Below are 115343 nucleotides of genomic sequence, written 5' to 3' on the forward strand. Positions count from 1 at the left end.
GCAAGCGTCACCCGACGCTGGAAGATGGCGTTGTAGTAGGGGCGGGCGCCAAAGTCCTCGGCCCGTTTACCGTCGGTGCAGGCGCCAAGGTCGGTTCCAACGCCGTGGTGACCAAGGCCGTACCGTCTGGTGCAACGGTTGTCGGCATTCCGGGGCGGATTATCGTCAAGCCGGAAGTCGGTGATGAGCAGGAAGCCAAGCGCAAGGCCATGGCCGAGAAAATTGGCTTCGATGCCTATGGTGTCAGCGAAGACATGCCCGATCCGGTGGCGCGAGCGATTGGCCAATTGCTCGACCACCTGCAAGCGGTGGATGGCAAGCTGGACGGTATGTGCGGTGCCCTGAAAGACCTTGGCAGCAACTACTGCGCCAAGGACTTGCCTGAACTGCGCACCGAAGACTTTGCCGAGATCAAGGACGAAGGTGCCGCCACCAAGGCGGGCTGAAGTCTCGCAATCACTGCAAAACCCATGTGGGAGCGGGCTTGCTCGCGAAAGCTGCGTGTCAGTCGCCGAATATATTGACTGATCCACCGCATTCGCGAGCAAGCCTGCTCCCACATTTTGACCTCCATTGGTCCAGCATTCCCGGCTTGGCCCTGTTCCCGCTGGTCCATCCCGCCCCACCCTGCTATTATTCGCGCGCCCTTTTTACGGGTATTCCTGACTAAAGTACTAGGTCTTATAGTTGACTTAAATACTCGGGAATCGCATACTTGCTCCCATTCTGAAACACCTTGGTACTTGTCCATGAGACTGACTACAAAAGGCCGATACGCGGTGACCGCCATGCTTGACCTGGCCTTGCACGCGCAAAATGGGCCGGTGTCCCTGGCCGATATCTCCGAGCGCCAAGGCATTTCCCTGTCCTACCTCGAGCAGTTGTTCGCCAAGTTGCGCCGCAGCAATCTGGTTTCCAGCGTTCGTGGTCCAGGCGGCGGCTATCAACTGTCTCGCGACATGCAGGGCATCCAGGTTGCCCAGGTGATCGACGCGGTGAATGAATCCGTCGATGCCACCAAATGCCAGGGCCTGGGTGATTGCCACGCAGGCGACACCTGCCTTACGCACCACTTGTGGTGTGACCTGAGCCTGCAGATCCATGAGTTTTTGAGTGGTATCAGCTTGGCTGATCTTGTGACTCGCCGTGAGGTGCAAGAAGTAGCCCAGCGTCAGGACCAGCGCCGTTGCAACACCAAGGCGCCGCGTCTGGACAAGATTGAAGCGTCCGCCGTCGAGTGACAGCCGAAGAGCTAACGGCACGCCAGCCAGCCTGATTTAGGAGAAAGTCCATGAAATTGCCGATTTACCTTGATTACTCAGCGACCACCCCGGTTGATCCGCGTGTCGCGCAAAAGATGAGCGAATGCCTGCTGGTTGACGGAAACTTCGGTAACCCGGCGTCCCGTTCCCACGTTTTCGGCTGGAAAGCCGAAGAAGCAGTGGAAAACGCTCGTCGCCAGGTCGCTGACCTGGTGAATGCCGACCCGCGTGAAATCGTTTGGACCTCCGGTGCCACCGAGTCCGATAACCTGGCAATCAAGGGTGCGGCGCATTTCTACGCGACCAAAGGCAAACACCTGATCACCACCAAGATTGAGCATAAGGCTGTCCTCGACACCATGCGCCAACTGGAGCGTGAAGGTTTCGAGATCACCTACCTCGAGCCAACCACCGACGGTATCGTGACCCCTGCGATGATCGAAGCGGCGATGCGTGAAGACACCATCCTGGTTTCCGTGATCCACGTGAACAACGAAATCGGCACCATCAACGACATCGCCGCCATCGGCGAGCTGACCCGCTCCAAGGGCGTGTTGCTGCACGTCGACGCTGCTCAGTCCACCGGCAAGGTCGATATCGACCTGTCGAAACTGAAAGTCGACCTGATGTCGTTCTCTGCCCACAAGACCTACGGCCCTAAAGGCATTGGCGCGCTGTACGTAAGCCGCAAGCCTCGCGTACGTATCGAAGCCACCATGCACGGCGGCGGTCACGAACGCGGCATGCGTTCCGGCACCCTGGCGACCCACCAGATCGTCGGCATCGGCGAAGCGTTCCGGGTGGCCAAGGAAGACATGGCTGCTGAAAACGTGCGCATCAAGGCCCTGAGCGATCGCTTCTACAAGCAGGTCGAGCACCTTGAAGAGCTGTACATCAACGGCAGCATGACCGCCCGCGTACCGCACAACCTGAATTTGAGCTTCAACTACGTCGAAGGCGAGTCGCTGATCATGGCGCTCAAGGACCTGGCGGTTTCGTCCGGTTCGGCCTGCACCTCGGCTTCTCTTGAGCCGTCCTACGTCCTGCGCGCCCTGGGCCGCAACGACGAACTGGCTCATAGCTCGATCCGCTTTACGTTCGGCCGTTTCACCACCGAAGAAGAAGTCGACTACGCCGCGCAGAAAGTCTGCGAGGCCGTCACCAAGCTGCGTACCTTGTCCCCGCTGTGGGACATGTACAAGGACGGTGTCGACATTTCCAAGATCGAGTGGGCGGCACACTAACTATAGAAGCCGCCACCCAAAAGGCTCTGTAAAGACGTGGCGGAAAACGCAGGCGTGTTTACAGGGTTCCAGAGCGGCCCTGATGAGTGAGGATTCAGTACCATGGCTTACAGCGAAAAGGTCATCGACCACTACGAAAACCCGCGCAACGTCGGCAAGATGAATGCGGAAGACCCTGATGTCGGCACCGGCATGGTCGGCGCTCCGGCGTGCGGCGACGTTATGCGCCTGCAGATCAAGGTCAACGAAGCTGGCGTTATCGAAGACGCCAAGTTCAAGACTTACGGTTGCGGTTCGGCCATCGCCTCCAGCTCCCTGGCGACCGAATGGATGAAAGGCAAGACCCTGGATGAGGCTGTGACTATCAGCAACACCCAACTAGCCGAAGAACTGGCCTTGCCGCCAGTGAAAATCCACTGCTCCGTACTCGCAGAAGACGCCATCAAGGCGGCTGTTCGCGACTACAAGCAGAAGAAAGGCTTGATCTAAGCATTTGGCGACGAGTAAGGAGTCACGATGGCTATCAGCATGACAGAAGCGGCGGCTAAACACGTGCGACGCTCCCTTGACGGGCGCGGCAAAGGTGAGGGGATTCGTCTGGGTGTTCGCACCACGGGCTGTTCCGGCCTTGCCTACGTGCTGGAGTTCGTCGACGAGGTGGTCGAGGAAGATCAGGTGTTCGAGAGTCACGGCGAAAAAGTGATCATCGACCCGAAAAGCCTGACCTACCTGGACGGCACCGAGCTCGATTTCGTCAAGGAAGGGTTGAACGAAGGCTTCAAGTTCAACAACCCCAACGTACGCGGTGAATGTGGCTGCGGCGAAAGCTTCAACATCTGAGGCTGATTGTGGGTACTCCTTGTCATTTCGCTTTATTCGAGCTGCAGCCGAGTTTTCGACTGGACCTTGAACAGCTTGCCACGCGCTACCGTGAACTGGCGCGTGGGGTGCATCCGGACCGCTTTGCTGACGCTTCCGAGCGTGAGCAACGCTTGGCGCTGGAGCAATCAGCCAGCCTCAACGAAGCCTATCAGACGCTCAAGAACCCTCCCAAACGCGCGCGCTACCTGCTGGCCATGGGCGGTCGCGAGCTGCCGCTTGAAGTCACGGTCCAGGACCCTGATTTCCTGATGCAGCAGATGCAATGGCGCGAGGAGCTCGAAGAACTGCAGGACGAGGCCGATCTGGCCGGAGTCGCGGTCTTCAAGCGCCGTCTGAAAGTGGCCCAGGATGAACTCAACGAAAGCTTCGCAGCCTGTTGGGATGACGCAGCGCAACGTGAGCAGGCCGAACGCCTGATGCGGCGCATGCAGTTCCTCGACAAGCTCACCTACGAAGTGCGCCAGTTAGAAGAGCGCCTCGACGATTAACCCAGTGCCGCCCAGGTTGCACGCCTGATATACAGATAAGTCCTGATTACCATGGCCCTACTGCAGATCGCCGAACCCGGTCAAAGTCCTCAACCGCACCAGCGTCGTCTGGCGGTCGGGATTGACTTGGGCACTACCAATTCGCTGGTCGCTGCATTGCGCAGCGGTCTTTCCGAGCCGCTGCCTGACGCGGATGGTCAGGTCATCCTGCCGTCTGCCGTGCGCTATCACGCTGACCGCACCGAAGTGGGCGAGTCGGCCAAGCTCGCGGCGTCTACCGATCCTTTGAACACCGTGCTGTCGGTCAAGCGCTTGATGGGTCGTGGTCTGTCCGACGTCAAGCAGCTGGGCGACCAACTGCCTTACCGCTTCGTTGGCGGTGAATCCCATATGCCGTTCATCGACACCATCCAGGGCCCGAAAAGTCCGGTGGAAGTGTCGGCCGATATCCTCAAGGTGCTGCGCCAGCGTGCAGAAACCACCTTGGGTGGCGAACTGGTGGGTGCGGTGATTACTGTTCCTGCATATTTCGATGACGCTCAGCGCCAGGCCACCAAGGATGCGGCGAAGCTCGCCGGCCTGAATGTCTTGCGCCTGCTCAACGAGCCGACTGCGGCCGCTGTGGCTTACGGCCTGGACCAGCACGCCGAAGGCCTGGTAGCTATTTACGACTTGGGCGGCGGTACCTTTGATATTTCGATCCTGCGCCTGACGGGCGGTGTCTTCGAAGTGCTGGCTACCGGTGGCGACACGGCCCTGGGCGGCGATGACTTCGATCACGCCATCGCGGGCTGGATCATCACCAGCGCCGGCTTGTCTGCCGACCTGGATCCGGGCGCGCAACGTAATCTGCTGCAAACCGCCTGCGCCGCCAAAGAAGCGCTGACTGATGCTGCGTCGGTGGAAGTTTCCTACGGTAGCTGGTCGGCTCAACTGACCCGCGAAGCGTTCGATTCCTTGATCGAGCCGATGGTCGCCCGCAGCCTGAAAGCCTGCCGCCGCGCCGTACGTGACTCCGGTGTCGAGTTGGAAGACGTGGCTGCCGTGGTCATGGTGGGCGGTTCGACCCGCGTGCCACGTGTTCGTGAGGCGGTAGCTGAAGCCTTCGGTCGCCAGCCGCTGACTGAAATCGACCCGGATCAAGTGGTGGCCATTGGTGCCGCGATCCAGGCCGACACCCTCGCCGGTAACAAGCGCGATGGTGGCGAACTGCTTCTGCTCGACGTGATTCCGTTGTCCCTGGGGCTGGAAACCATGGGCGGCCTGATGGAGAAGGTGATTCCACGCAACACCACCATCCCCGTTGCCCGCGCCCAGGACTTCACGACGTACAAAGATGGCCAGACGGCCATGATGATTCATGTGCTGCAAGGTGAGCGTGAACTGATCAGCGACTGCCGTTCCCTGGCGCGCTTCGAATTGCGCGGAATTCCGGCGATGGTGGCCGGTGCGGCGAAGATTCGCGTGACCTTCCAGGTCGACGCCGACGGCTTGCTCAGCGTTGCCGCTCGCGAACTGGCCTCCGGCGTTGAAGCCAGCATCCAGGTCAAGCCGTCCTACGGCCTGACCGACGGCGAAATCGCCAAGATGCTCAAGGATTCGTTCCAGTATGCCGGTGACGACAAGGTCGCCCGCGTGTTGCGAGAGCAGCAAGTCGACGCCCAGCGCCTGCTCGAAGCGGTGCAGGGCGCCCTTGAGGCTGACGGCGAGCGCCTGCTGGATGCCGAAGAGCGCATGGTTATCGACCTGCAGATGCAGGAGCTGGCTGAATTGATGAAAGGCACCGATGGTTACGCCATCGAGCAGCAGACCAAGCGTCTGTCGCAAGTGACGGATGCCTTTGCCGCCCGTCGTATGGACCAGTCGGTGAAAGCCGCCCTGGCGGGCCGCAACTTGAACGAACTTGAGGATTAACTGATGCCGCAGATCATTTTTCTGCCACACGCCGAGCATTGCCCGGACGGTATGGTTGTGGAGGCTGAGACCGGCAAGTCCATTCTCGAAGTCGCTCACGACAACCACATCGAGATCGAAAGCGCCTGCGGCGGCGTCAACGCCTGTACCACGTGCCATTGCATCATTCGCGAAGGATTCAATAGCCTCGAAGAGGCTGATGAGCTGGAAGAGGACTATCTTGATAGGGCGTGGGGTCTGGAGCCGACATCACGCTTGAGCTGCCAGGCAAAAGTGGGAACAGAAGACCTCACTGTTGAAATTCCGAAATATTCGCTTAACCATGCCGCCGAAGCGCCGCACTGACTGGTAGAACTGTCATGAGTTACGGTTGGAATGATGTACAACGCATTGCTGAAGAACTGGCTGAATCCAAGCCCGATGTGAGCCCGCTCACTGTCAACTTCGTCGACCTGCAGCGATGGATCATGGAGCTTCCGGATTTCGACAATACCTCTGGCCGCTGCGGCGAGAAGGTATTGGAAGCGGTCCAGGCCCTCTGGATCGAAGAAATAGACTGATCATCCCCGCAGGTTAGGCAATACCCAAGAACCCGCGTATAATTCGCGGGTTTAATTTTTCGCAAATTACCGTTTCTGGAGTTACACCATGGCTGTTCAACGTACTTTCTCCATCATCAAGCCTGACGCTGTTGCAAAAAACGTCATCGGCGAGATCACCACTCGTTTCGAAAAAGCCGGCCTGAAGGTTGTAGCTTCGAAACTCAAGCAACTGTCCAAAGCTGAAGCTGAAGGCTTCTACGCTGAGCACAGCGCTCGTGGTTTCTTCGGCGACCTGGTTGCCTTCATGATCTCCGGTCCTGTTGTTGTTCAGGTTCTGGAAGGCGAAAACGCTATCGCTCTGAACCGTGAGCTGATGGGCGCTACCAACCCTAAAGAAGCTGCTGCCGGCACCATCCGTGCTGACTTCGCTGAATCGATCGACGCCAACGCCGTTCACGGTTCGGACTCCGAAGCCGCTGCTGCCCGCGAAATCTCGTACTTTTTCGCTGCTACTGAAGTAACCGCTCGCTAAGCATTGGCTTAAAAGAGCGAAGGTGAATCCATGACTACATTGACTGCAAAAACCAACCTGCTGGGTCTGACTCAACAGGAAATGGAAAAATTCTTCGACTCAATCGGGGAGAAGCGTTTTCGTGCCGCTCAGGTAATGAAGTGGATTCACCATCTTGGCGTCGATGATTTCGACGCCATGACGAACGTCAGCAAGGCCCTGCGCGACAAGCTCAAGGCCATTGCCGAAGTTCGCGGCCCCGAAGTGGTCAGCGAGGACATTTCCACCGACGGCACCCGTAAATGGGTGGTGCGCGTGGCGTCCGGCAGCTGCGTCGAGACCGTTTACATTCCCCAGGGCAAGCGCGGCACTCTGTGCGTTTCGTCCCAGGCAGGCTGTGCCCTGGACTGCAGTTTCTGCTCCACCGGCAAGCAAGGTTTCAACAGCAACCTCACCGCAGCCGAAGTCATCGGCCAGGTGTGGATTGCCAATAAATCGTTCGGCAGCATCCCGGCGACCGCCGACCGTGCCATCACCAACGTGGTGATGATGGGCATGGGTGAGCCGCTGCTGAACTTCGACAACGTTGTTGCGGCCATGCATTTGATGATGGACGACCTGGGCTACGGTATCTCCAAGCGCCGCGTGACCCTGTCGACCTCCGGCGTGGTACCGATGATCGATGAGCTGGCCAAGCACATCGACGTCTCCCTGGCGTTGTCGCTGCACGCACCGAATGACGCATTGCGTAACCAATTGGTGCCGATCAACAAGAAGTATCCGCTTAAGATGCTGCTCGAATCTTGCCAGCGTTATATGGCGACCTTGGGTGAGAAACGTGTGTTGACCATTGAGTACACCATGCTCAAGGACATCAACGACAAGGTCGAGCATGCGGTCGAGATGATCGAGTTGCTCAAGAACGTACCGTGCAAGATCAACCTGATTCCGTTTAACCCGTTTCCCCATTCTGGCTACGAGCGGCCGAGCAACAACGCCATCCGCCGTTTCCAGGATCAACTGCACCATGCAGGCTTCAATGTCACCGTGCGCACCACCCGCGGCGAAGACATCGATGCGGCATGTGGCCAATTGGTAGGACAGGTGCTGGATCGCACCCGTCGCAGCGAACGTTATATCGCCGTGCGTGAACTGAGTGCCGCCGACGATATGCCGCAAAGCGCCGCGACTCGAACCTGAGAGAGGATCTCTATGCCCTTGCGCCTTGCGCTGCTTTTGCTTGTTGCCAGCCTTGCGGCTGGCTGTGTTTCATCGGGCCATGACAGCCCGTTGCAAACCGGCAAGGGCCGTGACGAGGCGCGTGCTGCCTATGTGCAGTTGGGCTTGGGGTACTTGCAGCAAGGGATGGCCGAACAGGCCAAGGTGCCGCTGAAGAAGGCCCTTGAACTGGATGGCAGCGACGCAGACGCCAATGCTGCGTTGGCCTTGGTGTTCCAGGCCCAGGCCGAGCCTGAATTGGCCGATCAATATTTCCAAAAGGCCCTGGCCATACGTCCTGGCGACCCAAGACTGCTGAATAATTACGGCAGTTTTTTGTTTGCGCAGAAACGTTATCAACAGGCGTCCGAATATTTCCAGCAGGCTGCGGCCGATACCCTCTATCCTGAGCGCTCGCGGGTTTTCGAGAATCTTGGGGTGACCTCAATGCTTCTCGGCCAGCGCGACACCGCCCGCCAGCAACTGGAAAAGGCCCTGCACCTGAACCAGCGCCAGCCTCGAGCCTTGCTCGAAATGGCTGAGTTGTCCTTCGAAGACAGGCATTATGTGCCGGCACGTGACTATTACGAGCGTTTTAGCCTGCTGAGCGGGCAAAATGCACGTAGTCTATTGCTCGGTGTGCGCCTGGCGACGGTTCATGAAGAACGCGACAAGGCCGCACGTTTTGGCCAGCAACTCGAACGACTCTATCCCGGTACGCCGGAATATCAGCAATACCTGTCGGAGCAATGATGAAAGCGGCGCACCCGGAAGTTGTAGCAGCTAATCGTGGAAACCCAGGCGAGACCTTGCGTCAGGCCCGCGAAAGCAATGGTTGGTCGCTGGCAGAAGTGGCCCTCAAGCTCAATTTGACCACGACTTCATTGGGCAACCTTGAAGCTGGCGCGTTCGACAAGCTGCCAGGGCATACCTTTGCCCGCGGCTATATCCGCGCCTATGCCAAGTTGCTTGGTATCGACCAGGCCGCATTGGTCCAGGAATTCGACCAGATCACCGGTACCGATTCCCAGGGCAGCAATGTCCATGGCCTGGGGCGCATTGAAGAGCCTGTGCGCGTTTCCCACACGATATTGCGAATTGTCAGCCTGTTGCTGCTGATCGCCGTGATCGGTGGTGGTTTTGTATGGTGGCAGGATCAGACCTCCCAACGTGGCAAGGATCTGTCCACCAACGCCATGGAGCACGTCGAAGTCGAAAGCGCCGACGGCACCACCCAGATTCATCCGTTGGATGAGCCGGAAGACCAGGCCGTGGCCCAGGGCCAGGCGGCGCCTGAGGCAGAGCCGAGCGCCGAGCAGCCTGCTACTGACGCGGCTACTGCACCTGCCACGACTCCTGTCGCTCCCGCTCCAGTGGTCGCCGCGACGCCAGTTGCTCCGGCTCATACGCCAGCCGCCCCGGCGATTTCCGCGCCAACCACCCCAGCGCTTATCGCCGGTGATGGCCGAGTCCAAATTACCTACGTCGCTGACTGCTGGACGCAAGTCTCCGATGGCAACGGCAAAGTGCTGTTCAGTGGTCTGAAGCGTAAGGGAGATACACTTGACCAGGGCGGCAAGCCTCCTTTGACGCTGCGTCTGGGCTTTGCCCGTGGCGCGCAAGTGGCCTACAACGGCCAGCCTGTGGACGTGGCGCCGTTCACCAGTGGCGAGACTGCTCGCCTGAAGTTGGGACAATAAAGTCATGCACGGCGAATCTCCAATCAAACGTCGCGTATCGCGCAAGATCTGGGTCGGCTCGGTGCCGGTGGGCGGCGATGCCCCCATTGCAGTACAAAGCATGACCAACAGCGACACCAATGACGTGGCGGCCACTGTCGCCCAGATCAATCGCCTGGAAGCGGCGGGCGTCGACATCGTGCGGGTTTCCGTACCTGACATGGACGCTGCCGAAGCCTTTGGCCGCATCAAGCAACTGGTCAAGGTTCCGCTGGTCGCCGATATCCACTTCGACTACAAGATCGCGTTGCGCGTGGCCGAACTGGGTGTCGACTGCCTGCGGATCAACCCGGGCAACATCGGTCGTGAAGACCGGGTTCGCGCCGTGGTGGATGCCGCCCGTGATCGCGGGATTCCCATCCGCATCGGCGTCAACGCCGGTTCCCTGGAAAAAGACCTGCAAAAGAAATACGGCGAGCCGACTCCGGCAGCACTGGTGGAGTCCGCGTTGCGCCACGTCGAACACCTTGAGCGCCTGAATTTCCAGGACTTCAAGGTCAGCGTAAAGGCTTCCGACGTGTTCATGGCGGTAGAAGCGTACCGCCTGCTGGCCAAGGAAATCGTCCAGCCACTGCACCTGGGTATCACCGAAGCCGGCGGTTTACGCTCAGGCACAGTGAAATCTGCGGTGGGTCTCGGTATGCTGCTGGCCGACGGGATTGGCGATACTATTCGCATCTCCCTCGCGGCAGACCCGGTAGAGGAAGTGAAAGTCGGTTACGACATTCTCAAATCCCTGCATTTGCGTTCCCGTGGCATCAACTTCATTGCCTGCCCGAGCTGCTCGCGGCAGAACTTCGACGTGGTGAAAACCATGAACGAACTGGAAGTACGCCTCGAAGACCTGCTGGTGCCGCTGGATGTTGCGGTGATTGGTTGTGTGGTCAACGGGCCGGGTGAGGCCAAAGAAGCCCATGTGGGCCTGACCGGCGGTACGCCAAACCTGATTTACATCGACGGCAAGCCGTCGCAGAAACTGACGAATGACAATCTGGTGGATGAGCTGGAACGGCTGATCCGCCAGAAAGCGGCCGAAAAGGTTGCGGCTGACGCAGCGCTGATCGCGCGCGGCTAAGAACGAATTTAAGGATTAGATGTGAGCAAGTCTCTGCAAGCCATTCGTGGCATGAACGACATCCTGCCTGAGCAGACGCCCCTGTGGCGCTACTTCGAGGGCACTGTCGCGCGCCTGCTGGATAACTACGGTTACAAGCAGATCCGCATGCCGATCGTCGAGTTCACCGAGCTGTTCAAGCGCTCCATCGGTGAAGTGACCGACATCGTTGAAAAAGAGATGTACACCTTCGAAGACCGCAACGGCGACTCCCTGACCCTGCGTCCGGAAGGCACTGCCGCGTGCGTGCGTGCGGTGCTCGAGCATGGCCTCACCGGCGGCGGTCAGCCGCAGAAGCTCTGGTACATCGGTCCGATGTTCCGCCACGAGCGTCCGCAGAAAGGCCGTTACCGCCAGTTCCACCAGATCGGCCTGGAGGTGTTCAACCTCGACGGTCCGGACATCGACGCCGAGCTGATCGTGCTGACCTGGCGCCTGTGGGGCATGCTGGGCATCCGCGACGCGGTCAAGCTTGAACTCAACAGCCTGGGCACCAGCGAATCCCGGGGCCGCTACCGCGAAGCCCTGGTGGAATTCCTGTCGGCCCACCTGGACAAGCTGGACGAAGACAGCCAGCGCCGCCTGAAAACCAACCCGCTGCGGGTACTGGACACCAAGAACGCCGAGACCCAGGCCGTACTCGTGGACGCGCCGAAAATGGCCGACTACCTGGACGACGAGTCCCGCATCCACTTCGAGGGCCTCAAGGCTCGTCTGGATGCCGCCGGTATTCCATACGTCATCAATCCGAAACTGGTGCGTGGCCTCGATTACTACAGCAAGACCGTGTTCGAGTGGGTCACTGACAAGCTCGGCGCCCAGGGCACCGTGTGTGCCGGTGGCCGTTACGACGGCCTGGTCGAGCAGATGGGCGGCAAGCCGACCACCGGTGTTGGCTTCGCCATGGGCATCGAACGGCTGATCCTGCTGCTGGAAACCCTGGAGCAGGTCCCCGAAGAAATTTCCCGTCAGGTGGACGTGTACTTCTGTGCCTTTGGCGAGGCGGCCGAACTGGCTGCCCTGGCCCTGAGCGAGAAGCTGCGCGATCAACTGCCGAACCTGCGCCTGCAAGTCAATGCCGGCGCCGGCAGCTTCAAAAGCCAGTTCAAGAAAGCCGACAAGAGCGGTGCGTTGTATGCACTGATCCTGGGTGATGATGAATTGGCCCAGCAAGTGGTAAGTTTCAAACCCCTGCGTGGTCAGGGTGAACAACAAAGCATTGCCTTTGATGCGCTTGCAGCGCACCTGGCCACCTGCATCGTGCAGGGTTGAAGCTGTCAAACAGCCGATTTAGCGATTAAGGAGTATTGGGGTGTCGAGTACTGATGATGACCAGCTGGCCGAGTTCAAAGACTGGTGGCAGCGCAACGGCAAGCCCCTGGTCACTGGCGGCCTGCTGGCTTTAGTAGTGGTGTTCGGCTGGCAAGCCTGGCACAAGTATCAGGCTAACCAGTCGCAAGGCGCCTCGATTATCTATCAGCAATTGCTGGAAACCACGCTGACGCCAAACGGCAAGCCTGACCTTGCCCAGGTTGCAGACCTGGCCGGCAAGCTGAAGAGCGAGTTCGGCGGTAGCACCTACGCGCAATACGGCAGCCTGTTCGTCGCAAAAGTTGCGGTCGACAATGGCAAGCTGGATGACGCAGCCTCCGAGCTGAAAGCCATCACCGACAAGCCGGCCAACCCGACACTGGGTGAAATCGCACGTCAGCGTCTGGCTCAGGTACTCGCGGCACAGAACAAGGCCGACGACGCACTGAAACTGCTCGACGGCGATGCTGACAAGGCATTCCTGGCCACTCGTGAAGAGCTCAAGGGCGACCTCCTGGTCCAATTGGGTCGTACCGACGAAGCCAATGCTGCGTACCAAAAAGCCAAGGCGGCGCTGTCTGATGAAGCGGCGGTCGGTGGCTTACAAATCAAGCTCGACGACTTGGCCAAAGGGGATGCGTGACGTGATCCGTTGGAAACATGCAGCATTGCTGGCTCTGGCCGTTTTGGCCGCGGGTTGCAGCAGCAACAGCAAAAAAGAACTGCCTCCGGCCGAGCTGACCAGCTTCAAGGAAGAAGTGGTCCTGCAAAAGCAGTGGAGCCGCTCCATTGGTGACGGTCAGGGCGATCTCTACAACCTGATGGTTCCGGCTATCGACGGCGACACCATTTTCGCTGCTGACTCCACCGGCGTTGTGGTCTCCATGGATCGCATGAACGGCGACGTCAAATGGAAGAAAGATCTCGAACTGCCTGTGTCTGGCGCCGTAGGCGTGGGTTCCGGCATGGTGCTGCTCGGCACGCTGAAAGGCGACGTGGTGGCGCTGGACGAGAGCACCGGTGAAGAGAAATGGCGCGCTCGCGTGACCAGTGAAGTGCTCTCGCCACCGGCTACCAACGGTGACATCGTTGTCGTGCAAACCCAGGATGACCGTGTGATCGGCCTCGACGCCGCCACCGGTAACCAGCGCTGGTTGTACGACAGCACGCCGGCGGTCCTGACCTTGCGCGGTACCAGCGGTCCGGTTGTGACCAGCAACCTCGCACTGGCAGGCCTGTCGACCGGTAAAGTGGTCGCCCTGGACACCCAGAACGGCGTGCCGGCCTGGGAAACCCGGGTTGCAATTCCTCAGGGTCGTTCGGAACTGGACCGCGTAGTAGACATCGACGGTGGCTTGCTGCTGTCGGGTGATACCCTCTACGTCGCCACTTACCAGGGCCGCGTCGCGGCGCTGGACGTGCAAAGCGGCCGGATCAACTGGCAGCGTGATGCTTCCAGCTACGCCGGTGTCGCCCAAGGGTTTGGCAGCGTCTACGTAAGCCTGGCGTCTGGCACCGTTGAAAGTGTCGACGAGCGTTCCACCACTGCATTGTGGAGCAACGACTCCCTGGCTCGCCGTCAGTTGTCGGCACCGGAAGTGTTCTCCAGCTACGTAGCGGTAGGCGACTTTGAAGGCTACCTGCACCTGCTGAGCCAGGTGGACGGTCGCTTCGTCGGTCGCGAACGTATCGACAGTGACGGCCTGCGTGCCCGTCCGCTGGTAGTGGGTAACATGCTTTACGTGTATGGCAACAGCGGCAAACTGGAAGCGCTGACCATCAAGTAATGGTTTGACTATGCTTGGGGTAACACCCAGGCGGCCCCGCTTCGGCGGGGCATGCGGCATTTGAATATGCTGCCCCGAGCACCAGCCGCTGCCTTGCAGCGGCTTTTGTATTTTCTGAAATAACGAAGTGGAGAGCCGCATGGTTCCCGTAATCGCCCTGGTGGGCCGACCGAACGTCGGCAAGTCCACCTTGTTCAACCGCCTGACCAGGACTCGCGACGCCATTGTCGGCGACTTGTCCGGTCTGACCCGTGATCGCCAATACGGTGAGGCAAAGTGGCAAGGGCGCTCCTACATTATTGTCGACACCGGTGGTATCTCCGGTGACGAGCATGGCATGGACGAAAAGATGGCCGAGCAGTCGCTGCTGGCCATTGAAGAAGCTGATGTCGTGTTGTTCCTGGTGGACGCCCGCGCGGGCTACACCGCTGCTGACCAGATGATTGGCGAGCACCTGCGCAAGCGCAACAAGTGTTCCTATGTGGTGGCCAACAAGATCGACAACATCGATCCTGAAATGGCCCGTGCCGAGTTCAGCCCGATGGGCCTGGGCGACGCGATCCCGATCGCCGGTGCCCACGGTCGCGGCATCACCCAGATGCTGGAAATCGCGCTGCGCGACTTCCCGCGTGATGACGTGGATGAAGTCGAAGGCGAAGAAGAAATCGTTGCCGAAGGCGAGGAAGCCAAGCGCATTCCTGGCCCAAGCGAAAAAGACGGTATCAAGATCGCGATCATCGGCCGTCCGAACGTCGGCAAGTCGACCCTGGTCAACCGTATGCTCGGTGAAGATCGGGTAATCGTCTACGACGAGCCCGGCACCACGCGCGACAGTATCTACATCCCGTTCGAGCGTAACGACGAGAAGTACACGCTGATCGACACCGCCGGTGTGCGCAAGCGCGGCAAGATCCACGAGGAAGTTGAAAAGTTCTCCGTGGTGAAAACCCTGCAGGCGATCAAAGACGCCAACGTGGTGATCTTCGTCATGGATGCCCGCGAAGGCGTGGTAGACCACGACCTGAACTTGCTGGGCTTTGCCCTGGAAGCCGGTCGCGCCCTGGTGATTGCGATCAACAAGTGGGACGGCATGACGCCGAGCGAGCGCGACTACGTCAAGGTCGAGCTGCAGCGTCGTCTGTTCTTCGTCGAGTTTGCCGATATCCACTTTATCTCGGCACTGCACGGTACCGGCGTGGGCAACCTCTACGCTTCGGTGCAGAACTCGTTCAAGTCCGCGGTTACCCGCTGGCCGACCAACCGCCTGACCCAGATTCTGGAAGATGCGGTCAGCGAGCACGCGCCGCCGATGGTCAACAACCGTCGGATCAAGCTGCGTTACGCTCACTTGGGTGGTGCCAACCCGCCGATTATCGTGATTCACGGTAACCAGCTGGAGAAGGTGCCGAAGTCCTACGTGCGTTACCTGGAAAACACCTATCGCCGTGTCTTGAAACTGGTCGGTACGCCGATCCGTATCGAGTTCAAGGGTGGCGAGAACCCGTACGAAGGTAACAAGAACAGCCTCACCGACCGCCAGGTCAACAAAAAGCGTCGGATGATGACGCACCACAAGAAAGCCGACAAAAAGCGCCGCGACAAGCGCTGATCCTGATCGGTTGAAAAAGGGCTCTTTAAGAGCCCTTTTTTGTGCCTGGCGGTTGACCCTTCGTGGCATGCAGCTTAAAACTTGGGGCTCACCGCAAGGGGCGCACCGATGATCACCAGTAAGCTGCCGAATGTCGGCACCACCATCTTCACCACCATGTCGCAACTCGCCGCCGAAACCGGTGCGCTCAACCTGTCCCAAGGCTTTCCCGACTTCAATGGGCCTCAGGGTTTGCTCGATGCGGTGGGCAAGCACATTGCCCTTGGCCATAACCAATACGCGCCCATGACCGGTCTGCCGGTACTGCGTCAGCAAGTAGCGGCCAAGATCGCCCGCAGCTATGGCGCCACGGTGAATGCCGACAGCGAAGTGACCATCACCCCAGGCGCGACTGAAGCGATCTTCTGCGCGATCCAGGCTGTGATCCGCAGCGGTGATGAGGTGATCGTGTTCGATCCGGCCTACGACAGCTATGAGCCCTCGGTTGAGCTGGCGGGTGGTCGCTGCATACATGTGCAGTTGGGCCTGAATGACTTCTCCCTCGACTTCGAACAGATCAAGGCGGCGCTGTCCCCGCGCACCCGCATGATCATCCTCAACAGCCCGCACAACCCTACGGGTGCCTTGATCAGCCGTGCCGAGCTGGACCAGTTGGCCGAGTTGATCCGCGACCGCGACATCTACCTGGTCAGCGACGAGGTCTACGAGCATCTGGTCTTCGACGGAGTGCCCCATGTCAGCGTGCTGGCCCACGAAGAGCTGTACCAGCGCGCCTTCGTGGTCAGCTCCTTCGGCAAGACCTACCACGTCACCGGCTGGAAAACCGGCTACGTGGTTGCGCCTCCGGCCCTCAGCGCCGAGCTGCGCAAAGTGCATCAATATGTCAACTTTTGCGGCGTGACCCCATTGCAGTACGCTTTGGCAGACTTCATGGCCGAACACCCGGAACACGTAGAGGAATTGCCGGCTTTCTATCAAGCCAAGCGCGACCTGTTCTGCGATCTGCTGGAACCATCGCGTTTCAGCTTTACCCGGGTGGCCGGAACTTACTTCCAACTGGTGGATTACTCACAGATTCGCCCGGACCTGGATGACGTCGCCATGTCGCTGTGGATGACCCGCGAACATGGCGTGGCGACTATCCCGGTCTCGGTGTTCTACCAGAACCCACCGCAAGGCCAGCGCCTGGTGCGACTGTGCTTTGCCAAACGCGAGGAGACGCTGCGTCAAGCAGCCGAGAAACTATGCGTGATCTGAGTGCACTGCCCAACCTGAACATTGCCCTGGTGCAAACCACCCTGGCCTGGCACGACCGCCAGGCCAACCTGGAGCATTTCGAACTGCTGCTGGACCAGGCCCAGGGCGCCGACCTGATCGTGTTGCCGGAGATGTTCACCACCGGTTTCTCGATGGAATCGGAAACCCTCGCCGAGCCTGAAAACGGCCCCACTCATCAATGGCTGCAGGCCCAGGCGAAGAAGTACAACGCGGTGATCACCGGCAGCGTGATCATCCAGGCCGCCGACGGCAGCCACCGCAATCGCTTGCTGTGGGCGCGCCCGGATGGCGAGGTGCTGCACTACGACAAGCGTCACCTGTTCCGCATGGCCGGTGAGCACGACCACTACACCCCCGGCGAACGCCAGGTGCAGTTCGAACTCAAGGGCTGGCGGATTCGTCCGTTGATTTGCTACGACCTGCGCTTCCCGGTGTGGAGCCGTGACGCCCAGGACACTGACTTGCTGCTGTACACCGCCAATTGGCCGGGCGCTCGGCGTCAGCACTGGAACCGCTTGTTGCCGGCACGGGCCATTGAAAACCTGTGCTACGTGGCGGCGGTAAATCGGGTGGGCACGGACGGGAAGGGTTTTGCCTACACCGGCGACAGCCAGGTCGTGGACTTCCAGGGCGAAAGCCTGCTGAGCGCAGGGGAGGCGGACGGCGTGTTCCAGGTGTGCCTGGATGCAGCGGAATTGGCGGAGTACCGCACACGCTTCCCGGCGAACCTGGATGCGGACAGCTTTGAGTTCACCTGAAGGATTTTCGCCGCCTTATAGATTGCCTTCGCGAGCAAGCCCGCTCCCACATTCGTCCTGCGCTACCTGAAAGAACGCGGTCAAAATGTGGGAGCGGGCTTGCTCGCGAAGAGGCCCTTAAAATCACCACAAATTCCAATAAAAAGGCCCCTGGATTCTCATCCCGGGGCCTTTTGCATTTCAGCGGTCAGTGTTTACGCCGCTTTCGCTTCCAGCTGGCTCAACGAGCGGTTCAGCGCGCTGAACACTGCCTTGAAGCTCGCCGTGGTGATGTTCTCATCAATGCCCACGCCGTGCACCGGACGTTCACCGTTCACCCGCAGCTCGATGTAAGCAGCGGCTTTGGCATTGGTGCCGGCACCAATCGCGTGTTCGTTGTAGTCCATGATCTCAACACCAATCGGCAGGCCGGCCACCAGCGCTTCCAGGGCGCCGTTGCCTTTGCCGTGCCAGCGCAGGTTGGTTTCGCCCTGGCCCTTGCCGGAGACTTCAACTTCCACCGAGCTGTTGCCGTTCTCTTCCTGCAAGCGATGGCTGACCAGCGCGTAAGGAATGTTGGCTTGCAGGTATTCACGCTGCAACAAGCTGTAGATCTGCGAGGCGGTCATCTCCAGGCCTACACGGTCGGTTTCGGCCTGTACCACCTGGCTGAACTCGATCTGCATGCGGCGCGGCAAGCTGATGCCGTATTCCTGCTCCAGCAGGTAGGCGATGCCGCCTTTGCCCGACTGGCTGTTGACACGAATCACTGCCTCGTAGCTGCGGCCGATGTCCGCCGGGTCGATCGGCAAGTACGGCACTTCCCACAGGGCGTCGTCTTTCTGCTGGGTGAAGCCCTTGCGGATGGCGTCCTGGTGGGAGCCGGAGAAGGCGGTGTGAACCAGGTCGCCGACGTACGGGTGACGCGGGTGAACCGGGATCTGGTTGCACTCTTCGACGACTTTGCGGATGCCGTCGATGTCGGAGAAGTCCAACTGAGGGTCGAGGCCCTGGGTGTACATGTTCAACGCCACGGTCACCAGGTCGACGTTACCGGTACGCTCGCCGTTGCCGAACAGGCAGCCTTCGACACGGTCGGCGCCGGCCATCAGGCCCAATTCGGTAGCGGCCACGCCGGTGCCACGGTCGTTGTGGGTGTGCAGGCTGATGATCACGCTGTCACGACGGTTGATATGGCGACCGAACCACTCGATCTGGTCGGCATAGATGTTCGGGGTGGCGCACTCGACGGTAGCCGGCAGGTTGAGGATCACCTTGTGCTCAGGCGTCGGGTTCCAGACCTCGATCACCGCGTCACAGACTTCCTTGGCGAACTCAAGCTCGGTGGCGCTGAAAGTCTCTGGCGAGTATTCGAAGGTCCACTGGGTTTCCGGCTGCTGGGCGGCGTATTTGACGAACAGCTTGGCCGCGTTGACCGCGATGGCCTTGATGCCGTCCTTGTCCTGGTTGAACACGATGCGGCGAAACGACGGCGACGTAGCGTTGTACAAGTGAACGATGGCTTTCTTCGCCCCGCGCAGGGATTCGAAGGTGCGTGCGATCAAGTCTTCACGGCCCTGGGTCAGCACCTGGATAGTGGTGTCCTCGGGGATGTGATTGTCTTCGATCAGGGTACGCACGAAGTCGAAATCGGTTTGCGATGCAGCAGGGAAGGAGGCTTCGATTTCCTTCACGCCGACGGCGACCAGGGTCTTCCAGAAGCGCAGCTTTTTCACCGCGTCCATCGGTTCGATCAGCGACTGGTTGCCGTCGCGCAGGTCGGAACTGCACCAGATCGGCGCGGCGGTGATGGTCTTCGACGGCCAGGTGCGGTCCGGGATATCAATGGTCGGGAACGCGCGGTATTTCGAAGACGGGTCTTTGAGCATGCTCATCGGGAAATCCTTTGTTTAAGGGCCGAAAAAAGGCGGCCTGCCGTAAAACTGTTATTGGGGGAAAAGCGGAAGACGAGGCAGATCGATTCAGCCTGGCAGTCGTGCGCTGACGAGGCACAGGCTGCGGTGCTGGCGGAGCTGAATGAGGGTGTGAGAGGTTTTCATAGGTCCAACCCTAATCGTGGCCAGCGGAGATGGCAAGGGTTCTGGAAAAATTGATAGGATTTCTTCAGAAATCCAGTTTTAGGGATATTTATTGTTGTTTTTGTGAAAAATGGTTTTGTTTGTTGCGCCGCTTTACACGGCTTTGCAATTTAAAAGGGCGAGGTGTATCAGCATCGAGTGCTTGTGCGGTGGGACGCAATGGTGATGAATTCGCCCATGCGTCCCTGGATCGCCTCAAGTGACTTTCTGGAAAATCTGGTAGTCACCGGCCGTATGGTTATTCGCTACGCTGGCTCCGGCGTCTCGGCGGATTGAAGGGCCACTGATGGCAATGCTTTTGTCGGTTGTTGTTGCCGGGTAGACGCCTACTCCTATTCCGCCCGTGAGTTCGGCCACTCCTGGAACGTTGCGGGCCGTGTTCATATGAGACCTGCCGACCACGGCCAGCACCTTTTCGCCTGGCTGGCGGTTTTGCAGCATGCGCGTGGCGTAGTAGTTGAACTCCTGCAGGCGAGTAATGCCCCGATCGTTGTCTCCGACGTTTTTGTAGAAATCTGCCATATCCGAGCGTCGGGTCAGATAATGATGGTCGAGGGGTTTAATCTTTATGCCGTGTTCACGAGCAAGGTCATACAACTCGGAAAGTGTTGGCGATGCTCCCGCTGGTCGGCCATTGCCCATGCCCACATCGACGACTGCGCCCGCAGCGTTGTACTCGACATTTTCAAGGGCGAGGGTAGTGACGCCGGCTTCTTTAAGGGTCTGCATATTCTCTTTGATCAGTTGGAAGCTGGCGATTTCGGTGTGAAGCTCACCGAGTACGACCACGTCATTGGTTTTAAAACCTTCACGAAAGAGATCGGCGGGCGATGCGCCGGGCTCAAGCGCAAGACGAGGCGGACGTGGCGGCATTTGTCCGCCTGCGACCATGTTCTGATAGAAGCGCTGGGCATCCCGCCTGAACCAAAGCCTGGCGACGGGCAGACCTTTTTCAGTGAAATCGGTCTCGATCAGCCGCCCTTTGCTGCGGCTGACATACTCGGTTTCGGGTAATTGCTTTACTCCTCCCGGTAGTTCGTTGAGCCGCCATTCGCCTTCTCCTCCGGATTGCACGGAGGCCACGATTTTGCTGCTTTTGGGCGCCGTTGACGCGGCATTCGGGTCGACGATATTGACCCGTCCGCTGCGTGCGTGAAATGCCGAATCGATCTGGTACACCTTGTTCACCCCGGTGTTGTCGGTAAAGCGCACATACCAATGGTCGCCGACGTTGTAAGTGCCGTCCGGCCGCAGCGGGCGCCCCTGGATCAGCCTATCCGGCACGGCATAGCGGCTCAGGTCACGGCCTGTACTTGAGAGTGGTGCTGCTGGTGGAGTGCTCGTCGTGACGACGTGCGAGCGGCTCGAGCTTGGCGCCGGTGGCGGGATCACCAACGGCGGCGGTGCTGTGAGCATGGGGAGCTTTACCTCCGGTCGTAGTTGCGAGGTGCGAATCACCGGGATGCCCGTCGCCGAGGTCGCAAAATCAGCATAGATCGCGCGCGCCAGCGCCGGATGCTTGATCAGTTTGGGCAGTACCCTTGCGTTGGCACGCAGCGCTGTTACCCCGGCCTTTCCTAGCCGGGCAGCTGTGGACACGCCTTTGCCCAATACCGGTAGCAGGTCGAGGAATATCGTAGCGACTTCAATGCCGAACTGGATCTTGTTTGCTGTCGATTGCGCCGCCACTTCAGCGCTGCTGACTGACTGGTGGTCGGCTTTATCGACCAGTAGCTGTACCTTTTGTTTGTACAACGCATCCTGAACGTTGCCGGTTATGGGTGTGAGGGTATTGGAGGCGCCCGTAAGCTTGAGAGTCTTGACGAATGCTTCGATGGTGGCGGCCGGATTGGTGCCCAGAGCGCTGGCTTGCTGTTTGAGCGCGTCCCTTGCCTTGGCGACGTCATCCTTATTGACTGGCGACTTCCGGTTCGCGGTGTAGAGCTTCCATTCGTTTTTATCCAGCAGGGTGTTGAGTGCGTTTTGGTCTGCCAGTTCGCGGAAGCTCAAACCGTCGGGCGCATCCGGCGTGTACAACACCCGCTCTGGGTCTGTGCCGTTGGCAATCACCATGACGCCCTGTACGGGCAAGCCCCTTTGGAGGAGGGTATGGGCGACGATGGGCTGGCCGTCGACGGATGGGCGGTTGGCCGGGTCTGGGTGGTACACCACGGCCGCGACCCATTGCTCTGCGCGTTTGGTGTTTTTGTCTTCTTTCGCCTCAGTCTTATAGGCAGCAGGGTTGAACTCCGAGAGAAGCAACTCTTTATACATCTGGTTCGTCTGGCTGGTTTTCCAGGCCTTGCGTCTTTCCGCGGCGGGCCCCGACGTCGCGTCCGTCGCCAGTTCCTTCTTCAGCAGGCGGGTGTATTCGCCGCCTACATCGGCCGTATTGACCAATGCTTTGAGCTGATGGGTGTCCAGGACTACCCGATTGCCGTCAGTGCCCAGTATCGGGTTGCCCTGCCTGTCGACCAGCGGCAGTTTGAACGTGATCTGCGTAAATCCGGAAGGTTCGCCCGTGGGGAACCCGGTTGGGTTTTTCAGGGCAAGATCGGCCAGCGACAGGCGTGTGTGTGCGACTGATGGCTCTTGAGCGGGACCTGGCCGGCCCGTATGAATCCGGGTTCTGGTTTGCGCTTGGACCATCAACTGATCGGCATCCACCTCTGCCGTCGGGTATAGCTGTGTTATCGCTGCGTTCATCCGGTCTCGGGCGAAGGTAGCCAGTGAGGGAATCGTCTCAAGCAGGGAATTCAGTGCGTTCGCGCTTTTTTCCTCGCCTTGTTCCAGATAGGCATAGAACGCTTCCTGACCCGGAGTCAGGTTTTTCATCCACTCGGGTTGCAGGCTCTCGGCCAGTTTCTGGTTGCGGGCCAGCACGGCATTGCTGCCGTCAAGCAAATAGGACCAGTCGGCAGCCTCATCAATGGCCTTGTGCAATGGGAGGGTGGATTGGGCGGGTGTTTTGGCCAGACTCGCGTTGATCTCGGCCTGCTGGCGCTTGAGCATCTCGGGTACTCCTGCGGCCAGCACGTCTCCTCGCAGCGGCTGGGCGCTGAGCATCAGGTCGTCCCCGGTGGGAGGATCAGGCCGGTTTTGCAGAGACAGTGGCAGGGTCTGCAACAGCAAATCCTTACTTGATCCGCCTTGATCCAGACGTTGCGCCACCGCCTCGCGTGCTTGGGCAGGTGTGGCGAACTCCTCGAATCCTTCGCCGGGTGTGTACAGCACGACTGGGCCATTGGCATCGTTGAGCGCCAGAGATCTGCCATTGGGCCAGGCCGGTGGGTTGGCAAAGGATCCATCCGTTTGAGTGATCAGAAAGCAGCCCGCGAGTAACGCACCGTGTTCGGTGCCGTCATCCAGGGTAAGCGGGTACACACCAGGGCGAGCGCCATTGGCAAAGACCTGCTCGCGTTCGGCCAAGGTGGGGTATTGCAGTGCCGTATCGATCAGTTTTTTGCTGGTCGGGCTCAGGGTGCTATCGCTTGCACGCAGCGCAGCCAGTGTCGACAGTTGTTGCTTGTGCAGGTGCAGCAATTCGTCCTGTGGCGCCTTTGGTACACGCGGGTCTGTGATTGATAGACGTGGTGTCGTCCAGAATTTCCGTACCGTCTCGGGGTATTGCTCGGTGATGCGCTGGGCGATGGTGCTTAACGAGTGCGTTGTGTTGATGTAAGTGGGCGGTTCACTGGTGCTGACTCGGGTGAATACGCCCGACAGTACGTTGGCGTCTTCGTCGGTATTGCTCGCCAGCCCTGCAATCTTTTTATCCAGCGCATCCAGGAGTGGTTGCTCAGAGAGTGTCTTGATACTGCCATCACTCTGTTGAATCCAGCGCTTGAAGGTCAACTCTGGTGGATTGAGTTGGGGCTGACCGGTAAACATTGTGGCCAGTTGCTGCAGCTGGAAACTCTTGAAGTTCGGTTGCTGGCTATGCAGCCGTTGCATGGCGGTCGTGAGGTTGTCGTGATCAGTGATGAAGGCTTGCTGAGCGCTGACTTTGAAATGTATTGCGAGCGCTGAGCGTCGGGCCGGCGGTATTCCGGGCGAGTTGGGCAACGGCAGGTCATTTGACGCTGAGTTCGAGTGAGACGCGGTGGGGGGCGGGATCGGCAGTGGAGGAGTGAAGGCGGATGTTGAGGTGGCGGTAAGTAAAACGGAGGGCTGGGGCGAGGGGGGCAGCGTGGGCGTTGTGACACGATCAAACATAAGGGAAACCTCACAGTATTTGAATGTCGTCGTTACGCTCCTTGTAAGTCGTCAGATGGGTGAGGGTTCACAGTGAGTTGGTTCCTGCGGGAAATGTAAGCAAAGAACGCCGCACCGGTGAGGGTGCAGCGCAGTGTTCAGGGCTGAAATGCGCCGATAAAGATCGCCGGGTCCACCCGTGCGTCGTTCAGGCTGATGTTCCAATGCATATGCGGCCCGGTCGCCCGGCCGGTGGAACCGACCTTGCCCACCACCGCACCACGGGCCAGTTGCTGGCCTACGCTCACGTCAATCTTCGACATATGGCAGAACATGCTGATGAAGCCCTGGCCATGGTCCACAAACACGGTGTTGCCGTTAAAGAAGTAGTTGCCGGTCAGAATCACCTTGCCCGCCGCCGGGGTCTTGATCGGCGTGCCGGCGCCTACGGCAAAGTCCAGGCCGGAATGCGGATTACGCTCCTCGCCATTGAAGAAGCGTCGCACGCCGAACTTGCTCGACAGCGGCCCGTTCACCGGTTTGTCCAGCAGCAGGTTGCTTGGCGTGTTCGGGCTGAAGCTGCGGTAGGCCTTGAGCTGGACCGCCAACTCGCCTTCGATGCGCTTGAGTTGCGCCGGGTCCGGGTTCACCTGGCTTTTGTTCTTCAGGGTGATGTGCTGCTCGGGGTACTTCTTGAACCCCACGACAAACGGCAGGTTCTGGCTGCCGCTGGTGATGCGTTGGGTACCGGGCTTGACCGTCAGCGGGATACCGACAATCGCCAGCCAGTTGTTCTGTTCCTTCACCACCAGCACCGGCCGGTTTAGGTAGGTGGCTTTGGGTGCAGTCGCCGAGGTACCGAGGTCGACCACCGCGACGCCACCGGGCACCGGCTTGTTCAGCAGCCGGGTGATGTAGCTGTCGGCATGGGCGTTAAAGGTCAGGCACAGCAGCATCAACAAACTTAAAAAGCGTGGCATCAATCAATCCAGTAACGAGAGGGTGACGGGCGTCAGGTGGTTGTCTTCCACCCGCACTTGCAATTGGCCTTCACCGAGGCGCGCGGTGAGACGCTGGCCGGTGTGGGTTTGCGCGGCATTGCGAATCGCCTGGCCGCGTTCGTCGAGCAGGATGCTGTAGCCGCGTCCGAGAGTAGCCAGCGGGCTGACCACGTGCAGCGTCTGCACCTGGCTTTGCAGTTGCAGGCGACGGGCCTTGAGGCCTTCGCGCATGGCGCGGGGCAGGCGTTCGGCGAGGCTGTCCAGGCGTTGGCGCAGCAGGGCCAGTTGACGGCCTGGATGTTGGCCTGCGAGGCGGGTTTCCAGGCGGATCAGCCGTTCACGACGGGTATTCAGGTTGCGCTCGAAGGCGCGGCGCAGGCGCATGTCCAGGTCGTCGAGGCGCTGGGCTTGCTGGCGCAGGCGTTCGCCCGGGTGACGCAGGCGACGGGCCATGCCTTCCAGGCGCAGGCGGTCGTGGGTCAGGCGGTTGCGCATCAGTATCACCAGGCGACGGTGCAGATTCTCTACCTGGCGAGTCAGGTGGCTGGAGTCCGGCGCCAACAGCTCGGCAGCGGCGGAAGGGGTAGGGGCGCGCACGTCGGCGACAAAGTCACTGATCGACACATCGGTCTCATGGCCAACGGCGCTGACGATGGGCGTCACGCAGGCGTCCACCGCACGCGCTACTGCTTCTTCGTTGAAGCACCAGAGGTCTTCCAACGAGCCGCCGCCACGGGCCAGGATCAACGCGTCGAAGCCCCGTGCATCGGCCAGCTTCAGTGCGCGGACGATTTGCGCGACCGCTTCACGGCCTTGCACGGCCGTCGGGATCAACGTCAGTTCCACGTTGGGTGCCCGGCGGCGGAACACGCTGATGATGTCGCGAATCACCGCGCCGGTGGGCGAGCTGATAATCCCGATGCGCCTTGGGTGGGCGGGCAGCGGCACCTTGCGCTCGGCACTGAACAGGCCTTCGGCGCTGAGTTTTTCCTTCAGCGCGTCGAAGGCCAGGCGCAAGGCGCCGTCACCGGCCGGCTCCACCGTGTCGAGAATCAGCTGATAGTCGCCACGGCCCTCAAACAGCGAGACCTTGCCCCGCACCTTCACCGCCAGGCCGTCTTTCAATGCCTGGCGCACCCGGGCGGCGTTCTGCCGGAACAGCGCACAACGCACTTGGGCGCCGCTGTCCTTGAGGGTGAAGTACACGTGGCCGGAGGCCGGGCGGGCGAGGTTGGAGATCTCGCCTTCGACCCAGATATTGGTGAACACGTCTTCCAGCAACACCCGCGCACGGCCGTTGAGCTGGCTGACAGTCAGGACTTCGCGGTCCAGGCCCAGACGGGCAAAGGGATCTTTAATCATGGGCGGCAGTTTATAGGCATTCGTGCAGGGTTTGACAGAACTGCTCCACCAGCGCGCTCGGCGTTTGCTGGCAGGCGAGGGCGACGGTGCTTTGGCAATCGGGATCGGCCAAGGGCAGAAAATGAATGTTGACCGGCGCGATGTCCTGCATCGACGCCGGCAGCAGGGCGATCCCGAATCCGGCCTGGATCAGCTGCAACTGCGTGGTCTTGCGCGACATCACCCGGGCGGCCTTGGGGAAAAATCCTGCACGCATGCACAACTCGGCTGACAGGTAACTCAGCCCTCCGCGCTGGGGGTGAGGGATCGAGATAAACGCTTCGTTCTTCAATTGCGCCAAATCGATACCGGATGTGTGCCCGGCCAACCGGTGACTCGGCGGCACGGCCAGCAACAGTCGCTCGCTATATAAAGGCACGATGCGCACGCCTTCGCGCTGGCGCAGCACCGGCAAGCGCAACAGCCCGACCTCCAGCCGACCGTCGGCGATTTCTTCCAACTGGGCTTCGGAGGACAGTTTGGCGATGTCCATCGACACGCCGGGGCATTGCTCCAGCCAGGCACCGATGCCGCGCAGCAGGCGGCCACTCATCGGCACCGTGCTCGAATGGCTCATGCGCAGGGTACCGAGTTGGCCACTGCCCACTTGCGTCGCCATCTCACTGGCCTTGAGCAGTTCGCCCAGCAGGTTGCGTGCCCTTGGATAAAACGCCTCGCCTGCAGCCGTCAGCCGCGGCTGGCGCGCAGTGCGTTCAAACAGCGGCGTTTGCAGCAGGTTTTCCAGCTCCTTGATCTGCCGGCTCAGTGCCGATTGCGCCACAAACAGCCGCTCGGCCGCTGCGCTGAAGCTGCCGCTCTCGGCGATTTCGACGAAGTAACGCAATTGCCGGGTGGAAATCACAAGTCATGCCTTTTCGAGATGAGTGATGGGCTTTGAAGATATTAGTCGCAACGCTTGCCAATGGCTAAAGTGATGGCCATCTCTAATAAGGAATACCTCATGAGTCCGGTCGAGCTGTTGAGTCATTGGTCATTTGGCGGTGAGGACTGGCTGGTGATCGGCGTGGCGATTGCCCTGGCGTATATCGTGTTCGGCATTGCAGGCTTTGGTACCGCATTGGTGGCGGGGCCGATCCTGATTCTGTTCATGCCGCTGTCGAAGATCATCCCCTTGCTGGTGCTGCTGGATTTTGTCGCGGCCTTCGGCAACCTCCTGCAATCGCGGCGGGATGTGGTGAAGCCGGAGTTGTTCAGGCTGCTGCCGTGCATGGCGATTGGCTGCACCCTTGGGGTGATCTTCCTGCTTAATCTGCACTCCGATTTATTGCTGCTGCTGATGGGGCTGTTTATCAGCGCCTATGCGATCTACAGCCTGGCGGTGAAGACCAAGCCCACGCAGATGGCAGCTGGCTGGGCGATTCCCATGGGGGTTGTCGGCGGGCTGTTTGGCGCGTTGTTCGGCAGTGGCGGCTTTCTGTATGCGATCTACCTCAACAGCCGATTGCCCAAGGATGGCGCGCGGGCGACCCAGAGTGCGTTGATCAGTTGCAGCACGGTGGTGCGCCTGAGCCTGTTTCTGATCGCGGGCGTGTATGCCGAGCTACCCTTGTTGATGTTGGCGGTGTGCCTGTTGCCGGCCATGGCGCTCGGGCTGTGGGCGGGGCGGCGGTTGACCCTGCGCATGTCCCGCGAGGCGTTCGTGCGGTTGGTGACCTGGCTGGTGCTGGCCAGCGGCATTGCCTTGATTGCCCGTTACTTGAGTACTTGACCTGTGGGTGTCAGGGATTAAGCTGCCGGGCTTCAGGGCCTCTTCGCGAGCAAGCCCGCTCCCACATTCGACTGCATTTATCCTGTAGGAGTGCGGTCGAATGTGGGAGCGGGCTTGCTCGCGAAGGCGTCAGAAGCCACACCGCAGGACACCCAGGCACCATGAACTCCCAAAGTATCCTTGTCCCCAAGATCTCCACCTTGCCCGTCCACGAACCCCGCGCCCGGGCGATTGTGCGTTGGCTGGTGCGCAAGAACATCGTCAAGGAAGAACTCACCACCTGCGGGCGCACCGGCAACCGCATGGGCTACGCCCTGGCCGACGGGGCCCGCGCCGTGGTGCTGCACCCCGACGCGCTGCCGTTCAACGAGCCGATCAACGGCCTGGAAATTATCTACAAGCGCTGCATCTACACCCCGGCCAAGGGTTTTCTCGAAGAGGCCGGCTGCCCGGAATGCCTGAAGGAAGTCGGCGAAGCCCTGTTCGAAAGCCTGGAAGACTGGATGCCCGGCCACACCGATAACTTCACCTGCCCGTTGTGTGGGCATGAAGACGACATCAATGGCTTCCTGTTCCTGCAGGAATGCGGCTTTTCCAACCTGGGATTCATCTTCAATAACTGGGCGGAGGCGGGGTTCAAGCAGAGTTTTATCGACGAATTTGCCGACTGGCTGGACCAGAAGATGAGTTGGGTCAAAGTCGAGCTTTGACCCGATGTGATCGTTCCCACGCTCCCGCGTGGGAGCGCTTCCCGTGACGCTCCGCGTCGCCCTGGCATGCAGCGCCTGCAGGACGCGGAGCGTCCAAAGCGGCATTCCCACGCAGAGCGTGGGAACGATCAGTGCTGCAAAAATCATCCATCTATCAGTATTACCAAGTTTGTCAGAGTTTTACATTGAACCCGAGGGGGTGTCTGACTATAATGGCGCGCTTCCATTTTCCCGCTCGGGAGCCCCCGCGATGCTGCGTATCAGCCAAGAAGCTCTGACATTCGACGACATTCTCCTAGTGCCCGGTTATTCCGAGGTGCTTCCTAACGAAGTCAGTCTCAAGACCCGCCTAACCCGTGGCATCGAGCTGAATATTCCTCTGGTTTCCGCTGCCATGGACACCGTCACTGAAGCCCGTTTGGCAATCGCCATGGCTCAGGAAGGCGGCATCGGCATCATCCACAAGAACATGACCATCGAGCAGCAAGCTGCCGAAGTTCGCAAGGTCAAGCGTTACGAAGCCGGTGTGGTCAAGGACCCGATCACTATCGAGGCCGATGCCACCGTTCGTGACCTGTTCGACCTGACCCGCCTGCACAACATCTCCGGCGTTCCGGTACTGCACGATGGCGACCTGGTCGGCATCGTCACTTCCCGTGACGTGCGTTTCGAGAACCGTCTTGAAGTCACCGTCCGCGAAGTGATGACGCCTAAAGAGCGCCTCGTTACTGTCAAGGAAGGCGCTGACAAGAACGATGTGCGCGAACTGCTGCACAAGCACCGCATCGAACGCGTACTGATCGTCGACGACAAATTCGCCCTCAAGGGCATGATGACCGTCAACGACATCGAAAAAGCCAAGGCTTACCCGCTGGCCAGCAAGGACGATCAAGGTCGTCTGCGCGTAGGCGCTGCGGTCGGTACCGGTAAAGACACCGGTGACCGTGTAGCGGCCCTGGTGGCTGCCGGTGTTGACGTGGTGGTGGTCGACACTGCCCACGGCCACTCCAAAGGCGTGATCGACCGCGTTCGCTGGGTCAAACAGAATTTCCCTGAAGTGCAAGTGATCGGCGGCAACATTGCCACCGGCGCTGCCGCCAAGGCCCTCGCCGAAGCCGGTGCTGATGCGGTCAAGGTCGGTATCGGCCCTGGCTCGATCTGCACCACCCGTATCGTGGCCGGTGTAGGCGTGCCGCAAATCAGCGCCATCGCCAACGTCGCCGCGGCCCTTGAAGGCACTGGCGTACCGTTGATCGCCGACGGCGGCATCCGTTTCTCCGGTGACCTGTCCAAGGCCATCGTAGCCGGTGCTTCCTGCGTGATGATGGGCTCGATGTTTGCCGGTACTGAAGAAGCGCCGGGCGAGATCGAACTGTTCCAGGGTCGTTCGTACAAGGCTTACCGTGGCATGGGTTCCCTGGGCGCCATGTCCCAGGCTCAAGGTTCTTCCGACCGTTACTTCCAGGACTCCTCCGCGGGCGCCGAGAAGCTGGTACCGGAAGGCATTGAAGGGCGTGTTCCGTACAAGGGCACCCTGAGCGCCATCATCCATCAACTGATGGGTGGCCTGCGTTCCTCGATGGGCTACACCGGCAGCGCCGACATCGAAGAAATGCGCACCAAGCCTGAGTTCGTGCGGATCACCGGTGCCGGCATGGCCGAGTCCCACGTCCACGACGTACAGATTACCAAGGAAGCGCCAAACTACCGCGTAGGTTGATGCTTCCAGCAAATAGTTAAGTAACCGGGGCTGTCTTATTCAGCCCCGAGTTGTTTCTGATTCATTAGACGAGACTGATCTCATGGCCCTCGACATTCACGCCCACCGCATCCTGATCCTCGACTTCGGTTCCCAGTACACCCAGCTGATCGCCCGCCGCGTGCGTGAAATCGGCGTGTACTGCGAACTGCATCCGTTCGACATGGACGACGAAGCGATTCGCGAATTCGCTCCAAAAGGCGTCATTCTCGCCGGCGGCCCCGAGTCCGTGCACGAAGCCAACAGCCCGCGTTGCCCGCAGGCGGTGTTTGACCTGGGCGTGCCGGTCTTCGGTATCTGCTACGGCATGCAGACCATGGCCGAGCAGCTGGGCGGCAAGGTTGAAGGTTCCGAACTGCGTGAATTCGGTTACGCCCGTGTCGACGTGGTCGGCAAGAGCCGCCTGCTGGACGGTATCGAAGACCACATCGACGCCGATGGCCTGTTCGGCCTCGACGTATGGATGAGCCACGGTGACAAGGTCACCAAGATGCCGGAAGACTTCCACATCCTGGCCAGCACCCCGAGCTGCCCGATCGCCGGCATGTTCAACGACGAGCGCGGCTACTACGGCGTGCAGTTCCACCCGGAAGTGACCCACACCAAGCAAGGCGGTCGCATCCTGTCGCGCTTCATCCTCGACATCTGCCAGTGCGAAGCCCTGTGGACCCCGTCGAAGATCGCTGAAGACGCCATCGCCAACGTGCGTGCCCAGGTCGGCACCGACAACGTCCTGCTGGGCCTGTCCGGCGGCGTTGACTCCTCCGTGGTTGCGGCATTGCTGCACAAGGCCATCGGCGACCAACTGACCTGCGTCTTCGTCGACAACGGCCTGCTGCGCCTGCACGAAGGCGAGCAAGTGATGGCCATGTTCGCCGAGAACATGGGCGTCAAGGTGATCCGCGCCAACGCTGAAGATCAGTTCCTGAACAACCTGGCCGGCGAGTCCGACCCGGAGAAGAAGCGCAAGATCATCGGCCGCACCTTCATCGACGTATTCGATGCCCAGTCCAACAAACTGGACAACATCAAGTACCTCGCCCAGGGCACCATCTACCCGGACGTGATCGAGTCGGCAGGCGCCAAGAGCGGCAAGGCCCACGTGATCAAGTCCCACCACAACGTGGGCGGCCTGCCTGAGGAAATGAACCTCAAGCTGGTAGAACCGCTGCGCGAACTGTTCAAGGACGAAGTCCGTCGTCTGGGCCTGGAGCTGGGCCTGCCGTACGACATGGTCTACCGCCACCCATTCCCGGGCCCGGGCCTGGGCGTGCGGATCCTCGGTGAAGTGAAGAAGGAATACGCCGACCTGCTGCGTCGCGCCGACCACATCTTCATCGAAGAACTGCGCAAGGCCGACTGGTACCACAAGGTCAGCCAGGCATTCGTGGTGTTCCAGCCGGTGAAATCGGTTGGCGTGGTCGGCGATGGCCGTCGTTACGCATGGGTTGTTGCCCTGCGTGCGGTGGAAACCATCGACTTCATGACCGCCCGTTGGGCACACCTGCCGTACGAACTGCTGGAGACTGTCAGCGGTCGCATCATCAATGAGATCGAAGGTATTTCGCGCGTTACGTATGACGTGTCGAGCAAGCCGCCGGCGACCATTGAGTGGGAATGATCCTGCGGTAGCAGGTGAGCGCTGAATAACAAAACCCCGGCCTGGTGCCGGGGTTTTGTGTTTTATCCGTCAGGCAACTGTTCGCCGAGGGTTTTTTCGCCGGGATGCAGCCAGGGCGTTTCCAATTGCAGGCGTACATCACTGGCGGCGGCGGTCGGGCCGAGTACTTTGGTGACGCGACTTCAAGAACGCCTTGCTGCCAACGCCGCCCGCCCGTTCGCCGACAACTAGACCCGGTGGTCCGCCAGGACTTCCGGCGAGATGCCGTACGCGCTGAATGGCTGTGGGCGCACGGAGGAGGACGGCCCAGCGGTTGCCGCAGGAGAGGCGATCGAGACCGCCGGCTTGCTCTGGTTTTCCCCGCCGCCCTTGAGGCCGGGGCTGTCGACGAGTTCCCATTCGTTGCGGGCGTTCAAGCGCACTGGCAGCGAGGTGTTGAAGCCGTCGGGGTTGAGCGGGTCGACAATCGCCAGGTGACCTGGCCCGTTTATCGCGGTCTCAAAGCGCACATGGTAGGCCACGCCATTCATCAGGATGGCGTGGTTGGGCAGGCTGCCGGACGAGTGCAGGGTATAGGTCTGGAAAAACCGCCCAGGCTGGGTATTCATGCTCTCGCTTTCCAGCAACAGGTTGCTGGCATAGGACGCGGGTACCGGGCTGGATGGCAGTTCAGGAGACAGTCGTGGGCCTGTCACCTCGACCATTCCTCGGGACTTGAGTGCCCGGCTCAGCTCTTCGAGGGTCTTGAAATGCTTGCCGCTGACCGACTTCCATTCCGGCCGGTCAACCAGATATCCCGCTTTATCATGCTGGATCAGCACACAGTTGATAAATCCATCCCGGCCGCGAGCAACAAACATCGGATAACCGGGTTCGACGTGGTGGATATACATGCCAGCCTCCGGCAGGTAGCGCGACAGCTGTTGGGCGACGCGCACGTCCAGGGGCGTGTCCATCTGCACGCGCAGGTCATTTTTGATTTCGACCGACGTCAGCCTTTTGTCAGTGGCTGCATAGCCGGGATCCGGCTCGATCCCCCTGGGTTGGCCGGTTTCCACGTCCTCGATGCGAACACCGACAACGTCCTCCAACTCGCCGAGCCCCGGTACGCCCTGGTGCACGTTGGCGTGGCTGTTACCCACCAACGCTACCCACTTATGCGCGCCACGGGCCGCCTGGTCCGCATCGATCACAGTGCGTGCGAAGAAGTTCATCATCTGTTGCCGGTAGAAGGTTTCGACATCAGCGAGCCCCTTGCGATAGCTGGCCATGCAGTCGATGGCTTGCACGCGAATATGGTTGCGCTGCGCGCTCTTGACCACTTCGAGGAAGGTATAGCGCCCGGTGGGGTCGGTGCCAAAGCCGTTGTCCAGGCTGTTGAGATAGCGCTCAAGGCGCTCGGGCATTTTGCCGCTGCGGTTGAACAGCTCCAGGTCGGCCTGATGAAAATCCGTCTGCACATGCTCCAGGTATAAGGTCTTGACCTTCTGCTTGGCCAGCAGCGGCATATTCTCGATCAGCAAGCGCTTGCTGCCCACGCTGGAATGGTTCTCGCCGAATACGATACCGGGGCCTTCATTGAGCAGGCGCTGGATGAATTCCTTGATCGATGTGCCTGGCTTGAACGTGGGAATGGGCGCGCGGACAGTCGGCGGCCGGGCAGCAAAAAAATCCTTGGCGTCGTTGTAAAGCCGGCGGCGCAGGGCCTTGAAGTCGTCGTATTCATTCCCGGCAAAGTAGGTTTCGCTGAGGGCGTGGCGGTCCCCGTAGCCGTCTGCATGGTCTCGCAATGCCGGACGCTCGGCCACGGGCACGTCGTACGCAGTGGTCACTGGGTCAACCTGGGGCAAAGGGTCCGTCGCCCGGCCCCAGGGTTTGGGCCCCATCCGCAACATGCCGCCCTTGAGACCGGGGGCTGGCAAGGGTTCCCAGCGTTTGTAGGCATTGAGCCGCACGGGAACGTTGCGCGAAAACGCGTAGGGGTTTTGCGCATCAATGATCAACCAGCCCTTGACCTCCTTGACGTAGCGCACCTGAAAATAGCCGGACGTAGTGCCCTGGCGCAGGTAGATGTAAGTCTTGCCGCTCAGGGTTTCGATAATGCCCTCCCTGGCCCCGGTGCCGGCACGCGTGCCTTCGGTGATGTCGGTGCGCAAGCTGTCCAGCAGGGTTTCTTGCTGGGCCGGGGCCACGACTCGGTCGGGGGCAATATCCGACAGCATTGGCGCGTCGGCCCTGGACAACGTGCCGGTCCCCAGTCGGGTTTCTGAACCCACTGTCTCTTCGGTCAGGGCGATGTCCGGCAAGTCGCCACCGCCCTTGAGAAACATGGCGTTGAACAGGGTGTCGATGCCCGCGAGGATCGCACCGGTTACGCCTGCCTTGCGTTCGGCCGGCGTGTTGCCTGTGACCGCCTGATCAATATTCAACCCGACATTCGCAATGCCCGCGCCCACCACGGCCAGCGCCACCGGCCAGCCGACCGCGGCCATCGGCCCGAACACCCGGCCGAAAGCATTGAGGTAGCCCATCCAGAGTTTTTTTCGCAGTTCGCCATTGGTGTGCATCATGAAGCCTGCATCGGCGAGCATGCGCGCGTGGGTGGTGTGCCGCAGGTGGTGAAGGGGTCGTCGTTGACCCAGGCCTGCTGCACCTCGAGTAGCTGGTGGTTGTTGGTTTGCCAGGCACTGAACAGCAGGTCCAGCAGGTGGCTGAGGCCGACGTTTTCCCGGTGCGGTTCGTGGAACACGTGGGCCAACAGATCCGCCACCGGAAAAGCGGCCAGCAGCCATTCCTGGGTGGACGTGAGGGCGGCCGTGTCTTCCATAACATCGTGGTCCATCGCCTGGAAATGCGCCATGAAACGTTTGCGTGCGTCCGGTCGCTCGACCTGGGACATCACCCACCAATGCAGGTCGACCACGCTTTCCATCACATGAAAGCCCCAGAGCTCACCCGGCACGTAAACGATCTGGCGCTCGTAAGCGTCGACGATGCACAGGATATCGCTGGAGACGTAGCTGCCGATCTGCAAGCGCCGGATGCGCAGGGCTGGAGAAGGTTGGATTGAAGCATCGAGCATCGCCCGGGTCACCGGCCACTCGACGTTACTGGCTGCCGCTTTCACCACCGTCAGGAAGTGCGCATCCGACAGCCGCCCGGCTTCGCGGTCTTCGATGGCCTTCGCCAGGTAGGTGCATTTGGCCAGACTGCGGAAGTGCTCGCTTTGGCTGCTCCAGAACGTGGCCACCGCTGTCTTGTAATGATCCAGGAAGTTGAAGGCCCAGAAGGCTTTCATCACCTGACTGCCCAGCAGCCGCACCTCGTTGCTCTGGTTGTAGGTGCCCACCTCCGGCCCGGCGGTGTAGAAGCCGCAATCGTTGTCGAGCACGTCGGCGTTGTCCTGGTCATGCACGGTGAAGCGGGTGATCACCAGTTGCGTCAGGGTCAGGGAATCGTGGGGATGTTCGAAGTGTTCCCAGCCGCTAAAGGTCTGGTCGTTGCTTTGGGACGAATGGAAACGGTGGAAGTAGATCTGCTCCGGATCAAGGTTGATCGCATGATCGGTGAGGATTTTGCGTGCGAACCGGGTGGCCATTTCGTAAAGGTCAGGGCAGGCCTCGACCATGGCCGGGACCAACGCCTTGAGTGCGACGGCCTCGGCGGCGTTGGGCTGCTTGGGTGCGTCTTGCATGGTAGCTTTCCTTGGGTGGCGTGATGTCGCCCGTACTATCCCAAGGGGCCCGGTTCAAGGCTGTCGGCCCTGCCTGTTGCTGCGCGTCGGACTCAACGCAGGGCAATGTCCGAGAAAGTTAAAAACGTGTCCGGGAATGCCACGATTCGGTGTACTCGAACTGCCCGTGCCGAGACCGGCTAGAGGTATTTCATTTCCAGGGTGACGTCACCGTCCAGGGGCACTTCTTCGGTCAGGGTCAGCGTATTGGAGGGGGCGATGTAGGTATAAAACACAAGCTGCGCATCCAGCGTGGTGATTGCTACCGGAGTGTGACGCGGGTTTTCGGCGTGGGTGACGGAGGTCAACAAGCCATGGGTGACGGCGGTGCCGGTATTCCAGGTGGCCCCTTTGTTGCCGGATACAATGGGGCGCATTGGGCCGGACTCGCTGACCGGGTCGGCCAGGCTAAAGGCGAGGTAGCCGAGTTTTTCGCTGCCGTTGACCAGGCCGAGGCCATGGAGGCTAGGCACCAATGCGGAGCCTGCCTGATTATCGACGGTGTTCAGGGCCAGCAGTGTCGGTCCTTCGCACCTCACGCTTAATTGCCGGCGGTATTGGTCCAGGACTGTTATTTCTTCAATATTCAAGTCCTTGGCCGCCAGTTTGCCGTGATCAACCGCTCCGCCGTTGGCGAGTTGGAGCTGGCAGGCATTCGGAGTGATACGGCCTTTGACGGTCAGGTCTACGGTAGCGGCGGCAGAGGCCGTTGCACTGTTACCCAGCAATAACGCCGTGGTGAGTGAGGTGAATATCTTGTTCATTATCGGCTCGAAAATCGTTGCAGTGCGCAGGCGCGGACAATGTCGCGTCTGCCCCTTGGTTGGAGGGGCGCGACCTTAAAGATCCGTGTGTGCGAGGGAAATGCAACAATTGCGATAATGGCCAGGCCGCTTCAAGCGGCTCAGCGTCGCGCGATATCTGAAAAGTAAAACTTATCCAGCGTATGCCGCGACTCGGTGTACTCGAACTGCCGTCCATCCTGCAAAAACGTCTGGTTGCTCACCACGATCACATGGCTCTGACCTTCGAGGTCCAGGTGTGTCTGGTCGTCCTTCCCCCGCGGCAGCGCTTCGATGGTGCGCTGGGCATAGCTGATTTGCAGCTGCAGCGTCTGCTCGATAAACGCATAGATCGACTGCTCGGCAATCTCCCGGTCCAGCCCCGGAATCAGGTCGGCGACGAAGTGGTTGATGTCGAGGATCACCCGCTTGCCGTCGATCCGCCGCACCCGTTTGACCCGAGTGATCAGGCTGCCCGCTTCGGCTTCGATGTGTTGCATCAGCGGGCCTTCCAGGGGGAATTGGCTGAACTCCACCACTTCGGTGCTGACGTCATCGCCGAGGGCGGCATGGGTCTCGCGAAAGCTGACGATGCCGCCGAGCTGGAACTCGATGGGGTTGGGCGACAACACGAACGTGCCCTTGCCGTGGATCTTTTGCGCGAACCCGCGCTCCTGCAATTGCTCGATCGCCCGGCGCACCGTGCCACGGCTGGCCTGGTAGGCGTCCATCAGTTCGGTTTCGGAGGGCAGGCGCGTGCCGCGTTGCAGGCGTTCGGTGGTGATGCTGGCAAGCAGATCGGTATAGATCTGGTTGTATTTACTCATGGGGGAGGGCTCTGTGCCGCGTTGGCGTTCAAGGCAGGAACCTTAGTGGCAGCGATGGGGTTTGTCCATGCAACCCATTGTAGAACTCGGAAATATCTGACTCAAAAAACAGAAATTCAATCATTTTCAAACTCGTACATACGAGTTATTGCTTTAACTCGTACAGACGAGTACTTTTGGCCTCGGCGTGCTGCCTATGACCGCCCCAATAAAAAAAACCAAAGTGGATACCAAGCATGAGCCACGACTATCCGAATATTGCCCGCGAGATTCTCAAGAACCTCGGTGGCAGCGACAACCTTGAGCAAGCTGCCCATTGCGTGACCCGCCTGCGCCTGGCCCTCAAGGACCCGAGCCTGGCCAACAGCGGCGAGCTGAACCAGGTCGACCTGGTCAAGGGTTCGTTCTTCACCGGCGGCCTGTTCCAGATCGTGATCGGCCCCGGCGAAGTGGAAAAGGTCTACGCCGCCCTGCGTGAGCAAACCGGCCTCGCCGCGTCGACCATCGCTGACGTGAAACAGAAAAGCGCCGACAAAATAAACCCGATGCAGCGCCTGGTGCGGGTGTTCTCCGACGTGTTCATGCCGATTTTGCCGGCGCTGATCATTGCCGGTTTGCTCATGGGGGTGAACAACCTGATGGGCGCCAAGGGCATGTTCATCGCGGACAAGACCCTGCTCGACGCCTATCCGAACCTGGATGGCCTGTGGAGCCTGATCAACCTGATGGCCAACACCTCGTTCGTGTTCCTGCCGGCGTTGGTGGGCTGGTCGGCGGCCAAGCGGTTTGGTGGCAGTGAAATTCTCGGCATCGTCCTCGGCCTGATGCTGGTGCACCCCGATTTGCTCAACGCCTGGAACTACGGCAAGGCGGTCGCCGGTCTCGACGGCCAGAGCCTGCCGTACTTCGATATTTTCGGTTGGTTCAAGATCGAGAAGGTTGGTTACCAGGGCCAGATCCTGCCGATCCTGCTGGCCGCCTACGTGATGAGCGTGATTGAAAAATGGCTGCGGGCGCGGGTGCCGAATGCCATCCAATTGCTGGTGGTGCCGATCACCACCATCGTCGTCACTGGCGTGCTGGCGCTGGCGATCATCGGCCCGGTGACCCGTCACCTCGGCATCCTGATCACCGAAGGCGTGGTCACTCTGTTTGACCTGGCGCCCATGGTCGGCGGTGCCATTTTCGGCCTGCTGTACGCACCGCTGGTGATCACCGGCATGCACCACATGTTCCTCGCCGTGGACCTGCAACTGATCTCCACCCAGGGCGGCACCTTTATCTGGCCGATGATCGTCATGTCCAACCTGGCCCAGGGCAGCGCGGCGCTCGGCGTGTTCTACATGAGCCGCAATGCGCGGGACAAAAGCATGGCCTCCACCTCGGCGATTTCCGCTTACTTCGGCATCACGGAGCCGGCGATGTTCGGGGTCAACCTGCGCTTCAAGTTTCCGTTCTATGCCGCCCTGACCGGCTCGGCGCTGGGCAGTATTTTCCTGTCGCTGAACAAGGTCCAGGCCTCGGCCATTGGCGTGGGTGGCTTGCCCGGGTTCATCTCGATCATCCCGCAATACATCCCAAGTTTTGTCATCGGCATGGTCGTTGCGATTGTCGTGCCGTTTGTTTTGACCTGTGTGCTGAGCATGAAGATTGTTCGGCCTGGATACAGGGTCGCCTGACCTACCGCTATCGCAGGCAAGCCAGCTCCCACAGTTGATCGCATTTCAAATTGAAGGAACCCACCATGCAAAACTGGCAACACTCGGTGATCTACCAGATCTACCCAAAAAGCTTTCATAGCCACGCGGGTAACGCCACCGGTGACCTGCTGGGCATCGTGGACAAGCTTGATTACCTGAAGTGGCTGGGCGTTGACTGCCTGTGGATCACCCCGTTCCTGCGCTCGCCGCAACGCGACAACGGCTACGACATCAGTGACTACTACGCCATCGACCCAAGCTACGGGACCATGGCCGATTGCGACCTGCTGATCAGTGAAGCCGCCAAGCGCGGGATCACGCTGATGCTCGACATCGTGGTCAACCACACCTCCATCGAACACGAGTGGTTCCAGCAGGCCCGCAGCAGTCTCGACAACCCGTACCGCGACTTCTACATCTGGCGCGACCAGCCGAACAACTGGGAATCCAAGTTCGGCGGCTCTGCCTGGGAATACGAGGCGCAAACCGGCCAGTACTTCCTGCACCTGTTCGACCACACCCAGGCCGACCTGAATTGGGACAACCCCAAGGTGCGCGCCGAAGTGTTCAAGCTGATGCGCTTCTGGCGCGACAAGGGCGTGGGCGGTTTCCGTCTGGACGTGATCAACCTGATCTCCAAACCGGCGGATTTCCCGGAAGACAGCAGCGACGGTCGACGCTTTTACACCGACGGCCCGAACGTACACGAATACCTGCAGGAAATGCACCGCGAAGTGTTCGAGGGGCATGACCTGATCAACGTCGGCGAGATGTCGTCCACCAGCCTTGAGCACTGCATTCGTTATTCGAATCCACAGTCGAAAGAACTGTCGATGACCTTCAACTTTCACCACCTGAAAGTCGATTATCCGAACCTGCAGAAGTGGGTCGCGGCCGACTTCGACTTCCTGCAACTCAAGCAGATTCTGTCTGACTGGCAGCTCGGCATGCAGGGCGGTGGCGGCTGGAATGCGCTGTTCTGGTGTAACCACGACCAGCCGCGGGTGGTCTCGCGTTTTGGTGACGACGGCGAGCACCGCGTGGTCTCGGCGAAGATGCTCGCCACCGCGCTGCACTTCCTCCAGGGCACGCCTTTTGTGTACCAGGGCGAAGAGTTGGGCATGACCAACCCGGGCTTCGACACCATCGACCAATACCGGGATGTCGAAACCCTGAACATCTACCGGCTCAAGCGCGAGGCGGGTGAATCCGAGGCGTCGAGCATGGCGGCGATCATGCAGAAGTCCCGCGACAACGGCCGCACGCCGATGCAATGGAATGCCGAGCAAAACGCCGGCTTCAGCCGCGGCGAACCGTGGATCGGCATCCCGGCCAACGCGGCGCAGATCAACGTGCAAAGCCAGCTGGATGACCCGCATTCGGTGCTGCATCACTACCGCGCGTTGATCGAACTGCGTCGGCACGAGCCGCTGATTCAGGAAGGCGTTTATCGCCAACTGCTGCCGCAGCACACCCAGGTCTGGGCGTACCTGCGCGAAGGCCACGGCGAGCGCCTGCTGGTGCTGAACAACTTCTACGGTACGCCCTGCCAGATCGAACTGCCCGATGGCCTGCTGACGGCGGCAAGTGAGCAACGCCTGCTGATCAGCAACTACGACGACTGCCCACAGCGTTCGAACCAGGTCTCGCTGCGCCCGTATGAATCGTTTGTGCTGCACCTCAAGGACTGAGACCCGCTTTACCCCCGGCGTGGGAGAGCCGGGGCGCTTAAAAAAACATAATAAAAATATCGGAGTGCTTCATGAAAACAACAATAAAGCTGGGCCTCGTTGCATCCTGCCTGACCTTGCCGATGGCAGCTCAGGCGTTGGAATTTGCCGGCTACTTGCGTAGCGGCGCAGGGACTTCAACCGGCAGTGGCAAGCAGCAGTGCTTCCAGTTGCCGGGTGCACAATCCAAATACCGTCTGGGCAACGAGTGCGAGCAGTACGCCGAACTCGAATTGCGCCAGGACCTGCTGACCCTCGACGACGGCTCGGTGTTCAGCGTCGATGCCATGGCCTCGCTGTACAACAAGTACGACCGGGCGCTGAAGTTCCAGGGTGAAGACAACGGCTCGGCACGGATGCCGCAGATGTATGCGCAGTGGTCGAACATTCCCAGCCTCAACGGCGGTTCGCTGTGGGCCGGCCGGCGCTACTACAAACGAAATGACATCCATATCTCCGACTTTTACTACTGGAACCAGAGCGCCACAGGCGGCGGTATCGAGGACGTGAAAATCGGCGACCTGAAGTACAGCTATGCACTGTCCCGCAAGGACAACCTGTACCAGAAGGAATACGCCACCCGTCATGACTTCAACGTGGCCGGCTTCAAGACCAACCCCGGCGGTGAGCTGGAACTGGGCTTGAGTTACATCGAAAAAGCCGGTGGTCGTGATACCAACAGTGGCTGGGCCATTACCGCCCAGCACGTGCAGAAACCCTTTCTTGGCGGGCGCAACAAGTTTGCGCTGCAATACGGCGAAGGCCCCGGCACCGGCCTCGGCTACACCGGCGATACCTTCCTCGATAAAAGCAGCAAGAGCTACCGCGCGGTGGAGTTCTTCGACTGGCAAGTGACCCCACGGTTTGGCGGGCAGATCGAGGCCGTTTACCAGAAGGATATTCGCCCGGGCAGCCAGGACCAGACCTGGATGTCGCTGGGCGTGCGCCCGGCCTATGCCATCTCCGAACAGTTCAAACTGGTCACCGAACTTGGCCATGATCAGGTCGAGGCCACCGGTGGTACGCGCAAGCTGAGCAAATTTACCTTCGCCCCGACCTGGTCCCCCAAAGGCCCGGACTTCTGGGCGCGGCCGGAAGTGCGCTTGTATTACACCTACGCGACCTGGAACGAAGCGGCCAAGCGTGCGGCCAATGAGCTGGCGGCAGGTTCGGCGTTGTCCGACACCGGCAGCTACGGCACGGCGTTGCATGGTTCCAATTTTGGTGTGCAAGTCGAATATTGGTGGAAATAAGTCGCCCCCATTCAATGATTTTTACAGAACAAAACAGCAGGTGAAGTCATGACCACAACTCAACCCCTGGAATTGCTGGCGCCGTTGTCCGGGGTGCTGCTCGCCCTGGACCAGGTGCCTGATCCGGTGTTCTCCAGTCGCCTGATCGGCGATGGCCTGTGCATCGATCCGACCTCGCAGACCCTCTGCGCGCCGCTGGCCGGGGTGATCAGCAATATCCAGGACAGTGGTCATGCGGTGAGTGTCACCGACGACAACGGCGTCCAGGTGCTGATGCATATCGGCCTGGACACCGTGAATCTTGCGGGCAAGGGTTTCACCCGATTGGTCGAGGAAGGCCAGCGGGTGGAAGCCGGGCAACCGCTGATTGAATTCGATGCCGACTACGTAGCGCTCAATGCCCGTAGTTTGCTGACCCTGATGCTGGTGGTCAGTGGTGAGCCCTTCAAGCTGCTGACGCCCGAGCAGGGTTTGGTCGATGTGGGGCAACCGCTGCTGCGAGTAACGCCGCAAGCTGTTGCCGACGAGGTAAAAGACGAGGAGGGTGACGCCCTGTTCTCCAAGCCACTGACCTTGCCCAACGCCAACGGCCTGCATGCGCGCCCGGCGGCGGTGCTGGCGCAGGCCGCCAAAGGCTTCAAGGCGAGTATTTACCTGCACAAGCAAACCGAGAGCGCCAACGCCAAGTCGCTGGTGCGGATCATGGCGTTGCAGACGGTGCAGGGTGACATCGTGCAAGTCAGTGCAGCAGGTGAGGACGCCGAAGCGGCGATCCAGGCGCTGGTAACCTTGCTGGCCGAAGGTTGCGGGGAAGCCGTCACCGCTCATTCACCGGCTGCTGCACCCGTGGCGCCTGATTCATCGGCGACCATGCTGCGCGGTGTGTGTGCCTCGCCCGGTTCGGCGTTTGGCCAGGTGGTGCAGGTTAAAGAACCGGCATTGACCTTCGCCGAAGCCGGCAAAGGTGAGGCGCTGGAGCGCGCGGCCCTGACCCATGCCCTGAACAACGCCAATCAGGCGCTGCAAGCCTTGCAGGAAAAGGCCATCGGCACCGCCCAGTCCGAGATCTTCCGCGCCCATCAGGAGTTGCTGGACGATCCGGCCCTGCTGGAACAAACCCGCGATCTGCTGGACCAGGGCAAAAGCGCGGCCTTCGCCTGGAACAGCGCCACCGAAGCCACCGCCACGCTCTTCCAGGGCCTGGGCAATGCCTTGCTTGCCGAGCGGGCTGCCGACCTGGCAGACGTTGGCCAGCGGGTGCTGAAACTGATCCTCGGGGTTCAGGACCGCGCCTGGGATTTACCGGAGCAGGCGATCCTGATTGCCGAGCAACTGACGCCTTCGCAAACTGCCAGCCTCGACACCCGCAGGGTGTTGGGCTTCGTCACGGTGGGCGGTGGCGCTACCAGCCACGTCGCTATCCTTGCCCGCGCCCTTGGTTTGCCGGCCATCTGCGGCGTGCCGGCGCAGGTGCTGGAGTTGGTCAACGGTAAACAAGTGCTGCTGGATGCCGACAAAGGCGAGCTGCACCTGAACCCGGACCTGGCCGAGATCGAGCAGCTGCAAGTCACCCGCCAACAGCACGTGCTTCGCCGCCAGCGGGAAGTGGAACAGGCTTCATTGCCCGCCACCACTCGCGACGGTCATCACGTCGAAGTGACGGCCAACGTCGCGTCGTTGCAGGAGGTGGAGCAGGCGTTGTCCCTGGGGGGCGAAGGCGTCGGTTTGCTGCGTTCCGAGTTCCTGTATCTGGACCGCAACCGCGCGCCGAGCCCCGAGGAACAGGCGGGCACCTACAGTGCCATCGCCCGTGCGTTGGGCCCCGAACGCAATCTGGTGGTGCGCACCCTGGATGTCGGTGGCGACAAGCCGCTGGCCTATGTGCCAATGGACAGCGAGACCAACCCGTTCCTCGGCCTGCGCGGGATTCGCCTGTGCCTGGAGCGCCCGGAACTGCTACGCGAACAATTCCGCGCGATTCTCGCCAGTGCCGGTTTCGCCCGTCTGCACATCATGTTGCCGATGGTCAGCCTGCTTTCGGAATTGCGCCTGGCGCGGAAGATTCTTGAAGAGGAAGCGTTGGTCCTGGGGCTGACGGAGTTGCCGAAGCTGGGAATCATGATCGAAGTGCCGTCGGCGGCGTTGATGGCCGATCTGTTTGCGCCGGAGGTGGATTTCTTCTCCATCGGCACCAACGACCTGACCCAATACACCCTGGCGATGGACCGCGATCACCCGCGGCTCGCCAGCCAGGCTGACAGCTTTCACCCGGCGGTGCTGCGCCTGATCGCCAGCACCGTCAAGGCGGCCCATGCTCATGGCAAGTGGGTCGGCGTGTGCGGGGCGTTGGCGTCTGAAGCGCTGGCGGTGCCGGTGCTGATCGGGTTGGGGGTGGATGAGTTGTCGGTCAGCGTGCCGCTGATCCCGACCATCAAGGCCACCGTGCGCGAGCTGGACCTGGCGGACTGCCAATCCATCGCTCGCCAGGTGCTCGGCCTGGAAGAAGCGGCGCAGGTACGCGAGGCGTTGCGCCTGTACCACGCGGCTACCGTTGAAACCTCATTGGTTGTGGAGCACTGACATGTTCGAGAAATTTCAGCGGGCGTTCTGGAAGGCCCTGACGCCGGATCTGGTGCTTGAAACGCCACAGGCGGTTGTTGCGTCAGCGGGTGAAACAGCGTTGGCGCCGGCGGTGCTGAATGCGCTGGGCGGCGCGGAGAATCTCACGTCGCAGCAGCGGGTGGCACTGACCCGGGTGCGGGTGCAATTGAAGGATGCGGGGCGGTTGGATGCGAACGCGTTGAAGGTGGCAGGCGTGCCGGGCGTGATGGTGTTGGCGGGTGGGGTAGTGCACTTGCTTACCGGCCTGAACACCGCTCTATAAATCAACGGAGATCAAATGTGGGAGCGGGCTTGCTCGCGAATGCGGTGTGTCAGTTAATGCATTTGCCGGCTGACATACCGCATTCGCGAGCAAGCCCGCTCCCACATTGGTTTTGTGGTGTTTGGAGAATCGGGGGATTAGAGCTGCGGAGTTTCTTCAGTCGGCTTGGTCTTGTCCACACCCGGCACATGCAGGTTGCCTTCCACCACCTGATTGCCTTCCAGCTGCGGCTGCGTCACCCACGTCAAAATGTCGTAGTAACGCCGGATGTTCGCCACAAAGTGCACGGGCTCTCCGCCACGCGCATACCCATACCGCGTCTTGCTGTACCACTGCTTCTGCGACAGGCGTGGCAGCATTTTCTTCACGTCCAGCCACTTGTTCGGGTTCAGGCCTTCCTTTTCGGCCAGCTTGCGCGCGTCATCCAGGTGACCGGTGCCGACGTTGTACGCCGCCAGGGCAAACCAGGTGCGGTCCGGCTCGGCAATCTTGTCGTCCAGCTCATCCTTGATCTTGGCCAGGTACTTGGCGCCGCCCATGATGCTCTGCTTGGCGTCCAGGCGGTTGGACACGCCCATGGCCTGCGCGGTGTTCTGGGTCAGCATCATCAGGCCGCGCACGCCGGTCTTGGAGGTCACCGCCGGCTGCCAGAGTGATTCCTGGTAGCCGATGGCCGCCAGCAGTCGCCAGTCGACCTTTTCTTCCTTGGCATAGGCGCGGAAGTGTTTCTCGTACTTGGGCAGGCGCTGCTGCAAATGCTGGGCGAAGGTGTAGGCGCCCATGTAGCCGAGTACATCCACGTGCCCGTAATAGCGATCTTTCAGACGCTGGAGGGTGCCGTTCTTTTCGACCTTGTCGAGGTAGCTGTTCACCTCGTTGAGCAGGCTGTTGTCTTCGCCGGAGGCGACCGCCCAGGCTTGATGGCTGGCATCACCGAGGTCAAAGGCCACCCGCACGTTGGGGAAGTACACCTGGTTCATCGCCACTTCGTTGGAGTCCACCAGGGTCAGGTCAATTTGCCCTTCGTCCACCATGCGCAACAGGTCGACCACCTCAACGGCATCGGATTCTTCGTATTCAATTCCGGGAAATTGATTTTTCAACTGCGCCAGTTGTTCGGCGTGGGTGCTGCCCTTGAGCACCATGATCTTCTTGCCCACCAGGTCTGCTGCGGTGGTCGGGCGGGACTGGCCGTTGCGGTAGATGATCTGCGGGGTGACTTCCAGATACGGATGGGAGAAACGCACTTGCTGGCGGCGCGGCTCACTGCTGACCAGACCGGCGGCGGCCAGTACCGGGCCGTTGGGCTTGCCGATCTGTGAGAACAGGTCATCCAGGTTGTCAGCGGTCTCGATCTCCAGCTTTACCCCCAGCTCGTCGGCGAAACGCTTCACCAGTTCGTATTCGAATCCGGTTTCGCCGTTACGGTCCTGGAAATAAGTGGCCGGGCTGTTTCGGGTGACCACCCGCAATACGCCATCCTCCTTGATTCGCTCGAGCGTGTTGGGTTTATCCACACACGCGCTGAGCAGCAGGAAGAGTCCGGTGACGAAGAGCCATTTGGCGCATCGCGGGCGTAAAGCAGTAGGGGAGAACATCTGCGCAGTATACGCAAAGGACCCTCGGCGCCATATCTCGACAGCGGGGCACTTGTCTGCTAGCGCCCGTAAACCTTGGCTGCAGGCCGCAGAAACGGGGCTTGGCAGCCGATTGTGACGGTTAAAATAACTGCCCGGAATAGCCTGGATGGCCCTCTGATATCGTGCGATTTATGCCAACTGACGTCCGGCAGCGGCCATAGGTGCCGTTTCGGGTGCCGTTGGCGACGGTTTACGCTAGAATGCACGGCCTCAAAGCACACCCCCTTCCCGAGGCTGTCCCGAAGATGTTGATCCTGCGCGGCGCTCCTGCCCTTTCTGCCTTTCGCCACAGCAAACTCCTTGAGCAACTGAGCCAGAAGGTACCTTCTGTCAGTGGCTTGTATGCTGAATTTGCTCACTTCGCCGACGTTACCGGCGTTTTGACCGCCGACGAACAGCAAGTGCTGGCGCGCCTTCTGAAGTACGGTCCCAGCGTTCCAGTTCAAGAGCCTGCGGGCCGCTTGTTCCTGGTTTTGCCACGGTTCGGCACCATCTCGCCCTGGTCGAGCAAGGCCAGCGACATCGCCCGCAACTGCGGCCTGGAAAAAATCCAGCGCCTGGAACGCGGGATCGCCTTCTATGTAGCCGGCCAGTTCAGCGAGGCCGAGGCCGAGCTGATCGCCAGCAGCCTGCACGACCGCATGACCCAGATCATCGTGGGCCAGCTGGAACAGGCCGCCGGTCTGTTCAGCCACGCCGAGCCCAAGCCGCTGACCGCGATTGACGTGCTCGGTGGTGGTCGCGCCGCCCTGGAAACCGCCAACACCGAACTGGGCCTGGCCCTGGCCGAAGACGAAATTGACTACCTGGTCAACGCCTTCATCGGCCTGAAGCGCAATCCCCACGACATCGAACTGATGATGTTCGCCCAGGCGAACTCCGAGCACTGCCGTCACAAGATCTTCAACGCCAGTTGGGACATCGACGGCCAGAGCCAGGAAAAAAGCCTGTTCGGCATGATCAAGAACACCTACGTGATGCACAGCGAAGGCGTTCTGTCGGCGTATAAGGACAACGCCTCGGTTATCGTCGGCTCCGTCGCCGGCCGTTTCTTCCCGGACCCTGAGACCCGCCAATACGGCGCGGTGCAGGAGCCGGTGCACATCCTGATGAAAGTCGAGACCCACAACCACCCAACCGCGATTGCCCCGTTCCCGGGCGCAGCCACCGGTTCCGGCGGCGAGATTCGCGACGAAGGTGCAACCGGTCGTGGTGCCAAGCCAAAGGCTGGCCTCACCGGCTTCACCGTGTCCAACCTGCAGATCCCGGGCTTCGAACAGCCGTGGGAAGTGCCGTACGGCAAGCCTGAGCGCATCGTCACCGCACTGGACATCATGATCGAAGGCCCGCTGGGCGGCGCTGCGTTCAACAACGAATTCGGGCGTCCGGCCCTGACCGGTTACTTCCGTACTTTCGAGCAGTCCATCACCACCCCCCGTGGCGATGAAGTGCGCGGTTACCACAAGCCGATCATGTTGGCCGGCGGCATGGGCAACATCCGCGCCGAGCACGTACAGAAAGGCGAGATTCTGGTCGGCTCCAAGCTGATCGTCCTCGGTGGCCCGGCGATGCTGATCGGCCTGGGCGGCGGCGCCGCTTCCTCCATGGCTACCGGCACCAGCTCGGCCGACCTGGACTTCGCTTCCGTTCAGCGTGAAAACCCTGAGATGGAGCGCCGTTGCCAGGAAGTCATCGACCGTTGCTGGCAGTTGGGTGACAAGAACCCTATCAGCTTCATCCACGACGTCGGCGCGGGTGGTTTGTCCAACGCCTTCCCGGAACTGGTCAACGATGGCGACCGTGGCGGCCGTTTCGAACTGCGCAACATTCCAAACGACGAGCCGGGCATGGCCCCGCACGAAATCTGGAGCAACGAATCCCAGGAGCGTTACGTCCTGGCCGTCGGCCCTGCCGACTTCGAACGCTTCCAGGCGATCTGCGAGCGCGAGCGCTGCCCGTTTGCCGTGGTCGGCGAAGCCACTGCCGAGCCGCAACTGACGGTCACCGACAGCCACTTCGGCAACAGCCCGGTAGACATGCCGCTGGAAGTGCTGCTAGGCAAAGCCCCGCGCATGCACCGTTCGGCCGTGCGTGAAAACGAACTGGGCGACGATTTCGATCCGTCGACCCTGGCCATCGCCGACTGCGTGGAGCGCGTCCTGCACCACCCGGCCGTTGCCAGCAAAAGCTTCCTGATCACCATCGGCGACCGCACCATTACCGGTCTGGTTGCCCGTGATCAAATGGTCGGCCAGTGGCAGGTTCCAGTGGCTGACGTTGCCGTCACCGCCACCAGCTTCGACGTGTACACCGGTGAAGCCATGGCGATGGGCGAGCGTACTCCGCTGGCGCTGCTGGACGCTCCGGCGTCGGGCCGCATGGCCATCGGCGAAACCCTGACCAACATCGCAGCGTCGCGTATCGCCAAGATCTCCGACATCAAGCTGTCGGCCAACTGGATGTCCGCTGCCGGTCACCCGGGTGAAGATGCGCGTCTGTACGACACCGTGAAAGCGGTCGGCATGGAGCTGTGCCCTGAGCTGGGCATTACCATTCCGGTGGGCAAGGACTCCATGTCCATGGCCACCCGCTGGAACGACGAAGGCGTGGACAAGAGCGTCACCTCGCCGCTGTCGCTGATCGTCACCGGCTTTGCGCCCGTTACCGATATTCGCCAGACCCTGACCCCGCAACTGCGCATGGACAAGGGCACCACCGACCTGATCCTGATCGACCTCGGTCGCGGCCAGAACCGCATGGGCGCCTCGATCCTCGCCCAGGTGCACGGCAAGCTCGGCAAACAGGCCCCGGACGTCGACGACGCCGAAGACCTGAAAGCCTTCTTTGCCGTGATCCAGGGCTTGAACGCCGACGGTCACCTGCTGGCTTACCACGACCGTTCCGACGGTGGTTTGCTGACCAGCGCCGTGGAGATGGCCTTCGCCGGTCACTGCGGCCTGAACCTGAACCTCGATGGCCTGGCAGAAACTTCCGCCGACATCGCTGCAATCCTGTTCAACGAAGAACTGGGCGCCGTGATCCAGGTTCGCCAGGACGCAACGCCAGACGTACTCGCACAGTTCAGCGCTGCTGGCCTGGGTGACTGCGTGGCCGTGGTTGGCCAGCCGATCAACAATGGTGAAATCAACATCGTCTTCAACGGCGAAACCGTGTTTGAAGGCCAGCGCCGCTTGCTGCAACGCCAGTGGGCCGAGACCAGCTACCAGATCCAGCGCCTGCGTGACAACGCCGACTGCGCCGAGCAGGAATTCGACGTGATCCTGGAAGAAGACAACCCGGGCCTGAGCACCAAGCTCAGCTTCGACGTCAACCAGGACATCGCCGCGCCTTACATCAAGAAAGGCATCCGCCCACAAGTTGCCGTACTGCGTGAGCAGGGCGTCAACGGCCAGGTGGAAATGGCGGCGGCGTTCGACCGTGCCGGCTTCAATGCGATCGACGTGCACATGAGCGACATCCTCGCTGGTCGCGTCGACCTCAATGAGTTCAAAGGCCTCGTGGCCTGCGGCGGTTTCTCCTACGGCGACGTACTGGGTGCCGGTGAAGGCTGGGCCAAATCGGCCCTGTTCAACAGCCGTGCCCGCGACGCGTTCCAGGGTTTCTTCGAGCGTAACGACAGCTTCACCCTGGGTGTGTGCAACGGTTGCCAGATGATGTCCAACCTCAGCGAACTGATCCCGGGCAGCGAGTTCTGGCCGCACTTCGTGCGTAACCGTTCCGAGCAGTTCGAAGCCCGTGTTGCGATGGTTCAGGTGCAGGAATCCAACTCGATCTTCCTGCAAGGCATGGCCGGTTCGCGCATGCCAATCGCCATCGCCCACGGTGAAGGCCATGCCGAGTTCGCCAGCGAAGAAGCACTGCTGGAAGCCGACCTGTCCGGTACCGTGGCCCTGCGTTTCGTCGACAACCACGGCAAGGTCACCGAAGGCTACCCGGCCAACCCGAACGGCTCGCCGCGCGGGATCACCGGCCTGACCAGCCGCGACGGTCGCGTCACCATCATGATGCCGCACCCGGAGCGTGTGTTCCGCGCCGTGCAGAACTCGTGGCGCCCGGAAGAGTGGAACGAAGACGGCGCGTGGATGCGCATGTTCCGTAACGCTCGCGTCTGGGTGAACTAAGGCGGTGTACAAGCTCGCCTTCTTTGTGCCCGACAGCCATGTGGAGACGGTGAAAACCGCCGTCTTCGCAGCCGGCGGTGGGCGTATCGGCCACTACGACAGCTGCGCCTGGCAGGTACTGGGCCAGGGCCAATTCCGCGCGATGGACGGCAGCCAGCCGTTTATCGGGCAGGTAGGGCAGGTTGAAGTGGTTGAAGAATGGAAGATTGAGCTGGTGGTGGCGGATGAATTGATCGTGGCTGTCGTGGCTGCGTTGAAACTGAGCCATCCGTATGAGACACCGGCGTATGAGGTGTGGCAGTTGGCGGATTTTTGATTCGCTGGTTGTGAAAACGAGAAACCCGCTGGGCCAGTTTGGTCAGCGGGTTTTTTGTTGCCTGTCAGGGCCTCATCGCGGGCAAGCCCGGCTCCCACATTTGACCGCGTTGCCATGTCTGGTGGCGATCAACTGTGGGAGCTGGCTTGTCGGCGCGACTCGGATTTTTCTGACAAGCCTTTCAGGTTGTCCCTCGGAACCTGCCTCTCTAACCTTCGCCGGTCGCTGCCAATTCAGTGACCGGGACTGCAAGCTCGTAAACATCACTAGGAGCGTATTCTTCTCGGAGTTTCACGATGGTCAACGAAAACACTGCATCTTCCATAGCCTCGCTTCAAGCTGCAGCCCGTCAGGCGACGAGTCAACCTGCCGATCAGTTATTCACCCTTGTACCTAATCTGGATAGCGAAACCCTGCTGGCCAACGCCTCTCAGGATCTTGCCTCAGTGCAGGCGCTGAAGGTTCATCTGGCGTTTGAAGTCGACGGTTCTCACCGTGATGTGGCGCTGGGGATTTGTCGGATGCTGGAGGGGATTCAAATGATGGTGGATCGGATACTGGACTTGTATGAGGTGCCTGAGCCTGAGTAATTCGGCGCCTGTGAGGGCCATTCGCGAGCAAGCCCGCTCCCACATTTGACCGCGTTGCCATGACGGGCACCGATCAAAATGTGGGAGCGGGCTTGCTCGCGAAGAGGCCCTGATGCTCAGTAAAGATTCAGGCTTTTACCCCAACCTCACGGCCACTGACCAACCGCTCCAACGCCTCACCCAATCCCGAAGCCTTGTCACCAATCAGCAAGTGCCAAACCCCACTCTCAAGCTGGCTAACCCCCTGGCAACCCAGCGCCGTCAGTTGGGATTCCGACAACACCGAACCATCCCCCAGCTCCACCCGCAGCCGCGTCATTGCCACCGCATCCAGTTGCAAGACATTGGCTCGACCGCCCAGCGCACTCAGCCATTTCTCGGCCTCATGCACATTCACCGGTGTGCTCTTCTCAACAGGCGCTACCACCACCGCAGGCGCCGCAACATACGAAGGCATCGCCAACCGAATCTCATCGGCAATGCTGTCCGCCATCGGCCCGACCACTACCTGCAAACTCCCGCCATTGCCCGGCCGAACCACCGCCATGGCACCCAGTGCTTTCAGCTCGGCATCTACCGCCTTGTTGCGATCCACCATGTCCAGCCGCAGACGCGTCGTGCAAGCACCCACACTCAGCAGATTCTCCGCACCACCCAGCGCTCGAATGTAAGCCCCGGCCCGTTGGTTATCGGTCATGGCTTCAGCCTGTACGACCTGAATATCCTCACGCCCCGGCGTCTTCAAATTGAAGCGACGGATGCAGTAATTGAACACGCTGTAGTAGATCACCGCATACGCCAGCCCAACCGGGAACACCAGCCAGCCGTTGGTGGATTTACCCCAACCCAGCACCATGTCGATAAACCCGCCGGAGAAGGTAAAGCCCAGGTGAATGTTGAGCATGTTGGTGACCGCCATCGACAAGCCGGTCAGTAGCGCATGGATCAGATACAGGAATGGCGCGAGGAACATGAAGGCGAATTCGATCGGCTCGGTGACCCCGGTCAGGAACGAGGTCAACGCCATCGACAGGAAAATCCCGCCCATGATCTTGCGCCGCTCCGGCAGGGCATTGCGGTACATCGCCAGGCACGCCGCCGGCAGGCCGAACAGCATCACCGGGAACATGCCGGTCATGAACTGGCCGCCTTTCGGGTCGCCGGCAAAGTAGCGGGTCAGGTCGCCGGTCACTACCGCGCCGGTCACCGGATCCGTGAAGCTGCCGAACACAAACCAGGCCATGTTGTTGAGGATATGGTGCAAGCCGGTGACGATCAGCAGGCGGTTGAACACGCCAAACACGAACGCGCCAAAGCTGCCGCTTTCCATCAGCAGTACGCCGAAGCTGTTGATGCCGTGCTGGATCGGTGGCCAGATCAAACCAAAGATCACCCCCAGCGCCACCGCCGAGAACCCGGTGACGATCGGTACAAACCGTCGCCCACCAAAGAACGCCAGGTACTCCGGCAGTTTGATGTCCTTGAAGCGGTTATACAGCGCACCGGCCATCAAGCCGCTGGCGATCCCCGCAAGCATGCCCATGTTGATGCTGGCGTCCATCACCTTGAGGGTGGAGACCATCACCAGGTACCCAATGGCACCCGCCAGGCCCGCCGTGCCGTTGTTGTCGCGGGCAAAACCCACGGCAATCCCGATGGCGAAGATCAGCGCCAGGTTGGCGAAGATCGCCTGCCCGGCGTCGTGCATCACCGCGATGTTCAGCAAGTCGGTGTCGCCCAGTCGCAGCAGGAGGCCGGCGATCGGCAAAATCGCGATCGGCAGCATCAGCGCACGGCCCAGGCGTTGCAGCCCTTCGATAAAATGTTGATACACGGCGTGTCTCCCTATTTTTGTTGTTTTCAGCTCAGCGGCCAGTGGTGTTGACAGGCTTGGCGAACGGCTTTGGCGCTGCTCAGGTTAAGCAGGCTTTGGCTCAGTTGCCGGCATTGGGCGGCGTCCAGGTGACGGACACGGTCCTTGATTTCTCCGATTTGCGGCGGGCTGACGGACAGCTCGCTGATGCCCAGACCGATCAGCACCGGCGTGGCCAGCGGGTCGGACGCCAACGCCCCGCACACACCGACCCAGCGCCCATGCTTGGCCGCACCGATGCACGTCTGGGCGATCAGCCGCAGCAGCGCCGGGTGCATGGCATCGACCCGGGCGGCGAGGCCGGCGTGGTCGCGGTCCATGGCGAGGGTGTACTGGGACAGGTCATTGGTGCCGATGGACAGAAAGTCCGCGTGCTCGGCCAGTTGCTCAGCCATCAGCGCGGCGGCGGGGACTTCGATCATCACGCCCAGCTCCGGGCGCTGGGTCAGTTCCAGCTCGGCGCACAGTTCATCGAGGCGCTGACGGATGTGCAGCAGTTCGTCGACTTCGCTGACCATCGGCAGCAGGATCCGGCAGCGTTCCAGTGGCGAGACTTGCAGCAGGGCACGCAGTTGCTGGTCCAGCACTTCCGGACGCACTTGCGCCATGCGAATGCCCCGCAGGCCCAGCACCGGGTTGGTCTCGAACGGCAGCGGCAGGTAGTCGAGTTGCTTGTCGCCGCCGACGTCGATGGTGCGGATGATCACAGACTTGTCACCCATGGCATCCAGCACAGCCTGGTAGGCCTGGCGCTGCTCTTGCTCGTCAGGCGCAATGCGGCGATCAACAAAGAGGAATTCGGTACGCAGCAGGCCGACGCCATCGGCGCCATTCTCGAAGGCTAACTGGGCTTCGGCGCCGGAGGCGACATTCGCGGCCACTTCAATTCGCACGCCATCCTGAGTGCTGGCAGTGCCTTGAGCCTCCGCGTGCTGTTGTTGGCGCCGCAGTTTCTGTGCATCGCGCAACTGATGAACCTGAGCGTGGCGTGCATCATCCGGTGTCAGTTCCAGTCGACCGTTGGCGGCGTCCAGCACCACCCGTTGACCCTGTGGCACCTCCAGCACTTGCTCGCCCAACGCGACCACACACGGCAGGCCTTTGCCCCGTGCCAGAATCGCCACATGAGAAGTCGCGCCGCCTTCGGCCATGCAGATGCCGGCGGCGTTTTGCTTGCTCAGTTGCAGCAGGTCCGACGGGGTCAATTCATGGGCCGAGACGATCGCGCCGGGCGGCAACTCGAAGTGCCAGGCCTCGCCCAGCAGCGCCCGCAGCACGCGTTGTTGCAAGTCCCGCAGGTCGTTGGCGCGTTCGGCGAACAGTGGTTTGCCAAGGGCGAGCAGCACTGCGCATTGGGCCTGGATCGCATCGCGCCAGGCGTGAGTGGCGGCGCTGCCATGTTCGATGGCGGTGGTGGCGGCTTCCAGCAGGGTCGGGTCTTCCAGCAATGCCAGGTGGGCGGAGAAGATCTCTTCTTCTTCGACATCCTTGCGCTGACGGGCCTGGTCCAGGGTGTGGCGGATTTCGCCGCGCACCTGTTCCAGGGCGCTGTCCAGGTGCTGCAATTGTTCATCCGGCACGTTGTTGCCCGGGTCCGCAGGCAGCTCGATTCCGTTCAGGCGGAACAGCGGGCCGCAGACCAAACCCGGCGCGGCGCAGACGCCTTGCAGCACACCGGCCTCGGTATTCGCGCGTCGCGGGGCGGCGGCCACTGGGGCGTGATGTTCTTCGCTGACGGCCACCGACAGCGCGGCGATCAGTGCTTGCAGCGCCGCTTCACAATCCTTGCCGCGACAAGTGACCTGTACCTCGTCCTGCTCACCAATCCCCAGTCCCATCAAGCCGATCAAGCTGTCGCACGAGGCCGACTTGCCGGCGAAATGCAGCTGCGACTGGCTGCTGAATGCCTGTGCGGTCTTGCGGATCAAGGCGGCAGGGCGCGCGTGCAACCCGCCACGATGGGTGATGCGAATAGTTGCGCTGGCTTCGGCGACAGACTCATCAATCACTTTCGCCGCACCGGCCAACCGCGCAACCACGTGCAGCAGCGGCTCGCCGACCTTCACTGTTTTCAAGGTGATCGGCCGTAGCTCAAACAACTCGCTGTTGGTCAGGATGATCAGGCTGACCAGGCTTTTGCACTGCCGCGCAATCAGATCCAGATCAAACTGCACCAGTGCCTGGCCCTTGCTGACTCGCGCCCCTTGCTTGACCAGCAGCGCAAAGCCTTCGCCATTCAATTCCACTGTGTCGATGCCCACGTGCATCAGCAGTTCGGCACCGTTATCGGCGCGAATGGTCAGCGCGTGCCCGGTGCGGGCGACGTGGATGATCACGCCGTCGCACGGCGCGTGCAGGCAATCGTTGAGCGGGTCGATGGCAATGCCGTCGCCCATGGCGCCACTGGCGAACACTTCGTCGGGAACGTTGCCCAGGGTCAGCACCGGCCCACTGAGGGGAGCGCTGAGGATAAGGTCTTTATTATTGTGGGACATGGGCACGGTACTCATCAGGAAATCGCTGCAATCAACTCAGTGGGTCCGGGTCACTTTGCTCAAGTGACGCGGTTGGTCCGGGTCCATGCCCCGGGCCTCTGCCAAACCGGCAGCCATCACGTAGAAACTCTGGATCGCCAGGATCGGGTCCAGGGCCGGGTGTTCGGCGCGGCTCAGGGTCAGGTCGCGTTCGGCGATGTCGTCGGGAGCGGCCAGCAACACGCGGGCACCGCGCTGGCGCATGTCGGCGGCCAGGCTCAGCAGGCCGGCTTGTTCGGCGCCACGGGGGGCGAAGACCAGCAGCGGGTAGTTGTCATCGATCAGGGCCATCGGGCCATGGCGCACTTCGGCGCTGCTGAAGGCTTCGGCCTGGATCGCCGAGGTTTCCTTGAGCTTGAGCGCGGCTTCCTGGGCAATGGCAAAACCGGCGCCACGGCCGATCACCATCAGTTGCTGGCAGCCGCGCAGGGCTTCGATGGCCACGCTCCAGTCTTGCTTGGCCGCTTCACGCAAACCATCAGGCAAGGCCTGGCAGGCTTGCAGCAATTCGGCTTCCTGGTTCCAGTGGCCGATCAATTGGGCACTGGCACTCAGGGTGGCGATAAAGCTTTTGGTGGCGGCGACGCTGCGTTCCGGCCCGGCGCACAGCGGCACGTGGAATTCGCAGGCGGCTTCCAGTGGCGAGTCTTCGGCGTTGACCATCGAGATGCTCAAGGCGCCGCGCTTGCGCAGCAGGCGCAGGCTGTTGACCAGGTCCGGGCTTTGCCCCGACTGGGAGAAACCGAACGCCACTTGCCCGCTGACCTTGAGCGGCGATTGCAGCATGGTCACCACCGACATCGGCAACGACGCCACCGGAATCCCCAGGTGTTGCATGGTCAGGTAGGCGAAGTAACTGGCGGCGTGGTCCGAGCTGCCGCGAGCAATGGTCATTGCCACTTGCGGCGGCTGGCGACGCAGGCGGCCGGCGACTTCCTCCAGCAATGGGTCCAGGCGTTGCAGTTGAGCCTCGACGGCCTCGCAGGAGGCCAGGGCCTCTTCAAGCATTTTTGAAGTCAATGGTTTCTCCTTCGACCATTACGTCGGTGAGGTGCAGGGAGCGGTCCAGGCGCACGCAGTCGGCAAAGCTGCCGGGTTGCAGGCGACCGCGTTCTTCGAGGCCCAGGTAGTCCGCAGGAAATTGCGACAGGCGTTGTGAGGCTTCGCTGATCGGCAGGCCGATCTTCACCAGGTTGCGCAGTGCCTGGTCCATGGTCAGGGTGCTGCCGGCCAGCGTTCCATCGGCCAGGCGTACGCCGCCCAGGCACTTGGTCACGGTGTGGCTGCCCAGCTTGTATTCACCGTCGGGCATGCCGGCGGCGGCGGTGGAATCGGTGACGCAGTACAGGCACGGGATCGAACGCAGGGCCACGCGCATGGCGCCGGGGTGCACGTGCAGCAGGTCGGGAATCAGCTCAGCGTATTTGGCGTGGGCCAATGCGGCACCGACGATGCCGGGCTCGCGGTGATGCAGCGGGCTCATGGCGTTATACAAATGGGTAAAGCTGGTGGCGCCGGCGGCGAGGGCGGCGACGCCTTCTTCGTAGCTGCCCAGGGTGTGGCCGATCTGCATGCGCACGCCGCGTTCGCTGAGGGCGCGGATCAGGCCGTCATGGCCGGCGATTTCCGGGGCAATGGTGATCACCCGGATCGGCGCCAGGCGCAGGTATTCTTCGACTTCGGCCATCAAGGCGGTGTGGGCGAAGTTCGGTTGTGCGCCGAGTTTTCCCGGATTGATGTAGGGGCCTTCCAGGTGCACGCCGAGCACACGGGCGGTGCCGGTCGGGCGGCTCTCGCAATAGGTGCCGATTTCGCCGAGCACACGGGTGATTTCGTCCACCGGCGCGGTCATGGTGGTGGCCAGCAGCGAGGTGGTGCCAAACCGTACGTGGGTGCGAGTGATGGTGTGGAAGGCATCGGTGCCTTCCATGATGTCTTTGCCGCCACCGCCGTGCACATGCAGGTCGATAAAGCCTGGCAGCAAATACGGCAGGTCGTTGTCTGCCGGGTCGCACGGGCTGCCTTCAACGGCAGTGACCTTGCCGTGCTGGTGCACCAGGCGGCCGCGAATCCAGCCGTTGGGCGTAAGAATGTTGTCTTCGGACATGGGCAGTTCTCTAAATTCGCAGTTCAGCGGAATAGTCGTGGCGGCGCAGTTCTGCGACGAAGTCGTAGTAGTCGTTGCGGCAATAGGTGTCGGTGATTTCAATCGGGGTGTTGTCGGCGGTGTAGCCCACCCGGGTCATCAGCAGCATGGCGGTGCCGGGGGCGATGCCCACCAGGGCGGCGAACTCGTCCGAGGCGTTGATCGCCTGGATGTGTTGCAGGGCGCGCACGATGGGCTTGCCGATGCTTTCCAGGTATTCGTAGAGCGAATTGCCGATGGCCTGCGGGTGGGGGAGGACGGAGGCGGGCATGGCGGTCATTTCAATCGCCATCACTGTGTCGTCGGCCTTACGCAAACGCTTGAGGCGCGCGACCTTGTCACTCGGCGACAGGCCCAGGCGGATCAGCTCTTCATGGGTCGGCGGGGTGATGTCGCGCTCGAGCCACTGGGACGTCGGCACAAAGCCCTTGAGACGGAGCATTTCGCTGAAGCCCGAGAGGCGCGACAGCGGCTGTTCCAGGCGCGGAGTGATGAAGGTTCCGGAGCCTTGGCTGCGACGGATCAGGCCTTGTTCGAACAGTACTTCCAGCGCCTTGCGGGCGGTGACTCGGGAAATGCTCAGTTGCTCGCTGAGGGCGCGTTCCGACGGCAATGCCTGCTCGGATTTCCATTGGCCGGCATGAATCGCGGCTTCAAGGTTACGGGCCAGTTGCAGGTACAGCGGCGTCGATTGTTTATCGTCGGGGCGCAGGGCCAGGATGGGGTTCATCGTGTAGGTTTCCGATGCGGTTATTGGAGTGTTGTCGCCCGGTAGTGATCGCAAGCTAATACCACTTAAATACCATGTCAATGCAGCGAAAACGGTGCAGGCAAGTGTTTACGGGCGCCTTAATAGTGCGCCAATTCAAGTGGTATTAGAGAGGTCTTTCTATCGAGCAGAAGCGCGCAGCTTGCCGGGGTGAACTGGTATTCACCGGCAAGCGCTGCGCGGGGCAGGAATTTTTTTGAATTATTTTACGAGCGGCGGAAAAATTACGGACGAATCTCGATCATCGTGCCGTCTTTCACCAGGTTCCAGACTTCGCGCATGTCGACATTGCGCATGCCGATGCAGCCGTCGGTCCAGTCCAGGGTGTGGAACAGCTCTTCGGGGTAGTCCTCGGCGTCGGGGGTGCCGTGGATCATGATCATGCTGCCGGGCTTGACCCCTTCGCGGCGGGCGCGGGCGGAGTCGCTGATGTTGGGGTAGGAAATGTGCATGGCCAGGTTGAAGCGGTCGCTGGTCTTGCGCCAGTCGATCCAGTAGAAGCCTTCCGGGGTTCGGCGGTCGCCTTCCATCAGCTTGGTGCCCTTGGGGTTCTTGCCCAGGGAAATGCGGTAGGTCCTGAGGGGCTTGCCGTCGTTGATCAGTTGCAACTGATGGGCGGACTTGAGCACCAGGATTTTTTCGACGGGTTTGCCCCCCAGGATCACTTGGGTGGAGGCTGGCGACAGCGTGGCAAACGACAGGCAGATCAGAGCAAGCAACCAACGCATTAAAACGGTATCCCCTGAAAAGACTACGTGCCGCCTGGATTGTTATTTGGCCAACTGGGTCAGCGGCGGCACCGACTCGCTGCGCACCGGATACGACTGTTGCCGGCGGTCAGCAAAAAAGCATTCTAAGGTACGCCCGACCGTGCGGAAAGCCAGCTCGGACCAAGGGATGTCGGCTTCATCGAATAAGCGCACTTCCAGGCTTTCGGGGCCTGCGGCAAAGTCCAGGTCGATCAGTTCGGCACGGTAGAAGATGTGCACCTGGCTGATGTGCGGCACGTCGATCAGGGTATAGATGCTCAGGTTGCGCACCCGGGCGCAGGCTTCTTCCATGGTTTCGCGCATGGCGGCCTGTTCGACGGTCTCGCCGTTCTCCATAAAACCTGCAGGCAGGGTCCAGAAACCCAGGCGCGGCTCGATGGCGCGGCGGCACAGCAGCACCTGGTCGCCCCACACCGGCACGGTGCCGGCGACGATATTGGGGTTCTGGTAGTGAATGGTCTGACAGTGATCGCAGACATAACGCAGGCGTGCGTCGCCTTCGGGAATGCGCTGGGTGACCGGTTTACCGCACTGGCTGCAGAAGTTCATGCTGGGGTTCCTGGAGAGTGCGCCTATCTTGGCGTGACCGGGTATGGCCTGCAAGTTGTCGTTTAGCGACATGGCCAGGGTTTTGGGGTTGGGCGTGCGCACGGTTTGGTGCATGATGCAAGGTAGCCAACAGACCGAGATGACTCATGCTGGACGAGCTACTTCGCCGGGTAAGCAATCATACGCCCCACACGCTGGAGACCGACGGTCGGTTCCCGGAAGCGGCGGTACTGGTGCCGATCACCCGCAGTGACGAACCCGAGCTGATCCTGACCTTGCGCGCCAGCGGGCTGTCGACCCATGGCGGCGAAGTGGCGTTCCCTGGCGGGCGCCGCGACCCGGAAGACCCGGACCTGATATTCACCGCGCTGCGAGAAGCCGAAGAAGAAATCGGCCTGCCGCCGGGCCTGGTGGAAGTCATCGGCCCATTGAGCCCGCTGATTTCCCTGCACGGTATCCGTGTCACGCCTTATGTAGGCGTTATCCCTGATTACGTTGAATACCTGGCCAATGACGCCGAGATCGCCGCTGTGTTCAGCGTGCCCCTGGAGTTTTTTCGCCAGGATCCCCGCGAACACACCCACCGTATCGATTACCAGGGCCGCAGTTGGTACGTGCCCAGTTACCGCTTTGGCGAATACAAGATTTGGGGCCTGACGGCGATCATGATCGTCGAGCTGATCAATTTGCTCTATGACGATGCCGACATCAGCCTGCATCGGCCGCCGAAAAGCTTCATCAATACCTAAGAGCCAGATGGCCATCGTTCCTGCCGTGAGGATCCACCTATGAAATACCGCCTGGGCGACGCCCGAGTCGAAACCCATCCCAACAGCTGGGTGGCCCCCAATGCCACGCTGGTGGGCAAGGTCAAGCTGGAAGAGGGCGCCAACGTCTGGTTCAACGCGGTGTTGCGCGGCGACAACGAGCTGATCCTGATCGGCAAGAACAGCAACGTGCAGGACGGCAGCGTGATGCACACCGACATGGGTTACCCGCTGACCCTCGGCACCGGCGTGACCATCGGCCATAACGCCATGTTGCATGGCTGCACCGTCGACGATTACAGCCTGATCGGCATCAACGCGGTGATTCTTAACGGGGCGAAGATCGGCAAGCACTGCATCATCGGCGCCAATTCTCTGATCGGTGAGGGCAAGGAAATTCCCGATGGTTCGCTGGTGATGGGCTCGCCGGGCAAGGTGGTGCGGGAACTGACCGACGTGCAGAAGAAAATGCTCGAGGCCAGCGCTGCGCACTATGTGCATAACTCCCAGCGGTATGCCCGTGATCTGGTTGAGCAGGAAGAATGACCGTATCTGAACGGCCGGTAGCGTCGCCTTGCGTGAGCATTTGCGCGCTGGATGACGATGATATCTGCACGGGATGCCAGCGCACGGTGGAAGAGATTACCCGCTGGAGTCGCATGGACAACGCCGAGCGCCGGGTGGTGCTGGGGTTGTGCCATGAGCGGGCGAAGGCGAGTGGGCTCATGTGGATGATTCCGGGGAAGTCCGGCGCCTGATAGACCGTTTTCGCGAGCAAGCCCGCTCCCACATTTGATTGCGTTTATCTTGGAGGAATGCGTTCAAAATGTGGGAGCGGGCTTGCTCGCGAAAGGGCCTGCCCAGACGACATATTTCCAAATGTGAAGTACCCTGTGCCCCTTGTTCACAGGTCCCTAGCCCCATGTTCTTCCTGATCGCCTACATCAGCAGCGTCGTGCTGATCAACTTTGCCTTTTCCACCGCTCCGCACCTGGATGTCATCTGGTCTGCCTGGGGCGGCTTGGTATTTGTCCTGCGGGACATGGTGCAAACCCGCTTCGGCCATGGCGCGATCATTGCCATGCTGGCGGCGCTGGTGCTGTCCTATATCACCTCCGATCCGTCCATCGCCCTGGCCAGTGCCACGGCGTTCGCGGTGTCCGAATGCATTGACTGGCTGGTGTTCAGCATCACCAAGCGCCCGCTCCACGACCGCCTGTGGATCAGTTCGGCGCTCAGCATTCCCCTCGATACCTTCATCTTTTTCGGCCTGATCGGCGCGCTCACGCCTGCCGTGGCCGGCACTGCCCTGGTCTCGAAGTTCGCCGGCGTCACCGTGGTGTGGCTGGCCATGGCCTGGCGTTTGCGCCGGCAGCGCGTCGCCAACTGAAGCCAATCCTTACAGTTCATGTAAAATGCCGGCCTTTCTCCACATGATCCGCTCCCCTGAGGACCTGAGATGACCCGAATCGGAACTCCATTGTCGCCAACCGCGACCCGCGTAATGCTGTGTGGCTGCGGTGAGCTGGGCAAGGAAGTGGTAATCGAACTGCAACGCCTGGGCGTTGAAGTGATTGCCGTGGATCGCTACGCCAACGCACCGGCCATGCAGGTTGCCCATCGTAGTCATGTGATCAACATGCTCGATGGCGCCGCCCTGCGTGCCGTGATCGAAGCCGAAAAGCCGCACTTCATCGTGCCGGAAATCGAAGCGATCGCCACCGCGACCCTGGTTGAGCTGGAAGCCGAAGGCTTCAACGTGATCCCGACCGCCCGCGCGACCTTGCTGACCATGAACCGCGAGGGCATCCGTCGCCTGGCCGCTGAAGAGCTGGACCTGCCGACCTCGCCGTACCACTTCGCTGACACCTTCGAGGACTACAGCAAGGCCGTCACCGACCTGGGCTTCCCGTGCGTGGTCAAGCCGGTGATGAGTTCGTCGGGCAAAGGCCAGAGCCTGTTGCGCAGTGCCGATGACGTGCAGAAAGCCTGGGACTACGCCCAGGAAGGCGGGCGTGCCGGCAAGGGCCGCGTGATCATCGAAGGCTTTATCGACTTCGACTACGAAATCACCCTGCTGACCGTGCGCCACATTGGCGGCACCACCTTCTGCGCGCCTGTCGGTCACCGTCAGGAGAAGGGCGACTACCAGGAATCCTGGCAGCCACAGGCCATGAGCCCGATTGCGCTGGCGGAATCCGAGCGCGTTGCCAAGGCGGTAACCGAAGCATTGGGTGGTCGTGGTCTGTTTGGCGTCGAGCTGTTTATCAAAGGCGATCAGGTTTGGTTCAGCGAAGTGTCGCCGCGCCCCCATGACACTGGCCTGGTAACCCTGATTTCCCAGGACTTGTCGCAGTTCGCCCTGCATGCGCGGGCAATTCTCGGCCTGCCGATTCCGTTGATCCGTCAATTCGGGCCTTCGGCTTCGGCGGTGATTCTGGTGGAAGGCAAGTCGACCCAGACGGCGTTTGCCAACCTGGGGGCTGCGTTGAGCGAGCCGGATACGGCGTTGCGTTTGTTCGGCAAGCCGGAAGTGAACGGTCAGCGTCGTATGGGCGTGGCGTTGGCGCGGGATGAGTCGATTGAGGCTGCCCGGGCTAAAGCGACCCGTGCTTCGAAAGCGGTTGTTGTAGAGCTGTAATCGAGTCGCGCCCATCGCGGGCAAGCCCGGCTCCCACAGGGAAATGCATTCCAAATGTGGGAGCCGGGCTTGCCCGCGATGGCGGTTTATCAGCTAACGCGATTCAAATCGTTATTGCGCGTCTCTTTCAGGCACAGCACAGCAATCAAGCTGATCACCGCTGCCGCCGACACATACCCGCCGACATAACTCAAACCGCCCATCGCCACCAGTTTGGTCGCGAAGAACGGTGCCGCCGATGCGCCCACGATCCCGCCCAGGTTATACGCCGCCGAAGCACCGGTATAACGCACGCGGGTCGGGAACAGTTCCGGCAGCATCGCGCCCATCGGGGCGAACGTCACGCCCATCAAAAACAGCTCCAGCGCCAGGAACAATGCCACGGCCCAGGTTGAACCGTGGGTGAGCAACGGTTCCATGGTGAAGCCGGAGAGGATGGTCAGAATCGCACCCACAATCAGCACCGGCTTACGCCCGTAACGGTCGCTTGCCCACGCCGCCAGCGGCGTCGCCGCGCCCATGAACAGCACGGCGAAGCACAGCAGCCCGAGGAAGGTTTCACGGCTGTAGCCCAGCGTGGACACGCCGTAACTCAGGGAAAACGCCGTGGTGATATAGAACAGCGCATAACACACCACCATCGATGCCGCGCCCAACAGCACCGGCAGCCAATGCTGGCTGAACAGCTCCACCAGCGGCACTTTCACTGGAGCTTCCTTGGCTACGGCATTCGCGAACACCGGCGTTTCGTGCAGTTTGAGCCGCGCGTACAGGCCCACCATCACCAGCGCTGCGCTGAGGATGAACGGAATGCGCCAGCCCCAGCTGCGGAACTGCTCGTCGCTCAGGTTCATGGCCAGGATCAGGAACAACCCGTTGGCCGCCAAAAAGCCAATCGATGGGCCCAACTGGGGGAACATGCCGAACCAGGCGCGTTTGCCCTTCGGTGCGTTCTCGGTGGCCAGCAACGCCGCGCCACCCCATTCGCCGCCAAGCCCGAGGCCTTGGCCAAATCGCAGCACGCAGAGCAGGATCGGTGCCCAGGCGCCGATGCTGTCATAACCGGGCAGCAAGCCAATCAGCGTGGTGCACACGCCCATCAGCAGCAGGGACGCCACCAACGTCGATTTACGGCCAATCCGGTCACCAAAGTGGCCGAACAGCGCCGAACCCAACGGCCGCGCGATAAACGCGATACCGAAGGTCAGGAACGAGGCAAGCATCTGCGCCGTGCCGGAGGTTTGCGGGAAGAACACCGGGCCGATCACCAGGGCAGCGGCAGTCGCATAGATATAGAAGTCGTAGAACTCGATGGCGGTGCCGATGATGCTCGCGGTGGCGACCCGGGCCGTCGAGTTGGTCGGGGCGGCGGTCGCCGTCTCGTTATAGGTGGTGCTCATTGAAGTATCCCTGACGGTCATTGCGCGTTTGGACGCGGATTATTATTGGTCGAACACCCATGGATCAGGGTTGTGCGCGGGGCGGCTCGGGATGGGAGCAAACACCGGTCAGACACGGTAAAACGCTGCCTGGACGCGCTCAGTGCGGATAGCACGCGGTCGGGCGGGGCTTGGGTAAGCCGCCCGATTATAGGAAGGGGTTTGCGGATCCAACAAGGGGCTTAAGCGGCGACCGGCACTGTGCTGGTGTGCCAGATCAGCACCTTGGCGACGCGGTTGTCCTCGGTCTCGAGGATTTCCAGGCGATAGCGGCCGATTTTCAGGCACACGGCGCAGTCCGGGATGGTCTCCAGCGCTTCGGTCACCAGGCCGTTGAGGGTCTTGGGGCCGTCGCTGGGCAAGTGCCAGCCGAGGGTTTTGTTCAGGTCGCGAATCGAGGCGGCGCCGTCGATCACGTAGCGACCATCCAGTTGTGGCTGGATGTGCGGGTTGTCGAGATGCTGCTCGTTTTCGAACTCACCGACGATTTCTTCAAGAATGTCTTCCAGGGTCACGATGCCCAGCACTTCGCCATATTCATCCACCACCATGCCCAGGCGGCGCTGCTGCTTGTGGAAGTTCAGCAATTGCAGTTGCAGCGGTGTGCTTTCCGGGACGAAGTAGGGCTCGTGGCAGGCCTCCAGCAGCGCTTCCTTGGTCAGGCTGGCGTCCGGCAGCAGATGGCGGATCTGCCGGGTGTTGAGCACCGCTTCGACCTGGTTGATATCGCTGTGGAACACCGGCAGTCGGGTGCGCGTGGAAACCCGCAGTTGCTCGATGATTTCCTCTACCGAGTCATCCAGGTTGATGCCGTCCACTTCGCTGCGGGGCACCAGGATGTCATTCACGGTGATGTTGTCCAGGGCATGAATGCCTGGCATGCCCGGTGCGCGGGTGTTGGGGATTTCGGCTTCCGGCTCGTCGTCCTGATCCGGCTGCGGCTCGTCGCTCTTCTTGACCACGCCAGGTTTGCGGGCAAATGGGCGCAGCAGCAACAGGCTGACGCCATTGAGCAGCCAGGCCAGCGGATAAAGGATTTTCAACGGAACGCTCAGCAACGTATTGCCGAAACCGAGGATGGTTTGCGGGTGGCGAGTGGCCAGGGCGCGGGGCAGATAGTCGGCCAGCACCAGCAGGACCGCACTGGAGATCACCCAGCCGAGCCATGGGCCGTTTTCCGCCCACGCGTAGATCGCCAGCAGGGTGCAGAGAATCACCACCACGGCGCGGCACAAGGTGTTGCAGAGGATCAGGCTATTGCGCGGGAAATTCAGGCGGGCGGCGGCTTTGTCACCCTGGCGGGTGCCAGGTCGCAGGGCCAGCAAATGTTGCTGGGCGGCTTCGATGGCGGTAAACAGCGCCGACCATAAAACCAGCAAGGCTACTACCGCAAGCATCGGCCCTAAGGGCAAGTTGTCCATGTCGGCTGCCCGTCAGATATGCAGGATGTATTCGCGAACCAGCTTGCTGCCGAAATAGGCCAGCATCAGCAGGCAGAAACCGGCCAGGGTCCAGCGGATCGCCTTGTGCCCGCGCCAGCCGAGGCGGTTGCGGCCCCACAGCAGCACGCTGAACACCACCCAGGCCAGGCACGCCAGCAGGGTCTTGTGCACCAGATGCTGGGCGAACAGGTTCTCGACGAACAGCCAGCCGGAGATCAGCGACAGCGACAGCAGCGTCCAGCCGGCCCAGAGGAAGCCGAACAGCAGGCTTTCCATGGTTTGCAACGGCGGGAAGTTCTTGATCAGCCCGGATGGGTGCTTGTGCTTGAGCTGGTGGTCTTGCAGCAGTAGCAACAAGGCCTGGAACACCGCGATGGTGAACATGCCGTAGGCGAGGATCGACAGCAGGATGTGGGCGAGGATGCCCGGCTCTTCATCAATGACCTGCACGGTGCCGGTCGGCGTGAATTGCGCCAGCAGCACCGTCAGCACCCCGAGCGGGAACAGCAGCACCAGCAGGTTCTCCACCGGGATCCTGTAGCAGGCCATCAGGGTCAGTGCGATCACTGCGGCGGCAATCAGGCTCGCGGCGCTGAAAAAATCCAGGCCCAGGCCGACCGGCGTCATCAAGTGTGTGAACAGGCTGGCCGCGTGGGCGAGCAGGGCAAGGACGCCAAGGCCTACCAACAGGCGTTTGTCGGCCTTGGCGCCTTGGGCCAGACGAGTGCCCTGATAAAGGGTCGCAGCGGCATACAAGATGGCGGCGGCGAGGCTGGGTAGCAAACTGGGTGACAAAGGGAGCATAAATCCTGTTAAGCAGGCCCGAAAGGCGCTGAGTTTGGCATACACCTGCGTAACACGAAAGACTCTCAGGCCAGACAGCGGGTGTGCATGGCGGCAGTCTTCGCTATAATCCGCGACCTGCCCACGCCGCAGGCTCGCCGAGCGCTGTTTTTAATAGCGATTTACCACAGCCTGGGCCGCCATTACCTCGGTCTAACAATGCATTTCGATGAATAGGGCCTGAAAGGATCGCGCATGTTTGAAAATCTGACTGACCGTCTCTCGCAGACGCTGCGCCATGTCACCGGCAAGGCCAAGCTGACCGAGGACAATATTAAAGACACCCTGCGTGAAGTACGCATGGCGTTGCTGGAAGCCGACGTCGCCTTGCCGGTGGTGAAGGACTTCGTCAACTCGGTCAAAGAGCGCGCGGTCGGCACTGAAGTGTCCCGCAGCCTGACCCCGGGCCAGGCCTTTGTGAAGATCGTCCAGGCCGAACTCGAAAGCCTGATGGGCGCGGCCAACGAAGATTTGAACCTCAGCGCCGTGCCGCCAGCCGTTGTGCTGATGGCTGGCCTGCAAGGTGCGGGTAAAACCACCACCGCCGGCAAACTGGCGCGCTTCCTTAAAGAGCGCAAGAAGAAGTCGGTGATGGTGGTGTCTGCGGACGTTTACCGTCCGGCCGCGATCAAACAGCTGGAAATGCTCGCGGGCGAAGTGGGTGTGACCTTCTTCCCCTCCGACCTGAGCCAGAAGCCGGTCGATATCGCCCAGGCGGCTATTAAAGAAGCCAAGCTGAAATTCATCGACGTGGTCATCGTCGATACCGCCGGTCGCCTGCACATCGATGAAGAGATGATGGGTGAGATCAAGGCGCTGCATGCCGCGATCAACCCGGTAGAGACCCTGTTCGTGGTCGACGCCATGACCGGCCAGGATGCGGCCAACACCGCCAAGGCCTTTGGTGATGCGCTGCCGCTGACCGGTGTGATCCTGACCAAGGTCGACGGCGACGCCCGTGGCGGTGCCGCCTTGTCGGTGCGTGCGATTACCGGCAAGCCGATCAAGTTCATCGGTATGGGCGAGAAGAGCGAAGCGCTCGAGCCGTTCCACCCTGAGCGGATCGCCTCGCGTATCCTCGGCATGGGCGACGTGCTCAGCCTGATCGAGCAAGCGGAAGCGACCCTCGACAAGGACAAGGCCGACAAGCTGGCTAAAAAGCTGAAGAAGGGCAAGGGTTTCGACCTCGAAGACTTCCGCGACCAGCTGCAACAGATGAAGAACATGGGCGGTCTCGGCGGCCTGATGGACAAGCTGCCGAACATCGGCGGCGTGAACCTGGCGCAAATGGGCAATGCCCAGGGCGCGGCAGAGAAGCAATTCAAGCAGATGGAAGCCATCATCAATTCCATGACCCCGGCCGAGCGCCGCGACCCTGAGCTGATCAGCGGTTCGCGCAAACGTCGGATCGCCATGGGTTCCGGCACCCAGGTGCAGGACATCGGTCGCTTGATCAAGCAACACAAGCAGATGCAGAAGATGATGAAGAAATTCTCTGCAAAAGGCGGAATGGCCAAGATGATGCGCGGCATGGGCGGTATGTTGCCCGGCGGCGGCATGCCGAAAATGTAAAGAATTCGAGCAAAAGCCTGCTTTTGCTCCGACCCACAGGGATGTGGGATCTCCAGCAAACCCGCCATTGGCGGGAGCTGACTTGCCGTTTTAACCGACGGCTCTATAGCAGATCTGAATGGCACGCTGATAGGCGCCAGAAAAAGACATTTGCAAAAGTCCGGATATTCCTTAGAATATGCGGCCTTTCGGGCACCTATGCCCGCTGTGCATTTAGATTTGCAGCACCGACTACAGGAACGATGTTCACATGCTAACAATCCGTCTTGCCCTTGGCGGCTCCAAAAAGCGCCCGTTTTACCACTTGACCGTAACTGACAGCCGCAACCCACGTGACGGCTCTCACAAGGAACAAGTTGGCTTCTTCAACCCGATCGCTCGTGGTCAAGAAGTCCGTCTGTCCGTGAACCAAGAGCGCGTAGCCTACTGGCTGAGCGTTGGTGCACAACCTTCTGAGCGCGTTGCTCAGTTGTTGAAGGATGCATCTAAGGCTGCGGCCTGAGCAATATGAACGCGACGCCAGCGGTTGCTGATGATTTGATCGTTATCGGCAAGATTTATTCTGTTCATGGCGTTCGCGGCGAAGTGAAGGTGTATTCCTTTACTGATCCGACTGAAAACCTGTTGCAGTACAAGACCTGGACGCTCAAGCGCGAAGGTAGTGTGAAACAGGTAGAGCTGGTCAGTGGACGCGGGAACGACAAGTTCCTGGTCGCAAAGCTCAAGGGTCTTGATGATCGTGAAGAAGCTCGTCTTCTGGCCGGTTATGAGATCTGCGTGCCGCGCAACCTGTTCCCTGAATTGACCGACGGCGAGTACTACTGGTACCAGCTGGAAGGTCTGAAGGTTATTGATCAACTCGGGCAATTGCTTGGGAAAATCGATCATCTTCTGGAAACCGGCGCAAATGATGTAATGGTGGTCAAGCCTTGCGCTGGCAGCCTGGATGATCGTGAACGCCTGTTGCCCTATACAGAGCAATGCGTGTTGGCCGTCGACCTGGCAGCGGGCGAGATGAAGGTGGAATGGGACGCGGACTTCTAACGTGGCTAACCTGCGCGTTGAAGTGATCAGTTTGTTTCCCGAGATGTTTTCCGCCATCAGCGAGTACGGCATCACCAGTCGGGCGGTGAAACAGGGGCTCTTGCAGCTCACCTGTTGGAACCCGCGAGACTACACGACAGATCGACATCACACTGTGGACGACCGCCCATTTGGCGGTGGCCCGGGCATGGTGATGAAGATCAAGCCCCTGGAAGACGCGTTGGTTCAGGCCAAGGCAGCCGCCGGGGAGAAGGCGAAGGTAATTTACCTGTCCCCTCAAGGCCGTCAGCTGAATCAGTCGGCGGTACGCGAGTTGGCGAATCTGGAAGCATTAATCCTGATTGCCGGTCGCTATGAAGGCATTGACGAGCGGTTTATTGAAGCTCATGTCGATGAAGAGTGGTCGATTGGGGACTATGTCCTGTCTGGCGGCGAGCTGCCGGCGATGGTCCTGATAGATGCGGTTACACGACTGCTGCCTGGAGCTTTAGGGCATGCGGACTCCGCGGAGGAAGATTCCTTCACGGATGGTTTGCTGGATTGCCCGCACTACACCCGACCGGAGGTGTATGCGGATCAGCGTGTTCCCGACGTATTGCTAAGTGGCAATCACGCACACATCCGGCGTTGGCGTTTACAGCAGTCCCTCGGGCGGACCTATGAACGACGCGCCGATCTTCTGGAAAGCCGCTCGCTTTCTGGAGAAGAGAAGAAGCTGCTCGAGGAATACATCCTCGGGCGGGACGATAGTTAACAACGTATCGATGGTAGGTCCGACGACTTACCTTAGGAGCACAGCATGACTAACAAAATCATCCTTGCACTCGAAGCAGAGCAGATGACCAAAGAGATCCCTACCTTTGCCCCGGGCGACACCATTGTCGTTCAGGTGAAAGTGAAGGAAGGCGACCGTTCGCGTCTGCAAGCGTTCGAAGGCGTGGTAATTGCCAAGCGTAACCGTGGTGTGAACAGTGCTTTCACTGTTCGTAAAATCTCCAACGGTGTTGGCGTAGAGCGTACTTTCCAGACCTACAGCCCGCAAATCGACAGCATGGCCGTTAAACGTCGCGGTGACGTGCGTAAAGCCAAGCTGTACTACCTGCGTGACCTGTCCGGTAAAGCAGCTCGCATCAAGGAAAAACTGGCTTAAGTCCAGCTTCCCGATGCAGAAAAAAGCAGCCTACGGGCTGCTTTTTTGTTGCCTGAAATTTGTCTTTTTCCCCGGTATCTATTCATGACTACCCGCCTCGAAGAAATTCAGCGTCGTACTGACCTTTCCGTTACCCATGTGACCAAAGCCGTTTTCCCACCGACTACCAACCACCACAACACCCTGTTCGGCGGTACCGCACTGGCATGGATGGACGAAGTGTCGTTCATTACGGCTACGCGTTTCTGCCGCTTGCCGCTTGTGACGGTCTCCACCGACCGTATCGATTTCAATCACGCGATACCGGCGGGCTCCATCGTTGAACTGATCGGTCGCGTGATCAAGGTGGGTAACACCAGCCTCAAGGTCCAGGTGGAAGTATTTGTCGAAAGCATGAGCGCTGACGGACGAGAAAAGGCCATCCAGGGTGTGTTCAGTTTTGTCGCGATTGATACTGACAAACGACCGGTGCCCGTGCTGCCAGGGTTTGCCGACTGATCCTGAATCGAGTCGCTTTTGTGGCGAGGGAGCTCGCTCCCGTTGGGCTGCGCAGCGGCCCTGAAACCTGCAGTAGAAGTCTCTCTGTTGGGCCTCATGGTCAGTCAGGGCCGCTTCGCGCCCCAGTCTGAGCAAGCTCCCTCGCCACAGATTATTTGCCCGCCTTCATTGATGTGTAGATGCCTGTGCTGCGATAGGATCTACCCGACACCGCCACTTTCCCAGCCTGAGCCCTCATGCCCGCCATTGACCATCCCCAGATAGACCGCTTCCTCGATGCCCTATGGCTGGAAAAAGGCCTGTCAGACAACACCCGCCAGGCTTACCGCAGTGACTTGGCGTTGTTCAATGGCTGGCTGCAGGAGAAAAACCTCGAACTGCTTAACGCCGGTCGCGAGCTGATCCTTGACCATTTGTCCTGGCGCCTCGAGCAAAACTACAAACCTCGTTCTACCGCGCGTTTTCTTTCCGGCGTACGTGGCTTTTATCGCTACCTGCTGCGGGAAAAGCTGATCGCTGTCGACCCAACCCTGCAAATCGACATGCCACAGTTGGGCCGGCCACTGCCCAAATCCCTGTCGGAAGCCGACGTCGAAGCCCTGCTCGCAGCCCCAGACCTGAGCGAAGCCATCGGCCAGCGTGACCGCGCGATGCTGGAAGTGCTGTATGCCTGCGGCTTGCGCGTCACCGAGCTGATCAGCCTGACCCTGGAACAGGTCAATCTGCGCCAAGGCGTATTGCGCGTGATGGGCAAGGGCAGCAAGGAGCGCCTGGTGCCCATGGGCGAAGAGGCGATTGTGTGGATCGAACGCTACATGCGCGACGCCCGCAGCGAGTTGCTCAACGGTCGACCCAGCGATGTGCTGTTCCCCAGCCAGCGTGGCGAGCAGATGACCCGCCAGACCTTCTGGCATCGCATCAAGCATCAGGCCAAGGTCGCGGGGATCGGCAAGTCGCTGTCGCCCCATACCCTGCGTCACGCGTTCGCCACGCATTTGCTCAACCACGGCGCGGATTTGCGCGTGGTTCAAATGCTCCTGGGCCACAGCGACTTATCCACCACCCAGATCTACACCCACGTGGCCCGGGCGCGTTTGCAGGAGATGCACGCCAAGCACCATCCCCGCGGATGAAAATCACATCGGAAAAACCCCAATTTCCCCGCGACTGGCTGCCCTGCGGCCCAACTGTGGTAGGCTTTGCCGGTTCGCAAAGGGGACGGCCCAAACCCGTGTTTGAAGATCGGTGTTCCTGCTCCCGTCCCTGCATCTGCCTTCAGGAGTTCCCATGCGCTTGACCCAGATTTTCGCCATCGCAGCCATTGCGTTGGTCTCCACCTTTGCCGTCGCCGATGACGCCGCAGAAAAGACAATCCGCAAGAGCCTGGAAGCCCTCCAGCTCGATACCCCGATTGAAAGCATCAGTGCCAGCCCGATGGCCGGCCTGTATGAAGTCAAGCTCAAGGGCAGCCGCGTGCTGTACGCCAGCGCCGATGGCCAGTACATCGTCCAGGGCTACCTGTTCCAGTTGAAAGACGGCAAGCCGGTGAACCTCACCGAGAAAGCCGAACGCCTGGGCGTGTCCAAGCTGATCAACGGCATTCCGGTGGCTGAAACCGTGGTTTACCCGGCCATTGGCGAAACCAAGACCCACATCACCGTCTTTACCGACACCACCTGCCCGTACTGCCACAAGCTGCACGCCGAAGTGCCTGAGCTGAACAAGCTCGGCGTTGAAGTGCGCTACGTGGCGTTCCCGCGCCAAGGCCTGGGTTCGCCGGGTGACGAGCAGTTGCAAGCCGTCTGGTGTTCGGCCGACAAGAAAGCCGCCATGGACAAGATGGTCGATGGCAAGGAAATCAAGGCCGCCAAGTGCGCCAACCCGGTTTCCAAGCAGTTCGCCCTCGGCCAGTCGATTGGTGTGAGCGGCACGCCGGCCATCGTTTTGGCTGACGGTCAGGTGATTCCGGGCTACCAGCCGGCGCCGCAAGTTGCCAAACTGGCACTCAACGCAAAGTAAGCAAAATCGTCGAGCCTTGACGATCATGACTCGCCGACAGTTCGGCGGGTCATTAATAGAGAGCCGCAGTTGTGCGGCTGTTTTCACGGCCGACCTTGAGTCGGCCGTTTCATGGGGAGTTCTTCAGTGAAACCGGTCAAAGTAGGCATCTGTGGGTTAGGGACCGTCGGTGGCGGCACCTTCAACGTACTTCAGCGTAACGCTGAGGAAATTTCCCGCCGTGCAGGGCGTGGGATTGAAGTGGCACAAATTGCCACGCGTACGCCAAAGCCTCAGTTCCAAACGACCGGTATTGCGATTACCAACGATGTCTTCGAAGTCGCCACCAACCCTGAAATCGATATCGTCATCGAACTGGTGGGCGGTTACACCGTGGCCCGCGAGCTGGTGCTCAAGGCGATCGAGAACGGCAAGCACGTGGTCACCGCCAACAAGGCGCTGATCGCCGTACACGGCAACGAGATCTTCGCCAAGGCCCGCGAGAAGGGCGTGATCGTAGCGTTCGAAGCTGCGGTTGCCGGTGGTATCCCGGTGATCAAGGCGATCCGTGAAGGCCTGTCCGCCAACCGCATCAATTGGGTAGCCGGCATCATCAACGGCACCGGTAACTTCATCCTCACCGAAATGCGCGAAAAGGGCCGTACCTTCGAAGACGTGCTGGCCGAAGCCCAGGCCCTGGGTTACGCCGAAGCCGATCCGACCTTCGACGTTGAAGGCATCGACGCTGCCCACAAGCTGACGATCCTGGCGTCCATCGCCTTTGGTATCCCGCTGCAGTTCGACAAGGCCTACACCGAAGGCATCACCAAGCTGACCACCGCCGACGTGAACTACGCGGAAGCCCTGGGCTACCGCATCAAGCACCTCGGTGTAGCGCGCAGCACCCCGGCCGGTATCGAGTTGCGTGTGCACCCGACGCTGATCCCGGCCGACCGCCTGATCGCCAACGTCAATGGCGTGATGAACGCCGTGATGGTCAACGGTGATGCTGCCGGTTCGACCCTTTTCTACGGCGCCGGCGCCGGCATGGAGCCGACCGCTTCGTCGGTGATCGCCGACCTGGTGGACGTGGTTCGCGCCATGACCAGCGACCCGGAAAACCGCGTACCGCACCTGGCCTTCCAGCCGGACTCGCTGTCGGCCCACCCGATCCTGCCGATCGAAGCCTGCGAAAGTGCCTACTACCTGCGCATTCAGGCCAAGGATCATCCGGGCGTGCTCGCTCAGGTGGCCAGCATCCTGTCGGAGCGCGGCATCAACATTGAATCGATCATGCAGAAGGAAGTCGAAGAACAAGACGGCCTGGTGCCCATGATCCTGCTGACCCACCGTGTGCTGGAACAGCACATCAACGATGCCATCGCCGCGCTTGAAGCGTTGCAGGGTGTGGTTGGGCCGGTGGTGCGGATTCGCGTCGAACACCTGAACTAATCGTTTTGCGGCAAGGGCCCCACGCGTTCGGCGGCCCTTGTTCAAGCATGCTCTAGAGGAGCCAGTCATGCGTTATATCAGCACCCGCGGCCAGGCACCGGCCCTGAATTTCGAAGACGTTTTGCTGGCCGGTCTGGCCACTGACGGCGGCCTGTATGTGCCGGAAAACCTGCCACGCTTCACCCAGGAAGAAATCGCGTCCTGGGCCGGCCTGCCGTACCACGAGCTGGCGTTCCGGGTCATGCGCCCGTTCGTCACCGGCAGCATCCCGGATGCGGATTTCAAGAAGATCCTGGAAGAAACCTACGGCGTGTTTTCCCACAGTGCCATCGCCCCGTTGCGCCAACTGAACGGCAACGAATGGGTCCTGGAACTGTTCCACGGCCCGACCCTGGCGTTCAAGGATTTCGCCCTGCAACTGCTGGGTCGCCTGTTGGACTACGTGTTGGAAAAACGCGGCGAGCGCGTGGTGATCATCGGCGCCACTTCCGGTGATACCGGCTCGGCGGCGATCGAAGGTTGCAAGCACTGCGAAAACGTCGACATCTTCATCCTGCACCCGCACAACCGCGTGTCGGAAGTGCAGCGTCGGCAGATGACCACGATCTTCGGTGAGAACATCCACAACATCGCGATCGAAGGCAACTTCGATGACTGCCAGGAAATGGTCAAGGCCAGCTTCGCCGACCAGAGCTTCCTCAAGGGCACGCGCCTGGTGGCGGTGAACTCGATCAACTGGGCGCGGATCATGGCCCAGATCGTCTACTACTTCCATGCGTCCCTGCAGTTGGGCGGCCCGGCGCGTTCGGTGTCGTTCTCGGTGCCAACCGGCAACTTCGGCGACATCTTCGCCGGTTACCTGGCGCGCAACATGGGCCTGCCGATCAACCAGTTGATCGTCGCCACCAACCGCAACGACATCCTGCACCGCTTCATGAGTGGCAACCAGTACGTCAAGGAAACGCTGCACGCCACGCTGTCGCCGTCGATGGACATCATGGTGTCATCGAACTTCGAACGCTTGCTGTTCGACATGCACGGTCGCAACGGCGCTGCCCTGGCTGGCCTGATGGACAGCTTCAAGCAAGGTGGCGGTTTCAGCGTCGAGCAAGAGCGCTGGACCGAAACCCGCAAGCTGTTCGACTCCCTGGCCGTGGATGATGCAGAAACCTGCGAGACCATTGCCGAAGTCTACGCCCAGACCGGCGAGCTGCTGGACCCGCACACCGCCATTGGCGTCAAGGCCGCGCGCGAATGCCGTCGCAGCCTGGACATCCCGATGGTAATTCTCGGCACTGCGCACCCGGTCAAATTCCCGGAAGCGGTGGAGAAGGCGGGTGTTGGCAAGGCGCTGGAATTGCCGCCGCACCTCACCGACCTGTTTGAGCGTGAAGAGCGTTGCACGGTATTGGCCAATGACCTGAAAGCGGTGCAGGCGTTTGTCAGCCAGCATGGCAATCGCGGCAAGCCACTCTGAGCCAACGGCTTTACGTGGTAGCTCAAGCCCGTCCTCGTGACGGGCTTTTTCATTCTGGCGAGCCATACTTGCGCGGCGACCAACAAGAATAATCAAGGAAACCCAACCGGTGTATTTATCGATCCGCGCGTGTGTGTGGCTGGCAGGTGTGCTGTTGCTTGTGCAGGGTTCGGCAAGCCTCGCGGCTGTCAGCCTGCCGTTCAAGCTGGTACCGGCGTTCATTGCCCTGGAGCCCATGCCCCTGACGGCCAGCGAGCAGCAATGGCTGGCGGCGCATCGACCGTTGAAGGTGGGCATCTCGATTGATGACTATCAGCCAATTGATATCACCCGCGACCGCAATCGCTACCAGGGCATCAGCGCCGATTATCTCAGCCTGATCGGCGCGCGCCTGAATGCACCGATGCAAGTCCTGGGCTTCGCCGAGCGGGCGCAGGCGGTGGAAGCCTTGCGTAACGGCACCATCGATATTCTCACCAGTGCCAACGGTTATGAGCGCGACGTATCGGGGCTGCGCTTTACCGAAGACTACATGCCGGATCGTTCGGTGGTGGTTGTGCGCCGGGATGACACCACCCAGAACGAAGACCTCAAGGACAAGAAGCTGGTGTTGCTGGACGGCTACGCCAACGTCAAGAACGTCCATCTCGCATATCCCGGCAGCCACATCATGCTGGCACCGAATCTCTACAGCGGCCTGGAAGCGCTGAAGCAAGGTGATGCCGATGCGTTTATCGGCAACGAAGTGATCGTGCGCGCCTACAAGTCTTTGCGGCCCTACCTGGGCTTGCAGATCAAGGTGGAAAGCCGGCTGGCACCCATCGGTTTCGCCTTTGCCACACGGGAGGCCGACCCGCTGCTGGGGACGATGATGGACCAGGCGCTGGCGAGCATCGATGACTCCGTGCGGCGGGAGATCCTCGCGCGCTGGACCACCGGCCTGGGCGTCGGCATTGCCGCCGAGCGCATCGCCTTGTCGGCCCAGGAGCGGGCCTGGGTGCTCCAGCATCCCCATGTGGTGGTGGCATCCCAACAACTCTCGCCCTATGTATTCAAGGACAAGGACGGCCAATGGGTAGGGCTGAATGTGGACCTGCTCAACCGCATTTCACGCATGACCGGCTTGCAGTTCGTCATGGAGGAAGTGTCTTCCACGGCGCAAACCCTGGCGTTGCTGGAAACGGGCAGGGCGGATATGAACACCACGTTGGCCGAAAATCAGGAGCGCAAGGCATTCCTGAATTTCAGCCATGGTTTTGGGGGTTCCGGCTGGGTGTTTATCCAACGTGCGGACGCACCGCCAGTGGCCAGTTTGAGCGAGCTGTCAGGCAAGGTCCTGGCGCTGCCGGCACGCCATGTCCTGGAGGGGTACATTCGTCGCGAGCACCCCGGGATCAAGCTGCACTCGGTGGATAACTATGCCCAGGCCCGTGAGCTGGTAACGCAGGGCCGCGCGGCGGCGACCATCCAGAGTGAAGTGGAAGTTCAGAGTTACCCGGCCGATGAGCTGCGCATTGGTCGCAGTGTCGAGGGCAAGTGGTCGGCCAACAGCCTGTCGGTGCGCAAGGACCAACCGGAACTGTTGAGCATTTTGAACAAGGCACTGGAAGCGCTGCCGGTCGCGGAGTTGAGTGCTTTGCGCTTGCGTTGGCTGGGTACCGTGCCGGTCCCGGTGCCGGCCTGGCAGCGCGTGCCGCCATGGGCCTATTGGACGGTCGCCATGGCGTTGCTGTTTGTGCTGGTGTCCCTGGCCTGGAACAGCCGCCTCAAGCGCCAGATTCGCCAGCGCCTGCAGGCCGAGCAACGGCTCAACGACCAGTTGGCATTTAAACGCGCGTTGCTGGATGGCATGCCCAACCCGGTGTTTGTCCGTGATCTGGAAGGACGCCTGGTGACCTGCAACACCAGCTATGAACAACAGTTGAACACCCGGCGTGAGCACATCCAGGGCCTGACGCTGATGGAAAGCGGATTGATGCCTGACGCAACGGCCGCGCGCCTGCACGCCGGCCATATGGAACAGTTGGCGACCCAGCAGTCGCTGTTCGTCGATCGGCAACTGGAGTTCAACGGCGGGGCGTTTCATGTCTATCAGTGGACGGTGCCGTTCTTTGACGCCAAGGGCCAATTGCAAGGGTTGCTCGGTGGCTGGATCGACATCAACGAGCGCAAGGTCCTGGAGCACCAACTGATGGATGCGCGCCAGGCTGCTGATGAAGCGAACTACGCCAAAAGCGCCTTTCTCTCGACCCTGAGCCACGAGATTCGCACGCCGATGACCGCCATCATCGGTCTGCTTGAGTTGGAGCAAGAGCGTGCCCTGGCCGAAGGCAATCCGGTGTCTGAAGCGCTGCGGGTAGCCCATCGCTCGGCACGTGAGTTGATTGCCCTGATGGGTGACAGCCTGGACCTGGCGAAGATTGAAGCCGGTCATCTGCAACTGGCGCCGCAGACCACTGACTTGAAAGCATTCTTTGAGGGCATACAGCGGCTGTTTGAAGCCATGGCGCAGAAAAAAGGCCTGCACTTGACCCTCGCCTTCGATCCTGCGGCGCAAGGGCACTACTGGTTCGACCCGCTGCGCCTGCGCCAGGTGATCCATAACCTGTTGGGCAATGCGATTAAATTCACCCAGCACGGCGAGGTTCGGGTCAGTGTCGCGCGCAAGCTCGACCAGGCGGGAGCTGAATACTTGCACATCTGCGTGGAGGACAGCGGCCTGGGTATCAGCATCGAGCAGCAGGCACGGGTGTTCAAACCGTTTATCCAGGTCAGTGCAATGACGGCTGCCGAGCACGGTGGCACGGGGCTGGGCTTGAGCATCTGCCAGCAACTGGTGGAGTTGATGGGCGGCAGCATCACCTTGAGCAGTGTTGTGGGACAGGGCACGGTGGTGTGCATCGAGCTGTACCTGGACCGGGTCAGCAGCGATGACGTGCCAGCGGCACCTGCGGTGTTGTTGCCCGTCGCCGGCCGCAGCCTGTCGGTGCTGGTGGTGGATGACCTGCCGGCCAACCGTTTAGTACTGGCTCAGCAGTTACAGTTCCTCGGCCATCAGGTGGTGGCCGTCGACTCGGCGGAGGCGGCCTTGCAGCGTTGGCGCCATGAGGTGTTTGATGTCCTGGTTACCGATTGCAACATGCCGGGCATGTCCGGCTACGCCTTGAGCGAGGCCATCCGTCGACTTGAAACCCAGGAGCAACGGCCACGCCTGGCGCTGGTGGGGTGCACGGCAAATGCCCAGGATGACGAACAGCAGCGCTGCCGGGAGGCGGGAATGGATGAACTGCTGGTCAAGCCCGTGACCCTTGAACACTGGACGCGCGTGCTCGCCCGGGTGGCGCCTGCGCGCTCTTTCAGTATCGAAACCTTGCGCACCATGACCCAAGCCGACGGGCCGGTTTTGCTGCGGATGTTGGAGGAACTGGCGAGGAGCCTTGAGCAGGAACATAACTTGATGGTCGCCGCTATGACGGACCACGACCAGGCCCGGCTGGCCGCTTCGCTGCACCGCCTGAAGGGCATTTGCTGCCTGGTGGATGCGTTGCCGCTGGCCAAGGCCTGTGTGGCGCTGGAAGGCTGTCTTCGGGAACAGCGCAACGCTGAGGTTGAAATGCATTGGTTAGCGCTGCGCGAGGCATTGGTCGAGTTCCAGCGCGAGCTTGATACCTATCTGGATCGGTCCGAATAAGACATGTCCTATGGGGAATGCGCGGGGTTTTTACTAGTCTGTGCACCCTCGCTTGTCCCCGGTAAAGTTTTCATGCGTTCCCTCAAAGTCCTGATCCTCGAAGATAACCCGTTCCAACTGATGGCCCTGCATCAGATGCTCAATGCCAACGGCGTATTCAATGTACGCACTGCCGAAACGGTTGACGCCGCTCGGCAGTCACTGGAGAGCAAGGGCGCGGTGGACATTGCGATTTGCGATCTGTACCTGGAGCAGGGCGATGGCCTGGAGCTGATCCGCGAACTGGCTGAACGTCGCCAGGCTCAGGTGTTGATCTTGTTGAGCAACGCCGAGCCCGAGGTGTTGGAGGGCGTGGCGAACATGGCGCGGCAGCTGGGGCTCAACGTGCTCGGCTGCTTGCCCAAGCCCGCATCGGCAAAGTTGATCGGGCAAGTCCTGACGGCGTGCCAGGAACGCCTGCGGCCCGGGCCGGCGGCGATGTCCTGGGAGCAGGTGCGCCAGTTGCTGGGTTTGAGCGAAATCGAGGTGTTGCCACCTTCAGCCGATCTGAGCCAGGCGGTTATCGCACGCTGTGGCACGGTCTGGTATCAGCCCATCGTCAGCCAGGCCGGTGCGTTGCAAGGTGTTGAAGCGCTGGCGCGCTGGCAGCTTCCTGAAGGCGGGCTGCTGTTGCCTGATGAGTTTCTACCGGTGCTGGAGTTTGCCGGAATGGAAGAGGCGTTTACCTGGCACGTGTTGGAGCAAGCGTTGGGCCTGGCGGCACACGTCATGCGCGAGACCGGCCAGGCGCTGCCGGTGGCGGTGAATATCCCAGGGCGAATGCTGGAGCGCGCGCACTTTCCCCAAGTGCTGCAAGGCTTGCTGCAACTTCACGGCGTGCCCGCTCACGGCCTGACCCTCGAACTGGTGGAAACCTCGCGCTTGAACACCGACAGCGCCCACGTCACCGGCTTGCTGCGTTTGCGGATGATGGGGTGCAAGCTGTCCATTGGTGATTTCGGCGTGGGTGGCACCAGCCTGCAACGCTTGCTGGAATTGCCCTTCAGCGAATTGAAGATCCCGCCGGCGTTTGCCAGCGGCATGGCCAAGGACGATCGCAAGGCAGCAGTGGTTGCCGGCGCCATGAGCATGGCGGGGCGACTGGGTGTAGGGGTGGTAGTGACCGGGGTTGAAAGTGCCGCCGATTATCACGCGGTGAGTGAGTTGGGGGCTGCGTGGTTGCAAGGCTGTTTTATCGCCCGGCCCATGGATGCCGAGGCACTGAAACAGTGGATCGCGTTTCAGGCTAGGCCAGCCCGTGTTCCTGCACATAGATAAATAACGCCGCGTCGTTGCTCAGGCCCAGCTTGCGCATGGCGCTGACTTTTTGCGCGCTGACGGTCTGCTTGCTGCGATGAAGATTCGCGGCGATCTCGCCTACCGTCAAGCCTCCGGCCAACAGGCGAATGACTTCCAGTTCACGGGGTGACAGTTGATCCTGGGAGTGCACGCGATCGACACCTGCCAGGTTCAGTGACTGGCTGATGGTCTGGGCCACGTAACGTTGCTGCCGGCGTACCTGGCGGATCGCTTCAGGCAATTCGTCCGCGAGACTGGCCTTGCTCAGCAGGCCCATGACGCCCAACTCCAGGATGGCGTGGAACAGGCCTGCGTTGTTCAGCATGGTCACCACCACAATGGGCAGGGCCGGGTGATGCCGGCGCAGTTGTTCAATCAGGCGCAAGCCATCGGCCTGGGGCTCGGCGGGCATCATGAAGTCGGTGACCAGTACGTCACAGGGGCAATGTTGCAGTAGCTCGGCAAGTGCCTGGGGTGAATTGGCTTCACCGACGATGGTCAGCCGTTCGTCACGTTCCAGGACCGCCCGCAGACCGATGAGGAAAATCGGATGGTCGTCGGCGAGTACGATGCGCAATGGCTTATCAGACGCTTCTTTCAATACAGGCTCCCGGGGTAATTTGGGGATTCTAGCCTGTTAATGGGAGGGATGGCCGGAGTGGCGTTTTAACGATCGGCAAAACAACGCCGCTTTCCCTTCCTTGGGTTAGCGGCGGTTGCGTTTCAGGCAGCCCTGGTCGTAGGGGGCGTTTACGCGAGTAGCTTTTGCGCGATTGCCATGACGGTCCCGACAGCCGTGAAGAAGCCTATGGCGATACCCACGGGGTACCAGAAATTCTCACGGGTTATCTTGTGGGATTCTGCGTTGAGCTTGCGTTGTTCGGCATAAATTCGTGATATGTCAGCGTGAATTTTCTCTAGTACAGCCTGCTCTTTGTTGTGTTCCAGCATGGTCGTCATCCTTCGAAATGGGGGCTTTTGATAGGCCTGTGTGGCAGCGTGACCCGTACTCACCGAGTATAGGATTCACCCTCGGCATCAGCGCCAAAACGGCAACTCATTGAGTAAGCAGTTATGTGCTGCCGTTTTTTGGTTGTCATGTTGCAAGCGCATGCTGGACACGTCATCCCCGGCAACCCTTGAAAGACGAAAAAGCGAACTTTCCTACGACACAAATAGTCACTTAGGATAGATGCAGCTCCCGTTTACACGATTGTTCCCGAACTATTGAGTGGTGATCGAGATGGAAAGTATCAGCCTATTGCTCGGTGAAGCACTGAGCCCTTATCAGGTCACGCTGACCACCTCGGGTGTGCAGGGCGAATGCCTGGTAACCGTAAAGAATCCGGCCGGTGCCATCGTGGTCGAACGTGAAGTCGACCAGGCGCAATTGACCGACAAGCGTGCATTGGTGGATGTGGTGGACTGCTTGCACCGCGACCTGATGATCGCCGAAGGACGCCTGGAACCCTCGGTCATGGCGGCCCTGCGCAATGCGGCCCTGACTCGGCCGAATGCCTGTGCATGAAGATTTATTTTTGTTGGGAACCTTCCTACGGTAAGGCGAGTCAGATTTTGTAACAGCGAGATCAAGCATTGTGCTCCGGTGCTTGTGGCTCGTTGTTACTGGTCTTTTTAGGCCCTTATTAACCCCGAGTTGTCTCCCCACTGCTCGGGGTTTCTTTTTGCCCGCGATTTGTCATGGGCCGGGGGCCTCCTGGAAAAACGTCGGGTTGTCTTGCAGGTATTGATCACGCATGACCGGGTCGAGCCAAGAGGCGTAGGACTGCCGCAGTTGCTCCTGCGGGATTTTGCGCAGTACCTGATTGATCCGCTCGATAGCCTCACGTCCTGCTGCGGTATCCGTGCAGCCGATATGGGTCAGTTGATAGGGCGGGGTGCCCTTGATGGGATAAAAGATCAGGTCCTGGGGATCGATGCCCTGTTGCAGGGCCTGATAGCGAACTTCTGTCCAGTAACCCAACACCGCCTCCAGCCGCCCCTTTCGCTGCATTTGCAGCAGGCTGCCGAGGGCGTCATTGCCGTAGTGCGGTGCCAGTTTGTGAACACTGGCGTGCTTGAGCGCTTCATCGATAAGGGCGCCATAACTGCGTTCGGCGATGATGCCAAGGCGCGCATCCCGGGCATTCAAAAACGCTTCCAGGTCAAACATTCCATCCACCACAAACGGCGCCAGCGCTGCCCGCTGACTTTGGCGGATGGTCACCCCATTGCTCACCGTCGCAAAGGCTTGGGCGGAAAATACAACGGTTTTGGCGCGTTCTGCTGTCCGCAGCAGGGACGGGTCGCACGTCAGCGTGTCTGGGTCGCGGAGCATTTGCATACCGCGGGCGCGGTTCACGTGGAGGATCCTGTGTCGATACTCCGGCATATGCTCGGCGAGTATCGGCAGCAGTTGGTCGAGGGCACCCTGGCCCTTTTGCGGGCCGTCGAAAATTGTCACGGGCGGCAGGTCACGCAGCAGCCAGATCAAGGTGCCTTGGGCCTGGCTTGATAGCGGCCACGCCCCGAGCAGTGAACCCAGCAGGCACAGGCGAATGATGAAGCGCCGGGCCATCAGATCGCGCCATTCTCACGCAGGCGGGTAATGGCGGCCGCGTCGTAGCCCAATTCATTGAGCACCACGGCGTTGTGCTCACCCAGTTGTGGTCCGACCCACTCACAACTGCCCGGCGTGTCTGAAAGTTTGGGCACGATACCGGGCATCTTGAAGTCCTTGCCGCCTGGAAGCTGGGCCTTGAGGAACATTTCGCGGGCGAGAAACTGCGGGTCTCCCAGCATGTCCTCAGCGCTGTAGATACGACTGGCGGGCACTTCGGCTTTGTTCAGTTGCTCCACCACTTGCTCCAGCGGCAGTGAGTTGACCCAGCGATCAATCACCCCATACAACTCATCGCGCCGACTGTCGCGGCCATCGTTGCTGGCCAGGGCCGGATCGTTGGCCAGGTCGTCCCGCCCAATGGCTGACATGAACCGCTTGAAGATCGCGTCGCCATTGGCGCCGATCTGCACATGCTTGCCATCCTGGCTGGTGTGGATCGAGGAGGGTGTGATGCCCGGCATGATGTTGCCGGTGCGCTCGCGGATAAAGCCAAATACGTCGAACTCCGGGATCATGCTTTCCATCATCGCGAAGATCGCTTCATACAGCGCCACATCCACCACCTGGCCGAGCCCGCCGTTCACTTCACGATGACGCAGGGCCATCAGCGCGCCGATCACGGCCCACAACGCCGCAATTGAGTCACCGATGGAAATCCCGGTGCGCACCGGCGGGCGGTCCTCGAAACCGGTGATGTAACGCAGACCACCCATGGATTCGCCCACCGCACCAAACCCTGGCTGGTCCTTCATCGGTCCGGTCTGGCCAAAGCCCGAAAGGCGCACCATCACCAGTTTCGGGTTCAGGGCGTGCAGGGTTTCCCAGCTCAGGCCGAGCTTTTCCAGCACGCCAGGGCGAAAGTTCTCAATCAGGATGTCGGCATCCGCCAACAGTTGCTTGAGGATCGCCAGGCCGTCAGGGTGTTTCAGGTTCAGGGTCAGGGATTTCTTGTTACGCGCCTGCACAAACCACCACAGCGAGGTGCCTTCATACAGCTTGCGCCACTTGCGCAGCGGGTCGCCGCCATCCGGGGATTCGACCTTGATCACCTCGGCGCCGAACTCGGCACAGATACGGGACGCAAACGGGCCGGCGATCAAGGTGCCAAGTTCGATGACTTTCAGGCCGGCAAGTGGTTTGGCGGTAAACGACATGAGGAACCTTTCGGGCAGGGCAGGGATGTGAGCCTTTTAACATAGGCGAGTCGCGCAGTGATAAGGATGATGCAGCGCAGGATTCGTTGAATCAGCTCGCCATCGGTTAGACTTGCCGCCTTTCCCTGTCTCTAGAAGTCCGTTCATGGCCCAGCCGTCCACGACCTACAAGTTTGAACTCAACCTCACCGACCTTGATCGTTCGGTGTACGAGAGCGTCAAGCAGACCATCGCCCGCCACCCTTCGGAAACCGAAGAGCGCATGACCGTGCGTTTGCTGGCCTACGCACTTTTCTACAACGAACAGTTGTCTTTTGGTCGTGGCCTGTCAGATGTAGACGAACCAGCGCTGTGGGAAAAAAGCCTGGATGACCGCGTCCTGCACTGGATCGAAGTCGGCCAGCCGGACGCGGACCGCCTGACCTGGTGTTCCCGCCGTACCGAACGCACCACCTTGCTGGCCTATGGCAGCTTGCGCGTCTGGGAAGGCAAAGTGGTGCCGGTGGCGAAGAACCTGAAAAACGTGAGCATCGCCGCCGTACCCCAGGAAATCCTGGAAGTGCTGGCCAAGGACATGCCCCGGGTGATCAAGTGGGACGTGATGATCAGCGAAGGCACGATCTTCGTGACTGACGACCGTGGCCAGCACGAAGTCCAGCTGGAATGGCTGGCTGGCGAGCGCGGCTGAAACGTCGATACCTGATTGGATGCTGGTCGAGTGTGGGAGCTGTCGAGCGTTAGCGAGGCTGCGATGCAGGCGCTGCGGTCTGACAGGTACACCGAGGTGGTCCCATCGCAGCCTCGCTGGGGCTCGACAGCTCCTACAAGGGATCACCGCTAATTTTCAACATTAAAGAGAAGCTTCCGTCACCCCATGCGTATTGATCCTCGCCCGTTGCCCGCCGTCCTGCCATTCCTCGGTGAATTGCCGCCGTTGTTGACCCGTCTCTACGCCGCACGCGGGGTGCAATCGGAAGCCGAGCTGGATAAAAGCCTGGCCCGGCTGATTCCGTATCAGCAGCTCAAGGGCATCGATGCCGCCGTGGACCTGCTGGTGACGGCTCTGGAACAGCGCCAGCGGATACTGATCGTGGGTGACTTCGACGCCGATGGCGCCACCGCCAGCACCGTGGGCACCCTGGGCCTGCGTTTGTTGGGTGCCGCCCACGTCGACTACCTGGTGCCCAACCGTTTCGAATACGGCTACGGCCTGACCCCGGAAATCGTCGCCGTGGCCTTGCAACGCGAGCCACAGCTGCTGATCACCGTGGACAACGGCATCTCCAGCGTCGAAGGCGTGGCGGCGGCGAAAGCGGCGGGGCTCAAGGTACTGGTTACCGACCACCACTTGCCCGGCGATGAACTGCCGGCGGCGGATGCGATCGTCAACCCGAACCAGCCGGGCTGTGAATTTCCCAGCAAGGCGTTGGCCGGTGTAGGCGTGATCTTCTACGTGCTGATGGCCCTGCGCGCGCGTTTGCGCAGCCTTGGCTGGTACGAGAACAAGCCGCAGCCGAACATCGGTGAACTGCTGGACCTGGTGGCCCTGGGCAGCGTGGCCGACGTGGTCCCGCTGGACGCCAACAACCGCATCCTGGTCTATCAAGGCCTGGAGCGTATTCGTGCCGGTCGCGCTCGCCCGGGGATCAAGGCGATCCTCGAAGTGGCCAAGCGCGATCACGCCCGCATCACCTCCACCGACCTCGGCTTTATCCTCGGCCCGCGCCTGAACGCCGCCGGTCGCCTGGATGACATGAGCCTGGGCATCGAATGCCTGCTCACCTCGGATTTCGCCGCCGCCCGGGAAATGGCCGCGCAGCTGGACGGCATGAACCAGGACCGCAAATCCATCGAGCAAGGCATGCAGCGTGAGGCCCTGGCGCAGCTCAAGGACTTGCCGGTGGAATCGATGCCGTATGGCTTGTGCCTGTTCGACCCGGAATGGCACCAAGGCGTGATCGGTATCCTCGCCTCGCGGATGAAAGAGCGCTACTTCCGCCCGACCATCGCCTTTGCCGATGCCGGGGATGGCCTGCTCAAGGGCTCCGGGCGTTCCGTGCCGGGCTTTCACATCCGTGACGCGCTGGCCGTGGTGGCCAGCCAGCACCCAACGCTGATCGCCAAGTACGGCGGCCACGCCATGGCGGCGGGGCTGACATTGCCCGAGGCCAACTTCCCACTGTTCGCCGAAGCCTTTGACGCCGAAGTGCGCCGCCAACTGCGTGAAGAAGACCTGACGGGCCGATTGCTGTCCGACGGCACCCTGGCGGTTGAAGAGTTTCATCTGGAACTGGCCCGCGCCCTGCGCAATGCCGGGCCGTGGGGCCAGCATTTCCCCGAGCCGTTGTTTCACGGAGTGTTCCAGTTGGTGGAGCAGCGCGTCGTCGGCGAGCGGCACCTGAAAGTGGTGCTCAAAAGCGAATGCGGTTCGGTGAAACTCGATGGCATCGCCTTCGGCATCGACCGCGAGATCTGGCCCAACCCGACCATTCGCTGGGTGGAACTGGCCTACAAGCTCGACGTGAACGAGTTCCGTGGCCAGGAAACCGTGCAACTGATGATCGCGCATATCGAGCCACGCTGAACCCTGTGCAATCCTCTGTTGTCGACTAGTCTCTAAGCACTGTGTGATCGGTCTTGTGACCTTGTCTTATTTCAGCCCGCCGGGGACGGGTTTTTCGTCGACCTTTCAAACAGAACCCTGGAGCCTGCCCACTGCATAAAAGAGGTGCCCCATGAGTCTGCTGCTTGAACCCTATACCCTGCGCCAACTGACCTTGCTCAACCGCATCGCCGTTTCGCCGATGTGCCAGTATTCCAGCGTCGATGGCCTGGCCAATGACTGGCACCTGGTGCACCTCGGCAGCCGTGCCGTCGGTGGCGCCGGGCTGATCTTTACCGAAGCCACCGCCGTGACTGCCGATGGCCGCATCACCGCCCAGGACCTGGGCCTGTGGAACGACGAACAGATCGAACCCCTGCAACGCATCACGCGCTTCATCAACGCCCAAGGCGCGGTGGCGGGCATTCAACTGGCCCACGCCGGGCGCAAGGCCAGCACGCACCGGCCATGGATCGGCAAGCATGGCAGCGTCAAGCCGGAAGACGGCGGTTGGGTGCCGGTGGGGCCTTCGCCGATTGCCTTCGATCCGCAGCACACTTCACCCAAGCAACTGGACGAAGGGCAGATCCAACAAGTGATCGCCGACTTTGTCGCTGCCGCCAAACGTGCGTTGACCGCCGGTTTCAAAGTGGCGGAAATCCATGCGGCCCATGGCTACCTGCTGCATCAGTTTCTTTCGCCCCTGAGCAATCAACGTCAGGACCAGTACGGCGGCTCGTTCGAAAACCGCATTCGCCTGGTGCTGCAAGTGACCACGGCGGTGCGTGAAGCCTGGCCTCAAGAGTTGCCGCTGTTTGTGCGGGTCTCGGCCACCGACTGGGTCGAAGACGGCTGGAACCCGGATGAAACCGTCGAACTGGCGCGCCGCCTGAAAGACCTGGGCGTCGACCTGATCGACGTCTCCTCCGGCGGCACCGCGGCCAATGCGGAAATTCCTACCGGGCCCGGTTACCAGACCCGCTTCGCCGAGCGCGTGCGCAAAGAGTCGGGAATTGCCACCGGCACCGTGGGCATGATTACCGAGCCGGCCCAGGCTGAGCACATCCTGCGTACTTGCCAGGCCGATATCATCTTCCTCGCCCGTGAGCTGCTGCGTGACCCGTACTGGCCGTTGCATGCCGACGACGACCTCGGTGGGCGCAAAGCGACGTGGCCGGCGCAGTATCAGCGGGCCACACATCGCGACCAGCCGATTCATGAGTCCGATTTGCGGGATTGATCTGCACAGCAATCGTGGTAAACATGAAAGCCCGCCGTTGGACCGGCGGGTTTTTTATTGGCTTCAATACCGGAGAAACTCATGTTGCACCTGATCTGCGGCAAAATCGCATCCGGCAAATCGACCTTGACCCAGCAGTTGTCGCAGGCTCCCCAGACGGTATTGATCAGCGAGGATGAGTGGCTGTCACGCCTTTATCCCGGACAGATCCAGGCCCTGGGCGACTACGTGCGCTGCACCGGCCACCTGCGCGATGCGTTGACGGCCCATGTCATCTCGCTGCTCAAGGCTGGCGTCTCGGTGGTGCTGGATTTCCCGGCCAATACCCAGGCCAGCCGTCGCTGGATGCGGTCTTTGTTCGAGGGCGCGGGCGCCGATCACCAATTGCATTACCTGGACGTGCCGGACGAGGTCTGCAAGGCACGCCTGCGTGCACGTAATGCTGCTGGTACCCACGCGTTTGAAACCAGTGATGCCCAGTTCGATTTGATCACCGGCTATTTCGAAGCGCCAACGCCTGGGGAAGCCTTCAACCTTGTTCACCATCACCCCTCGGACGCACAGCATGTTGATCAAGCGTGACCTCGCCGAAAAAGACCTGCCGTTGCTGGCACTGATTGACCGCACCGAACGGGTCGATGAGTGCTATCGCGTGGAACACGGTGAGTTGCGGCTATACCCCGAGCACCACGACATGCAAGGCTGGCCTGAGGGCGAAGCCGAGCAGGATGCCGTGGCCCTGCACGCGTGCCTGAAGCGCGGCGGCTGGCTGCACGGGGTGTTCGACGGTCAAACGCTGCTGGCCGCCGTGGTGGTGGACAACCGGGTTATCTACCACCAGGGCCTGCACATGCGCCAGCTCAAGTTCTTGCATGTGAGCCATGGTGCCCGCGGCCTGGGCCTGGGTGGCCAGCTGTTTGCCCTGGCCTGTGAGCACGCCCGCACGGCGGGGGCCGAGGCGCTCTACGTATCGGCCACCGAGTCGCGTAACACGGTGGAGTTCTATCTCCGGCACGGCTGCCACCTGCTCAAGCAGCCGGATCCCGAGCTGTATCAACAGGAACCGGACGACATCCACCTCTACCGGCCACTTGTGGGATAACGCTGTAGGTGACTGCCCTATAAGCATTTTTTTAAGTGATTACTCTAAAAAAATCACACGGCCGGCAAGATAGTTTCTACGCTTACAGTAAGTCTGGTTTCTGGCCCAGGAAGTCGGCTTGATGAGCCTCGCGGGTCGAACTGCGGGATGAGGTTATGGGCAACCAGGAGCAGTTGATTGATACGAGGAGACAGTCCATGGCCAAGTCTTATGGTGTTGCGGGTGTTGTGTCGTCCTTTCTGGCCCGACGCATGGCGTTGCGTGGCCGGCGGTTGAGTTCGGACGAGGCGGAATTGCTGGAACAGTACCGCGCCCTGACCGAGAGTGATCAGGTGGCGATGCGGTACTTGATCGGGGCGATGAAGAGTATTTCGCGGTTCTGAAAGCGCCGAAGGGATGTTCCCACGCAAGCGTGGGAACATTCGGTATCAGGTGTACTTGCGCTTGTCTGGCGCGGGTGGGAAGTACTGGTACAGCCAGGTTTCGCTCAAGGTGCGGTCCTGGGTGCGGATGAACAGCCGCAGTTCAACCGGCTCGACACTGTCGCTGGTCGGGTACCAGTCAAACAGGATTCGATAGCCCTTGATGGCATCCAGGACCAACACGCTGAAGTCTTTGACCTCACCATGGGAGCACGTCACCACCGGTTCGATCCCGGTGCCTTCAGGCAGGCGATCCAGCCCGCCGCCGTTGAAGTCCACCGCAAAGCGCCGCGCCCAGACTTCGGGGTAATGCTCCCCCGGTGCCCAACCTTCGGTAAAGCCGCCCATGCCCGAACGGGTGGCGTTGACCTGCGCCAGTGGGGTGCTGACCGGCGGCAGGGCGCTCCAGTACAGCTTGTAGCCGTAGTTCAGGGATTCACCGGCTGCCACGGGTTTCTTCGGGGTCCAGAAGGCCACGATGTTGTCCAGGGTCTCGCCGGTTGTAGGAATTTCCAGCAGGTCGATAGAGCCTTCGCCCCACGCAGTTGTAGGTTCTACCCACAGGCTTGGGCGCTTGCTGTACCAGTCCACGGTGTCCTGGTAGCTGGCGAACTCATGGTCGGTCTGCACCAGGCCGAAGCCTTTCGGGTCTTTGTCGGCAAACGCGTTGAATTGCAGGGTGGCCGGGTTGTTCAGCGGGCGGCAGATCCACTCGCCATTGCCGCGCCACATGGCCAGGCGATCCGAATCGTGGATCTGCGGGTGGATGGTGTCGCACATCCGCCGCTCAACCGTGCCGCAGCTGAACATGCTGGTCATCGGCGCGATACCCAGTTGCTCGATGGCGGTGCGTGCGTTGATGTGGGCGTCGATGCCCATCACCACTTGGTTGGCCTGGCAGTCGATATCGAAGCGGTAGGCACCGGTGGCGCTTGGCGAATCCAGCAGGGCGTAGACCACGAAGCGGGTGCTGTCCTTGTCCGGGGTTTCGAACCAGAACTTGGTGAAGTCGGGGAATTCCTCGCGCTTCTTCGCGTAGGTATCGATGGCCAGGCCGCGTGCGGAAAGGCCGTACTGGCCGGTGGAATCCACCGCGCGGAAGTAGCTGGCGCCGAGGAAGGACAGCACGTCATGGCGGTCCAGTTCCGGGGCCTTGAACAGCTTGAAGCCGGAGAAACCCAGGTCGCCGGTCAGCTGCTTGGTGTCTACCGTGGTTTTTTCATAGTTGAACAGCGAAGGGCGGAAGTGCACCTCGCGGGCCTGGCGGGTTTTCGGGTCGACGCTGTACATGCGCACCGGCGTCTTGAAACCCATGCCGACGTGGAAGAACTGCACGTCCAGCTGGCCGTTCAATTCTTTCCACAGCGAATGCTTGCCGTCGTAGCCGATGGCATTGAAGTTCTGTGGGGTCATGGTCGCCAGGGTCGGCGGCAATACCTGCTTGGTGTCCTGATAGCGATTGCCGGCCAACTGCTTGGCCTGGATCTTCAGCGCCTCGAAATCAAAGGCCTGGGCCTCGCCATCAGCGGCGCGATTGCCCGCCCAGGCTTGGGCGGCCAGCAAGCCACTGGCCGATAGACCGGTGTAAGCCGCAATGGCCATGGACGCTTTGAGCAAATTCCTGCGGTGCATAAATACAACCTGTCGTGAACAATCCCGCGCCGTTCCTGGCACGTGCTGGATCAAGGAAAACGGTTCGGACATGCCTTCGGCCAAACGCAACGGACATTAAACAGATGCCAAATAGCTTAAGCGGTTCGGTGCGGAAGGAAAAATGATTGATGGCGGGTTGATGGCGTTGCATGTGAAACAAGACGTTTCTGTGGGAGCCGTGTGGTGAGGGAGCTTGCTCCCGTTGGGTCGCGAAGCGACCCCGGCTCAGGCGATAGAAATCTCTCAGGAATATCTCGATCGCCTGGTTTGGGGCTGCTGCGCAGCCCAGCGGGAGCAAGCTCCCTCTCCACGACAACCTCTTTCTTCAGGAAAGCCGGGATTAGCCCACTTCTCCAACCGCCCGATACGCCTCATCAATCGCCGCATGGGCATACGCACTCCACGCCGCATCCGAGTTGGCGATGCTCACATGCCCCAGCGGTTTACGCGCCAGGTCCTTCAGTTTTTCGCTTTCATCGGCATCGTCAAACAAGCTGTTGGAGAAGGTCGCATAGCCGTGTGACCAACGGTTGACAGTGATCGCCAGAATGTCGGTCTGGTGGTTGAAACCGCCCGGGCCGAGCATGCGCTGCAGTTGATCCCGCAGTTGCGCTTCCAGTTGTTCAAATGTCTGCCCATACAACTTGCCCCGGCCGGCGCGGGCCTGGTCGCGGCCGTTCATGCCGCTGTTGGGGCTGGTGGGCACGTAGACCATGTGCAAACCAATCGGCTGCGTCGGGTCGCGTGGGTGCTCGTAGCCGCCCATGCTCACCGGGTAGTCGAGCTTGATCCGGCTGTAAGGCTGGGTCGCCGCATAAATCTCATGCACCCCCAGCTTCTGGAACGACGTCCAGTTGCGCACCACCACTTTGGTGTAGACCAGCGGGTACTTCACGTTCTGGCTCAGGGCCTGGGCTTGTTCCGCCGGCAGGTCCCGCAGCAGGTACGGGATCATCATGTTGTAGCAGGCCAGGATGCAGCGTTTGCCGCGGACCTGTGCGAGTTGGCCGCCACGGCTGTAGCCGATATGCACGCCGTCGCCGACGTTACGCACACTGACCGCCGTGCTGTTGAGGCGCACCCGTACCGGCGTCTTGGGCTGATCGAGCTTGGCGTAGTCAAACGGCGCCAGCACGATGTCATCCATGGTGTGCCCGGGCGCCACGGCCGGAATCAGGCTGCGCACCAGCAACCGAGCGAGGGACGCGTTGCCGTCGGGGAAGTGGTAGATGTAAGGCTCTTCCATTTCTGCGGCGGCTTCTTCGCTGATAGGCGCGAGGTTCATGCCGCCAAAGCCCGGGAAACCCACGCTGTAGGCATCCGCCGATGCAACGGCATCAATACTCAAGGCCATGAAGTCGTTGGTGCGGCTCTGGAAGTACTTCACCGCGCCTTCCGACAAGCCCACGTCCTTGAGCAGGAAGTCGCGGTAGCTGGTGGCCGCCAGATACCCGGCTTTTTCTTCGGCGGACTTGCCCGGCAGGTAATCCTTGGGCGCGACGTGCAGGGCGATCAATGCCTGGCGGTCCGCTTCCGGTAGCGGGAAATCATTGATGAAGTCGCTGATGGAGCGGGCGTGCAATTGGTCCGGGGCGATGTCGTCGGCCACCATTGGCGTCGGGTCGCCGGTCACCAGTTTGTCTTCGCCAAAGTTTTCCTTGTCGAAGAACACCCCGCGGGATAAACCCAGCCCCGGGTAGAACTGGCGGTCAAAGGCCGTCTCGAAGCGCTTGATGTTCACCCCGAGTTTCTTCAACAGCCCGTTTACTTCCTTGCGGTAAAGATGATTGGGCGATTGGAACGCTTCGCTGCCGCCGTAGCCGATGATCAGCCGGCCACCGGCCTGGAACTCATTGCGCTTGGCATGCCCGCCGAAGTCGTCGTGGTTCTCCAGGATCAGGATCTTCGCCTTCGGGTGCTTCTCACGGTAGAACCATGCTGCTGACAAACCGCTCAAGCCACCGCCGACCACCACCAGGTCGTAGTCTTCGGTGATCGGCAATTTATTGGTGTCGAAGGCCTTCTTTTCCCAGCCCATCTGGTGGGCAATTTCGAATGAGCCGGCATGACTGCCACGCAAGCCGGTGAGGGCGGGCGGGTAGTAGCGACCATCGGGAGCGGCCTGGAGGATTTGCAGCGGGGTCATACCGGCGGCAATCGTGATGGCGACGCCGTTGAGGAAGTCGCGGCGGGTGATGTCCATGGGAACCTACGAATTATTTATTGTTATTAGGAGACCCCCTGTGGGAGCGGGCCGTTGTGGCGAGGGAGCTCGCTTCGACAGGGGGAAAGGGTCAGTGCTTGAACATCACATGGCGAACGGTGGTGTAGTCCTCCAGGCCGTACATGGACATGTCTTTACCGTAGCCGGACAGTTTCTGACCGCCATGAGGCATTTCGCTGACCAGCATGAAGTGGGTGTTGACCCAGGTGCAGCCGTACTGCAAGCGCGCAGCCAGGCGGTGGGCGCGGCCGACATCGGCGGTCCAGACCGACGACGCCAGGCCGTAGTCCGAATCATTGGCCCAGGCCAATACCTGGGCCTCGTCGTTGAACTTGGTCACCGACACCACCGGCCCGAACACTTCGCGGCGCACGATCTCGTCGTCCTGCTGCGCGTCGGCCAGCACGGTGGGCTCAAAGAAGAACCCGTTGCCTTCCACCGCCTTGCCACCGGTGATCAGGCGGATATGGGATTGCGCCACGGCACGCTCCACAAACCCGGCCACCCGGTCGCGATGCTGCGCGGTGATCAGCGGGCCCAGTTCGGTGTCCGGATCATCCTGCAAACCGTATTTGATACTGGCCACTGCCGCGCCGAGCTTCTCGACAAACGCATCGTAGATATCGGCCTGTGCATAAATCCGACACGCAGCGGTGCAATCCTGGCCGGCGTTGTAGAAACCGAAGGTACGGATGCCTTCCACGGCCGCGTCGATATCGGCGTCGTTGAAGATGATCACCGGCGCCTTGCCGCCCAGCTCCATGTGCATGCGTTTGACGCTGTCGGCGGTGCTGGAAATGATATTGGCGCCGGTGGCTATCGAACCGGTCAGCGACACCATGCGCACTTTCGGATGATTCACCAGCGGGCTGCCGACGGTTGGCCCACGACCAAACACCAGGTTGAGCACACCGGCCGGGAAAATGTCAGCGGCCAGTTGCACCAGGCGCAATGCGGTGAGTGGGGTTTGTTCCGACGGCTTGAGCACCACGGTATTACCGGCGGCCAGCGCCGGGGCGATTTTCCAGGCGACCATCATCAGCGGGTAGTTCCACGGCGCGATGGAGGCAATGACGCCCACCGGGTCGCGGCGGATCATCGAGGTGTGGCCCGGCAGGTATTCGCCGCCGGCCGAACCGCTCATGCAGCGGCTGGCACCGGCGAAGAAGCGGAACACATCGGCCACCGCCGGGATCTCGTCATTCAGCGCAGCGCTGTAGGGTTTGCCGCAGTTGTCGGACTCAAGCTTGGCCAGTTCTGCGCCGTGGGCTTCGATAGCGTCGGCGAGTTTCAACAGCAGCAGCGAGCGATCCTTCGGTGGCGTTTGCGACCAGCCTTCAAAGGCGCTGTCGGCGGCGCGCACGGCGGCGTCGACCTGGGCCTCGCTGGCTTCCTTGATCTCCACCAGCACCCGGCCCAACGCCGGGTTGAATACCGGCTGCGCCGGGCCTTCACCTTCGACCAGATGGCCGTTGATCAGCAGTTTGGTTTGCATGGTTCAGTCCTCTTAAAGCTGCATCGTTTCCCCTGCCGAAACCGGTTCAAGTGTGGGAGCGGGCTTGCTCGCGAATGCGGTCTTTCAGTTGATACATCACGTGACTGATACACCGCTTTCGCGAGCAAGCCCGCTCCCACATTTGAATCTCATTCCGTCAGTGGCAATGTGTTGTCAGTTATTTACCGCCACTACCGGCCACGCTTTCGCCGCCGCGGGTCAGGTAATAGGCACCGAGAATCGGGAACATCGTCACGATCATCACCAGCATCGCCACCACGTTGGTCACCGGCACATCCCGTGGTCGGCTCAACTGGTTGAGCAGCCACAGCGGCAAGGTGCGTTCGTGGCCGGCGGTGAAGGTGGTGACGATGATTTCGTCGAACGACAGCGCAAACGCCAGCATGCCGCCGGCCAGCAACGCCGAGCCGAGGTTGGGCATGATGATGTAGCGGAAGGTCTGCCAGCCGTCGGCACCGAGGTCCATCGAGGCTTCGATCAGGCTGTGGGAAGTGCGGCGCAAACGGGCGATCACGTTGTTGTAGACGATCACCACGCAGAAGGTCGCGTGGCCGACGATGATGGTGAACATCCCCGGTTCAATCCCCAGGGTCTTGAAGGTCGCGAGCAACGCGATACCGGTGATGATCCCTGGCAGCGCAATCGGCAGGATCAGCATCAGCGAGATGCCTTGCTTGCCGAAGAACTCCCGGCGATACAGCGCCGCCGAGGCCAGGGTGCCGAGCACCATCGCAATCAGCGTGGCGATGGCCGCGATTTGCAGCGACAGCTTGATCGCTTCCAATACGTCCGGCCGCGAGAAGGCCACGCTGAACCACTTCAGGGTGAAGCCCTGGGGCGGAAAGCTGAACGCGGCTTCTTCGGTGTTGAAGGCGTAGAGGAAGATGATCAGGATCGGGAAATGCAGGAAAACCAACCCACCCCAGGCCGCGATTTTTAGACTCCACGAAGCTTTTTCAGAGTGCATCGAAGGCCCCCAGACGTTTGACGATGGACAGGTAAACCGCGATCAGCACGATCGGCACCAAGGTGAATGCAGCGGCCATGGGCATGTTGCCGATAGCGCCTTGTTGGGCGTACACCATGCCGCCGACGAAGTAACCCGGCGGGCCCACCAGCTGCGGCACGATGAAGTCCCCCAGGGTCAGCGAGAACGTAAAGATCGAACCCGCCGCAATCCCCGGCACCGACAGCGGCAGAATCACCTGCATGAAGGTCTGGCGCGGCTTGGCGCCGAGGTCTGCCGAGGCCTGCAGCAACGATGGCGGCAAACGCTCCAGCGAGGCCTGGATCGGCAGAATCATGAACGGCAGCCAGATGTACACAAACACCATGAACCGCCCCAGGTGCGAGGTGCTCAAGGTGCTGCCGCCCACGCCGGGAATGCCCATGATGAATTGCAGCGCCGGCTCCAGGCCCAGGTGCTGCACGAACCACTGCGCCACGCCGCCCTTGGCCAGCAGCAGGGTCCAGGCGTAGGCCTTGACGATGTAGCTGGCCCACATCGGCATCATCACCGCGATGTAGAAAAACGCCTTGGTCTTGCCGGTGGTGTAGCGCGCCATGTAGTAGGCGATCGGGAACGCGACGATGGCACTGGCGATGGACACCACGACCGCCATGCTCAAGGTGCGCACGATGATGTCGAAGTTCGACGGCTGGAACAGCGCGGCGAAGTTGGCCAGGGTCAGGTCCGGCGTGACCGCCATGGTGAAGTCATCGAACGTGTAGAAGCCTTGCCACAGCAAGGTCAGCAGCGAACCCAGATAGATCGCACCGAACCAGATCAACGGCGGCACCAGCAGCAACGACAGGTACAGGTTGGGCTTCTTGTACAGCAGGTTGGAAAACCTGCGCATCGGGGGGTGGGACAGGGCCAGGCTCATGTCACACCTCGCCTGCGATATCGGTCAACGGGGTCATGGCTTCCCGCGCCCAGCGCGCGGTGATGGACTGGCCGACCTGATGCCCGGCGGTGGTGTCCAGCCATTGATTGTTGGCCTGGCTGATGTTCAGGGCCTGGCCGTTTTCCAGTTTCAGTTCATAGCGGGTGGCGCTGCCCTGGTACTGGATGTCATGCAGCAGGCCGCTGACTTCCACCTCGCCGCTGCCCAGCGGGCCTTCGGCAAAACGCACGTGTTCCGGGCGGATCGAGAACGGCTGCGGGTTACCGCTCAAGCGTTGCGCCAGCTCGCCACGAATCACGTTGGAGGTGCCGACGAACTCTGCGACGAAGGTGGTGGCGGGCTTCATGTACAGGTTGCGCGGGGTGTCGACCTGTTCGATGCGGCCCTTGTTGAACACCGCCACACGGTCGGACATCGACAGTGCTTCGGTCTGATCGTGGGTGACGAAAATGAACGTGATGCCGAGTTGGCGTTGCAGCTTCTTCAGCTCGCTTTGCATCTGTTCGCGCAGCTTCAGGTCGAGAGCGCCGAGGGGCTCATCCAGCAGCAATACGCGCGGACGATTGACCAGTGCGCGGGCCAATGCCACCCGTTGACGCTGGCCACCGGAGAGTTGCACCGGCTTGCGGTCGCCGTAGCCGCCGAGGGCGACCATGCCGAGGGCTTCTTCGGCGCGGTTGAGGCGTTCGGTCTTGCCCACGCCTTTGACCTTGAGGCCGTAGGCTACGTTGTCCCGCACGTTCATGTGGGGGAACAGCGCGTAATCCTGGAACACGGTGTTCACGTCGCGCTGGTAGGGCGGCAAACCGGCAGCTTCTTCGCCGTGAATACGGATGGAGCCGGCACTCGGTTGCTCGAACCCGGCGATCAGGCGCAGGCACGTGGTTTTGCCCGAGCCTGAAGGGCCGAGCATGGAAAAGAACTCGCCGTCCTGGATATCGATGGAAACCCGGTCAACGGCTTTCACTTCGCCGAACTGACGGGAAACGTGGGTGAATTGGACTGCAAGCGTCATGGTGCGGTGCTCCAAAAAGGCGCGTCTTGTAAAAATTAAATCGGAGGTAGAGGTGATCGTTCCCACGCTCTGCGTGGGAACGCCTCCTGTGACGCTCTGCGTCACGACGTTAAAAGCGGACGCGGAGCGTCCAGACTGCGTTCCCACGCGGAGCGTGGGAACGATCAACTAGGGCGGGCTAGCGGCCGCCCATGATCGCGATGTAATCCTGGGTCCAGCGGCTGTACGGCACGAACTTGCCGCCTTCAGCCTGCGGGGTTTTCCAGAAGGCGATCTTCTCGAACTGGTCGAAACCGTTGGTCTTGCAACCCTCGGCACCCAGCAGTTCGCTTTCCTTGCACGCGGCGGGCACCGCCGGCAACGAACCGAACCACGAGGCCACGTCACCCTGGACCTTCGGCTGCAGCGACCAGTCCATCCACTTGTAGGCGCAGTTCGGGTGCTTGGCTTCGGCGTGCAACATGGTGGTGTCCGCCCAGCCGGTAGCGCCTTCCTTCGGAATGGTCGAGGCAATCGGCTGTTTCTCGTTGACCAGGCCGTTGACCTGATACGGCCATGCGCTGGAGGCCACCACGCCTTCGTTCTTGAAGTCACTCATTTGCACGGTGGTGTCATGCCAGTAGCGGTGGATCAACGGTTGCTGGGCGCGCAACAGGTCGAGCACGGCCTTGTACTGGGTTTCGGTCAGCTCGTACGGGCTCTGGATGCCCAGTTCCGGCTTGGTGGCCTTGAGGTACAGCGCCGCATCGGCGATGTAGATCGGGCCGTCATAGGCCTGCACACGGCCTTTGTTTGGCTTGCCGTCCGGCAGGTTCTGCGCCTCAAACACCACATTCCAACTGGCGGGCGCGGTCTTGAACACGTTGGTGTTGTACATCAACACGTTCGGGCCCCACTGGTACGGCGTGCCGTACGTTTGCTGGCCGACCACGTACCACGGCGCATCTTTCAGGCGCGGGTCGATGTTCTTCCAGTTGGGAATCAGCGAGGTGTTGATCGGCTGTACGCGCTTGCCGACGATCAGCCGCAGCGAGGCATCGCCGGATGCGGTGACCAGGTCGTAGCCGCCCTTGGCCATCAAGCTCACCATCTCGTCAGAGGTGGCGGCGGTCTTGACGTTGACCTTGCAGCCGGTCTCTTTCTCGAAACCGGTGACCCAGTCGTAGTTCTTGTCGCTTTCGCCACGTTCGATATAGCCGGGCCAGGCGACGATATCCAACTGGCCTTCGCCGGCGCCGACCGCCTTGAGCGGTTCGGCGGCCTGGATACTGACACTGGCCAGCAGCGCGGTGGTCAGGGCACTGAGCAGTGCGGTCTTGTGCGCAGACATGGGGGTTCCCTCTTCTTTAATTATGGTCGGGGCAGTTTTTGCAGCAGGTGGTGCGTGAGCGTAGTTGTTGTTTTAAAGATGCTGGCCGTGGCGCGCCATGATGTGCCGCACCACGCTGTAGTCCTGTAGCGAATCACTGGACAGATCTTTCCCATACCCCGAACGCTTCAAGCCGCCGTGGGGCATTTCGCTGACCAGCATGAAATGACTGTTGATCCAGGTGCAGCCGTATTGCAGGCGCGATGCCACCTGCATGGCCTTGTCCAGGTTCTGGGTCCAGACGGAGGAAGCCAGGCCGTATTCCGAGTCGTTGGCCCAGTCCACGGCCTGCTCCAGTTCGTCGAAGCGGGTCACGGTGACCACCGGCCCGAACACTTCGCGCTGCACGATTTCATCATTCTGTTTACAACCGGCCAGCAAGGTTGGCTGGTAGAAGAACCCCGCGCCGGAATGCACGGCGGCGCCGGTAATGCGTTCGATATGCGGCTGGCCGAGGGCGCGTTCGACAAAGCTGGCCACACGGTCGCGCTGGCGCGTGCTGATCAGTGGGCCGAGTTCGTTATCGGCATCGCGCTTGCCGGCGAACCGCAAGCTGCTGACGGCGGCGCCGAGGTCGGCCACCAACTTGTCGTGAATGCCCGCCTGGGCGTAGATGCGGCACGCGGCGGTGCAGTCCTGGCCGGCGTTGTAATACCCGTAGGCGCGCACGCCTTCGACCACGGCTTGCAGGTCGGCGTCGTTGCACACGATCACCGGAGCCTTGCCGCCCAGTTCCAGGTGGGTGCGCTTGAGGGTCTTGGAGGCGGCCTGGAGGATTTTTTGCCCGGTGACGATATCGCCGGTCAACGACACCATGCGCACCTTCGGGTGGCTGACCAAATGGCTGCCGACCCCTTCGCCGCCGCCGCACAGAATGTTGATCACCCCGCGCGGCAACAGCTGGCTCAGTACGGGCGCCAGGGCCAGGATCGACAGCGGCGTATGTTCCGAGGGCTTGAACACCAGGGTATTGCCGGCGGCCAGGGCCGGAGCGATTTTCCAGGCGGCCATCATCAGCGGGTAATTCCAGGGCGCGATCGAGGCGACCACGCCAATCGGATCACGGCGCACCATGCTGGTGTAGCCCGGCAGGTATTCACCGCTGAGCTGCCCAGTCTGGCAACGCACGGCACCGGCGAAGAAGCGGAACACATCGACAGTGGCGCTCAAATCGTCCTGGCGTGCCAGGTGCAACGGCTTGCCGCAGTTCAGGGATTCCAGGCGGGCGAGATAGTCGGCCTGTTTTTCGATGGCATCGGCGATGCCCAGGAGAATGTTCGAGCGTTGCTGGGGCGTGGTTCGCGACCAACCGGCAAAGGCGCGGTGGGCGGCGAGAATCGCGGCTTCAACCTGTTCGGTGCTGGCCTCGGCGATATGAGTGAGGATTTCACCGGTGGCCGGGTTGATGATCGGCTCGACAAAACCTTCGCCTGCGACCAGTTCGCCGTCGATCAGCAACGCAGTGAGCAGCGGTGTGGGCGCGCCAGACATTTTTCGCGATCTCTTTTCTTGTGTGGTCATGGCTGTTCTCTTACGAGGCGCCTGACCTTCTCTTATGGGATGAGCAGAGACTAGAGGTCAGGCGCGAGGTCAACAAATACTAAATACTGAAAGCAGCATTCGATTAAATAGATGGCTTGCGCGGGTGGGGCTGTTCGCGGGCTACCGTCAGGAACGGGTCCACCAACGCCGGGCGCGCCGTGCCCCGGCGCCAGGCCAGGCCCACATCGAGGGTTTGGCTGAGGTCGGCAATCGGCCGGGCTTCGATGATGTCGCCCTCCAGGGACCAGGGGCGGTAGGTCATGTCTGGCTGGATCGACACGCCGAGGCCGGCGGCGACCAGGCTTCGCACGGCTTCCGTCGAGGCGGTGCGCAAGGTGACGCGGGGTTGCAATCCGGCGCCGGTCCACATGCGTTGGGCGTTGTGGCCCATTTCATCGACGTTCAGTTGAATCAGCGGCTCGCGGGCAACGTCGGCGAGGTTGATGCTGTCGTGTTCCAGCAGCGGGTGCTGGGCGGGCAGCCATAAACGGTGGGGCGAGTGGGTGAGCACTTCGGTTTGCAGGGCGTGGCGGTCTTCGAGGTTGGAGAGGATCAGCACGCCGACGTCGATTTCACCGCTGACCAGCAGGTGTTCGATGTAGGGGCGTTCGTCCTCCATCACGCGGATTTCGACATTGGGATAGGCGCGCTGGAAGCGCGTGAGCAAATCCGCCAGGTAGTAGCCGGCCACCAGGCTGGTCACGCCGATGATCAATTGCCCGGCCACCTGGTCGGTACTCTGTTGCAGGCTGCGCTTGGCGTTGTCGACGGTGGCGAGGATCAAGTGCGCCTGGCGCAGGAACTGGTGGCCCTGGTGGGTCAGGGTCATACCCTTGGCGTGGCGGTTGAACAGGTTGACGCCGATTTCCTGTTCCAGTTGCTGGATCGCCAGGGTCAGGGTGGACTGGGATATGAAGGCGGTCTGGGCGGCGGCGGAGATCGAGCCGGTCTCGGCCACGGCGATGAAGTGACGGATCTGACGCAAGGTCATCATGCTGGAATTACCAGTGGGGTGTTTTTATAGATTTGTTCGAGTGTATATCGTTTTAATTGAGGGGTAAGCGCGTTACATCTGGAAGCACTCTAGATCGGGGGTTTTTGGCACTTAGTTTTACGCTGGGGGCCTATTCGTCCTGTGAACTTGAGTTTCTGGAGGCTGTGAATGAATACCCGTGGATTGCTCGATCAACTGCTCAAATCCGGGCAGGACATGTTGCAGAACAAGGCTGGCGGGCAGCGCAAGTCAGATGACAAAGGTGCCCTTGGCGGCCTGCTGGGCGGCGGCGGGTTGGGAAGCTTGCTCGGCGGTGCCGGTGGTGGGGCCCTTGCGGCCGGTGCCATGGGGTTGTTGCTGGGTAACAAGAAAGCCCGCAAGTTTGGCGGTAAGGCGCTGACCTACGGTGGGTTGGCGGCGCTGGGGGTGATTGCCTACAAGGCGTATGGCAACTGGCAGGCGCAGCAGGCCAGTGCGCCTCAGGGGGAGCCGCAGACCATTGATCGCCTGCCGCCGGCGCAAGTTGAGCAACATAGCCAGGGGATTTTGAAGGCCCTGGTGGCTGCGGCCAAGGCTGACGGGCATGTGGATGAGCGGGAGCGGGCGTTGATCGAAGGGGAGTTTTTGAAGCTGGATAACGATCGTGAGTTGCAGCAGTGGTTGCATGCTGAACTGAACAAGCCGCTGGATCCGGCGGATGTGGCTCGGGCTGCCAGCACTCCGGAGTTGGCTGCCGAGATGTATATCGCCAGTGTGATGTTGGTGGATGAGGAGAACTTCATGGAGAAGTCGTATCTCGATGAGTTGGCGCGGCAGCTTAAGTTGGAGCCTGGGTTGAAGGCTGAACTGGAGAAGCAGGTGCGGCAGGCTGTGGTGGTTTGATTGTGTACATATCCGTTATTTAGGTAACGGCGGCTTATGGTTCCGCTCTTACAGCGGCTCACTTTGGAAAAGCCGGAATGCCGGCCCAGCCCAAAGTAAGCAAAGGGCTCTGCCCCGCCTGTCGGCGCCTCGCTGTGGCTCGGCGTTCCCTCACTCCGGCATTGCTCCGCGGGCCGCCGCGACGGGCCATCCATGGCCCGGCGCGGCTAAACCGGCGTCCTGCCGGTTTACCCGCTCCGCAATACCTGCGTTCGGCCTCGGGCTTATTGGGGCAGTCAGATCAAGATCAAAAGCAAGAGCACAGCGGCCTACCGGCCGGCTTGAGTGTTAAAAGCCAGATCAAAAGCCAGAGCGAAAGCCAAATCTGAAGCTGAGGCAGCTCTGCTTTTCTGTGGGAGCTGGCTTGCCTGCGATGCAGACACCTCGGTTTTTCAGATACACCGAGGCGATGCCATCGCAGGCAAGCCAGCTCCCACATTTGACCGTGCCCGCTTTAGATTTTGATTTAGCTTTTGCTCTTCAACACTCAAGCCGGCCGGGAGGCCGCTGTGCTCTTGATGTTGATCTTGATTTTGATCTTAGGCGCCCCGTTAAACCACGCTGGCCGAACGCAGGCTTTGGAGCGTGGGTAACCTGGCAGGACGCCAGGTTAGCCGTCCTGGGCCAAGGATGGCCCATGACGGCGGCCCACGGTCCAAAGCCGGAGTGAGGGCACACCGAGCCTAGGCGAGGTGCCGAGTGGTGGGGCAAGAGCGTTTTGCTTACTTTTGCGCTCTTCAAAAGTGAGCCGCTGTAAGAGCGGAACCGTCAGCAGCCGTTACCGCAGCAACGGATATGCCCCCCAAGAAAACTTTCCCCCGCGCGTGACCCAGATCCCACAACCCGTTGATTAATGATGGCACCCGCTCAGCTATACTCCCCTCCATTTGAATGGCCCTCGAGGAATTACTGTGAAGAACTGGACCTTGCGCCAACGGATATTGGCGAGCTTTGCGGTCATCATCGCGATCATGCTGCTGATGGTAGTGGTCTCGTATTCACGCCTGTTGAAGATCGAGGCTGGCGAAGAGTCAGTCCGCGACGACGCAGTCCCAGGGGTCTACCTCAGCTCGATGATCCGCAGCGCCTGGGTCGACAGCTATCTCGACACCCTCGATATTATTGGCCTGCGCAAAGACAAGACACTCACCGACGCCGACAAGGCCGACTACCAGTCCTTCGAAGCCCGCATCCTCACGCAAATGGCCAATTACAAGGCAACCATCAACGGCGGCGACGATCAGGCCGAGTTCGATAAATTCGAAGCCCTGCACCAGGCCTATAACAAGGCATTGGCCACCGTAACGGACAACCTGCAACGCAATGACGTCGCCACCGCCCGCAAAGTGTTCGACGAAGAGCTGACCCCGACCTGGACCGCAGGCCGCAAGAAGCTCAACGACATCATTACCGAAAACAAAAACGTCGCCGACCGCGCCACCAACGCCATCGACGACGCCGTGTCCGCCGCGAAAATCAGCATGGGCGTCTCACTGATCCTCGCGATCCTCGCCGCCGGTCTCTGTGGCCTGCTGCTGATGCGCGCGATCATGGCGCCGATGAAACGCATCGTCGATATCCTCGAAGTCATGCGCACCGGCGACCTGAGCAAACGCCTGAACCTGGAACGCAAGGACGAATTCGGCGCGGTGGAAACCGGCTTCAACGACATGATGACCGAACTCACCGCCCTGGTATCCCAGGCCCAGCGCTCCTCGGTACAGGTCACCACCTCGGTCACCGAGATTGCCGCCACTTCCAAGCAACAACAGGCCACCGCCACGGAAACCGCTGCAACCACTACGGAAATCGGCGCTACTTCCCGGGAGATCGCTGCCACTTCCAAGGATTTGGTCCGCACCATGACCGAAGTCTCCACCGCTGCCGACCAGGCCTCGGTAGCCGCCGGTTCCGGCCAGCAAGGCCTGGCACGCATGGAAGAAACCATGCACTCGGTAATGGGCGCTGCCGACCTGGTGAACGCCAAGCTGGCGATCCTCAATGAGAAGGCCGGCAACATCAACCAGGTGGTGGTCACCATCGTCAAGGTCGCCGACCAGACCAACCTGCTGTCCCTCAACGCCGCCATCGAGGCCGAGAAGGCCGGTGAATACGGTCGCGGTTTTGCCGTAGTAGCCACCGAAGTACGGCGCCTGGCCGACCAGACTGCCGTGGCCACTTACGACATCGAGCAGATGGTGCGCGAGATCCAGTCGGCGGTGTCGGCCGGGGTGATGGGCATGGACAAGTTCTCCGAAGAAGTGCGCCGTGGCATGTTCGAAGTGCAGCAAGTGGGCGAGCAGCTGTCGCAGATCATCCACCAGGTGCAGGCCTTGGCGCCGCGGGTGTTGATGGTCAATGAAGGCATGCAGGCCCAGGCCACCGGCGCCGAGCAGATCAACCATGCCCTGGTGCAGTTGGGCGATGCCAGCAGCCAGACCGTAGAGTCCCTGCGCCAGGCCAGCTTTGCCATCGACGAGCTGAGCCAGGTCGCGGTCGGCCTGCGCAGCGGCGTGTCGCGTTTCAAAGTCTGATGAGCGACCTCGCGGCTAAACGCGGTGCCGTTGCGGCAGTGAAGAAAGCACTGTTCCTGGTGTTTCACATCGGCAATGAACGCTATGCCCTCAAGGCCACGGAAGTGGCCGAGGTACTGCCGCGCCTGCCGCTCAAGCCCATTGCCCATGCGCCTGTGTGGGTCGCCGGGATCTTTGCCCATCGTGGGGCGATGGTGCCGGTGATCGACCTCAGTGCCTTGACCTTCGGCACACCGGCCCAGGCGCGCACCAGCACGCGCCTGGTACTGGTCAATTATCAGCCGGATGCAGTCATTCCGGCGCGCTGGCTGGGGCTGATCCTCGAACAGGCCACCGACACCCTGCGTTGTGATCCGGCGGAGTTCCAGCCCTACGGCCTGGACAACCGCCAGGCACGTTACCTGGGCCCGGTGCGCGAAGACGAGCATGGCTTGATGCAGTGGATTGGCGTGGCCGACCTGTTGACGGCTGATGTGCAGGCGCTGCTGTTTGCCGCCGGCGAGGAGGATTGATGAGCAGTGATCAACGCTTCTTCGACTTCCTGAAAGAACGCATCGGCCTCGATGTTGCCTCGGTGGGCGAAGCGATCATCGAGCGTGCCGTACGCCAACGCAGTCTGTCACTGAATGCGCAGACCGCAGATCAATACTGGCAACAGTTGCTGGCTTCCACCGACGAACAGCAAGCGCTGATCGAAGCGGTGATCGTCCCCGAGACCTGGTTTTTCCGTTACCCCGAGTCCTTCGCCACCCTGGGCCGGCTGGCGGTCGCACGCCTGGCCGAAATCAAGCACATGCGCGCCCTGCGGATTCTCAGCCTGCCGTGTTCCACCGGCGAAGAACCCTACTCGATTGCCATGGCCTTGCTTGACGTCGGTCTGGCGCCTCATCAGTTCAAGGTGCAGGGCATGGACGTCAGCCCGCTGTCGGTGGAGCGTGCCCGTCGCGGGGTGTACGGCAAGAACTCGTTTCGTGGGCAGGACATCGAGTTCCGCGATCGCCACTTTACCGAGCAAACCGACGGCTACCGAATTGCCGACCGAGTACGCGAGCAAGTGCGCCTGCAAGTGGGCAACCTGCTGGACCCGACGTTGCTGGCCAATGAGCCCACCTACGATTTCGTGTTCTGCCGCAACCTGCTGATCTACTTCGACCAGCCAACCCAGAAGCAGGTGTTTGAAGTGCTCAAGGGACTGACCCACGTCGACGGCGTGCTGTTTATCGGGCCTGCCGAAGGCAGCCTGTTGGGGCGTCTGGGCATGCGCTCGATTGGTGTGCCGCAGTCGTTTGCCTTCAGTCGCCACGCTGAACCTGCGCCTGAGCCGGTATTTGTGCCGCTGCCTGCGCCGATCCCTCAGCGCAGTGCCGCGCCTATCCCGACCAAGCCCCGGCCGTTCAGCACCCTCAGTGCTCAGGTGGTGCCGATCAAGCCGCCGCCCCCACAGTCGGACGCCGCCGATCTGCTCAGCCAGATTGCGACCCTGGCCAATGAAGGCAAAAGCCTGGAGGCCCGTGCCGCCTGCGAGCGTTATTTGCAGAGCCATCCGCCGGCGGCCCAGGTGTTTTATTGGCTGGGCCTGCTCAGCGATGTGGCCGGCAGTGCCCTGGAAGCCCAGGGGTATTACCGAAAAGCCTTGTACCTGGAACCCCAGCACTCGCAGGCCTTGATGCACCTGGCCGCGTTGCTTGAGTCCCAGGGCGATGTCGCCGGCGCCCGCCGTTTGCAGGCCCGTGCCGCCCGCAGTGAGCGTAAACAATGACCCTGGATACCGCGCTGAACCTGGCCCTGGCCGACACCCAAGCCATTGATGACTGCTGGAACCGCATCGGCATCCACGGCGACAAGTCTTGCCCGTTGCTGGCCGAGCACATTCACTGCCGCAACTGCTCGGTGTATTCCGCCGCCGCCACGCGCCTGCTCGATCGCTATGCCTTGCAGCAGGACGATCATCGTCACGTAGCGGCGCCGGAAGTCGAAGGCGATGTGGTCACCCGTTCGCTATTGATGTTCCGCCTCGGTGAAGAATGGCTGGGCATCGCCACCCGCTGTCTGGTGGAAGTGGCGCCGCTGCAGCCGATCCATTCCTTGCCCCATCAGCGTTCACGCGCCTTGTTGGGCGTGGCCAACGTGCGTGGCGCGCTCGTAGCATGCCTGTCCCTGGTGGAGTTGTTGGGGCTGGACGGCACCAGCAGCGGCCCCAGTGGCGGGCGAATCATGCCGCGCATGCTGATCATCGCGGCGCAGGACGGCCCGGTGGTGGTGCCGGTGGACGAAGTGGACGGCATCCATGCCATTGATGAGCGCACCTTGAACGCGGCGTCTGCCTCGGGCACCCAGGCCAGCGCCCGCTATACCCAAGGCGTGTTGCAGTGGAAGGGCCGCAGCCTGCGCTGGCTGGACGAGGCGCAATTGTTGTCTGCCGTGACCCGGAGCCTCACATGACCCCCGACCAAATGCGCGATGCCTCGCTGCTGGAACTGTTCAGCCTGGAAGCCGACGCCCAGACCCAGGTGCTCAGCGCTGGCCTGCTGGCTCTGGAGCGCAACCCGACCCAGGCCGACCAGCTCGAAGCCTGCATGCGCGCCGCCCATTCTCTGAAGGGCGCGGCGAGGATTGTCGGGGTGGACGCCGGTGTCAGCGTCGCCCACGTGATGGAAGATTGCCTGGTCAGCGCCCAGGAAAGCCGGCTGTACCTGCTGCCGGAGCACATCGACGCGTTGCTGCAAGGCACGGATTTGCTGATGCGCATTGCCACGCCGGGCAACACCGTGGGCCCGGCGGACATCGAGGCCTACGTGGCGCTGATGGAGCGGTTGCTCGACCCGTCGCAAAAAGTCGCGCCGCCCGCTGCGCCGCCACCCACACCCGCGCCAGAACCTGAATTGTCGATGGAAGCACTGCTGACCCTGCCGCCGGAGCCCGAACCCGCGCCGCCCGTCAGTGCCGAGTTGCCACGTCAGAACAAGCGCATGACCGAAGGCGGCGAGCGAGTGCTGCGGGTCACCGCCGAACGCTTGAACAGCCTGTTGGACCTGTCCAGCAAATCCCTGGTGGAAACCCAGCGGCTCAAGCCATATCTCGCCAGTTTGCAACGCCTCAAGCGCATCCAGAACAACAGTGCCCGGGCCCTGGATAACCTCGACGGCCATCTCAAGACCGTCGAGCTGAGCCTGGAAGCCCAGGAAGCCCTGGCCGACACCCGCCGCCTGTTGAGCGAAGCCCAGGCGTTGCTCGCGGAAAAAACCGCCGAAATCGATGAGTTCGGCTGGCAGGCCGGGCAGCGCGCCCAAGTCTTGTACGACACCGCGCTGGCGTGCCGCATGCGGCCGTTTGCCGACGTGCTGGCCGGGCAGGTGCGCATGGTCCGGGACCTCGGCCGCAGCCTCGGCAAACAGGTACGCCTGGAAATCGAAGGCGAGAAGACCCAGGTCGACCGCGACGTACTGGAAAAGCTTGAAGCGCCGCTGACTCACTTATTACGCAATGCCGTCGACCACGGCATCGAAATGCCCGAGCAACGCTTGTTGGCCGGCAAACCTGCCGAAGGCTTGATCCGCCTGCGAGCGTCCCACCAAGCCGGCCTGCTGGTGCTGGAGTTGAGCGACGATGGCAACGGTGTCGACCTGGAACGCCTGCGCGGCACCATCGTCGACCGAAATTTGTCGCCAGTGGAAACCGCCCTGCGCTTGAGCGAAGAGGAACTGCTGACGTTCCTGTTCCTGCCGGGTTTCAGCCTGCGGGACAAAGTCACCGAGGTCTCCGGGCGCGGGGTCGGCCTGGATGCGGTGCAACATATGGTTCGCCAGTTGCGCGGTGCGGTGGTGCTGGAGCAGACGGCGGGGCAGGGCAGTCGCTTTCATCTGGAAGTGCCGTTGACCCTGTCGGTGGTGCGCAGCCTGGTGGTGGAGGTCGGCGAAGAGGCCTACGCCTTCCCGCTGGCCCACATCGAACGCATGTGTGACCTGGCGCCCGACGACATCGTGCAATTGGAAGGCCGCCAGCATTTCTGGCACGAAGGCCGGCATGTCGGCCTGGTCGCTGCCAGCCAGTTGTTGCAGCGTCCACCGGGACAGGGCAATCAGGAAACCCTCAAGGTCGTGGTGATCCGCGAGCGCGATGCGGTCTACGGGATTGCCGTGGAGCGTTTTATCGGCGAGCGCACGCTGGTGGTGTTGCCCCTGGATGCCCGGCTGGGCAAGGTCCAGGACATCTCGGCCGGGGCCTTGCTGGATGATGGCTCGGTGGTGCTGATCGTCGACGTTGAAGACATGCTGCGCTCGGTGGACAAGCTGCTTAATACCGGTCGTCTGGAGCGCATCGCCCGACGTGCCCAGCAAACCCAGGAAGCAGCGCGCAAGCGTATTCTGGTGGTGGACGACTCACTGACCGTGCGTGAGCTGCAACGCAAATTGTTACTTAATCGCGGTTACGAAGTAGCCGTGGCGGTCGATGGCATGGATGGCTGGAACGCGCTGCGCTCCGAAGACTTCGACCTGTTGATCACTGACATTGATATGCCTCGCATGGACGGTATTGAATTGGTCACACTCTTGCGCCGTGATACTCGCCTGCAATCCCTGCCGGTGATGGTTGTTTCCTACAAAGATCGGGAAGAAGACCGCCGCCGTGGACTGGACGCCGGCGCCGACTATTATCTAGCCAAGGCCAGCTTCCATGACGACGCGTTGTTGGACGCGGTGGTGGAGCTGATTGGAGGAGCCCGGGCATGAGGATTGCGATCGTCAATGACATGCCCATGGCTGTGGAGGCGTTGCGCCGGGCGCTGAGCCTTGAGCCGGCCCATCAAGTGGTGTGGGTCGCCAACAATGGCCTGGAGGCAGTGCAGCGCTGCGCGGAACTGACTCCCGACCTGATTCTGATGGACCTGATCATGCCGGTGATGGATGGCGTGGAAGCCACTCGCCAGATCATGGCCGAGACGCCCTGTGCGATCCTGATTGTCACCGTCGACCGCCAGGCCAACGTCAGCCGCGTGTTTGAAGCGATGGGGCATGGCGCCCTGGACGTGGTCGACACCCCCGCACTGGGGGTGGGTAATCCGAAGGACGCCGCGGCGCCGTTGCTGCGCAAGATCCTCAACATCGGCTGGCTGATCGGCCAGCGTGGCAGCCGCGTGCGGGCCGAACCTGCGCCCCAGCGAACCATGGGCAAGCGCCAGAGCCTGGTGGCCATTGGTTCGTCCGCCGGTGGCCCGGCTGCCCTGGAATCCCTGCTCAAGGGCTTGCCCCGGGACTTCTCGCCGGCCATTGTGCTGGTGCAGCATGTGGACCAGGTGTTCGCCGCCGGCATGGCCGAATGGCTGAGCAGCGCCTCGGGCTTGCCGGTACGCCTGGCCCGGGAAGGCGAGCCGCCCCAAAGTGGCGTCGTCTTGCTGGCGGGCACCAACCATCATATTCGTCTGCTGAAGAACGGCACGCTGGCCTACACCGCCGAACCTGTGAACGAGATTTACCGGCCGTCCATCGACGTGTTTTTCGAGAGCGTCGCCAGCCACTGGAATGGCGATGCCGTCGGCGTGCTGCTGACGGGGATGGGGCGTGATGGCGCCCAGGGACTTAAACTGATGCGTCAGCAAGGCTACCTGACCATCGCGCAGGACCAGCAAAGCTGTGCTGTTTACGGCATGCCCAAAGCGGCAGCGGCGATCGACGCGGCTGTTGAAATTCGCCCATTGGACAGAATTGCGCCACGATTGCTGGAAGTATTCGCAAAATGACCGATATCACACGCTGTCCTGGCCTGCAGGTAGTAATTCAGGTGACCGTAAATGAATGATTTACAGCTCGACGACTTCAAGACCGACGAAAACGCCGCCATGGTGTTGCTCGTCGACGACCAGGCCATGATCGGCGAAGCCGTACGCCGGGGCCTGGCCCATGAAGACAACATCGACTTCCATTTCTGCGCCGACCCGCACCAGGCCATTGCCCAGGCGATCCGTATCAAACCGACGGTGATCCTGCAGGACCTGGTGATGCCGGGGCTCGACGGCCTGACGCTGGTGCGTGAATACCGTAATCACCCGGCGACGCAGAACATCCCGATCATCGTGCTTTCCACCAAGGAAGACCCGCTGATCAAGAGCGCGGCCTTTGCCGCCGGGGCCAACGATTACCTGGTCAAGCTGCCGGATAACATCGAGCTGGTGGCGCGCATCCGTTACCACTCGCGCTCCTACATGACCCTGTTACAGCGGGACGCAGCCTACCGGGCGCTGCGGGTCAGCCAACAACAGTTGCTGGACACCAACCTGGTGCTGCAACGGCTGATGAACTCCGACGGCCTGACCGGGCTGTCCAATCGCCGGCACTTCGACGAATACCTGGAGCTGGAGTGGCGCCGTGCCATGCGTGACCAGACCCAACTGTCGCTGCTGATGATTGACGTAGACTTCTTCAAGACCTACAACGACAGCTTCGGCCACCTGGAGGGCGATGAGGCCTTGCGCAAAGTGGCTGCGACCATTCGTGATGCCAGCAGCCGTCCTTCGGATTTACCGGCGCGTTACGGCGGTGAAGAGTTTGCCCTGGTGCTGCCGAACACCTCGCCGGGCGGTGCGCGGCTGGTGGCCGAGAAACTGCGCCAGGCGGTGGCGGGCCTGAAAATCCCGCACATTGCCCCGGCGGAAGGCGCGAGCCTGACCATCAGTATTGGTTTGGCCACCATGACCCCGTTGCAGGGCACCGATTGCCGGCAGTTGATCTCGGCGGCGGACAAAGGCTTGTACCTGGCCAAGCACAATGGGCGTAATCAGGTGGGGATCGAGTAGGGAATACGGTCTGTGGGATATCGCAGACCTAATGTGGGAGCGGGCTTGCTCGCGGATGCGGTGTGTCAGTCAATGCATCTGGCGACTGAACCACCGCATTCGCGAGCAAGCCCGCTCCCACATTTGATCTTCATCGCTGTCTGGATGGTGCATATCCCCGCCTTTTCGGCCAAGCGGGCTGCCGTTCCCGCCCGTTTGTCGTTATACTCGTCGGCTTTCAAAAGTTCGCCAACGAGTGCTGCCCGCCATGGAAATCAACCCGATCCTTAACACCATCAAGGACCTGTCCGAGCGCTCCGAAACTATTCGGGGGTATCTTTGACTACGATCAAAAGCATGAGCGTCTGACCGAAGTCAATCGCGAGCTTGAAGATCCGGCTGTCTGGAACAAACCCGAATACGCCCAGGAACTGGGCCGCGAGCGCGCTGCGCTGGCGCAGATCGTTGAAACCCTCGACGAATTGAACACCGGCCTGGCCGATTGCCGCGACCTGCTGGACATGGCCGTCGAAGAAAACGACGAAGGCGCAGCGGGCGATGTCGCCGCCGAGCTGGCCCGTCTCGAGGAAAACCTCGCCAAGCTCGAATTCCGCCGCATGTTCAGCCATGAAATGGACCCGAACAACGCCTACCTGGACATCCAGGCCGGTTCCGGCGGCACCGAGGCCCAGGACTGGGCCAACATCCTGTTGCGCATGTACCTGCGCTGGGCTGACAAACGCGGTTTCGATGCCACCATCATGGAACTGTCGGCCGGTGAAGTGGCCGGTATCAAGGGTGCGACCGTGCACATCAAGGGTGAATACGCCTTTGGCTGGCTGCGGACCGAGATCGGTGTTCACCGCCTGGTGCGCAAGAGCCCGTTCGACTCCGGCAACCGTCGCCATACCTCGTTCTCCGCCGTTTTCGTCTCCCCAGAGATCGACGACAAGGTGGAAATCGAGATCAACCCGGCAGACCTGCGCATCGACACCTACCGTTCCTCCGGTGCCGGTGGCCAGCACGTAAACACCACCGACTCGGCCGTACGTATTACCCACGTACCGACCAACACCGTGGTCAGCTGCCAGAACGAACGTTCCCAGCACGCGAACAAGGACACCGCCATGAAAATGCTGCGGGCCAAGTTGTACGAGCAGGAAATGCAGAAACGTAACGCCGCGTCCCAGGCGCTGGAAGACACCAAGTCGGATATCGGCTGGGGTCACCAGATCCGTTCGTATGTGCTCGATGCTTCGCGGATCAAGGATCTGCGGACCAACATCGAACGCAGCGACTGCGACAAGGTGCTCGACGGCGATATCGACGAATACCTGGAAGCCAGCCTGAAATCTGGCCTGTAAAGACTCTGTAGGAGCCGGCTTGCCGGCGATCCCCGGCCGCAGGCCGGGGGCAACGAACCTGTGATGGAATTTCAAAAGACATGAGCGACCAACAACTCGACCCGCAAGCCCTGCAACAGGAAGAAAACTCCCTGATCGCCCTGCGCAAGGAAAAGCTTGCTGCCGAGCGCGCCAAGGGCAATGCCTTCCCCAACGACTTCCGCCGCGAAAACTACTGCGATGCCTTGCAGAAACAGTACGCGGACAAGACCAAGGAAGAGCTGGCAGAGGCTGCGATCCCGGTCAAGGTGGCAGGTCGCATCATGCTCAACCGTGGCTCGTTCATGGTGATCCAGGACATGACCGGTCGCATTCAGGTCTACGTCAACCGTAAAACCCTGTCTGAAGAAACCCTGGCCTCGGTGAAAACCTGGGACATGGGCGACATCATTGCCGCCGAAGGCACCCTGGCCCGTTCCGGCAAGGGCGACCTGTACGTTGAAATGACCAACGTGCGCCTGTTGACCAAGTCGCTGCGCCCGCTGCCGGACAAGCACCACGGCTTGACCGACACCGAGCAGCGCTACCGCCAGCGCTACGTTGACCTGATCGTCAACGAAGAAGTGCGCCAGACGTTCCGCGTACGCTCGCAAGTGATCGCCCACATCCGCAG

At 60.9% G+C, this 115343-nt stretch carries 99 protein-coding genes (2 of these 99 only partly in view); 66 read left to right on the forward strand and 33 right to left on the reverse strand.

What is annotated here, in order from left to right; genetic code table 11:
• From cysE to JFU58_RS15370, 20 genes are all read left to right on the forward strand, one after another.
• Nucleotides 1-446, forward strand: partial view of a serine O-acetyltransferase gene (cysE, locus tag JFU58_RS15275; RefSeq protein ID WP_201141081.1) — the 3' portion only. 340 nt of this gene lie to the left of the window's left edge; 446 of the gene's 786 nt are visible here — the last part of the coding sequence; its start codon lies beyond the left edge, outside the window; its stop codon occupies nt 444-446.
• 303 nt (nt 447-749) lie between these two features.
• Entirely contained in the window at nt 750-1241 is a 492-nt protein-coding gene (gene iscR / locus JFU58_RS15280; RefSeq protein WP_003210305.1) for a Fe-S cluster assembly transcriptional regulator IscR, read from the forward strand.
• A 50-nt stretch (nt 1242-1291) separates the two neighbouring features.
• Complete coding sequence (locus JFU58_RS15285; RefSeq protein WP_088423701.1) at nt 1292-2506, forward strand: IscS subfamily cysteine desulfurase; 1215 nt, start codon at nt 1292-1294, stop codon at nt 2504-2506.
• Nucleotides 2507-2608: 102 nt separating this feature from the next.
• On the forward strand, nt 2609-2995 hold the full coding sequence (iscU, locus tag JFU58_RS15290; protein WP_003209682.1) for a Fe-S cluster assembly scaffold IscU: 387 nt from the start codon (nt 2609-2611) through the stop codon (nt 2993-2995).
• A 27-nt stretch (nt 2996-3022) separates the two neighbouring features.
• A complete protein-coding gene (gene iscA / locus JFU58_RS15295) occupies nt 3023-3346 on the forward strand; it encodes an iron-sulfur cluster assembly protein IscA (RefSeq protein ID WP_017478657.1) in 324 nt (107 codons plus the stop codon).
• A gap of 8 nt (nt 3347-3354) precedes the next feature.
• Complete coding sequence (gene hscB / locus JFU58_RS15300) at nt 3355-3876, forward strand: co-chaperone HscB (RefSeq protein ID WP_008438289.1); 522 nt, start codon at nt 3355-3357, stop codon at nt 3874-3876.
• Nucleotides 3877-3927: 51 nt separating this feature from the next.
• Nucleotides 3928-5790, forward strand: a complete 1863-nt coding sequence (gene hscA, locus JFU58_RS15305; protein WP_063032994.1) for a Fe-S protein assembly chaperone HscA — start codon at nt 3928-3930, stop codon at nt 5788-5790.
• A gap of 3 nt (nt 5791-5793) precedes the next feature.
• A complete protein-coding gene (fdx, locus tag JFU58_RS15310) occupies nt 5794-6135 on the forward strand; it encodes an ISC system 2Fe-2S type ferredoxin (protein ID WP_003209674.1) in 342 nt (113 codons plus the stop codon).
• 14 nt (nt 6136-6149) lie between these two features.
• Nucleotides 6150-6350 carry a Fe-S cluster assembly protein IscX gene (iscX, locus tag JFU58_RS15315; RefSeq protein ID WP_017478661.1) on the forward strand — a complete coding sequence of 67 codons (201 nt, stop codon included), beginning with the start codon at nt 6150-6152 and terminating at the stop codon, nt 6348-6350.
• An 88-nt stretch (nt 6351-6438) separates the two neighbouring features.
• Nucleotides 6439-6864, forward strand: coding sequence for a nucleoside-diphosphate kinase (ndk, locus tag JFU58_RS15320; RefSeq protein ID WP_003175956.1), 426 nt, complete (start codon nt 6439-6441; stop codon nt 6862-6864).
• 30 nt (nt 6865-6894) lie between these two features.
• A complete protein-coding gene (gene rlmN, locus JFU58_RS15325) occupies nt 6895-8043 on the forward strand; it encodes a 23S rRNA (adenine(2503)-C(2))-methyltransferase RlmN (RefSeq protein WP_003209670.1) in 1149 nt (382 codons plus the stop codon).
• Between the two features lie 12 nt (nt 8044-8055).
• Complete coding sequence (pilW, locus tag JFU58_RS15330) at nt 8056-8814, forward strand: type IV pilus biogenesis/stability protein PilW (protein ID WP_177070771.1); 759 nt, start codon at nt 8056-8058, stop codon at nt 8812-8814.
• Nucleotides 8814-9761 carry a RodZ domain-containing protein gene (locus JFU58_RS15335; RefSeq protein WP_201141082.1) on the forward strand — a complete coding sequence of 316 codons (948 nt, stop codon included), beginning with the start codon at nt 8814-8816 and terminating at the stop codon, nt 9759-9761. The genes pilW and JFU58_RS15335 overlap by 1 nt, the downstream gene beginning before the upstream one ends.
• A gap of 4 nt (nt 9762-9765) precedes the next feature.
• Nucleotides 9766-10875 carry a flavodoxin-dependent (E)-4-hydroxy-3-methylbut-2-enyl-diphosphate synthase gene (gene ispG, locus JFU58_RS15340; protein ID WP_017478664.1) on the forward strand — a complete coding sequence of 370 codons (1110 nt, stop codon included), beginning with the start codon at nt 9766-9768 and terminating at the stop codon, nt 10873-10875.
• A gap of 21 nt (nt 10876-10896) precedes the next feature.
• Nucleotides 10897-12186 carry a histidine--tRNA ligase gene (gene hisS, locus JFU58_RS15345; RefSeq protein ID WP_003209664.1) on the forward strand — a complete coding sequence of 430 codons (1290 nt, stop codon included), beginning with the start codon at nt 10897-10899 and terminating at the stop codon, nt 12184-12186.
• Between the two features lie 40 nt (nt 12187-12226).
• The gene (locus tag JFU58_RS15350) at nt 12227-12868 is read left to right on the forward strand and encodes a YfgM family protein (RefSeq protein WP_010176862.1); all 642 of its coding nucleotides are present in this window, start codon (nt 12227-12229) and stop codon (nt 12866-12868) included.
• Entirely contained in the window at nt 12861-14012 is a 1152-nt protein-coding gene (bamB, locus tag JFU58_RS15355; RefSeq protein ID WP_063032991.1) for an outer membrane protein assembly factor BamB, read from the forward strand. The genes JFU58_RS15350 and bamB overlap by 8 nt, the downstream gene beginning before the upstream one ends.
• Before the next feature lie 139 nt (nt 14013-14151).
• The gene (gene der / locus JFU58_RS15360; RefSeq protein WP_201141083.1) at nt 14152-15621 is read left to right on the forward strand and encodes a ribosome biogenesis GTPase Der; all 1470 of its coding nucleotides are present in this window, start codon (nt 14152-14154) and stop codon (nt 15619-15621) included.
• A gap of 108 nt (nt 15622-15729) precedes the next feature.
• Complete coding sequence (locus tag JFU58_RS15365; RefSeq protein WP_063032990.1) at nt 15730-16878, forward strand: pyridoxal phosphate-dependent aminotransferase; 1149 nt, start codon at nt 15730-15732, stop codon at nt 16876-16878.
• The gene (locus JFU58_RS15370; RefSeq protein ID WP_201141084.1) at nt 16866-17657 is read left to right on the forward strand and encodes an amidohydrolase; all 792 of its coding nucleotides are present in this window, start codon (nt 16866-16868) and stop codon (nt 17655-17657) included. Before JFU58_RS15365 ends, JFU58_RS15370 begins: the two co-directional genes overlap by 13 nt.
• Nucleotides 17658-17851: 194 nt before the next feature.
• On the opposite strand, the gene leuA is transcribed toward JFU58_RS15370, so the two are convergent.
• From leuA to JFU58_RS15395, 5 genes are all read right to left on the reverse strand, one after another.
• The gene (leuA, locus tag JFU58_RS15375) at nt 17852-19531 is read right to left on the reverse strand and encodes a 2-isopropylmalate synthase (RefSeq protein WP_063032988.1); all 1680 of its coding nucleotides are present in this window, start codon (nt 19529-19531) and stop codon (nt 17852-17854) included.
• A gap of 399 nt (nt 19532-19930) precedes the next feature.
• Nucleotides 19931-23950, reverse strand: coding sequence for a membrane-targeted effector domain-containing toxin (locus tag JFU58_RS15380; protein WP_201141086.1), 4020 nt, complete (start codon nt 23948-23950; stop codon nt 19931-19933).
• 137 nt (nt 23951-24087) lie between these two features.
• Nucleotides 24088-24909 (reverse strand): peptidoglycan DD-metalloendopeptidase family protein, encoded by an 822-nt coding sequence (locus JFU58_RS15385; RefSeq protein WP_017478670.1) that lies wholly within the window; start codon nt 24907-24909, stop codon nt 24088-24090.
• A gap of 3 nt (nt 24910-24912) precedes the next feature.
• Nucleotides 24913-26292, reverse strand: a complete 1380-nt coding sequence (gene xseA / locus JFU58_RS15390) for an exodeoxyribonuclease VII large subunit (protein WP_093201360.1) — start codon at nt 26290-26292, stop codon at nt 24913-24915.
• A 10-nt stretch (nt 26293-26302) separates the two neighbouring features.
• Entirely contained in the window at nt 26303-27193 is an 891-nt protein-coding gene (locus JFU58_RS15395) for a LysR substrate-binding domain-containing protein (RefSeq protein WP_177025474.1), read from the reverse strand.
• 99 nt (nt 27194-27292) lie between these two features.
• On the opposite strand from JFU58_RS15395, the gene JFU58_RS15400 reads away from it, so the two are divergent.
• From JFU58_RS15400 to guaA, 4 genes are all read left to right on the forward strand, one after another.
• On the forward strand, nt 27293-28060 hold the full coding sequence (locus JFU58_RS15400) for a sulfite exporter TauE/SafE family protein (RefSeq protein ID WP_201141088.1): 768 nt from the start codon (nt 27293-27295) through the stop codon (nt 28058-28060).
• A 161-nt stretch (nt 28061-28221) separates the two neighbouring features.
• Nucleotides 28222-28770: a hypothetical protein gene (locus JFU58_RS15405; RefSeq protein WP_003209647.1), complete on the forward strand. Its 549-nt coding sequence runs from the start codon at nt 28222-28224 to the stop codon at nt 28768-28770.
• Between the two features lie 250 nt (nt 28771-29020).
• Nucleotides 29021-30490, forward strand: coding sequence for an IMP dehydrogenase (gene guaB / locus JFU58_RS15410; protein WP_017478674.1), 1470 nt, complete (start codon nt 29021-29023; stop codon nt 30488-30490).
• Between the two features lie 82 nt (nt 30491-30572).
• On the forward strand, nt 30573-32150 hold the full coding sequence (gene guaA / locus JFU58_RS15415; RefSeq protein ID WP_017134673.1) for a glutamine-hydrolyzing GMP synthase: 1578 nt from the start codon (nt 30573-30575) through the stop codon (nt 32148-32150).
• A 227-nt stretch (nt 32151-32377) separates the two neighbouring features.
• Here the strand turns inward: guaA and JFU58_RS15420 are convergent, their stop codons facing one another.
• The 4 genes from JFU58_RS15420 to treR form a co-directional block, all read right to left on the reverse strand.
• The gene (locus tag JFU58_RS15420; RefSeq protein ID WP_201141089.1) at nt 32378-34720 is read right to left on the reverse strand and encodes a membrane-targeted effector domain-containing toxin; all 2343 of its coding nucleotides are present in this window, start codon (nt 34718-34720) and stop codon (nt 32378-32380) included.
• Complete coding sequence (locus tag JFU58_RS15425; RefSeq protein WP_201141091.1) at nt 34717-35844, reverse strand: dermonecrotic toxin domain-containing protein; 1128 nt, start codon at nt 35842-35844, stop codon at nt 34717-34719. Before JFU58_RS15425 ends, JFU58_RS15420 begins: the two co-directional genes overlap by 4 nt.
• 179 nt (nt 35845-36023) lie before the next feature.
• Complete coding sequence (locus JFU58_RS15430; protein ID WP_177025476.1) at nt 36024-36647, reverse strand: DUF1120 domain-containing protein; 624 nt, start codon at nt 36645-36647, stop codon at nt 36024-36026.
• A gap of 140 nt (nt 36648-36787) precedes the next feature.
• Nucleotides 36788-37492, reverse strand: coding sequence for a trehalose operon repressor (treR, locus tag JFU58_RS15435; protein WP_003209636.1), 705 nt, complete (start codon nt 37490-37492; stop codon nt 36788-36790).
• A gap of 236 nt (nt 37493-37728) precedes the next feature.
• Between treR and treP the strand changes: the two genes are divergently transcribed.
• From treP to JFU58_RS15460, 5 genes are all read left to right on the forward strand, one after another.
• Nucleotides 37729-39171, forward strand: coding sequence for a PTS system trehalose-specific EIIBC component (treP, locus tag JFU58_RS15440; RefSeq protein ID WP_008438268.1), 1443 nt, complete (start codon nt 37729-37731; stop codon nt 39169-39171).
• Between the two features lie 65 nt (nt 39172-39236).
• Entirely contained in the window at nt 39237-40883 is a 1647-nt protein-coding gene (treC, locus tag JFU58_RS15445) for an alpha,alpha-phosphotrehalase (protein WP_201141093.1), read from the forward strand.
• A 71-nt stretch (nt 40884-40954) separates the two neighbouring features.
• On the forward strand, nt 40955-42175 hold the full coding sequence (locus JFU58_RS15450) for a maltoporin (protein ID WP_177025477.1): 1221 nt from the start codon (nt 40955-40957) through the stop codon (nt 42173-42175).
• A gap of 48 nt (nt 42176-42223) precedes the next feature.
• Nucleotides 42224-44755 (forward strand): phosphoenolpyruvate--protein phosphotransferase, encoded by a 2532-nt coding sequence (gene ptsP, locus JFU58_RS15455; RefSeq protein ID WP_177025478.1) that lies wholly within the window; start codon nt 42224-42226, stop codon nt 44753-44755.
• 1 nt (nt 44756) lies between these two features.
• Nucleotides 44757-45059 carry a PTS transporter subunit EIIB gene (locus tag JFU58_RS15460; protein ID WP_093201325.1) on the forward strand — a complete coding sequence of 101 codons (303 nt, stop codon included), beginning with the start codon at nt 44757-44759 and terminating at the stop codon, nt 45057-45059.
• Between the two features lie 137 nt (nt 45060-45196).
• Here JFU58_RS15460 and mltF read toward each other — a convergent pair whose 3' ends face one another.
• A complete protein-coding gene (gene mltF, locus JFU58_RS15465) occupies nt 45197-46657 on the reverse strand; it encodes a membrane-bound lytic murein transglycosylase MltF (RefSeq protein ID WP_201141094.1) in 1461 nt (486 codons plus the stop codon).
• A gap of 287 nt (nt 46658-46944) precedes the next feature.
• Here mltF and purL point away from each other — a divergent pair, with 287 nt between their 5' ends.
• From purL to JFU58_RS15480, 3 genes are all read left to right on the forward strand, one after another.
• Nucleotides 46945-50841: a phosphoribosylformylglycinamidine synthase gene (gene purL / locus JFU58_RS15470; protein WP_201141095.1), complete on the forward strand. Its 3897-nt coding sequence runs from the start codon at nt 46945-46947 to the stop codon at nt 50839-50841.
• A 4-nt stretch (nt 50842-50845) separates the two neighbouring features.
• Nucleotides 50846-51157 carry a YqfO family protein gene (locus JFU58_RS15475; RefSeq protein WP_201141096.1) on the forward strand — a complete coding sequence of 104 codons (312 nt, stop codon included), beginning with the start codon at nt 50846-50848 and terminating at the stop codon, nt 51155-51157.
• A gap of 296 nt (nt 51158-51453) precedes the next feature.
• Nucleotides 51454-51747 carry a DUF6124 family protein gene (locus tag JFU58_RS15480; protein WP_201141097.1) on the forward strand — a complete coding sequence of 98 codons (294 nt, stop codon included), beginning with the start codon at nt 51454-51456 and terminating at the stop codon, nt 51745-51747.
• A 127-nt stretch (nt 51748-51874) separates the two neighbouring features.
• Here JFU58_RS15480 and nagE read toward each other — a convergent pair whose 3' ends face one another.
• From nagE to JFU58_RS15515, 7 genes are all read right to left on the reverse strand, one after another.
• Nucleotides 51875-53533, reverse strand: coding sequence for an N-acetylglucosamine-specific PTS transporter subunit IIBC (gene nagE, locus JFU58_RS15485; protein ID WP_207198348.1), 1659 nt, complete (start codon nt 53531-53533; stop codon nt 51875-51877).
• 74 nt (nt 53534-53607) lie between these two features.
• Entirely contained in the window at nt 53608-56115 is a 2508-nt protein-coding gene (ptsP, locus tag JFU58_RS15490; RefSeq protein WP_201141098.1) for a phosphoenolpyruvate--protein phosphotransferase, read from the reverse strand.
• A gap of 36 nt (nt 56116-56151) precedes the next feature.
• Nucleotides 56152-57174, reverse strand: a complete 1023-nt coding sequence (locus JFU58_RS15495) for an SIS domain-containing protein (protein WP_108083578.1) — start codon at nt 57172-57174, stop codon at nt 56152-56154.
• Nucleotides 57155-58261 (reverse strand): N-acetylglucosamine-6-phosphate deacetylase, encoded by a 1107-nt coding sequence (gene nagA / locus JFU58_RS15500; RefSeq protein WP_063032970.1) that lies wholly within the window; start codon nt 58259-58261, stop codon nt 57155-57157. Before nagA ends, JFU58_RS15495 begins: the two co-directional genes overlap by 20 nt.
• A gap of 10 nt (nt 58262-58271) precedes the next feature.
• On the reverse strand, nt 58272-59030 hold the full coding sequence (locus tag JFU58_RS15505) for a GntR family transcriptional regulator (RefSeq protein WP_003209609.1): 759 nt from the start codon (nt 59028-59030) through the stop codon (nt 58272-58274).
• Between the two features lie 263 nt (nt 59031-59293).
• Nucleotides 59294-59797 (reverse strand): L,D-transpeptidase family protein, encoded by a 504-nt coding sequence (locus tag JFU58_RS15510; protein WP_003209608.1) that lies wholly within the window; start codon nt 59795-59797, stop codon nt 59294-59296.
• Between the two features lie 42 nt (nt 59798-59839).
• Nucleotides 59840-60388, reverse strand: coding sequence for an NUDIX hydrolase (locus tag JFU58_RS15515; RefSeq protein WP_017478693.1), 549 nt, complete (start codon nt 60386-60388; stop codon nt 59840-59842).
• Nucleotides 60389-60534: 146 nt separating this feature from the next.
• On the opposite strand from JFU58_RS15515, the gene JFU58_RS15520 reads away from it, so the two are divergent.
• The 5 genes from JFU58_RS15520 (at nt 60535) to purT (ending at nt 63796) form a co-directional block, all read left to right on the forward strand.
• Nucleotides 60535-61137 (forward strand): CoA pyrophosphatase, encoded by a 603-nt coding sequence (locus tag JFU58_RS15520; protein ID WP_003209605.1) that lies wholly within the window; start codon nt 60535-60537, stop codon nt 61135-61137.
• A 39-nt stretch (nt 61138-61176) separates the two neighbouring features.
• Nucleotides 61177-61701 carry a gamma carbonic anhydrase family protein gene (locus tag JFU58_RS15525; protein ID WP_003209603.1) on the forward strand — a complete coding sequence of 175 codons (525 nt, stop codon included), beginning with the start codon at nt 61177-61179 and terminating at the stop codon, nt 61699-61701.
• Nucleotides 61698-61913, forward strand: coding sequence for a DUF1289 domain-containing protein (locus tag JFU58_RS15530; protein ID WP_063032968.1), 216 nt, complete (start codon nt 61698-61700; stop codon nt 61911-61913). Before JFU58_RS15525 ends, JFU58_RS15530 begins: the two co-directional genes overlap by 4 nt.
• A 164-nt stretch (nt 61914-62077) precedes the next feature.
• Nucleotides 62078-62545 (forward strand): hypothetical protein, encoded by a 468-nt coding sequence (locus JFU58_RS15535; RefSeq protein WP_003209599.1) that lies wholly within the window; start codon nt 62078-62080, stop codon nt 62543-62545.
• Nucleotides 62546-62614: 69 nt separating this feature from the next.
• On the forward strand, nt 62615-63796 hold the full coding sequence (purT, locus tag JFU58_RS15540) for a formate-dependent phosphoribosylglycinamide formyltransferase (RefSeq protein ID WP_026078133.1): 1182 nt from the start codon (nt 62615-62617) through the stop codon (nt 63794-63796).
• An 89-nt stretch (nt 63797-63885) separates the two neighbouring features.
• On the opposite strand, the gene JFU58_RS15545 is transcribed toward purT, so the two are convergent.
• The 3 genes from JFU58_RS15545 to JFU58_RS15555 all read right to left on the reverse strand — a co-directional run bounded on the left by JFU58_RS15545 (nt 63886) and on the right by JFU58_RS15555 (nt 67481).
• The gene (locus JFU58_RS15545; RefSeq protein ID WP_201141099.1) at nt 63886-65196 is read right to left on the reverse strand and encodes an MFS transporter; all 1311 of its coding nucleotides are present in this window, start codon (nt 65194-65196) and stop codon (nt 63886-63888) included.
• 221 nt (nt 65197-65417) lie between these two features.
• Nucleotides 65418-66656 (reverse strand): transporter associated domain-containing protein, encoded by a 1239-nt coding sequence (locus JFU58_RS15550; protein ID WP_063032966.1) that lies wholly within the window; start codon nt 66654-66656, stop codon nt 65418-65420.
• A 12-nt stretch (nt 66657-66668) separates the two neighbouring features.
• Nucleotides 66669-67481, reverse strand: a complete 813-nt coding sequence (locus JFU58_RS15555) for a cytochrome C assembly family protein (RefSeq protein ID WP_026078135.1) — start codon at nt 67479-67481, stop codon at nt 66669-66671.
• 234 nt (nt 67482-67715) lie between these two features.
• Between JFU58_RS15555 and ffh the strand changes: the two genes are divergently transcribed.
• From ffh to JFU58_RS15615, 12 genes are all read left to right on the forward strand, one after another.
• Nucleotides 67716-69092 carry a signal recognition particle protein gene (gene ffh / locus JFU58_RS15560; RefSeq protein ID WP_003209589.1) on the forward strand — a complete coding sequence of 459 codons (1377 nt, stop codon included), beginning with the start codon at nt 67716-67718 and terminating at the stop codon, nt 69090-69092.
• A gap of 250 nt (nt 69093-69342) precedes the next feature.
• The gene (gene rpsP / locus JFU58_RS15565) at nt 69343-69594 is read left to right on the forward strand and encodes a 30S ribosomal protein S16 (RefSeq protein ID WP_003209587.1); all 252 of its coding nucleotides are present in this window, start codon (nt 69343-69345) and stop codon (nt 69592-69594) included.
• Between the two features lie 5 nt (nt 69595-69599).
• A complete protein-coding gene (gene rimM / locus JFU58_RS15570; protein ID WP_010565276.1) occupies nt 69600-70136 on the forward strand; it encodes a ribosome maturation factor RimM in 537 nt (178 codons plus the stop codon).
• A gap of 43 nt (nt 70137-70179) precedes the next feature.
• Nucleotides 70180-70890: a tRNA (guanosine(37)-N1)-methyltransferase TrmD gene (gene trmD / locus JFU58_RS15575; protein WP_231988895.1), complete on the forward strand. Its 711-nt coding sequence runs from the start codon at nt 70180-70182 to the stop codon at nt 70888-70890.
• Between the two features lie 45 nt (nt 70891-70935).
• Nucleotides 70936-71286: a 50S ribosomal protein L19 gene (rplS, locus tag JFU58_RS15580; RefSeq protein WP_003175895.1), complete on the forward strand. Its 351-nt coding sequence runs from the start codon at nt 70936-70938 to the stop codon at nt 71284-71286.
• Nucleotides 71287-71370: 84 nt separating this feature from the next.
• On the forward strand, nt 71371-71784 hold the full coding sequence (locus tag JFU58_RS15585) for an acyl-CoA thioesterase (protein WP_063032965.1): 414 nt from the start codon (nt 71371-71373) through the stop codon (nt 71782-71784).
• A 236-nt stretch (nt 71785-72020) separates the two neighbouring features.
• Complete coding sequence (xerD, locus tag JFU58_RS15590) at nt 72021-72917, forward strand: site-specific tyrosine recombinase XerD (protein ID WP_177025485.1); 897 nt, start codon at nt 72021-72023, stop codon at nt 72915-72917.
• A gap of 154 nt (nt 72918-73071) precedes the next feature.
• Nucleotides 73072-73803: a bifunctional protein-disulfide isomerase/oxidoreductase DsbC gene (gene dsbC / locus JFU58_RS15595; RefSeq protein WP_063032964.1), complete on the forward strand. Its 732-nt coding sequence runs from the start codon at nt 73072-73074 to the stop codon at nt 73801-73803.
• A gap of 126 nt (nt 73804-73929) precedes the next feature.
• Nucleotides 73930-75234: a homoserine dehydrogenase gene (locus JFU58_RS15600; RefSeq protein ID WP_003209580.1), complete on the forward strand. Its 1305-nt coding sequence runs from the start codon at nt 73930-73932 to the stop codon at nt 75232-75234.
• Nucleotides 75235-75301: 67 nt separating this feature from the next.
• On the forward strand, nt 75302-76711 hold the full coding sequence (thrC, locus tag JFU58_RS15605; protein ID WP_003209579.1) for a threonine synthase: 1410 nt from the start codon (nt 75302-75304) through the stop codon (nt 76709-76711).
• Between the two features lie 109 nt (nt 76712-76820).
• Nucleotides 76821-80402 (forward strand): transporter substrate-binding domain-containing protein, encoded by a 3582-nt coding sequence (locus tag JFU58_RS15610; protein WP_201141100.1) that lies wholly within the window; start codon nt 76821-76823, stop codon nt 80400-80402.
• Nucleotides 80403-80474: 72 nt separating this feature from the next.
• On the forward strand, nt 80475-81719 hold the full coding sequence (locus tag JFU58_RS15615) for an EAL domain-containing response regulator (RefSeq protein ID WP_063032962.1): 1245 nt from the start codon (nt 80475-80477) through the stop codon (nt 81717-81719).
• Here the strand turns inward: JFU58_RS15615 and JFU58_RS15620 are convergent.
• Nucleotides 81688-82341, reverse strand: coding sequence for a response regulator transcription factor (locus JFU58_RS15620; protein WP_093201270.1), 654 nt, complete (start codon nt 82339-82341; stop codon nt 81688-81690). The genes JFU58_RS15615 and JFU58_RS15620 overlap by 32 nt on opposite strands.
• 149 nt (nt 82342-82490) lie before the next feature.
• Nucleotides 82491-82691 (reverse strand): hypothetical protein, encoded by a 201-nt coding sequence (locus tag JFU58_RS15625; RefSeq protein WP_010176820.1) that lies wholly within the window; start codon nt 82689-82691, stop codon nt 82491-82493.
• Between the two features lie 292 nt (nt 82692-82983).
• Between JFU58_RS15625 and JFU58_RS15630 the strand changes: the two genes are divergently transcribed.
• Entirely contained in the window at nt 82984-83268 is a 285-nt protein-coding gene (locus tag JFU58_RS15630; protein WP_017478706.1) for a DUF3509 domain-containing protein, read from the forward strand.
• 171 nt (nt 83269-83439) lie between these two features.
• Here the strand turns inward: JFU58_RS15630 and JFU58_RS15635 are convergent, their stop codons facing one another.
• Both JFU58_RS15635 and JFU58_RS15640 read right to left on the reverse strand, forming a co-directional pair.
• The gene (locus tag JFU58_RS15635) at nt 83440-84318 is read right to left on the reverse strand and encodes a TIGR02285 family protein (RefSeq protein ID WP_063032960.1); all 879 of its coding nucleotides are present in this window, start codon (nt 84316-84318) and stop codon (nt 83440-83442) included.
• Nucleotides 84318-85517 carry a CaiB/BaiF CoA transferase family protein gene (locus JFU58_RS15640; RefSeq protein ID WP_093201263.1) on the reverse strand — a complete coding sequence of 400 codons (1200 nt, stop codon included), beginning with the start codon at nt 85515-85517 and terminating at the stop codon, nt 84318-84320. The genes JFU58_RS15635 and JFU58_RS15640 overlap by 1 nt, the downstream gene beginning before the upstream one ends.
• A 145-nt stretch (nt 85518-85662) precedes the next feature.
• Between JFU58_RS15640 and JFU58_RS15645 the strand changes: the two genes are divergently transcribed.
• The 6 genes from JFU58_RS15645 (at nt 85663) to JFU58_RS15670 (ending at nt 90844) form a co-directional block, all read left to right on the forward strand.
• On the forward strand, nt 85663-86205 hold the full coding sequence (locus tag JFU58_RS15645; RefSeq protein ID WP_003209567.1) for a YaeQ family protein: 543 nt from the start codon (nt 85663-85665) through the stop codon (nt 86203-86205).
• Between the two features lie 186 nt (nt 86206-86391).
• On the forward strand, nt 86392-88101 hold the full coding sequence (gene recJ, locus JFU58_RS15650) for a single-stranded-DNA-specific exonuclease RecJ (RefSeq protein ID WP_076017504.1): 1710 nt from the start codon (nt 86392-86394) through the stop codon (nt 88099-88101).
• A 151-nt stretch (nt 88102-88252) separates the two neighbouring features.
• Nucleotides 88253-89359 carry an NADH:flavin oxidoreductase/NADH oxidase gene (locus tag JFU58_RS15655; protein WP_003209564.1) on the forward strand — a complete coding sequence of 369 codons (1107 nt, stop codon included), beginning with the start codon at nt 88253-88255 and terminating at the stop codon, nt 89357-89359.
• 81 nt (nt 89360-89440) lie between these two features.
• The gene (locus JFU58_RS15660; protein ID WP_063032958.1) at nt 89441-89941 is read left to right on the forward strand and encodes an AAA family ATPase; all 501 of its coding nucleotides are present in this window, start codon (nt 89441-89443) and stop codon (nt 89939-89941) included.
• Nucleotides 89925-90461 (forward strand): GNAT family N-acetyltransferase, encoded by a 537-nt coding sequence (locus JFU58_RS15665; RefSeq protein ID WP_201141101.1) that lies wholly within the window; start codon nt 89925-89927, stop codon nt 90459-90461. Before JFU58_RS15660 ends, JFU58_RS15665 begins: the two co-directional genes overlap by 17 nt.
• 197 nt (nt 90462-90658) lie before the next feature.
• Nucleotides 90659-90844 (forward strand): hypothetical protein, encoded by a 186-nt coding sequence (locus tag JFU58_RS15670; protein WP_063034055.1) that lies wholly within the window; start codon nt 90659-90661, stop codon nt 90842-90844.
• A 45-nt stretch (nt 90845-90889) separates the two neighbouring features.
• On the opposite strand, the gene JFU58_RS15675 is transcribed toward JFU58_RS15670, so the two are convergent.
• The 9 genes from JFU58_RS15675 to JFU58_RS15715 all read right to left on the reverse strand — a co-directional run bounded on the left by JFU58_RS15675 (nt 90890) and on the right by JFU58_RS15715 (nt 103103).
• Complete coding sequence (locus JFU58_RS15675; RefSeq protein WP_093201250.1) at nt 90890-92515, reverse strand: glucan biosynthesis protein D; 1626 nt, start codon at nt 92513-92515, stop codon at nt 90890-90892.
• A gap of 361 nt (nt 92516-92876) precedes the next feature.
• Nucleotides 92877-94739 (reverse strand): NAD(P)-binding protein, encoded by a 1863-nt coding sequence (locus JFU58_RS15680; protein WP_201141102.1) that lies wholly within the window; start codon nt 94737-94739, stop codon nt 92877-92879.
• 91 nt (nt 94740-94830) lie between these two features.
• Complete coding sequence (locus tag JFU58_RS15685; RefSeq protein WP_177070756.1) at nt 94831-96255, reverse strand: gamma-aminobutyraldehyde dehydrogenase; 1425 nt, start codon at nt 96253-96255, stop codon at nt 94831-94833.
• Nucleotides 96256-96433: 178 nt separating this feature from the next.
• A complete protein-coding gene (locus JFU58_RS15690) occupies nt 96434-97243 on the reverse strand; it encodes an ABC transporter permease (protein WP_063032954.1) in 810 nt (269 codons plus the stop codon).
• Nucleotides 97233-98162, reverse strand: coding sequence for an ABC transporter permease (locus JFU58_RS15695; protein ID WP_063032953.1), 930 nt, complete (start codon nt 98160-98162; stop codon nt 97233-97235). The genes JFU58_RS15690 and JFU58_RS15695 overlap by 11 nt, the downstream gene beginning before the upstream one ends.
• A 1-nt stretch (nt 98163) precedes the next feature.
• Nucleotides 98164-99198 carry an ABC transporter ATP-binding protein gene (locus JFU58_RS15700; protein ID WP_003209551.1) on the reverse strand — a complete coding sequence of 345 codons (1035 nt, stop codon included), beginning with the start codon at nt 99196-99198 and terminating at the stop codon, nt 98164-98166.
• A gap of 178 nt (nt 99199-99376) precedes the next feature.
• Nucleotides 99377-100528 (reverse strand): putative ABC transporter substrate-binding protein YdcS, encoded by a 1152-nt coding sequence (gene ydcS / locus JFU58_RS15705; RefSeq protein ID WP_201141103.1) that lies wholly within the window; start codon nt 100526-100528, stop codon nt 99377-99379.
• Between the two features lie 72 nt (nt 100529-100600).
• Nucleotides 100601-102058 carry a gamma-aminobutyraldehyde dehydrogenase gene (locus JFU58_RS15710; RefSeq protein ID WP_172834529.1) on the reverse strand — a complete coding sequence of 486 codons (1458 nt, stop codon included), beginning with the start codon at nt 102056-102058 and terminating at the stop codon, nt 100601-100603.
• A gap of 133 nt (nt 102059-102191) precedes the next feature.
• Nucleotides 102192-103103, reverse strand: a complete 912-nt coding sequence (locus JFU58_RS15715) for a LysR family transcriptional regulator (protein ID WP_003209548.1) — start codon at nt 103101-103103, stop codon at nt 102192-102194.
• A 168-nt stretch (nt 103104-103271) separates the two neighbouring features.
• On the opposite strand from JFU58_RS15715, the gene JFU58_RS15720 reads away from it, so the two are divergent.
• The 10 genes from JFU58_RS15720 to lysS form a co-directional block, all read left to right on the forward strand.
• Nucleotides 103272-103985, forward strand: a complete 714-nt coding sequence (locus JFU58_RS15720) for a tellurite resistance TerB family protein (RefSeq protein ID WP_177070755.1) — start codon at nt 103272-103274, stop codon at nt 103983-103985.
• 950 nt (nt 103986-104935) lie between these two features.
• Nucleotides 104936-106558 carry a methyl-accepting chemotaxis protein gene (locus JFU58_RS15725; RefSeq protein WP_063032949.1) on the forward strand — a complete coding sequence of 541 codons (1623 nt, stop codon included), beginning with the start codon at nt 104936-104938 and terminating at the stop codon, nt 106556-106558.
• Nucleotides 106558-107070: a chemotaxis protein CheW gene (locus JFU58_RS15730; RefSeq protein ID WP_201141104.1), complete on the forward strand. Its 513-nt coding sequence runs from the start codon at nt 106558-106560 to the stop codon at nt 107068-107070. Before JFU58_RS15725 ends, JFU58_RS15730 begins: the two co-directional genes overlap by 1 nt.
• Nucleotides 107070-108317, forward strand: coding sequence for a CheR family methyltransferase (locus JFU58_RS15735; RefSeq protein ID WP_201141105.1), 1248 nt, complete (start codon nt 107070-107072; stop codon nt 108315-108317). Before JFU58_RS15730 ends, JFU58_RS15735 begins: the two co-directional genes overlap by 1 nt.
• The gene (locus tag JFU58_RS15740) at nt 108314-109000 is read left to right on the forward strand and encodes a chemotaxis protein CheW (RefSeq protein WP_063032946.1); all 687 of its coding nucleotides are present in this window, start codon (nt 108314-108316) and stop codon (nt 108998-109000) included. Before JFU58_RS15735 ends, JFU58_RS15740 begins: the two co-directional genes overlap by 4 nt.
• Nucleotides 108997-111288, forward strand: a complete 2292-nt coding sequence (locus JFU58_RS15745) for a hybrid sensor histidine kinase/response regulator (RefSeq protein WP_063032945.1) — start codon at nt 108997-108999, stop codon at nt 111286-111288. Before JFU58_RS15740 ends, JFU58_RS15745 begins: the two co-directional genes overlap by 4 nt.
• On the forward strand, nt 111285-112295 hold the full coding sequence (gene cheB, locus JFU58_RS15750) for a chemotaxis response regulator protein-glutamate methylesterase (RefSeq protein ID WP_177027332.1): 1011 nt from the start codon (nt 111285-111287) through the stop codon (nt 112293-112295). Before JFU58_RS15745 ends, cheB begins: the two co-directional genes overlap by 4 nt.
• A gap of 51 nt (nt 112296-112346) precedes the next feature.
• On the forward strand, nt 112347-113348 hold the full coding sequence (locus tag JFU58_RS15755; RefSeq protein ID WP_063032943.1) for a diguanylate cyclase: 1002 nt from the start codon (nt 112347-112349) through the stop codon (nt 113346-113348).
• A 247-nt stretch (nt 113349-113595) separates the two neighbouring features.
• A protein-coding gene (gene prfB / locus JFU58_RS15760) for a peptide chain release factor 2 (protein ID WP_201141106.1) occupies nt 113596-114691 on the forward strand; the annotation gives its coding sequence in 2 pieces (ribosomal slippage) (nt 113596-113667 and nt 113669-114691; 1095 coding nt in all).
• An 80-nt stretch (nt 114692-114771) separates the two neighbouring features.
• Nucleotides 114772-115343, forward strand: the 5' portion of a protein-coding gene (lysS, locus tag JFU58_RS15765) for a lysine--tRNA ligase (protein WP_063032942.1). The gene runs 931 nt beyond the window's last position; 572 of the gene's 1503 nt are visible here — the first part of the coding sequence; it begins with the start codon at nt 114772-114774; the stop codon falls past the right edge of the window.

Source organism: Pseudomonas sp. TH34 (genome assembly GCF_016650865.1).
Lineage (GTDB): Bacteria > Pseudomonadota > Gammaproteobacteria > Pseudomonadales > Pseudomonadaceae > Aquipseudomonas > Aquipseudomonas yamanorum.

Excerpts from the sequence above, each read along its gene's own strand:
- iscR (WP_003210305.1), top strand. The coding sequence starts at position 750 with ATGAGACTGACTACAAAAGGCCGATACGCGGTGACCGCCATGCTTGAC.
- JFU58_RS15285 (WP_088423701.1), top strand. The coding sequence starts at position 1,292 with ATGAAATTGCCGATTTACCTTGATTACTCAGCGACCACCCCGGTTGAT.
- iscU (WP_003209682.1), top strand. The coding sequence starts at position 2,609 with ATGGCTTACAGCGAAAAGGTCATCGACCACTACGAAAACCCGCGCAAC.
- iscA (WP_017478657.1), top strand. The coding sequence starts at position 3,023 with ATGGCTATCAGCATGACAGAAGCGGCGGCTAAACACGTGCGACGCTCC.
- hscA (WP_063032994.1), top strand. The coding sequence starts at position 3,928 with ATGGCCCTACTGCAGATCGCCGAACCCGGTCAAAGTCCTCAACCGCAC.
- fdx (WP_003209674.1), top strand. The coding sequence starts at position 5,794 with ATGCCGCAGATCATTTTTCTGCCACACGCCGAGCATTGCCCGGACGGT.
- iscX (WP_017478661.1), top strand. The coding sequence starts at position 6,150 with ATGAGTTACGGTTGGAATGATGTACAACGCATTGCTGAAGAACTGGCT.
- ndk (WP_003175956.1), top strand. The coding sequence starts at position 6,439 with ATGGCTGTTCAACGTACTTTCTCCATCATCAAGCCTGACGCTGTTGCA.
- rlmN (WP_003209670.1), top strand. The coding sequence starts at position 6,895 with ATGACTACATTGACTGCAAAAACCAACCTGCTGGGTCTGACTCAACAG.
- pilW (WP_177070771.1), top strand. The coding sequence starts at position 8,056 with ATGCCCTTGCGCCTTGCGCTGCTTTTGCTTGTTGCCAGCCTTGCGGCT.
- JFU58_RS15335 (WP_201141082.1), top strand. The coding sequence starts at position 8,814 with ATGAAAGCGGCGCACCCGGAAGTTGTAGCAGCTAATCGTGGAAACCCA.
- ispG (WP_017478664.1), top strand. The coding sequence starts at position 9,766 with ATGCACGGCGAATCTCCAATCAAACGTCGCGTATCGCGCAAGATCTGG.
- bamB (WP_063032991.1), top strand. The coding sequence starts at position 12,861 with ATGCGTGACGTGATCCGTTGGAAACATGCAGCATTGCTGGCTCTGGCC.
- der (WP_201141083.1), top strand. The coding sequence starts at position 14,152 with ATGGTTCCCGTAATCGCCCTGGTGGGCCGACCGAACGTCGGCAAGTCC.
- JFU58_RS15365 (WP_063032990.1), top strand. The coding sequence starts at position 15,730 with ATGATCACCAGTAAGCTGCCGAATGTCGGCACCACCATCTTCACCACC.
- JFU58_RS15370 (WP_201141084.1), top strand. The coding sequence starts at position 16,866 with ATGCGTGATCTGAGTGCACTGCCCAACCTGAACATTGCCCTGGTGCAA.
- leuA (WP_063032988.1), bottom strand. The coding sequence starts at position 19,531 with ATGAGCATGCTCAAAGACCCGTCTTCGAAATACCGCGCGTTCCCGACC.
- JFU58_RS15380 (WP_201141086.1), bottom strand. The coding sequence starts at position 23,950 with ATGTTTGATCGTGTCACAACGCCCACGCTGCCCCCCTCGCCCCAGCCC.
- JFU58_RS15385 (WP_017478670.1), bottom strand. The coding sequence starts at position 24,909 with ATGCCACGCTTTTTAAGTTTGTTGATGCTGCTGTGCCTGACCTTTAAC.
- xseA (WP_093201360.1), bottom strand. The coding sequence starts at position 26,292 with ATGATTAAAGATCCCTTTGCCCGTCTGGGCCTGGACCGCGAAGTCCTG.
- JFU58_RS15400 (WP_201141088.1), top strand. The coding sequence starts at position 27,293 with ATGAGTCCGGTCGAGCTGTTGAGTCATTGGTCATTTGGCGGTGAGGAC.
- JFU58_RS15405 (WP_003209647.1), top strand. The coding sequence starts at position 28,222 with ATGAACTCCCAAAGTATCCTTGTCCCCAAGATCTCCACCTTGCCCGTC.
- guaB (WP_017478674.1), top strand. The coding sequence starts at position 29,021 with ATGCTGCGTATCAGCCAAGAAGCTCTGACATTCGACGACATTCTCCTA.
- guaA (WP_017134673.1), top strand. The coding sequence starts at position 30,573 with ATGGCCCTCGACATTCACGCCCACCGCATCCTGATCCTCGACTTCGGT.
- JFU58_RS15420 (WP_201141089.1), bottom strand. The coding sequence starts at position 34,720 with ATGATGCACACCAATGGCGAACTGCGAAAAAAACTCTGGATGGGCTAC.
- JFU58_RS15425 (WP_201141091.1), bottom strand. The coding sequence starts at position 35,844 with ATGCAAGACGCACCCAAGCAGCCCAACGCCGCCGAGGCCGTCGCACTC.
- JFU58_RS15430 (WP_177025476.1), bottom strand. The coding sequence starts at position 36,647 with ATGAACAAGATATTCACCTCACTCACCACGGCGTTATTGCTGGGTAAC.
- treR (WP_003209636.1), bottom strand. The coding sequence starts at position 37,492 with ATGAGTAAATACAACCAGATCTATACCGATCTGCTTGCCAGCATCACC.
- treP (WP_008438268.1), top strand. The coding sequence starts at position 37,729 with ATGAGCCACGACTATCCGAATATTGCCCGCGAGATTCTCAAGAACCTC.
- treC (WP_201141093.1), top strand. The coding sequence starts at position 39,237 with ATGCAAAACTGGCAACACTCGGTGATCTACCAGATCTACCCAAAAAGC.
- JFU58_RS15450 (WP_177025477.1), top strand. The coding sequence starts at position 40,955 with ATGAAAACAACAATAAAGCTGGGCCTCGTTGCATCCTGCCTGACCTTG.
- ptsP (WP_177025478.1), top strand. The coding sequence starts at position 42,224 with ATGACCACAACTCAACCCCTGGAATTGCTGGCGCCGTTGTCCGGGGTG.
- JFU58_RS15460 (WP_093201325.1), top strand. The coding sequence starts at position 44,757 with ATGTTCGAGAAATTTCAGCGGGCGTTCTGGAAGGCCCTGACGCCGGAT.
- mltF (WP_201141094.1), bottom strand. The coding sequence starts at position 46,657 with ATGTTCTCCCCTACTGCTTTACGCCCGCGATGCGCCAAATGGCTCTTC.
- purL (WP_201141095.1), top strand. The coding sequence starts at position 46,945 with ATGTTGATCCTGCGCGGCGCTCCTGCCCTTTCTGCCTTTCGCCACAGC.
- JFU58_RS15480 (WP_201141097.1), top strand. The coding sequence starts at position 51,454 with ATGGTCAACGAAAACACTGCATCTTCCATAGCCTCGCTTCAAGCTGCA.
- nagE (WP_207198348.1), bottom strand. The coding sequence starts at position 53,533 with ATGCTGCCGATCGCGATTTTGCCGATCGCCGGCCTCCTGCTGCGACTG.
- ptsP (WP_201141098.1), bottom strand. The coding sequence starts at position 56,115 with ATGTCCCACAATAATAAAGACCTTATCCTCAGCGCTCCCCTCAGTGGG.
- nagA (WP_063032970.1), bottom strand. The coding sequence starts at position 58,261 with ATGTCCGAAGACAACATTCTTACGCCCAACGGCTGGATTCGCGGCCGC.
- JFU58_RS15505 (WP_003209609.1), bottom strand. The coding sequence starts at position 59,030 with ATGAACCCCATCCTGGCCCTGCGCCCCGACGATAAACAATCGACGCCG.
- JFU58_RS15510 (WP_003209608.1), bottom strand. The coding sequence starts at position 59,797 with ATGCGTTGGTTGCTTGCTCTGATCTGCCTGTCGTTTGCCACGCTGTCG.
- JFU58_RS15515 (WP_017478693.1), bottom strand. The coding sequence starts at position 60,388 with ATGAACTTCTGCAGCCAGTGCGGTAAACCGGTCACCCAGCGCATTCCC.
- JFU58_RS15520 (WP_003209605.1), top strand. The coding sequence starts at position 60,535 with ATGCTGGACGAGCTACTTCGCCGGGTAAGCAATCATACGCCCCACACG.
- JFU58_RS15525 (WP_003209603.1), top strand. The coding sequence starts at position 61,177 with ATGAAATACCGCCTGGGCGACGCCCGAGTCGAAACCCATCCCAACAGC.
- JFU58_RS15530 (WP_063032968.1), top strand. The coding sequence starts at position 61,698 with ATGACCGTATCTGAACGGCCGGTAGCGTCGCCTTGCGTGAGCATTTGC.
- JFU58_RS15535 (WP_003209599.1), top strand. The coding sequence starts at position 62,078 with ATGTTCTTCCTGATCGCCTACATCAGCAGCGTCGTGCTGATCAACTTT.
- purT (WP_026078133.1), top strand. The coding sequence starts at position 62,615 with ATGACCCGAATCGGAACTCCATTGTCGCCAACCGCGACCCGCGTAATG.
- JFU58_RS15545 (WP_201141099.1), bottom strand. The coding sequence starts at position 65,196 with ATGAGCACCACCTATAACGAGACGGCGACCGCCGCCCCGACCAACTCG.
- JFU58_RS15550 (WP_063032966.1), bottom strand. The coding sequence starts at position 66,656 with ATGGACAACTTGCCCTTAGGGCCGATGCTTGCGGTAGTAGCCTTGCTG.
- JFU58_RS15555 (WP_026078135.1), bottom strand. The coding sequence starts at position 67,481 with ATGCTCCCTTTGTCACCCAGTTTGCTACCCAGCCTCGCCGCCGCCATC.
- ffh (WP_003209589.1), top strand. The coding sequence starts at position 67,716 with ATGTTTGAAAATCTGACTGACCGTCTCTCGCAGACGCTGCGCCATGTC.
- rpsP (WP_003209587.1), top strand. The coding sequence starts at position 69,343 with ATGCTAACAATCCGTCTTGCCCTTGGCGGCTCCAAAAAGCGCCCGTTT.
- rimM (WP_010565276.1), top strand. The coding sequence starts at position 69,600 with ATGAACGCGACGCCAGCGGTTGCTGATGATTTGATCGTTATCGGCAAG.
- trmD (WP_231988895.1), top strand. The coding sequence starts at position 70,180 with ATGTTTTCCGCCATCAGCGAGTACGGCATCACCAGTCGGGCGGTGAAA.
- rplS (WP_003175895.1), top strand. The coding sequence starts at position 70,936 with ATGACTAACAAAATCATCCTTGCACTCGAAGCAGAGCAGATGACCAAA.
- JFU58_RS15585 (WP_063032965.1), top strand. The coding sequence starts at position 71,371 with ATGACTACCCGCCTCGAAGAAATTCAGCGTCGTACTGACCTTTCCGTT.
- xerD (WP_177025485.1), top strand. The coding sequence starts at position 72,021 with ATGCCCGCCATTGACCATCCCCAGATAGACCGCTTCCTCGATGCCCTA.
- dsbC (WP_063032964.1), top strand. The coding sequence starts at position 73,072 with ATGCGCTTGACCCAGATTTTCGCCATCGCAGCCATTGCGTTGGTCTCC.
- thrC (WP_003209579.1), top strand. The coding sequence starts at position 75,302 with ATGCGTTATATCAGCACCCGCGGCCAGGCACCGGCCCTGAATTTCGAA.
- JFU58_RS15615 (WP_063032962.1), top strand. The coding sequence starts at position 80,475 with ATGCGTTCCCTCAAAGTCCTGATCCTCGAAGATAACCCGTTCCAACTG.
- JFU58_RS15625 (WP_010176820.1), bottom strand. The coding sequence starts at position 82,691 with ATGCTGGAACACAACAAAGAGCAGGCTGTACTAGAGAAAATTCACGCT.
- JFU58_RS15630 (WP_017478706.1), top strand. The coding sequence starts at position 82,984 with ATGGAAAGTATCAGCCTATTGCTCGGTGAAGCACTGAGCCCTTATCAG.
- JFU58_RS15635 (WP_063032960.1), bottom strand. The coding sequence starts at position 84,318 with ATGGCCCGGCGCTTCATCATTCGCCTGTGCCTGCTGGGTTCACTGCTC.
- JFU58_RS15640 (WP_093201263.1), bottom strand. The coding sequence starts at position 85,517 with ATGTCGTTTACCGCCAAACCACTTGCCGGCCTGAAAGTCATCGAACTT.
- JFU58_RS15645 (WP_003209567.1), top strand. The coding sequence starts at position 85,663 with ATGGCCCAGCCGTCCACGACCTACAAGTTTGAACTCAACCTCACCGAC.
- recJ (WP_076017504.1), top strand. The coding sequence starts at position 86,392 with ATGCGTATTGATCCTCGCCCGTTGCCCGCCGTCCTGCCATTCCTCGGT.
- JFU58_RS15655 (WP_003209564.1), top strand. The coding sequence starts at position 88,253 with ATGAGTCTGCTGCTTGAACCCTATACCCTGCGCCAACTGACCTTGCTC.
- JFU58_RS15660 (WP_063032958.1), top strand. The coding sequence starts at position 89,441 with ATGTTGCACCTGATCTGCGGCAAAATCGCATCCGGCAAATCGACCTTG.
- JFU58_RS15665 (WP_201141101.1), top strand. The coding sequence starts at position 89,925 with ATGTTGATCAAGCGTGACCTCGCCGAAAAAGACCTGCCGTTGCTGGCA.
- JFU58_RS15670 (WP_063034055.1), top strand. The coding sequence starts at position 90,659 with ATGGCCAAGTCTTATGGTGTTGCGGGTGTTGTGTCGTCCTTTCTGGCC.
- JFU58_RS15675 (WP_093201250.1), bottom strand. The coding sequence starts at position 92,515 with ATGCACCGCAGGAATTTGCTCAAAGCGTCCATGGCCATTGCGGCTTAC.
- JFU58_RS15680 (WP_201141102.1), bottom strand. The coding sequence starts at position 94,739 with ATGGACATCACCCGCCGCGACTTCCTCAACGGCGTCGCCATCACGATT.
- JFU58_RS15685 (WP_177070756.1), bottom strand. The coding sequence starts at position 96,255 with ATGCAAACCAAACTGCTGATCAACGGCCATCTGGTCGAAGGTGAAGGC.
- JFU58_RS15690 (WP_063032954.1), bottom strand. The coding sequence starts at position 97,243 with ATGCACTCTGAAAAAGCTTCGTGGAGTCTAAAAATCGCGGCCTGGGGT.
- JFU58_RS15695 (WP_063032953.1), bottom strand. The coding sequence starts at position 98,162 with ATGAGCCTGGCCCTGTCCCACCCCCCGATGCGCAGGTTTTCCAACCTG.
- JFU58_RS15700 (WP_003209551.1), bottom strand. The coding sequence starts at position 99,198 with ATGACGCTTGCAGTCCAATTCACCCACGTTTCCCGTCAGTTCGGCGAA.
- ydcS (WP_201141103.1), bottom strand. The coding sequence starts at position 100,528 with ATGTCTGCGCACAAGACCGCACTGCTCAGTGCCCTGACCACCGCGCTG.
- JFU58_RS15710 (WP_172834529.1), bottom strand. The coding sequence starts at position 102,058 with ATGTCTGGCGCGCCCACACCGCTGCTCACTGCGTTGCTGATCGACGGC.
- JFU58_RS15715 (WP_003209548.1), bottom strand. The coding sequence starts at position 103,103 with ATGATGACCTTGCGTCAGATCCGTCACTTCATCGCCGTGGCCGAGACC.
- JFU58_RS15720 (WP_177070755.1), top strand. The coding sequence starts at position 103,272 with ATGAATACCCGTGGATTGCTCGATCAACTGCTCAAATCCGGGCAGGAC.
- JFU58_RS15730 (WP_201141104.1), top strand. The coding sequence starts at position 106,558 with ATGAGCGACCTCGCGGCTAAACGCGGTGCCGTTGCGGCAGTGAAGAAA.
- JFU58_RS15735 (WP_201141105.1), top strand. The coding sequence starts at position 107,070 with ATGAGCAGTGATCAACGCTTCTTCGACTTCCTGAAAGAACGCATCGGC.
- JFU58_RS15740 (WP_063032946.1), top strand. The coding sequence starts at position 108,314 with ATGACCCTGGATACCGCGCTGAACCTGGCCCTGGCCGACACCCAAGCC.
- JFU58_RS15745 (WP_063032945.1), top strand. The coding sequence starts at position 108,997 with ATGACCCCCGACCAAATGCGCGATGCCTCGCTGCTGGAACTGTTCAGC.
- cheB (WP_177027332.1), top strand. The coding sequence starts at position 111,285 with ATGAGGATTGCGATCGTCAATGACATGCCCATGGCTGTGGAGGCGTTG.
- JFU58_RS15755 (WP_063032943.1), top strand. The coding sequence starts at position 112,347 with ATGAATGATTTACAGCTCGACGACTTCAAGACCGACGAAAACGCCGCC.